This is a genomic window from Shewanella morhuae (genome assembly GCF_900156405.1).
GTDB classification, from domain to species: Bacteria; Pseudomonadota; Gammaproteobacteria; order Enterobacterales; family Shewanellaceae; genus Shewanella; species Shewanella morhuae.
In genome coordinates this window covers 102,547-217,889 of record NZ_FTNN01000002.1, presented here as the reverse complement: position 1 = coordinate 217,889, position 115,343 = coordinate 102,547, and the positions used below count along the sequence as shown (strand labels likewise).

The 115,343-nt window shown below is 44.0% G+C and carries 87 protein-coding genes and 2 pseudogenes (1 of these 89 running past the window's edge); 48 read left to right on the top strand and 41 right to left on the bottom strand.

Annotated features, from left to right (window positions below):
• Positions 1 to 502, top strand: partial view of a monovalent cation:proton antiporter-2 (CPA2) family protein gene (locus BW947_RS03275; protein WP_076496895.1) — the end only. The gene continues 1,268 nt to the left of window position 1, outside the view; only the last 502 of its 1,770 coding nucleotides appear in the window; its start codon lies beyond the left edge, outside the window; the stop codon is at positions 500 to 502.
• 95 nt (positions 503 to 597) lie between these two features.
• On the opposite strand, the gene BW947_RS03270 is transcribed toward BW947_RS03275, so the two are convergent.
• Positions 598 to 3,039: a TonB-dependent receptor gene (locus BW947_RS03270; RefSeq protein ID WP_076496894.1), complete on the bottom strand. Its 2,442-nt coding sequence runs from the start codon at positions 3,037 to 3,039 to the stop codon at positions 598 to 600.
• 865 nt (positions 3,040 to 3,904) lie between these two features.
• Between BW947_RS03270 and aceB the strand changes: the two genes are divergently transcribed.
• The 3 genes from aceB to BW947_RS03255 all read left to right on the top strand — a co-directional run bounded on the left by aceB (position 3,905) and on the right by BW947_RS03255 (position 7,925).
• The gene (gene aceB, locus BW947_RS03265; protein ID WP_076496893.1) at positions 3,905 to 5,554 is read left to right on the top strand and encodes a malate synthase A; all 1,650 of its coding nucleotides are present in this window, start codon (positions 3,905 to 3,907) and stop codon (positions 5,552 to 5,554) included.
• A gap of 138 nt (positions 5,555 to 5,692) precedes the next feature.
• Entirely contained in the window at positions 5,693 to 7,030 is a 1,338-nt protein-coding gene (gene aceA, locus BW947_RS03260; protein WP_076496892.1) for an isocitrate lyase, read from the top strand.
• 526 nt (positions 7,031 to 7,556) lie between these two features.
• Entirely contained in the window at positions 7,557 to 7,925 is a 369-nt protein-coding gene (locus BW947_RS03255; protein ID WP_076496891.1) for an acyl-CoA thioesterase, read from the top strand.
• 96 nt (positions 7,926 to 8,021) lie between these two features.
• Here the strand turns inward: BW947_RS03255 and BW947_RS03250 are convergent, their stop codons facing one another.
• The 3 genes from BW947_RS03250 to yiaY all read right to left on the bottom strand — a co-directional run bounded on the left by BW947_RS03250 (position 8,022) and on the right by yiaY (position 10,666).
• A complete protein-coding gene (locus BW947_RS03250; RefSeq protein ID WP_076496890.1) occupies positions 8,022 to 8,228 on the bottom strand; it encodes a hypothetical protein in 207 nt (68 codons plus the stop codon).
• A 242-nt stretch (positions 8,229 to 8,470) separates the two neighbouring features.
• Positions 8,471 to 8,836, bottom strand: a complete 366-nt coding sequence (locus BW947_RS03245) for a cytoplasmic protein (RefSeq protein WP_076496889.1) — start codon at positions 8,834 to 8,836, stop codon at positions 8,471 to 8,473.
• 681 nt (positions 8,837 to 9,517) lie between these two features.
• Positions 9,518 to 10,666: an L-threonine dehydrogenase gene (gene yiaY, locus BW947_RS03240; protein ID WP_076496888.1), complete on the bottom strand. Its 1,149-nt coding sequence runs from the start codon at positions 10,664 to 10,666 to the stop codon at positions 9,518 to 9,520.
• A 615-nt stretch (positions 10,667 to 11,281) separates the two neighbouring features.
• Between yiaY and betI the strand changes: the two genes are divergently transcribed.
• From betI to BW947_RS03210, 6 genes are all read left to right on the top strand, one after another.
• Entirely contained in the window at positions 11,282 to 11,887 is a 606-nt protein-coding gene (betI, locus tag BW947_RS03235; protein WP_076496887.1) for a transcriptional regulator BetI, read from the top strand.
• On the top strand, positions 11,878 to 13,341 hold the full coding sequence (betB, locus tag BW947_RS03230) for a betaine-aldehyde dehydrogenase (protein WP_076496886.1): 1,464 nt from the start codon (positions 11,878 to 11,880) through the stop codon (positions 13,339 to 13,341). Before betI ends, betB begins: the two co-directional genes overlap by 10 nt.
• Positions 13,342 to 13,351: 10 nt before the next feature.
• Positions 13,352 to 15,037, top strand: a complete 1,686-nt coding sequence (betA, locus tag BW947_RS03225; RefSeq protein ID WP_076496885.1) for a choline dehydrogenase — start codon at positions 13,352 to 13,354, stop codon at positions 15,035 to 15,037.
• A 322-nt stretch (positions 15,038 to 15,359) separates the two neighbouring features.
• On the top strand, positions 15,360 to 16,577 hold the full coding sequence (locus tag BW947_RS03220; RefSeq protein WP_076496884.1) for a choline transporter: 1,218 nt from the start codon (positions 15,360 to 15,362) through the stop codon (positions 16,575 to 16,577).
• On the top strand, positions 16,577 to 17,296 hold the full coding sequence (locus tag BW947_RS03215) for a TorF family putative porin (protein ID WP_373455337.1): 720 nt from the start codon (positions 16,577 to 16,579) through the stop codon (positions 17,294 to 17,296). The genes BW947_RS03220 and BW947_RS03215 overlap by 1 nt, the downstream gene beginning before the upstream one ends.
• A gap of 91 nt (positions 17,297 to 17,387) precedes the next feature.
• Positions 17,388 to 17,864 carry a MarR family winged helix-turn-helix transcriptional regulator gene (locus BW947_RS03210; RefSeq protein ID WP_076496882.1) on the top strand — a complete coding sequence of 159 codons (477 nt, stop codon included), beginning with the start codon at positions 17,388 to 17,390 and terminating at the stop codon, positions 17,862 to 17,864.
• Between the two features lie 96 nt (positions 17,865 to 17,960).
• Here the strand turns inward: BW947_RS03210 and BW947_RS03205 are convergent, their stop codons facing one another.
• Complete coding sequence (locus BW947_RS03205; RefSeq protein ID WP_076496881.1) at positions 17,961 to 18,596, bottom strand: peptidylprolyl isomerase; 636 nt, start codon at positions 18,594 to 18,596, stop codon at positions 17,961 to 17,963.
• A 515-nt stretch (positions 18,597 to 19,111) separates the two neighbouring features.
• Here BW947_RS03205 and BW947_RS03200 point away from each other — a divergent pair.
• From BW947_RS03200 to BW947_RS03185, 4 genes are all read left to right on the top strand, one after another.
• On the top strand, positions 19,112 to 22,159 hold the full coding sequence (locus tag BW947_RS03200) for an EAL domain-containing protein (RefSeq protein ID WP_076496880.1): 3,048 nt from the start codon (positions 19,112 to 19,114) through the stop codon (positions 22,157 to 22,159).
• A gap of 139 nt (positions 22,160 to 22,298) precedes the next feature.
• Entirely contained in the window at positions 22,299 to 23,717 is a 1,419-nt protein-coding gene (locus tag BW947_RS03195) for a DEAD/DEAH box helicase (protein WP_076496879.1), read from the top strand.
• A 203-nt stretch (positions 23,718 to 23,920) separates the two neighbouring features.
• A complete protein-coding gene (locus BW947_RS03190) occupies positions 23,921 to 25,039 on the top strand; it encodes a CobW family GTP-binding protein (protein WP_076496878.1) in 1,119 nt (372 codons plus the stop codon).
• Positions 25,040 to 25,192: 153 nt separating this feature from the next.
• The gene (locus BW947_RS03185; protein ID WP_076496877.1) at positions 25,193 to 25,708 is read left to right on the top strand and encodes a DUF3087 domain-containing protein; all 516 of its coding nucleotides are present in this window, start codon (positions 25,193 to 25,195) and stop codon (positions 25,706 to 25,708) included.
• Between the two features lie 106 nt (positions 25,709 to 25,814).
• Here the strand turns inward: BW947_RS03185 and BW947_RS03180 are convergent, their stop codons facing one another.
• Positions 25,815 to 27,356, bottom strand: coding sequence for an MFS transporter (locus BW947_RS03180; RefSeq protein WP_076496876.1), 1,542 nt, complete (start codon positions 27,354 to 27,356; stop codon positions 25,815 to 25,817).
• 392 nt (positions 27,357 to 27,748) lie between these two features.
• Between BW947_RS03180 and BW947_RS03175 the strand changes: the two genes are divergently transcribed.
• The 4 genes and pseudogenes from BW947_RS03175 to BW947_RS03160 all read left to right on the top strand — a co-directional run bounded on the left by BW947_RS03175 (position 27,749) and on the right by BW947_RS03160 (position 32,428).
• The gene (locus tag BW947_RS03175; protein ID WP_076496875.1) at positions 27,749 to 29,104 is read left to right on the top strand and encodes an MATE family efflux transporter; all 1,356 of its coding nucleotides are present in this window, start codon (positions 27,749 to 27,751) and stop codon (positions 29,102 to 29,104) included.
• A gap of 267 nt (positions 29,105 to 29,371) precedes the next feature.
• Positions 29,372 to 30,883 (top strand): BAR domain-like protein A BdpA, encoded by a 1,512-nt coding sequence (gene bdpA / locus BW947_RS03170; protein WP_076497070.1) that lies wholly within the window; start codon positions 29,372 to 29,374, stop codon positions 30,881 to 30,883.
• 249 nt (positions 30,884 to 31,132) lie between these two features.
• Positions 31,133 to 31,294, top strand: a pseudogene (locus BW947_RS03165) (transposase); the annotation flags it as partial.
• 204 nt (positions 31,295 to 31,498) lie between these two features.
• On the top strand, positions 31,499 to 32,428 hold the full coding sequence (locus BW947_RS03160; protein ID WP_076496873.1) for a hypothetical protein: 930 nt from the start codon (positions 31,499 to 31,501) through the stop codon (positions 32,426 to 32,428).
• 491 nt (positions 32,429 to 32,919) lie between these two features.
• Here BW947_RS03160 and BW947_RS03155 read toward each other — a convergent pair whose 3' ends face one another.
• The 6 genes from BW947_RS03155 to nadK all read right to left on the bottom strand — a co-directional run bounded on the left by BW947_RS03155 (position 32,920) and on the right by nadK (position 42,169).
• Positions 32,920 to 33,489 carry a LutC/YkgG family protein gene (locus BW947_RS03155; RefSeq protein WP_076496872.1) on the bottom strand — a complete coding sequence of 190 codons (570 nt, stop codon included), beginning with the start codon at positions 33,487 to 33,489 and terminating at the stop codon, positions 32,920 to 32,922.
• 1 nt (position 33,490) lies between these two features.
• Complete coding sequence (locus BW947_RS03150; protein ID WP_076496871.1) at positions 33,491 to 34,888, bottom strand: lactate utilization protein B; 1,398 nt, start codon at positions 34,886 to 34,888, stop codon at positions 33,491 to 33,493.
• Between the two features lie 10 nt (positions 34,889 to 34,898).
• Positions 34,899 to 35,642 carry a (Fe-S)-binding protein gene (locus BW947_RS03145; RefSeq protein WP_076496870.1) on the bottom strand — a complete coding sequence of 248 codons (744 nt, stop codon included), beginning with the start codon at positions 35,640 to 35,642 and terminating at the stop codon, positions 34,899 to 34,901.
• 304 nt (positions 35,643 to 35,946) lie between these two features.
• Positions 35,947 to 38,751 (bottom strand): FAD-binding and (Fe-S)-binding domain-containing protein, encoded by a 2,805-nt coding sequence (locus BW947_RS03140; protein ID WP_076496869.1) that lies wholly within the window; start codon positions 38,749 to 38,751, stop codon positions 35,947 to 35,949.
• A 64-nt stretch (positions 38,752 to 38,815) separates the two neighbouring features.
• Complete coding sequence (locus tag BW947_RS03135) at positions 38,816 to 40,459, bottom strand: L-lactate permease (protein ID WP_076496868.1); 1,644 nt, start codon at positions 40,457 to 40,459, stop codon at positions 38,816 to 38,818.
• Positions 40,460 to 41,290: 831 nt separating this feature from the next.
• Positions 41,291 to 42,169 carry an NAD(+) kinase gene (gene nadK, locus BW947_RS03130; protein WP_115405317.1) on the bottom strand — a complete coding sequence of 293 codons (879 nt, stop codon included), beginning with the start codon at positions 42,167 to 42,169 and terminating at the stop codon, positions 41,291 to 41,293.
• A gap of 100 nt (positions 42,170 to 42,269) precedes the next feature.
• On the opposite strand from nadK, the gene grpE reads away from it, so the two are divergent.
• A complete protein-coding gene (grpE, locus tag BW947_RS03125; protein ID WP_076496866.1) occupies positions 42,270 to 42,890 on the top strand; it encodes a nucleotide exchange factor GrpE in 621 nt (206 codons plus the stop codon).
• A gap of 132 nt (positions 42,891 to 43,022) precedes the next feature.
• On the opposite strand, the gene dxs is transcribed toward grpE, so the two are convergent.
• Genes dxs through xseB form a run of 3 tightly spaced genes read right to left on the bottom strand, consistent with a single transcriptional unit; the run spans position 43,023 to position 46,036 of the window.
• Entirely contained in the window at positions 43,023 to 44,891 is a 1,869-nt protein-coding gene (gene dxs, locus BW947_RS03120; protein ID WP_076496865.1) for a 1-deoxy-D-xylulose-5-phosphate synthase, read from the bottom strand.
• A gap of 21 nt (positions 44,892 to 44,912) precedes the next feature.
• The gene (gene ispA / locus BW947_RS03115; RefSeq protein ID WP_076496864.1) at positions 44,913 to 45,794 is read right to left on the bottom strand and encodes a (2E,6E)-farnesyl diphosphate synthase; all 882 of its coding nucleotides are present in this window, start codon (positions 45,792 to 45,794) and stop codon (positions 44,913 to 44,915) included.
• A 2-nt stretch (positions 45,795 to 45,796) separates the two neighbouring features.
• Entirely contained in the window at positions 45,797 to 46,036 is a 240-nt protein-coding gene (xseB, locus tag BW947_RS03110; RefSeq protein ID WP_076496863.1) for an exodeoxyribonuclease VII small subunit, read from the bottom strand.
• A gap of 313 nt (positions 46,037 to 46,349) precedes the next feature.
• On the opposite strand from xseB, the gene pomA reads away from it, so the two are divergent.
• The 3 genes from pomA to thiI all read left to right on the top strand — a co-directional run bounded on the left by pomA (position 46,350) and on the right by thiI (position 49,854).
• Positions 46,350 to 47,117, top strand: a complete 768-nt coding sequence (pomA, locus tag BW947_RS03105) for a flagellar motor protein PomA (protein ID WP_076496862.1) — start codon at positions 46,350 to 46,352, stop codon at positions 47,115 to 47,117.
• A 3-nt stretch (positions 47,118 to 47,120) separates the two neighbouring features.
• Complete coding sequence (locus BW947_RS03100) at positions 47,121 to 48,041, top strand: flagellar motor protein MotB (RefSeq protein ID WP_076496861.1); 921 nt, start codon at positions 47,121 to 47,123, stop codon at positions 48,039 to 48,041.
• Positions 48,042 to 48,399: 358 nt separating this feature from the next.
• Positions 48,400 to 49,854: a tRNA uracil 4-sulfurtransferase ThiI gene (gene thiI, locus BW947_RS03095; RefSeq protein WP_076496860.1), complete on the top strand. Its 1,455-nt coding sequence runs from the start codon at positions 48,400 to 48,402 to the stop codon at positions 49,852 to 49,854.
• A gap of 145 nt (positions 49,855 to 49,999) precedes the next feature.
• Here the strand turns inward: thiI and BW947_RS03090 are convergent, their stop codons facing one another.
• On the bottom strand, positions 50,000 to 50,236 hold the full coding sequence (locus BW947_RS03090) for a hypothetical protein (RefSeq protein ID WP_076496859.1): 237 nt from the start codon (positions 50,234 to 50,236) through the stop codon (positions 50,000 to 50,002).
• Positions 50,237 to 50,412: 176 nt separating this feature from the next.
• Between BW947_RS03090 and BW947_RS03085 the strand changes: the two genes are divergently transcribed.
• The 4 genes from BW947_RS03085 to rlmM all read left to right on the top strand — a co-directional run bounded on the left by BW947_RS03085 (position 50,413) and on the right by rlmM (position 53,663).
• Positions 50,413 to 51,324 (top strand): transcriptional regulator GcvA, encoded by a 912-nt coding sequence (locus BW947_RS03085; RefSeq protein ID WP_076496858.1) that lies wholly within the window; start codon positions 50,413 to 50,415, stop codon positions 51,322 to 51,324.
• Positions 51,305 to 51,967: an alpha/beta fold hydrolase gene (locus tag BW947_RS03080; protein WP_076496857.1), complete on the top strand. Its 663-nt coding sequence runs from the start codon at positions 51,305 to 51,307 to the stop codon at positions 51,965 to 51,967. The genes BW947_RS03085 and BW947_RS03080 overlap by 20 nt, the downstream gene beginning before the upstream one ends.
• Before the next feature lie 39 nt (positions 51,968 to 52,006).
• Complete coding sequence (locus BW947_RS03075) at positions 52,007 to 52,399, top strand: DUF423 domain-containing protein (RefSeq protein WP_076496856.1); 393 nt, start codon at positions 52,007 to 52,009, stop codon at positions 52,397 to 52,399.
• 178 nt (positions 52,400 to 52,577) lie between these two features.
• Positions 52,578 to 53,663 carry a 23S rRNA (cytidine(2498)-2'-O)-methyltransferase RlmM gene (gene rlmM, locus BW947_RS03070; RefSeq protein WP_076496855.1) on the top strand — a complete coding sequence of 362 codons (1,086 nt, stop codon included), beginning with the start codon at positions 52,578 to 52,580 and terminating at the stop codon, positions 53,661 to 53,663.
• Positions 53,664 to 53,829: 166 nt separating this feature from the next.
• Here the strand turns inward: rlmM and BW947_RS03065 are convergent, their stop codons facing one another.
• Positions 53,830 to 54,837 carry an isocitrate dehydrogenase gene (locus BW947_RS03065; protein ID WP_076496854.1) on the bottom strand — a complete coding sequence of 336 codons (1,008 nt, stop codon included), beginning with the start codon at positions 54,835 to 54,837 and terminating at the stop codon, positions 53,830 to 53,832.
• 252 nt (positions 54,838 to 55,089) lie between these two features.
• On the opposite strand from BW947_RS03065, the gene BW947_RS03060 reads away from it, so the two are divergent.
• Entirely contained in the window at positions 55,090 to 57,924 is a 2,835-nt protein-coding gene (locus BW947_RS03060) for a S9 family peptidase (RefSeq protein WP_076496853.1), read from the top strand.
• A 120-nt stretch (positions 57,925 to 58,044) separates the two neighbouring features.
• Here BW947_RS03060 and BW947_RS03055 read toward each other — a convergent pair whose 3' ends face one another.
• The 5 genes from BW947_RS03055 to BW947_RS03035 form a co-directional block, all read right to left on the bottom strand.
• Positions 58,045 to 58,467 (bottom strand): DUF3192 domain-containing protein, encoded by a 423-nt coding sequence (locus BW947_RS03055; protein WP_076496852.1) that lies wholly within the window; start codon positions 58,465 to 58,467, stop codon positions 58,045 to 58,047.
• Positions 58,468 to 58,581: 114 nt separating this feature from the next.
• Positions 58,582 to 59,364, bottom strand: a complete 783-nt coding sequence (xni, locus tag BW947_RS03050; protein WP_076496851.1) for a flap endonuclease Xni — start codon at positions 59,362 to 59,364, stop codon at positions 58,582 to 58,584.
• 59 nt (positions 59,365 to 59,423) lie between these two features.
• Entirely contained in the window at positions 59,424 to 60,779 is a 1,356-nt protein-coding gene (gene ppnN / locus BW947_RS03045; RefSeq protein WP_076496850.1) for a nucleotide 5'-monophosphate nucleosidase PpnN, read from the bottom strand.
• 56 nt (positions 60,780 to 60,835) lie between these two features.
• Entirely contained in the window at positions 60,836 to 62,392 is a 1,557-nt protein-coding gene (locus BW947_RS03040) for a GGDEF domain-containing protein (protein ID WP_076496849.1), read from the bottom strand.
• Between the two features lie 151 nt (positions 62,393 to 62,543).
• Positions 62,544 to 64,700, bottom strand: a complete 2,157-nt coding sequence (locus BW947_RS03035; protein WP_076496848.1) for a tetratricopeptide repeat protein — start codon at positions 64,698 to 64,700, stop codon at positions 62,544 to 62,546.
• Between the two features lie 134 nt (positions 64,701 to 64,834).
• Between BW947_RS03035 and BW947_RS03030 the strand changes: the two genes are divergently transcribed.
• Positions 64,835 to 66,646: a M61 family metallopeptidase gene (locus tag BW947_RS03030; protein WP_076496847.1), complete on the top strand. Its 1,812-nt coding sequence runs from the start codon at positions 64,835 to 64,837 to the stop codon at positions 66,644 to 66,646.
• Between the two features lie 187 nt (positions 66,647 to 66,833).
• Here the strand turns inward: BW947_RS03030 and rdgC are convergent, their stop codons facing one another.
• Entirely contained in the window at positions 66,834 to 67,748 is a 915-nt protein-coding gene (gene rdgC, locus BW947_RS03025; RefSeq protein WP_076496846.1) for a recombination-associated protein RdgC, read from the bottom strand.
• Positions 67,749 to 68,039: 291 nt separating this feature from the next.
• Between rdgC and BW947_RS03020 the strand changes: the two genes are divergently transcribed.
• The 5 genes from BW947_RS03020 to BW947_RS03000 all read left to right on the top strand — a co-directional run bounded on the left by BW947_RS03020 (position 68,040) and on the right by BW947_RS03000 (position 74,961).
• The gene (locus BW947_RS03020; RefSeq protein WP_076496845.1) at positions 68,040 to 69,008 is read left to right on the top strand and encodes a porin; all 969 of its coding nucleotides are present in this window, start codon (positions 68,040 to 68,042) and stop codon (positions 69,006 to 69,008) included.
• Between the two features lie 186 nt (positions 69,009 to 69,194).
• A complete protein-coding gene (gene phoB / locus BW947_RS03015; RefSeq protein WP_076496844.1) occupies positions 69,195 to 69,884 on the top strand; it encodes a phosphate regulon transcriptional regulator PhoB in 690 nt (229 codons plus the stop codon).
• A gap of 81 nt (positions 69,885 to 69,965) precedes the next feature.
• Entirely contained in the window at positions 69,966 to 71,264 is a 1,299-nt protein-coding gene (gene phoR, locus BW947_RS03010) for a phosphate regulon sensor histidine kinase PhoR (RefSeq protein WP_076496843.1), read from the top strand.
• Positions 71,265 to 71,488: 224 nt separating this feature from the next.
• A complete protein-coding gene (locus tag BW947_RS03005; protein WP_076496842.1) occupies positions 71,489 to 72,460 on the top strand; it encodes a PstS family phosphate ABC transporter substrate-binding protein in 972 nt (323 codons plus the stop codon).
• Between the two features lie 656 nt (positions 72,461 to 73,116).
• Positions 73,117 to 74,961, top strand: a complete 1,845-nt coding sequence (locus BW947_RS03000) for a M1 family metallopeptidase (protein WP_076496841.1) — start codon at positions 73,117 to 73,119, stop codon at positions 74,959 to 74,961.
• A 565-nt stretch (positions 74,962 to 75,526) separates the two neighbouring features.
• Here the strand turns inward: BW947_RS03000 and BW947_RS02995 are convergent.
• The gene (locus tag BW947_RS02995; RefSeq protein WP_076496840.1) at positions 75,527 to 76,012 is read right to left on the bottom strand and encodes a glutathione peroxidase; all 486 of its coding nucleotides are present in this window, start codon (positions 76,010 to 76,012) and stop codon (positions 75,527 to 75,529) included.
• Positions 76,013 to 76,161: 149 nt separating this feature from the next.
• On the opposite strand from BW947_RS02995, the gene BW947_RS02990 reads away from it, so the two are divergent.
• The 3 genes from BW947_RS02990 (at position 76,162) to BW947_RS02980 (ending at position 78,838) form a co-directional block, all read left to right on the top strand.
• On the top strand, positions 76,162 to 77,532 hold the full coding sequence (locus BW947_RS02990; protein ID WP_076496839.1) for a magnesium transporter: 1,371 nt from the start codon (positions 76,162 to 76,164) through the stop codon (positions 77,530 to 77,532).
• A gap of 88 nt (positions 77,533 to 77,620) precedes the next feature.
• Positions 77,621 to 78,124 (top strand): GNAT family N-acetyltransferase, encoded by a 504-nt coding sequence (locus BW947_RS02985; RefSeq protein WP_076496838.1) that lies wholly within the window; start codon positions 77,621 to 77,623, stop codon positions 78,122 to 78,124.
• Between the two features lie 174 nt (positions 78,125 to 78,298).
• Complete coding sequence (locus tag BW947_RS02980) at positions 78,299 to 78,838, top strand: YfaZ family outer membrane protein (protein WP_076496837.1); 540 nt, start codon at positions 78,299 to 78,301, stop codon at positions 78,836 to 78,838.
• A gap of 337 nt (positions 78,839 to 79,175) precedes the next feature.
• Here the strand turns inward: BW947_RS02980 and BW947_RS02975 are convergent, their stop codons facing one another.
• The 4 genes from BW947_RS02975 to BW947_RS02960 all read right to left on the bottom strand — a co-directional run bounded on the left by BW947_RS02975 (position 79,176) and on the right by BW947_RS02960 (position 82,613).
• Positions 79,176 to 79,334 (bottom strand): small highly charged protein, encoded by a 159-nt coding sequence (locus BW947_RS02975; RefSeq protein WP_076496836.1) that lies wholly within the window; start codon positions 79,332 to 79,334, stop codon positions 79,176 to 79,178.
• A 344-nt stretch (positions 79,335 to 79,678) separates the two neighbouring features.
• Positions 79,679 to 81,013: an RsmB/NOP family class I SAM-dependent RNA methyltransferase gene (locus BW947_RS02970; RefSeq protein ID WP_076496835.1), complete on the bottom strand. Its 1,335-nt coding sequence runs from the start codon at positions 81,011 to 81,013 to the stop codon at positions 79,679 to 79,681.
• A gap of 238 nt (positions 81,014 to 81,251) precedes the next feature.
• Complete coding sequence (locus BW947_RS02965) at positions 81,252 to 81,920, bottom strand: glutathione S-transferase family protein (RefSeq protein WP_076496834.1); 669 nt, start codon at positions 81,918 to 81,920, stop codon at positions 81,252 to 81,254.
• Positions 81,921 to 81,986: 66 nt separating this feature from the next.
• Positions 81,987 to 82,613 carry a glutathione S-transferase family protein gene (locus BW947_RS02960; RefSeq protein ID WP_076496833.1) on the bottom strand — a complete coding sequence of 209 codons (627 nt, stop codon included), beginning with the start codon at positions 82,611 to 82,613 and terminating at the stop codon, positions 81,987 to 81,989.
• A gap of 212 nt (positions 82,614 to 82,825) precedes the next feature.
• Between BW947_RS02960 and BW947_RS02955 the strand changes: the two genes are divergently transcribed.
• The gene (locus tag BW947_RS02955) at positions 82,826 to 83,416 is read left to right on the top strand and encodes a TetR/AcrR family transcriptional regulator (RefSeq protein ID WP_076496832.1); all 591 of its coding nucleotides are present in this window, start codon (positions 82,826 to 82,828) and stop codon (positions 83,414 to 83,416) included.
• Positions 83,417 to 83,571: 155 nt separating this feature from the next.
• On the opposite strand, the gene BW947_RS02950 is transcribed toward BW947_RS02955, so the two are convergent.
• On the bottom strand, positions 83,572 to 84,285 hold the full coding sequence (locus tag BW947_RS02950; protein ID WP_076496831.1) for a DUF2461 domain-containing protein: 714 nt from the start codon (positions 84,283 to 84,285) through the stop codon (positions 83,572 to 83,574).
• 327 nt (positions 84,286 to 84,612) lie between these two features.
• On the opposite strand from BW947_RS02950, the gene BW947_RS02945 reads away from it, so the two are divergent.
• Positions 84,613 to 86,832 (top strand): TonB-dependent receptor domain-containing protein, encoded by a 2,220-nt coding sequence (locus BW947_RS02945; protein WP_076496830.1) that lies wholly within the window; start codon positions 84,613 to 84,615, stop codon positions 86,830 to 86,832.
• A 134-nt stretch (positions 86,833 to 86,966) separates the two neighbouring features.
• On the top strand, positions 86,967 to 87,530 hold the full coding sequence (locus tag BW947_RS02940) for a PhnA domain-containing protein (protein WP_076496829.1): 564 nt from the start codon (positions 86,967 to 86,969) through the stop codon (positions 87,528 to 87,530).
• Positions 87,531 to 87,649: 119 nt separating this feature from the next.
• On the opposite strand, the gene BW947_RS02935 is transcribed toward BW947_RS02940, so the two are convergent.
• Positions 87,650 to 88,840: an MFS transporter gene (locus BW947_RS02935; protein WP_076496828.1), complete on the bottom strand. Its 1,191-nt coding sequence runs from the start codon at positions 88,838 to 88,840 to the stop codon at positions 87,650 to 87,652.
• A 265-nt stretch (positions 88,841 to 89,105) separates the two neighbouring features.
• Here BW947_RS02935 and BW947_RS02930 point away from each other — a divergent pair, with 265 nt between their 5' ends.
• From BW947_RS02930 to BW947_RS02920, 3 genes are all read left to right on the top strand, one after another.
• On the top strand, positions 89,106 to 89,642 hold the full coding sequence (locus BW947_RS02930; RefSeq protein ID WP_076497069.1) for a MarR family winged helix-turn-helix transcriptional regulator: 537 nt from the start codon (positions 89,106 to 89,108) through the stop codon (positions 89,640 to 89,642).
• 134 nt (positions 89,643 to 89,776) lie between these two features.
• Positions 89,777 to 90,790: a succinylglutamate desuccinylase/aspartoacylase family protein gene (locus BW947_RS02925; protein ID WP_076496827.1), complete on the top strand. Its 1,014-nt coding sequence runs from the start codon at positions 89,777 to 89,779 to the stop codon at positions 90,788 to 90,790.
• Between the two features lie 22 nt (positions 90,791 to 90,812).
• Positions 90,813 to 91,439: a fumarylacetoacetate hydrolase family protein gene (locus BW947_RS02920; protein ID WP_076496826.1), complete on the top strand. Its 627-nt coding sequence runs from the start codon at positions 90,813 to 90,815 to the stop codon at positions 91,437 to 91,439.
• A 35-nt stretch (positions 91,440 to 91,474) separates the two neighbouring features.
• On the opposite strand, the gene BW947_RS02915 is transcribed toward BW947_RS02920, so the two are convergent.
• Together BW947_RS02915 and BW947_RS18845 are read right to left on the bottom strand one after the other, a co-directional pair.
• A complete protein-coding gene (locus BW947_RS02915; RefSeq protein ID WP_076496825.1) occupies positions 91,475 to 91,717 on the bottom strand; it encodes a hypothetical protein in 243 nt (80 codons plus the stop codon).
• Between the two features lie 106 nt (positions 91,718 to 91,823).
• Positions 91,824 to 92,003, bottom strand: a complete 180-nt coding sequence (locus BW947_RS18845; RefSeq protein ID WP_076496824.1) for a hypothetical protein — start codon at positions 92,001 to 92,003, stop codon at positions 91,824 to 91,826.
• A 248-nt stretch (positions 92,004 to 92,251) separates the two neighbouring features.
• On the opposite strand from BW947_RS18845, the gene BW947_RS02905 reads away from it, so the two are divergent.
• The 5 genes and pseudogenes from BW947_RS02905 (at position 92,252) to BW947_RS02885 (ending at position 95,388) form a co-directional block, all read left to right on the top strand.
• Positions 92,252 to 92,533 carry a DUF134 domain-containing protein gene (locus BW947_RS02905; RefSeq protein WP_076496823.1) on the top strand — a complete coding sequence of 94 codons (282 nt, stop codon included), beginning with the start codon at positions 92,252 to 92,254 and terminating at the stop codon, positions 92,531 to 92,533.
• A 45-nt stretch (positions 92,534 to 92,578) separates the two neighbouring features.
• Complete coding sequence (locus BW947_RS02900; RefSeq protein WP_076496822.1) at positions 92,579 to 93,010, top strand: transcriptional repressor; 432 nt, start codon at positions 92,579 to 92,581, stop codon at positions 93,008 to 93,010.
• Positions 93,011 to 93,095: 85 nt separating this feature from the next.
• Positions 93,096 to 93,830 (top strand): annotated as a pseudogene (locus BW947_RS02895) (rhodanese-like domain-containing protein); the annotation flags it as partial.
• A gap of 63 nt (positions 93,831 to 93,893) precedes the next feature.
• Positions 93,894 to 94,322, top strand: a complete 429-nt coding sequence (locus BW947_RS02890) for a PaaI family thioesterase (protein WP_076496821.1) — start codon at positions 93,894 to 93,896, stop codon at positions 94,320 to 94,322.
• 268 nt (positions 94,323 to 94,590) lie between these two features.
• Positions 94,591 to 95,388, top strand: a complete 798-nt coding sequence (locus BW947_RS02885) for a hypothetical protein (protein WP_076496820.1) — start codon at positions 94,591 to 94,593, stop codon at positions 95,386 to 95,388.
• A gap of 259 nt (positions 95,389 to 95,647) precedes the next feature.
• Here BW947_RS02885 and BW947_RS02880 read toward each other — a convergent pair whose 3' ends face one another.
• Together BW947_RS02880 and BW947_RS02875 are read right to left on the bottom strand one after the other, a co-directional pair.
• A complete protein-coding gene (locus BW947_RS02880) occupies positions 95,648 to 96,205 on the bottom strand; it encodes a BON domain-containing protein (protein WP_076496819.1) in 558 nt (185 codons plus the stop codon).
• Positions 96,206 to 96,463: 258 nt separating this feature from the next.
• Positions 96,464 to 96,943: a hypothetical protein gene (locus BW947_RS02875; protein WP_076496818.1), complete on the bottom strand. Its 480-nt coding sequence runs from the start codon at positions 96,941 to 96,943 to the stop codon at positions 96,464 to 96,466.
• 234 nt (positions 96,944 to 97,177) lie between these two features.
• Between BW947_RS02875 and BW947_RS02870 the strand changes: the two genes are divergently transcribed.
• Entirely contained in the window at positions 97,178 to 98,518 is a 1,341-nt protein-coding gene (locus BW947_RS02870; RefSeq protein ID WP_076496817.1) for a sigma-54 interaction domain-containing protein, read from the top strand.
• A 747-nt stretch (positions 98,519 to 99,265) separates the two neighbouring features.
• On the opposite strand, the gene BW947_RS02860 is transcribed toward BW947_RS02870, so the two are convergent.
• From BW947_RS02860 to BW947_RS02830, 7 genes are all read right to left on the bottom strand, one after another.
• On the bottom strand, positions 99,266 to 100,978 hold the full coding sequence (locus BW947_RS02860; RefSeq protein ID WP_076496815.1) for a diacylglycerol kinase family protein: 1,713 nt from the start codon (positions 100,976 to 100,978) through the stop codon (positions 99,266 to 99,268).
• Positions 100,979 to 101,090: 112 nt separating this feature from the next.
• Positions 101,091 to 101,285 carry a hypothetical protein gene (locus tag BW947_RS02855; RefSeq protein ID WP_076496814.1) on the bottom strand — a complete coding sequence of 65 codons (195 nt, stop codon included), beginning with the start codon at positions 101,283 to 101,285 and terminating at the stop codon, positions 101,091 to 101,093.
• A gap of 27 nt (positions 101,286 to 101,312) precedes the next feature.
• Positions 101,313 to 101,489, bottom strand: a complete 177-nt coding sequence (locus tag BW947_RS02850) for a DUF1328 domain-containing protein (RefSeq protein ID WP_076496813.1) — start codon at positions 101,487 to 101,489, stop codon at positions 101,313 to 101,315.
• A 337-nt stretch (positions 101,490 to 101,826) separates the two neighbouring features.
• Positions 101,827 to 103,473: an eicosapentaenoate synthase subunit PfaD gene (gene pfaD, locus BW947_RS02845; RefSeq protein WP_076496812.1), complete on the bottom strand. Its 1,647-nt coding sequence runs from the start codon at positions 103,471 to 103,473 to the stop codon at positions 101,827 to 101,829.
• Positions 103,474 to 103,589: 116 nt separating this feature from the next.
• Positions 103,590 to 109,565: a hotdog fold thioesterase gene (locus BW947_RS02840; RefSeq protein ID WP_076496811.1), complete on the bottom strand. Its 5,976-nt coding sequence runs from the start codon at positions 109,563 to 109,565 to the stop codon at positions 103,590 to 103,592.
• Positions 109,562 to 111,718, bottom strand: coding sequence for a PfaB family protein (locus BW947_RS02835; RefSeq protein ID WP_083948132.1), 2,157 nt, complete (start codon positions 111,716 to 111,718; stop codon positions 109,562 to 109,564). Before BW947_RS02835 ends, BW947_RS02840 begins: the two co-directional genes overlap by 4 nt.
• A 32-nt stretch (positions 111,719 to 111,750) precedes the next feature.
• On the bottom strand, positions 111,751 to 115,343 hold a 3,593-nt coding region (locus BW947_RS02830), incomplete at its 5' end, for an SDR family NAD(P)-dependent oxidoreductase (protein ID WP_143562198.1).

The window sequence follows — 115,343 nt, the reverse complement described above, 5'->3', positions numbered from 1 at the left end:
TGTGGCTTTAGATAAAGATGCTAGCCATGTGGACGTTATTCGTAAATACGGTGGTGAAGTGTATTTTGGCGACGCTAGGCGTTTAGATATGTTGATGTCTGCGGGGATTGCCCGCTCGCGTTTGTTATTACTTGCCGTTGATAGTGTTGAGGATTCTATCGAAATAGCCCAGCAGGTAAAAATGCATTTCCCACACGTTAATATTATTGCACGGGCAAGGGATCGTAATCATGCTTATCGTTTGATGAGTTTGGGAGTAACGGACATATTTCGTGAAACGCTAGGTTCTGCACTCGGTGCGAGTGAAAAGGTGCTGCAAGGTTTAGGGTTATCTCAAGTTCAAGCCAGCCAGCGAGTGAAGATTTTTGCTGACCATGATAAAAAACTGTTTATAGAGAGCGTCGCTCATCAGCATGACTTAGCCGCTTTAGTTGATTTATCTAATAGAGGTAAGGCGGAGTTAGAATCATTAATGCGTGGCGATAAGGAAAACGTCAGTTAATTCAATGATATTGTTTAATTATTCGATATAAAAAGAGAGCGTTAATGCTCTCTTTTTATTAGGCTAGTACATCAACATTTATCTTCTATTTGGTGCTAGAAACTATAGCTGTACTGTAGTTTTACGTTACGTTCTTCACCTGGCATACCACCGAGGAACATCGCTTTGCTATAGTAGTCTTTATTAAGCAAGTTATTAATGTTGAGTTGCACCTTCCAAGTATTAGTGCTGTAACTCAGTGCAGAATCAAGGACGGTGTAGTTAGGTACATAGCCATCTGGGATACCGAAAGAACTTGAATGTGTGCTTCTATCATCAACAAATTTAGCTCCTAGGCTCAGCTCAATCGGGCTTGGTAAAGTAAACCAGTCGGCGCCATAGGTTACCCAAGCGCTAGCGGTGACATAGGGAACACCCTTTTGACGGCTATCGTAGTTTGCTTTGTCATTCGGGTTTTGTTTATCTCTTGCATCTTGGTACATGCCGTTAAGATTAACGCGCCACTGCTCATTGAGATGGGCATTGAGATCCAGTTCAATCCCTTGAGTATCTTCGCTACCATCATAGAAATAGATAGGGATATTAGGCGTTAGCACACCATTGGTATAATCCGGGTTACCGTAAGGCACATTAGTACGTGAACTTTTAAATAGCACCAGTGATCCCAATAGTTGATCTTCAAATGCCTTAAAGCGCATACCTAAGTCGTTGCTGATTGATTCAGAATCATCACGATCTGCATCACTACCTTTTACTGCATCTAACACGCTGTAGGCGGTACGCCCTTTGGAGTGGTTGATAAAAAACGATAAATCTTCAATTGGCATATAGGTTAAGCCAAGGTTATAGGTCATACCGTTGTCAGTTGTATCTGCTTCTGGTGTTGCTTGGGATTGACTGATGCTATAACGGGGATCAAGGCCAAAATGCTCATAGGCTTGTTTAATTTCATTAAAAGCTACGCCAATTCGCGTGGTAAAGCCGTAAGGAAGATATCCCACATGCTGTATGCCTACACCCCATGCACTCACTTTTTTATCATAGTCAGCAGTTTTGAGTGGGTCGTAATCTTCAAAACGGCCAGAGCCCCAATTAGGCCGACGAATATCGTAGATATACGGTAAACTACCCTGATAAGTGATGTTGCCTGATTTGTCTTTAAGCACTTGATCGGCATCATAAATAGAATATTGTTTGAAACGAATATTACGATCTTCATAATTGGCATTGATCAATAATTCATTATCTATGCTGCCGAGCTGAAAGTCATAACGCAGATCGGCAAAGTACTGCCATGAAGTCTCATCGGCATCAAGTTTACGATATTCCTGACGTCTGGCGGCAAAGGGATATAACACGTCATTTTCAACCAAAGGTGCGCGGGGATCGGCATTGATAGCACCTTTATTATTCCAATAGACATAATTATAAGCGCCAGTTTGGCGAGCGAATCCCGAGGTATAGTCGCGATATTGCAATTGCTGATTAAGGAATAAATTATCGTTAAAGTAAATATTATGGGTCAGTTTAAATCGTAGCTCTTTGCCCTCATTATCCTTAGCCATTGGTGAAATTAATCCCGCATCACCAAAAGAATAGGGCGTTAAACCGTCGCCATTTGATAAAGAGGCCGCAAGCTGTTGACGCTGCGCATCGGTCAACTGAATGCCTTTACCGTTAGGATCGTTGATCAAATCTTGCCAAGTCACATCCTCTGCATTTTTGCCGCCAACAGAATCTGCATTATAAATGCGGATTGGATGACCGATAGAGTCCACAGCCACAGCATCTTTAATGTAAGCACCTGAAAGCATTAAATCTTGGGTATCACTTAATACCCATTTTAATGCGCCATAGATTTCGTCTCTGTCTGTGCCGATATCGCGATAGCCATCACTGCGGGCTGATTTTGCAACTAAGCGGTAGGCAACATCGTCGCTCAGTCCACCGGTGCTATCTAGTGCAAGGGAGTAGGTATCCCATTGTCCCACTTCAGCTGAAAATTTATGTTTTGACTCAAATTGTGGCTTTTTTTCAATAAGGTTAATCACTCCACCTGCGCTACCCATACCATAGAGTCCAGTTGCTGGGCCTTTTAATACCTCAACGGATTCAACGTTTGTTAAAGATCGTGTTGGATTAAATGTATTGCCTAAGCCTGCACCACCATACATACCGTCATAGGTGTAATTAGCGCCTAAACCACGGATCACTAAGTTGTCGCCAATACCATAGTTGTTTCCTGCTTGAGTGACGCCGCTGATATTGCGGATCAAGTCTTGAAGGTGAGTCGCGCCTTGGGCTTCGATCAGTTCCTGATCAACAATCACAACCGCTGCAGGGGTTTCCATCAATGACATATCGGATTTAGTAGCAAGTCCTGAGTTTTTAACAACAGAGTTTTGTCTGCCATAAACCGTAATACGTTCAATATTAGCTTCAGTATCTGCTGAAACAGAATTCGATTCGGCATATGCCATATGAGATAAAACAGAAAGACAAGCGAGTGCGGTTAGCGATAAAGGAAATAGTTTCATCTTGGTTTCCCTAATTAAATTAGTCGCGAATGATAATGATTTGCATTTTAATTGCAACATATGTTTCATTATTTATCGTTTGAACGGATTATCTATCGCCAAATATCTTGAAATGAGGTTTTTGGTAAGACTTACAAGAATTATTGTGAGTCATGATTTTGTGTAAAAATGCGGAATTTCCTGCTACCTCGTTATTATTTCAAATTTGTTTCAATTTTTTTAGAAAAAAGTAATTTATTTTTAGGGTTAACTACCACATCCCACCTTGTTGATCGAGAAACGCAACCCTAAGCAGCATTCATATTAAAAACGCCGCACATCCTGTTTACGTAAACGTCAAATATAAACGATCGTTTAAATTATTCAGTGGTACGACCTTTCCTATCTGCATGATTTATATCTGTTTACCTTGTTAACCTTCGCTGGAGTTCAAAACGTTGGTGATTTTCTACTTAGGTCTAATAGGATGAATTAGCTGTAATTAATAAATTACTAATCGTTATTTAATTACGTAAGTTATTACTTTGTGGTTGGCGTGGTAAAGTTGTCTGACAAGTTTAACCGACATTAAATGAACGGGTTCGGTATCTTGTTTTTATTGATTAAAAATCAGTTGCTTGATGTTTAATTGTTTACTTGGTCAGACCAATTATTATGAAGGTAACGATTAAAATTACTGCTATTTAATGACAGGTTAGACTGTTGCAAATACAAACGTTTATCGGTAAGTTTTAGTTCGAAACAAACATTTGATGTTTTTTGGTGAGATTATAAACGCAATAATTTTGAATATGGCGGTTTTATTAATCACTGCAAAACCTGTAGTTAAGCTTGTAAAGGTTCAGCCTTTTGGGAGGGCATTAAGATGACGGCACATACTTTGAGTGAGCAGCAATTAAATTCAGCACCGGATACTACTGCAAACCACTTTGCACTTAATATTGTGGGGCGCGAAATCCCTGGGCAAGACGTCATCTTTACTGAAGGTGCTATTACATTACTAGAGTCCCTTTGCCGTGAGTTTGCCGGCGAAGTGCCAACGCTACTGGCTAAGCGTAAAGAAAAACAAGCCCGAATAGATAAAGGATCATTGCCAGACTTCTTAGCAGAAACTCGTGCTATCCGTGATGGTGCATGGCAAATTCGCGGTATTCCCGATGACTTGCTTGACCGCCGCGTGGAAATAACTGGTCCCGTTGAGCGCAAAATGGTAATCAATGCGCTAAATGCCAATGCCAAAGTGTTTATGGCTGATTTCGAAGACTCTTTAGCACCGAGCTGGGATAAAGTCGTCGAAGGTCAAATCAATTTACGTGATGCTGTTCGTGGCGATATTGAGTACACAGCGCCAGAAACCGGCAAGCATTACAAATTAGGCCCAAATCCAGCAGTGCTTATCTGCCGCGTTCGTGGGCTGCACCTTAAAGAGAAACATGTGCAGTTTAATGGTGACGCGATCCCTGGTTCGCTATTCGATTTCGCGCTGTATTTCTACCACAACTACCGTCAACTTCTGGCAAAAGGCAGCGGCCCCTACTTTTATATTCCTAAACTTGAAAGTCATATAGAGGCGCGTTGGTGGGCAAAGGTGTTTGCTTTTGTTGAGGATAGGTTTTGTCTGCAACCTGGGACCATTAAGTGTACTTGCTTGATTGAGACGTTACCTGCGGTATTTGAAATGGACGAAATTCTTTATGAACTGCGCTCTAACATCGTCGCGTTAAATTGTGGCCGCTGGGATTATATTTTTAGTTATATCAAAACATTAAAACGTCACAGCGACCGAGTGCTGCCAGATCGCCAAGCGGTGACTATGGATACGCCTTTTTTAAGCGCTTATTCACGATTATTGATTAAGACTTGTCACAAGCGCGGCGCCTTAGCGATGGGCGGTATGGCGGCCTTTATTCCGACGAAAGATCCTGTTGAAAATGAAGCGGTATTACAACGGGTTCGCAAAGATAAAGAGCTAGAAGCCCGTAATGGTCACGATGGAACTTGGGTTGCACACCCGGGTCTTGCTGATACAGCAATGGGGATTTTCAACGAGTACATAGGTCAAGATCATTGTAATCAATTGCATATCACCCGTGATGTGGATGCACCAATCCTCGCCAGCGAACTACTGAAAACCTGTGACGGTGAGCGTACTGAACAAGGTATGCGTCTCAATATTCGTATCGCGCTGCAATATTTAGAAGCATGGATCAGTGGTAATGGCTGTGTACCTATTTATGGCTTGATGGAAGATGCGGCTACTGCAGAAATTTCTAGAGCTTCAATTTGGCAGTGGATCCAGCATGGTAAGTCATTGTCAAACGGCAAGTTAGTCACTAAACAGCTGTTTAAAGATATGTTGGTAGAAGAGCTTGTCAATGTGAAAAAGGAACTCGGAAACGACAGGTTTACCCACGGTAAATTTACTCAAGCGGCGGTGTTGCTTGAAGATATTACCACTTCCGATGAACTAGTCGATTTTTTGACCTTACCCGGTTATGAAATGCTGACCGCTTAAAGGCAATGATTTTGCATTAACTGCTTCACATAAAGGATTGAACAGTGGTTGGTATTTTCGCTAACCCTATAATTTAGCAAGCATAAAACTGGGGAAGTTTCATGCTTGCGACAACATCAAAGACCAAGGAGCGACACTATGACTCATGCAAAAAATCAGGCAACGACTCAGACTTCACGTCAAGAACAAGTTGATGCAATCAAGCGAGATTGGGCAGAAAACCCACGTTGGAAACATGTACGTCGTCCTTATACTGCTGAAGAAGTGGTTGCACTTCGCGGGTCAATCGTGCCTGAAAATACTATTGCTAAACGCGGTGCGGCAAAATTATGGGAACTGGTGAACGGCGGCGCTAAAAAAGGTTACGTGAACTCATTAGGTGCATTAACAGGTGGTCAAGCGGTACAACAGGCGAAAGCGGGTATCGAAGCGATTTACCTTTCTGGTTGGCAAGTGGCTGCTGATGCCAACTTAGCTGGCACTATGTACCCAGATCAATCTTTATACCCAGCGAACTCAGTACCTGCGGTGGTTTCTCGTATCAATAACTCTTTCCGTCGTGCTGACCAAATCCAGTGGGGCAATGGCGTTAATCCAGAAGATGAAAAATTTGTTGATTACTTCCTGCCAATCATTGCTGACGCAGAAGCCGGTTTTGGCGGTGTATTAAACGCATTTGAATTGATGAAGTCGATGATCGACGCAGGCGCTGCCGGTGTTCACTTTGAAGATCAGTTAGCATCAGTCAAAAAATGTGGTCACATGGGCGGCAAGGTATTAGTGCCAACCCAAGAAGCGGTACAAAAACTGGTTGCTGCACGTTTAGCGGCGGACGTGAGCGGGGTGGATACACTGGTTATCGCCCGAACAGATGCTAACGCGGCCGATTTGTTAACTTCAGATTGTGACCCATACGACCGTGATTTTGTGACAGGTGAGCGCACTAACGAAGGTTTCTACCGTGTTAAAGCGGGTCTTGACCAAGCGATTTCTCGTGGCCTTGCTTATGCACCTTATGCGGATTTGATTTGGTGTGAAACCGCTAAACCGGATTTAGAAGAGGCGCGTGTTTTTGCTGAAGCGATTCATGCTCAATACCCAGATCAACTGCTGGCGTATAACTGTTCACCTTCGTTCAACTGGAAGAAAAATCTGGACGACGCCACTATCGCGCGCTTCCAGCAAGCCTTGTCTGACATGGGCTACAAGTACCAGTTCATCACTTTAGCCGGTATTCACAACATGTGGTACAACATGTTCGATTTAGCCTACGACTACGCTCGTGGCGAAGGCATGAAACATTATGTTGAGAAAGTTCAAGAGGTTGAGTTTGCCGCAGCGAAAAAAGGTTACACTTTCGTCGCGCATCAACAAGAAGTGGGCACAGGTTATTTTGACCAAGTGACTACGGTTATCCAAGGTGGCCATTCATCAGTGACCGCACTGACAGGATCTACCGAAGAAGATCAATTCTAAGTTGTGAGCATTGAGGATGAAACATAGTGATTGTGTTTCATCTTTGATTACGCCTCATCCAGATGCTTGTGGTGAGGCGTGATATAAAGCTCGATATAAAGTGCAAGACGGGCTGTGATGAGTTACCGGCTTTGTTACTTTAATCTCGAGTTAGTGAAAGAGTGTTACCTGTAAACCTGTGTTAGCTGCTTTGCAGCCGTTATCTTCGTGCCGTTCACCTACATGTTCAGCACGGATTTTTAAGTCAACTCTTGTGACTTAACTTCCTACCCAGTAAGTTTTTGCTTGCCTTAGCTTGGCGACTCTATGAGTCGCTATTTTTTTGCTTATTCATTTACCATCACGCTGATTAATATGGTGCAGCTTGGTGCAGCTTGGTGCGGTTTGGTGCAGTAATCAGATTATTTTACAGTAGCTTATTGCTATCGCATTGTTATTTAATGGATGTTTATTCTGGCCTGAAAAATGCTCTAAATGATGTGGGAAGTTATAGCGGATTAGTCGCATTCACAATAAGGCCTTAGCCATGAAATATTACAGTCGTCGTTTAGTTAAACCTGAGCATTTAAATCCAGCAAATACACTCTTTGGCGGCCAATTGCTTAGTTGGATAGATGAGGAAGCCGCCATTTTTGCGGCTTGCCAGATGAAGAGTACAAGCCATGTGACTAAATTGATTTCAGAGATTAATTTTATGACCCCTGCACATCAAGGTGATGTGATTGAGTTTGGGTTAGCACTGGTTAGTCTCGGCCATAGTTCCATTACAGTGAGTTGTCATGTTCGTAATAAAATGACCCAAGCGCCGGTGGTCAGTATTGATAAGATAGTGTTTGTACATGTGAATGCCCAAGGTTTACCAGTGCCACATGGTATTAGGGCAAATGCGGCCTAAGCTAGCTTTAGCGTTACAGCAATCATCACCGCTACCAAGCAATGTGACCATACGTCACTGTGCTGAGTGACGATTTATCAGCACAATGGTTGTGGCTTAGTCTGTAGTTAAATCTTCTTTTACCGACTTCACCGCATCTCGCGAGGCGTGACCTATAGCTTTTGTGGTATCTCGAGTCGCGTGGCCTATCTCAGTGGTGACCTCTTTAGTGGTGGTGCCGATGGCACGGCCCGCATCTTTTAAATCTGCACAGGCAGATGTAGCGAGTAATAAAGGAATAATAATGAGCGTCGCTTTGTTCATTGTGATGCTAATCCTCAATTTCAGTTCGTAACCCTATTCATGGGCAATATGACAGCTCAGGACAATATAACAGTTCTTCAGGCTAGTCACTCGATTAGGCGGATTATCTATCTTGGTGTGATTACATGCTTTGGTTTGATTTGAGGGAGTATGAAATCGAACTGAGTGCTTGAGTGGTAGATAAAAACGCCAGTGATGTTATTGGCACTGGCGTCTCAGGTCGCTAAATAATACTGCAAAGATTATTCGATTTTAGCTAAACGCTGTTGGTAGTCTTCAATAAGATGTTGCATGATTTCTTCAGGAGCGGCATCGTCACAGCAGTTGTCTAAAAATATTTTAAAGGTGGCTAGTGCGTGGCGATCATGTTTAAGCCTGTCACTTTTCATCGAAAAATAGGCATCTTCATTTTCAGCCTTGCGAACGACAAAATTACCGCTTTCGAAAGATTTATCACCTGAGATTTCATGCCATTTAGTTATACGATTTAATGCGATCTCACTGGATTGGTTCATCTCAATATGGTTTAACCAAGTTACGGGATTTTCAGCGTCTTTGTAGTGTGGGCATCTAACAGTGTAGTTATATACGTGGGTGATTGCAGTCATAGCGTACCTACCTTTTCGAGGATATTGTTGCCATCATAGGCATCGTTTTTGAATTCGGTCAATCATTAATTAATTCTATTTATTTTTGATGTTTTTGGACGAATAAATATTGTTATTACATAAAAATTAAACATTTACTTAATTTGTGATAGTGCTATTTAGCATGAGTTTTATGTTAATAACCATGTGCTAGATCTCAGTTTGAGATGAAGTTTCGTATTTGCTGAATTACTGATTAATAAAGCACCAATGGCTTGGTCGTGAGGATTAAAATGTGAGTGCAATAAAAGTGATGAGTAAAGCGTGTGGACTTTGAATAGATATTTACTTAAAAGCAAAATGGACAGAGGCCCATTCGTTAGAACGGGCCTCTCAGCTGGCTTCATCTTTTGCAGGGAAAAAGCGAACTAAACAAATTCTATCTGATCTCGAATCACATGTAACCCATAGAGATCACACTTTTTATATCATTTTTGCGAATAATATGTGAGTTTCAGAGCATTTATCCCGTAACTTGCTTGTTTGTGAGTGTTTGTTTTTTTAATTGAGTTTAATTTGATGTTTGTTGGTTGTTTTTTGTTTATTTATTGTAGTGGTTTCAGTTTGTTATCTTGACTAAAAATATACAAAGCCTTCAATAATACTTGTGTTACTGAAGGCTTAAATGACTTATTTTACAAATTACAGCGCGTTAGTAAAAATCTGACAAATTTCCGCATGAGTTGCTTGTTTGGGGTTCGTGAAACCACACGCATCCTTTAAAGCATTATCAGCAAGTGTCGGGATATCTTCAGCCTTTACACCTAATAAAGTCAGGTTTTCAGGGATCTTAACCGTGACAGATAGCTTTTTGATCGCCGTGATCGCAGCAGCAGCGCCTTGCTCATCTGACAGACTTAATACATCCACACCCATAGCTTTGGCAATATCCTTTAAGCGTGCAGGAACGACCTGCGCGTTGTATTGCTGCACATGGGGTAGCAATAGCGCGTTACAGACACCGTGGGGCAGATCGTAGAAACCGCCTAACTGGTGCGCCATCGCATGCACATAACCTAAGCTGGCATTGTTAAACGCCATACCCGCTAAAAATTGCGCATAAGCCATTTGTTCGCGGGCATTGATGTCTTGGCCATTTTCGACCGCGTTTACTAAGTTAGCCTGAATTAATTCTATCGCCTTGATAGCACAAGCGTCGGTGATCGGGTTAGCTGCAATCGACACGTAGGCTTCAACAGCGTGAGTGAGCGCATCCATACCTGTTGCCGCGGTCAGGCCGGCCGGCTTTTTCAGCATAAGTTCAGGATCGTTGACCGACAGTAAAGGTGTGGTGTGTTTATCGACAATCGCCATTTTTATGTGGCGGGTTTCGTCGGTAATAATACAAAAACGTGTCATCTCACTGGCGGTGCCAGCCGTTGTATTGATTGCCACTAAGGGTAATTGTGGTTTAGTCGATTGATCTAACCCTTCATAATCTTTAATGCTGCCACCGTTAGTGGCAACAAGGGCAATACCTTTAGCACAATCGTGGGGAGAACCCCCGCCAAGGGAAATTACAAAGTCACACTTGTTGGCCTTTAACAGCGCTAAACCCGCCTCAACGTTCGCCACGGTTGGGTTAGGTTGTACACCATCAAATACCGTAGAAGTCACACCACTTGTAAGCAATTTTTCAACGACTTCACCAACCAAGCCAATTTTGACTAAAGGCTTGTCTGTTACAATTAAGGCATGTTTAAAGCCTAAGGTTTTGATATCACTGATAGCCTCGTCAACTGCGCCTTGACCCAAAACGTTAACGGACGGAATAAAAAATTTAGCAGCCATAAATCCACCTAGTTAGTTGTTATCTGTTGTTATTTAAAGTTACTTTCTGTTCTGGTAATCAAGCTACCAATTAAGGGGTAATAAAAGTGTGAGCCTGATCGGGTTCAGTGCTTACTTGCAGGTAATTTCCCACTAAAGTTGGAACTAGGTAACCCAATATCGAGCTTTTATGACGAGTATGAGTATTGATATACGCGATGATTTTTTTGTATGGTTAAACTATGGCTAAACTATGGTTAAACAAGTCTTAATCCCTCACTTTTCAGCTTTTCTCGCTAGTGTTTTTATTTTCTATCTTGCCGCTTAATTGTTAAATTCAAACTAGCTAAAGCCTAAAACTTTAATTTTTACGGCATCTAAATTAATAAATTAGTTAGATATCTAATGTTAGTTGATTCGTCATACGACGGCCTGCTATTGGTTTTAAGTTATTGAAAAATAGATTTTAGTCTGTATTTGTTAGGTCTGATATTTTTATCGCTATCTCTCTATGGGGTTAGTTATTGCGGTACTTTATATTGATAGTTACACCACTAATCATTATCATGTTTGTTAACTGGACGTTCAATTAACGTTTTTTATAACATTGAGAGTGTGATCATTTCTTGAGTATTTATGCCTAAAACCCCAATGAAGTTAATACGCAGACAGCAGCTTATTGATGCAACTTTAGTGTCGGTTGCCCAGCATGGGTTACAGCACACCACCATTAATAGCATTAGTCAGTTGGCGGGAATGTCCTCTGGGATAATCAGCCATTACTTCAGTGGTAAACAGGGGCTCATCCAAGCAGCGTTGCGCCATTTACTTGAGCAGCTAAAACAGGCGTTACTCAATCGAATCCAAGGACAAGTTCTGGCGCCAACAGAGCGTTTAATGATGATCGTTGAAGCTAATTTTACCGAGTTACAGCGCTCGCGAAATGTAACTCATACTTGGTTGAGTTTTTGGGCGCAGGCCGTCCACGATCCCCAGTTAGCTCGTTTACAGAATATCAATAGTCGCCGTTTATACAGCAACTTACATTTTTCCTTTCGACAAGTATTGCCGAGTGAATTGGCGCGGACGGCGGCGCAGCAAACGGCGGCGATGATCGATGGGTTTTGGTTACGTAGTGCCTTAAGTGAAACCCCTGAGCAGGATTTTGTTCAAGCCGAAAAATTATGCAAAACCTTTATCCACAATGTGATAAAGCAGTATGGAGTTAATACATGTCAGTAGAAGTACAGTACAACTTTATTGCGGGGCAATTACTCGCTAACGACAGCGGTGAGACCTTCGATGTCGTCAATCCTGCCACAGGGCAAGTGGCGTATCGAGTGCAAGTCGCCGATGAGAAAATTCAGTTAGCCGCTATCGACAGTGCCAAAAAAGGCTTTGCCATTTGGTCAGCCATGAGCGCCACTGAGCGCAGTCGTATTTTGTTAAACGCGGTGGCGCTGTTACGTGCTCGTAATGATGAACTGGCAGCAATAGAAGTGCGCGACACAGGCAAGCCTTGGCAAGAAGCTTCAGTGGTTGATGTGGTCACAGGCGCAGATGCCATTGAATTTTTTGCCCATATTGCACCGGGTTTAGAAGGCGCGCAGCAACAAGTGGGAGGTGATTTCTATTACACCCGCCGCGAGCCTTTAGGTATTTGTGCTGGTATTGGTGCGTGGAATTACCCACTACAAATTGCCTGTTGGAAAGCCGCGCCAGCCCTAGCTAGCGGTAATGTGATGATTTTTAAACCTTCAGAAGAAACACCGCTTGGCGCACTTAAATTAGCGCAGCTCTTTAGCGAAGCGGGTTTGCCTGATGGCGTATTTAACGTTGTGATGGGCGATGGCAACGTTGGCGCTTGGTTAACGGGTCATCCTGATATTGCTAAAGTATCTTTCACGGGTGAGGTAAGTACCGGCAAAAAGGTCATGGCCGCGGCGGCAAGTTCGCTTAAAGGCGTGACAATGGAGCTTGGCGGTAAGTCGCCGCTTATCGTGTTTGATGATGCCGATATCGATAATGCCGTTTCAGGCGCCATGCTCGGTAACTTCTATACCCAAGGTGAAGTCTGTACAAACGGAACTCGGGTGTTTGTCCATGAGTCTGTTTATCCTAGTTTTATTGAAAAACTGCTCGCGCGTACCCAAGCCAATATAGTCGTTGGCGATCCTATGTCACCTGAGACTAACTTTGGCGCACTGATCTCTAAAGATCACCAACAAAAAGTGCTCGATTATATTCAGCAAGGTCTCGACGATGGTGCAACATTACTTGCCGGTGGCACGGCGTTAACGCCGGATAATGCACCTAACGGTTACTTTGTTGCCCCGACCATCTTCACTAATTGCACCGATGACATGCGTATCTGCCAAGAAGAAATCTTTGGCCCTGTGATGTCGGTGCTCACCTTTAAAGATGAAGCCGAAGTGATTGCTCGGGCAAATAATACTGCCATGGGCTTAGCTGCTGGAGTATTTACCCAAGATATCAGCCGTGCTCACCGAGTTATCCATCAGCTACAAGCCGGAATTTGCTGGATTAATGCCTATGGCGCATCACCTGCAGAAATGCCGGTTGGGGGTTATAAGTTGTCGGGTATTGGTCGAGAAAACGGCAGTGAGACACTCAAGCATTACACGCAAGTTAAAGCTGTTTACGTGGGTCTACAGCCCTTAGAAAGCCCATTTTAAGGAGCCTATTTTGGCCGCATCAATCCCACAAAGATATTATAACTACATCATAGTTGGCGCTGGTTCTGCTGGTTGTGTACTGGCTAATCGCTTGTCAAAGGATCCTAAAAACGAAGTGTTGTTATTAGAAACCGGTGGCAGTGATAAGAGTATTTTTATTCAAATGCCAACTGCGTTGTCTATCCCGATGAATAGCCCTAAATATGCTTGGCAGTTTGAAACGCAGCCTGAGCCGCATTTAAATAACCGCAAAATGCATTGCCCTCGTGGCAAGGTACTTGGCGGTTCATCATCAATTAACGGTATGGTGTATGTCCGCGGTCATGCTCGGGATTTTGATGAGTGGCAGGCACAAGGGGCGACAGATTGGGATTATAGTCATTGCTTACCTTATTTTAAGAGAGCCGAAACCTGGGCCTTTGGTGGTGATGAGTACCGCGGCGAATCTGGGCCGTTAGGGGTTAATAACGGTAATCAGATGCAAAATCCGTTATATCAAGCCTTTATTGATGCAGGCATTGCGGCGGGGTATTTATCGACTACCGATTATAATGCGGCGCAGCAAGAGGGTTTTGGCCCTATGCATATGACAGTAAAAAAAGGCGTGCGCTGGTCGACGGCTAATGCTTATTTACGCCCAGCAATGGCTAGACGTAACCTTACGGTTGTAACTCACGCCTTAGTGCATAAGGTGTTATTGGAAGGACAAACAGCCGTTGGCGTTCGCATAGAACACAAAGGCAGCGTTGAAGACATACGCTGTAATAAAGAAGTCATTTTAGCCGCAGGTTCAATAGGTTCGCCGCATTTACTACAATTATCGGGTATTGGCGATCCCCAAATATTGGCTGATGCAGGGGTTGAGTTACAGCATGCATTACCCGGTGTCGGTCAGAATTTACAGGATCATTTAGAATTTTATTTTCAATTCAAATGCCTTAAACCTATCTCTCTTAATGGCAAATTAGATCCACTCAGTAAAGGCTTAATTGGGGCTCGCTGGATATTAGATAAATCTGGATTAGGCGCGACTAATCACTTTGAGTCCTGTGGTTTTATTCGTTCAAAAGCAGGCCTTGAGTGGCCTGATTTACAATACCACTTTTTACCTGCAGCCATGCGCTACGATGGCAAAGAAGCCTTTGCTGGCCATGGCTTTCAGGTGTATGTGGGTCATAACAAACCTAAAAGCCGTGGTGCGGTTACGTTAGTGTCGGCAGATCCTAAGATTGCGCCAAAAATTCAATTCAATTATTTACAACATCCCGATGATATTGAAGGTTTTAGAGCCTGCGTGCGCTTAACTCGCGAGATCATTAATCAAACACCATTTGATGAGTATCGAGGGGAAGAAATTCAACCAGGAACGGCAATACAAACCGATGCGCAAATCGATGCCTTTGTGCGCCAATCGGTTGAAAGTGCTTACCATCCTTCTTGCTCTTGCAAGATGGGCACAGATGCGATGGCTGTGGTTGACCCGCAAACCCGCGTACATGGTTTGCAGGGTTTACGTGTGGTGGACTCTTCTATTTTTCCGACTATTCCGAACGGTAATTTAAATGCACCGACCATCATGTTAGCCGAGCGTGCTGCGGATATGATTTTAGAGGTGGAGATGTTAGCGCCAGTAGACTGTGCCGTTATTGTTGCAGATGCTTGGCAAACCACACAAAGAAGTACTGCTACAAATTAAGCATAGGTTTGTTTTAACGCTAGTTCGTCTTAATGGCGGACTAGAGTCTTGCATTTAAAAGTGGCTTTAATGAGTCACGTTATTGAAAGGGGCGGTCAACCCGCAGTTGCTCTGCATATGATCACTTTCACGACTGAACATCTATCAGGGTTTAACTATCGCAAAGTGTTTTTAAGTAGCGATATTTAAGGCTTGAGGGCAAGTTGCTGCCTTTAAAAATAGTTCAGTTTTTATTATTAAATAAAAACATGGAGTTATATTTTATGGATTTATATCCTCATGCCTACTTTTACCCAGTATCAACTGGGGGGGAGTGCATCTTATGACCTGGTTATTATCTGCAGGAATACTGTTCACGTTTACTGCCATCGCATTTATTGTTTATCGTTGGGGTAATATCCGTTGTATCGGCGTGACGCCGGTACGCACGTTCACCTTTATCGCGATTCTATTTACCTCAGGCTTAGATGTCGGCTTGATCATGTTTCCGCTGACCGAATTTGCCGGTTATGCCAATGTGGCAGCGAATCCTGAATACGGCTTTACCAATCCATTGGCGCTAGAGTTTGGCTTTTGGGCCTTTTTGATTTGGGGCTTTTACTTTTTAACCTGTTTCTATTTTTGCGTGATCGAACCTAGAGTTAAGTATTTTGAAATCCCGCTGATAAAACTGATTAATAATGTCGTCATTATTGGTACTTGTGCTTTTACTGCCTATTTATTACTGAGCAATTTACCTTGGTATTTACCCGAGTTAGGTGATGGAAAAACGATTATAAGTAGTTTCTACTTAATCGTTTTTATAGTGATTGCCGCAGCGATATATTCCAGTACCAGCATACGTTATGTGCGAATTTTGAGTTTAACTAGCACTTGGTTGTTTTTAGGTTTGATTACTGTGATGTGGGGCAATGCCTTTTTATCGGCCGATTCGAGTGTGGGTGAATTCTTTACCACCTTTGCCTTACTAGGTGACTACTTCGGTAATATTCAAAAGTTTGTATTACCCATCAATGACTACCATGAGTTTTATCTATTTTGGTGGTTTGCGTGGAGCATTATGATTGGGCAATTTACCTCGCGCTTTGTTGGCGGGATGAAAACTTATCAAGTGTTGTTAGCCATGATGGTGTTTCCCTCTATCCCTATCGCAATTTGGTTCACGGTACTTTATTACTACAGCGCTAATGGCTTAGATACCTCGGGTTTCTATAATTTAGCGATGGTGATCGTTGGCGTGACCTTTGTGATTAATTCATTAGATTCACTTATTCGTCTTTATACCGACAACCTAAATCTAACCATTGAACGTTTTGGTAAGCTGAAATATATGAGCTTTAATTTAGTGTTACTGTGCAGCTTAACCTTACTTTTCAAATTAGATTTTCTTGAAATCCAATGGGTTGGTGCTGTTTCGCTTGGACTGATCTTTAGCTGTTTTGGCTATATCGTGATGACACAATTATCCACAGTGAGCGGGATTGAACGCTCGCCCAAAGAGAATAAAATCGACTTTACTAAAATTGAGTTAGCCAATTAATGGAAAAATCTACAATGAAATCAATATATCTTTACTCTATTGTCGCTGGATTATTACTAATACCGGCAGCGGCCAATGCCCAGTTATCGGCGACCATTAAGGCAACTTCGGATTACACTTTTAACGGCGTCAGCCAAACTGACAACGGCCCCGCGTTGCAAGGAAGTTTGGATTACGGTTTTGATTCTGGCTGGTACGTGGGGAGTTTTACCTCTAACGTCGATTTTGGTGGTGATGATGACACATGGTTAGAGCTGGATGCCTATGCGGGTAAAGTTTATCAACTGAGTGAACAGCTAAATCTCGATATTGGTCTGGCTTATTATACTTACCATGGTGATTCGTTTTCTGATGACTACAACTATCCAGAGTTATATAGCAAGCTGGGCTACGATACTTCCTTGGGTCACTCTGAAGCTAAGTTAACCTATACGTGGGATTACTTTGGCTTAGGCGGCGGGCATTATACTATGTTGCTCGGCCATACGATTAGCATCGCTGAAGGTCATGATATTCGCCTAAGTGTTGATCGCTCGACGTCACTTGATGAAGATAGATGGTCATGGGACGGTGGTAAATCCTTTAATCATTATCGCATTGCTTATATGACCGATTGGAGTGGTTTTAATTTCAGTCTGGCTGCTGAAGATACCAGTATGAACTTAGACACCAGTGACGAGCGTCTCGTGTTGTCGGTATCGCGTCAATTCATGTTGTAAGCGAGAGGACTTTTACTGCAAAAGTCCTTCCTGTGGGTGAGTTCAGTGGCACTTTCTGGTAAGGTGCACTGGACTACTTGGATGGGACATTATGGAAAAGTACGAACAACTGCTCATTTCGCTGCGCCGTGTTATACGCGCTATCGACATTCATTCTCGCCAACTGAATAAACATTCAGGTTTAACTGGGCCGCAATTGATCGTGATGCAAAAAATCGCCCAATTGGATGCGCCATTAGCGAAAACCGTGGCGGAAGAAATTACCTTGAGTCCTGCGACGGTGACGACCATTATCGATCGTCTTGAGGGGCGGGGTTTGGTTATCCGCCAACGCAGTGAAACCGATAAGCGTAAGGTACATTTATATCTTAGTGATGCGGGGCGTGTATTATTACAAGATTCACCCAAACCATTGCAAGAGCATTTTATTAAACGTTATCAAAATCTTGAACAGTGGGAGCAGAGTCAATTACTCTCGGCCGTTGAGCGCATCGCGACTATGATGGACGCCGATAAAATTGATGCAGCGCCTATGCTACTGGTTGGCAAAATCCAGGGTGATGAATAAGTTTCGATTAATTCTGAGATAAATTTTTAAAGATAAAAGTACTAAAATAAAAAAGCACTGAATTCTCAGTGCTTTTTTGATTTTATCGTATCGCTTTTAAGCCGCAGGACAGCTTGTTTCAGTTACGGAGTTAATCAAAATTTCTTGTACAGGAGTATCTCTGAAACCATCAATCGTGGTTGTTTTTACTATGCTTATCTGATCGGCAACATCCATACCATCCACCACTTTGCCAAATACGGCGTAACCAAACTTATCAGCGGATGCATCCAATTGAGAATTATCTAACACGTTGATATAGAACTGTGATGTTGCAGTATCAGATGCTTGGCCTCTTGCCATTGCAATAGTACCGCGTTTATTACTAATGCCGATAGCGGCTTCATTCTTGATAGCTGCGCTGGTGGGTTTACTTTTAAGCCCTGTGGTAAAACCACCGCCTTGGATCATAAAATTATTGACTGTTCTATGGAATAGCGTGCCGTTATAGAAAGATTTATCGACATACTGCTTAAAGTTTTTGCCAGTAATAGGCATGTTCGTTAAGTCAATCGCGAGGGTGATATTACCTTTGGTAGTGTTCATCAAATAACACACATCAGCAGATAATGCCGGTGGCGTCGGTGACGGTGTTGGGGGAACAGGAGTGCTATTGTCGTCAACGCTGCCATCGCAACCTAGCAGTCCTAAACTTAAGCTAGCAGTGAGTAGCAATCCGGTAAACTTATTCATTTCATATCCCTATTCTTTATTATGGTCATTTTTACAATGTGGCCGGACAAGCATTAACTTGCTGCTGGTGCGTCAGCAATATCAATAAACCTGTGATGTTATGGTTATGTTTGCATTTTGTGTATTTGTGGATGATGGCAGAGGTGTAATAGGTTATTCAAGATAAAAACGTCACTGATACAAAGTGTTGCATTGGTTTTTGTGAGTGATGAGATAGATAGGTTTGATCAATAATGTAAAAGTTTGCTAGACGACATCTTTGGGCTGTTTTTGACTGATGTTTCTGCCGTGTTAGGCTCCGTTTATATAGAATAACTACACCACATGGGCTTTGCCTTGCATAACAACCTGCTAAATTACTGCAAAAAACAACCCTGAATATCCACACAGCCTAGACTAAATTGTGATGCAGTTAATAGAATTAACACATGATTTCTAAGTGATTCTGCTACACTATTTAGTGAAATATTTAAATAGCATTCGCCCCACTTATTTTTGGAGTCGCTCTCTAGGTTATGGATAAAAGTATTATCTTTCCGTTAGTACAAAATGCGGCTTTAATGCTGGCATTGGTCTTTTTGTATGACGTGATCCCTAAAAAACATCAACGACAGTATTATTTACTGTGGCGCATTGTGATTGGGCTGCTGATTGGCGGTGTTGGTATCACAATTATGAGCACATCGTGGGTGTACAAACCTGGTTTTGTGTTTGATACTCGTTCGGTTATTTTATGTGTTTCAGGCCTTTTTTTTGGCGGTGTTCCGACCTTTGTTGCCGTGGTGATGACAGGGCTGTATCGCATCAGTATTGGTGGCACTGCAATGTGGCTCGGTGTTGCTACCATAGTTTCATCTGGCGTCATTGGAATACTATGGCGCCAATACAGTAAGTCTAAGTTAGCCAACATTTCAGATTTGGAAATCTTTATTTTTGCTTACACTGTCCATATAGTGATGTTGCTGTGGTTCTTCTTCTTTTTACCTAGCGTAGACGCCTTATCCATACTCAGTAACATCACCTTGCCGGTATTGACCATATATCCCATCGCCACATGGCTGTTGAGTCGATTACTATCAAGACGTTATGAGCTTGAGCGCGATGAGCAAATTCGCCTGCAAGATGACTTTTTGTTTCGCAGCCAATTTAACATTGGCAATATTGGTATTGCGATAACGGGTGTCGACCATAAATGGATCAAAGTAAACCCCCGCCTGTGTCAAATGTTCAAATATTCTGAAGATGAATTACTGCAGATGACCTGGTCAACTATTACCCATCCTGACGATTTAAAAGCTGATTTACTCAAATTTGAATTGATGCTCAATGGACAAATTGACAGCTACGAGATGGGTAAACGTTTTATCAGTAAAGACGGTTCATGTGTTTATACCCATATGACCGTTTCCTGTAAGCGAGCAGACCATCAAGTATTGTTAGTGATTGCCGGCTTTTTAGATATCACGGCGCAAACTCTAGCCGATCAAGAAGTACTGGCGAGCCGCGAGCAACTTGAGTTGGTGTTAAGCAGTAGTGAGCTTGGGGTATGGGATTGGGATATTCGTAACGATCGCGTTGAACGTAATACCCGCAGTGCCGATATTTTGGGCTGCGACATTGACATGCTTAACGCCAATAGCCGCCAATGGATGGATGCGATCGTAGCTGAAGATAGGCCTAAGGTTTTACACTCTATCGAAGCGCATATTCGCGGTGAAACAGCACAACACAGGATGGAATATCGGCTTAATACCCTTAATCGTAATGTTCGTTGGGTTTTAGATACGGGTAAAGTGGTGAGCCGTGACTCGAATAATCATGCCTTGCGGATGTGTGGCACTTATTCCGATATTACTGACGCAAAATTGCTTGAAGAATCCTTAAAGCTGTCAGCACTGGTATATGACAATAGCTCTGAAGCCATGAGTGTACTGGATGAAAAAGGCCTGATCATTACCGTAAACGCTGCTTTTAGCGAGATGACTGGTTATGGTGAGGCCGAAGTATGGGGTCAGCATATTCGATTATTGTATTGTGACCTTAATGGTCTTGATTTTTATAAACAAATGAATAATGAAATACGTGATAGCGGCCAATGGCAAGGCGAGATGCTGCAGCGACGTAGGAATGGTGAGGAATATGTTATTTGGCTAACCATTAATACGATTAATGATAAGGAAGGCAAGCCTTACCGACGCGTTGCACTGTTCTCGGATATTACCGATAAGAAGCAAAATGAACATTTAATTTGGAAACAGGCTAACTACGACACGCTAACAGGCTTACCGAATCGGCGCATGTTATTGGAATATTTAAGTAGCGAAATTAAAAACTCAGATCGCAATAGTACCCACTTTGCTCTGTTATTTTTAGACTTAGATTTCTTTAAAGAAGTGAATGACACGTTAGGCCATGCTATGGGGGATTTATTGCTGATAGAAACCGCCAGCCGGTTGAAATCCTGTGTCCGTGACACCGATGTAGTGGCGCGTCTTGGTGGCGACGAATTTACGGTCGTGTTAAGTGCAATGAATGATCATTACAGTATTGAGCGCATTGCGGAAAATATTCTGCACCGTATTGCTGAGCCCTATGTGTTAGGCGAAGAAACCGCGTTTATTAGTGTCAGCATTGGTATCACCCTATATCCAGATGATTCCACCAGTATTGAAGGACTACTCAAACATGCCGACCAAGCTATGTATGCGGCAAAGGAGCAAGGGCGCAATCGTTTCAATTATTTCACCCCATCAATGCAAGAATATGCCAAATACCGCATGCGCTTGATTCAAGATTTACGTCAAGCCGTTACTAATAAAGAATTTGAACTGCATTATCAGCCGATTGTTGCACTCGCAACCGGTGAAGTGACTAAGGCTGAAGCCTTGATCCGCTGGCACCATTGCGAGCGCGGTGCGGTGCCACCGTCTGAGTTTATTCCAGTGGCGGAAGATACAGGGTTAATTGTTGAAATTGGCAATTGGGTGTTTGAACAAGCGGCGCGCCAAAGTGCAGCTTGGCGCCATGGTTTAGGGGTCGATATTCAAATAAGCGTTAACAAATCACCGATCCAATTTCGCGATGAAGGCACACTTCTCAATGATTGGCTGAAATTATTACAAGAGCTGAATATTACTGGGGCAGGTGTGTGCGTTGAAATTACCGAAGGCTTGTTATTGGATGCCAGCATGGGGGTCACTGAAAAGCTACTGGCCTATCGTGATGCGGGCGTGCAAGTGTCGCTGGATGATTTCGGTACGGGCTACTCATCGTTAGCTTATTTGAAAAAATTTGATATTGATTACCTTAAAATTGATCAGTCTTTTACCCGTAATGTTGATACTGATAAAAACGATCAAATACTGTGTGAAGCGATCATCGTTATGGCCCATAAATTAGGAATGAAAGTGATCGCTGAGGGGGTTGAAACCGAGGCGCAGCGCCAAGTGCTGTTAGCGGCAGGTTGCGACTATGGGCAAGGTTATTTGTTCTCAAGGCCGATACCCGCGAGCGAATTTACGCAACAATATCTGCAGTGTCGTTCTTTGATTTCGGATCTTTGATTTTCTATGCCTGATGCGATAATAAGCCGGAGATAATTATTGCCTATAAAAGCGCCGTGGATTTTGCTAGACTCCGCGGCCCCGCGTTGGGGCATTGTTACCTCGCATCAAAGTTTTACTACTTAGTTAAAGAGTCCCTATGAAATTTGAAACACTCGGTTTATCTTCCCCTATTTTGAATGCGATAACTGAGTGTGGCTATCAGCAACTCACTCAAGTGCAAGAGAAAGTGATCCCGCTTGCCTTTGAAGGCAAAGACATTATGGCCTGTGCCCAAACGGGGACTGGTAAAACAGCTTCCTTTGCTCTGCCTGTACTTGAAAAGCTGGCGGCTGAGTCGTTAGCCAATGACAGCAATAACAAACCCATTTTACGTGCTTTGGTGATGACGCCAACTCGCGAACTTGCGATTCAAGTGTGTGAAAATATCCAGAAATACAGCCAGTTTCTGCCACTGAAAACCCTCGCAGTTTATGGCGGCGCCAATATGAACCCCCAGCGTAAAGGGGTAGAGCAGGGCGTGGATATACTGGTGGCAACACCGGGTCGACTCTTTGACATTATCGGCCAGTTTCAATTAGATCTGTCGAGTGTCACTACCTTAGTGATCGATGAAGCCGACCGCATGTTAGACATGGGTTTTGTGCGTGATATTGAAAAAGTGAAACGTTTAATTGCAGTGCAGCATCAAACCATGTTGTTTTCAGCCACCTATAGCGATGCGGTCAAATTACTGGCTGAGAAAATGCTGAATGAACCCCAATGGGTCAATGTGGCCGACACCACGACAGCATCCACCGTAGTACAAGAAGTGTATCGTGTTGATAAACGCCGTAAAGCCGAGCTATTGTCTGAACTGGTTGGTCGTAACAATTGGCGCCAAGTGTTGGTATTTGCCAGCACTAAAGAAAGCGCCGAGCATTTATTACAAGAATTGAAGCTTGATGGCATCGCCGCAGGCGTATTCCATGGTGATAAAACCCAAGGCTCACGTAATCGGGTATTGGAAGAATTTAAAACCGGTAAATTACGCGTGCTGGTGGCAACCGATGTCGCCGCCCGTGGGTTAGATATTCACGCGTTGCCTATGGTGATTAACCTTGAGTTGCCGTTCCTTGCCGAAGATTATATCCACCGTATTGGCCGTACTGGCCGCGCGGGATTAACAGGGCGCGCCATTTCATTTGTAGCGCCTGCTGACGATGAAATGCTTGCTGAAATTGAAGCCTTGATAGATCAAAAGCTGCCAGTGTCGGTACAACCAGGTTATGAAGAAGGTACGCCTTTGCCTGCCCGTTATCGTGACGTGCCCGCCGCGCCAATTAAACTAATTGGAAAGTGGAGCCATAAAGCGCCGCAGGATCGCACCATTGGTCAGTCCCGTCAGGGGAAGTACGCTAAAGGTAAAGCGCAGGATAGCAAAGCGGGCGACGACAAATACTCTAGCCGCGCTAAGCCTGCTTCTGGCTCAGGTAAACCGTTTAATGCCACTAAACCTAAGTCAAATTTAGTGAGCAATAAGTCTGGTTTTGGCGGTCGGTCTAATAAAGCTAAATAAGTGCAATTAACTTTTAGCTATCAATAAGTCGATAGCGCTTTTCAGCTTAGTTTTTAGCATGCTGAATCGTATGTTATCACCACAAAGCGCATCCTAATCGATGCGCTTTTTGTTGAGCTTCAAAGCCAATACTTCTACACTCGAGGGCCAAGCTTGCTATTCGAGTGAGCCTTATTTGAGTGAGTTACCAAGCGAGTATCCCTATGATCATCAAAGCGATTCCTACCAATATCATCACAGGTTTTTTAGGTGTGGGTAAAACCTCTTTGATTAAGCAATTGCTGGCGACTAAACCCGCAGGTGAAACGTGGGCGGTATTAGTCAATGAATTTGGCGAGGTGGGGATTGATGCTGGTCTACTCAACTCCGCTGAAAACGGCATACAAATTCGTGAGGTTTCGGGGGGCTGTATGTGTTGTGCTGCAGGCGTACCGACGCAAGTCGCTATCAATCAATTGATTGCCAAAGCGAAACCAGACCGTTTACTGATTGAGCCTACTGGGCTTGGCCATCCCAATGAAATTATTAAAGTGTTGAGTGCTGCTCATTATCAGAATGTGATTTCACTACGCAGCACCCTATGTTTAGTGGATGCACGCAAAATTCACGATCCACGTTATCGCGAACACGCTAATTTTATTCAACAACTGCAAGTGGCCGATGTGATTATCGCCACGAAATCCGATTTGTATGATGCTGAAAACACCAAGCTACTTTATGAGTTACAGACTTATTTAAGCCATATCGAACGAGTCGATATTCCCGTGGTCAGCCATACAAACCAGCAGCCTTTACCCCGCGCTTTGCTCGATTATCTTAACCAGCCGCGGCGTGTTTCACTCAGCACGAGTGGGCCTACTGGCGTGAACCCTAAGCTGGGTAATCTTGCGATAACCACGCCTAGCTTGCTGCGAACTGGTGGCTCACATTTAAGTGAATTGGGTTTGTTTGCTGATGGGGCAATGGAGACTAGTTTAGCTTTTGATAAGCGCGGCATGGTGCGCAAGCAGAATCGAGGCGAGGGTTGCTTTAGCTGTGGTTGGGTATTTGAGCCGACATTAGAGTTTGATTTTGAAAAGCTGATTGCTTTTATTCAACGGCAATCCCAGTCATCTAATATGGGGCACGCGCTGCTCAGATTAAAAGCGGTGATGATCACGTCAGATGGTATTGCAGGGTTTAATTGGATTGACCATGAGCTAAGTGTGGTTGAACTGGATGATACGCTAGATTCTAGATTAGAAATCATAACCGTGAATGACGTTGATTGGGATGAGATAGAACAACAGCTTATGGCTTGTTTTAACTCCCGCTTAATTTAAGTAGTTACTCAATAAACGGTCGAGTAGGTCGGTTTAAACATATGTGTATGCGATTCGTTTAAATCAATTAAGGTCGAATAAAGACGATTCGGGTATGATTTACCATTAATTATTGATACGCCTACACTGGGCGGGCTATTCGAGCGTACTGTGATGAAACTGCAAGAAATAGATAAAACCCGATATCGTAAGAACATGAATTTATTGATTGTGATTTTAGTGCTCAGCTTGGTGGGACTTTCATTGGCTTTCGGATCGGTATTGATTGCCATTTTTGGAGCGACCCCGATACCGGGCGAGCCGACGGGTAACTTTCATTTAAACCTTTTAGGGGTGATCTTAAGTGTGGGCTTATGTGGCGCTGTGTTGCATCACTTTAAGGAACGGCCATTTTTTCGTGAGATTTATTACGTTTGGCGATTAAAGCAGTTACATAATCGTATTTATCGTAAATTAGTTAAAATTAAAGCTGCTGCGGCGCAAAATGATGTCAATGCATTGATCACACTGCTTTTTTATTACACAACGTTAAGGCAAGTATATTTACTTGATGATAATACACTGACCTTGCCTGCGTTGACCCAAGATTTGAATCGTTTAAACGCGCAAATCGACAGTTTAGGCTTGTTGCTCTCAGCTGAACAATTTACCCCTGAAATGTTGAGCTGATAACGCTAAGGTTTATCAAGTTAAAGTTTATAGCGAATCAAGACTAAAAGTGCGTATAAAAATACGCACTTTTAGTCTGGTATTAACGCTTTCAACGGTAAATTTATTAGGCTGCTCGCTGGGCTTTTTGCAGTGTGAGTAACCACTTACCATAAAGATAAATGCCGACTGCTGAGATAGTCCCTATGGCGGCAATGATATACCACGCCATGCCGATATTATGGCTGTGATACAAAAATTGAGTGAGTTGTTCGGCGCTTTCCCCCGTGAAACTCACCAGCGTAGTAAAAGCTTCACCTTGAGGAATAGCGCTAACATCAACGGCATTCATGCCGCGCTCTAATAATAAATCCCGCGAAAACAGCTCCTTCGATGCATAAATCTCATATAACTTAGGGCCGAAGTAGCCTTCTAAGCCCCAACCTATGCCTTGGGGTAACATCACAAATCCCAAATACATGGCTTTTTTACCTTTAGGCGCAATATTACCCATGAACTCATTTTTCTTTGGGCTGATCATCATCTCGCCAAGAGAGAACATCGCAATCGCCAGCACAATAAACCAAGCAGTATGGAAAGCGCCAATAAACACAAACGCCAAAATACTCAGCAAACAGCCAATAAGCATGGCAGTAGTAATACGATATTTGGCCGTGAGCGCCGCAACAATAAAGCAACTCGTCATGATAAGGCCGGCATTAAGATTAAGCATGCCTTCGGGCATCACCTTAGTACCATCGTTATTAAGGCCAAGCCAAAATTGCAGAATACCGTTACTGGTGCCTTCACTGCCAAAGAGAGTCGTGACGATTACGCTGGTATCAACCCATTCAGAAATATGAATTGGTAGCACATCAAATAACGCGTTGAATAAAAACCAAAAGCCTGCAAATACCAACATATAGTAAATAACGATAGGCTTTTTAAGCTCATGCCAAGCATCACGCCATAGGGCTTCTTGCTTGACTTCACCCGATTGAATTTGTTTATTGCGCGCCAACCGCTCAGCTTTGCCAGGCTCCGTGTAGGTCAGTAAAAATAAGAAGTTGAGTGAGATAATGGCGGCGCAGGCAAAGAACACATTGTCCCAAGACAGTTGACGCATATGCACGGCGACTAATGGCCCGAGAAAACCGCCAATATTAACGACTTGGTAAAAAATCCCCCACGCCATTGAAGTGTTATTGCGTTGGGTAGACAGCACTAAGGTACCTTGAATGCCCGGTTTAAATATTCCAGTGCCGATGGCAAGTAGCAAGGCTCCAACAAGAAAACCCCAAAAACTAGGGAAAAATGCCATCACCAAATAACCCAATATTTTAATAATGGTGGAGCCAAAAATGGTTTCTTTGTAGCCGACACGATCAGACATACCACCGGTAAATACGGGGATAAAAGTTTGCATTATGGCCCAAAGGGAAATAATGATGCCGTAGTCACTTAGACTAATGCCTAAGCCGCCCGCAGATTCGGGTGCTTTTGCATAAAGCCCTGCGCTGGCCTTAACGCCGTAGTAGGCTATACGTTCAACAAGTTCCATACCGCCGACTAGCCAAAAAATATACCCTAAGCTGGTAATCGAGGCCCACATACCGAGTTGTTTAACTTCCTGCAGATCATTGTCTGCATTTGGACTATTTTGGCTCATGTCCTTCCCTTATTGTTTTTATAAGTGTTATTTTATATTAACCCATTATTAATCAACTGATTAAAGTGAACGTATTAATCGTTTTATCTCGTTAAAATGCAAGAATGGGTATGCTTGGGTTGATACTTTACCTAATTCAGCCTTAAACACCAAAAAAGTAGCAAAAAATGATGAGTTATCCCGTATCTGTTATTAAACTGTATTTGGCTTGTGAGCTTGGCAGTAACCGCGCTATTTTTACTTAACCCATTGTGATAACTAATCTTTACTGTTTATTTTTCTACTTAACGGACTTTGTGTTCCGAGTGAATTTAGGTACAATCCTCTGCCGCATTTTTGTTCGCCCGATCATTTTTCTGTGGCCCTTGCCTTTTATTTTGTGAGAAATACGAATGACAGCAACAACATCTAATCATGTTCCAGCGGATATGAGTTTGCTTGAAGAGCCGATTACTAAGCTTTTTTGGCGCTATACCATACCCACCATTGCCTCTATGTTGGTGACGGGCGTGTATGTGACGATTGACGGTATTTTCGTTGGGCACTATTTAGGTGAAACGGGCCTTGCGGGGATGATGTTAGCTTATCCTGTCGGCGCTATTTTGTATGCGATTGGCGCTATGATAGGCATGGGCAGCGCGGCATTAGTATCAATCAATCTTGGTCAAGGTAATATCGCTAAAGCCCGTAAACTCATTGGTAATGCCTTTAGTTTATGTTTATTGGCGGGAGGTTTTTTTGCCCTTGTGGGTGGAATATTCTCGCGGGATATTTTAATCGCCCTCGGGGCGCAGGGTGAAATACTCGAAAATGCCAACCAATACCTATTCTGGTATTTCGCCCTATGTCATTTCCCGATTATTTCAATGACCTTTACCACACTACTGCGTAATGACGGCCGGCCCTCGATGGTGACTTGGGTGCTGATTTTAGGCGGGGTATTAAACACTCTGTTAGATTGGCTGTTTATTGTGGTTTTTCCCTTTGGTTTAGCAGGCGCCGCGATTGCGACTATGCTGTCGCAGGCAGTGACTGGGCTGTTATGTTTGCAGCATTTTTTCGGCCCTCGCACTCAGCTTAAAATCAACCTTGAGCAGATGAAGCTCAAACTCGACAATTGCATCAACATTGCCCGTGTGGGTTTACCGAGCTTGTTGATGAACCTTTATTTGTCGATTGTATTAACACTGCACAATATGGCTTTTTTGTGGGTTGGCGGCCCCTTACATGTGGCAGCTTATGGCGTGGTCAGTTACACAGAGGCTTTTTTCTATTTGATTTTTGAGGGCATAGCCCTTGGTACTCAACCTATTTATAGCTTTAACGCTGGAGCAGGGCGATTTGACCGGGTTAAACAAGCGCGCAATATTGCCTTTGGGATGACGCTACTCACCGCAGCATTAGGTTTAGTACTGATTTATTCTCGTCCAGAGTGGTTGGTGTATTTGTTTGCAGGCGATAATCAGAGCCTAACACCGGTGGCAATTGAAGGCATGCGCTGGTATTTCTGGGGCTTACCAATGGAAGGCTTGATTTTAGTCGGTGCGAGTTTCTTCCAAGCGATTAATTGTTCGACACAAGCCTCTATGCTCACGGGCGCTAAGCTTATTTTGATTGCTGTTATTATCTACTGTTTTGCTTGGGTATTTGGCGTGGTCGGGGTGTGGATGTCGCTCGCAACTTGTAGCACTATTTTGACGATATGGATGTTTTACGCCATGAAACGAGTTGAAGCGCGGCTGCATTAATACTTGGCGCTAACGGTTTAATATTTATCTTTTACGCTAAACACGACTTAGCGCTAGCGCGGGATGTTGGCCTCTGGTACATTTCGCTGGTTTAATCAGCTATCAAAAATAACTCATTCAAGCGTGCTGGCTTTTAGCGGCAATAGCGCTCAACAAAGGCGCTGGGTTCGCTGATAACCTTGGGTTAGCTTGACTGTTGATATAACTGGGTATTGAGCCGAATGACTCGCTCGTTAATTTTAGTAATTTATGTTTTATGAGGCTATTATGCGCACCACTGCAGTCATTTCAATGCTGTTGCTTGGCGTGTTAACCACTGTGAATGCCAGCGCCAAAGAGAATGAGTTAGTGTTTGCCAGCGACTTTGAAGGCAATCGTTTATCTCAACCTTGGTCGTGGATCATGGGTTGTCAATTTGAAGGCGCTGAACCACACAGTGGTGAAAGTGCGCTGCTGTGCGCCGAAGGCAATAGCAGTATCGTTAGTAAGTATCCTATTTCCGAAGCGGGGCTATTAGAGTTTTGGGTAAAAACCCAAAATACTCAAACCCAGTATCGAATCAATGTATTAACTTCACCCGTATTAAAACTTGATGCCCAGTGGCAGCATGTTGCCTTAATTGATATCACACCGGGTGCAAATGAGTATTTGGCGCACCGCGTCTCGATTGACGACCCCAGCCGCCAGTATATTCGCCTCGACATTGAGGCCATTAATGGTCCCATCAGTCTGGACGATTTGAGCTTAGACAAAATTCGCCTCGATATGGCACTGCAAAAAAATGAGCAGAAAATTATCGGCGGGATTTTAGATAAACTCAAACAAGACAAAAACTACGACGTGCAGTCGGAGTCGTTTCGCACCTTAGGTAAAAACTACGCCGCCCAGCTTGAAAGCCAAAGACAATACCTTGAATACTCGAATGCGATTTATTCCAGTATCACCTTTGTGCTCGCGACATCAGAGCGCAATAAGATGTCTAACCCTATGGGATATAGCACTTTTAGGTCGGTATTGACCGACACTAAACGGGTGGCATCACCTATCCAGCAGGCGCGTTTAGGCTCTATGGTTAAACCCTTTGGTGACTTAGCCACAGCTACCTTAAACGTGGTCAGTGCCGGTGCTTATTCCGCCTTTGCTGAACCTTTTAAGTCATTTGTAGCGGCGACGTTTGAACGTTCTAACTATGACAATGGCGATTTGAGTCGCAGCGATCGAAAATTTGCTGAAGAAAATGGCCTGAAAATTTATCAGCAAGCCGAACGTTTTATGTCTGAAATCGAAAAAGAGCTGCAATTAGTCACCGCGCTAGATAATGACTTAGTTAACATGCAGAAGAGTTTAGATGCGTTTCGCCGCGATCTTGATAAACATCTACGCAGTTATTTACAACATGCCAGTATTGCTCGCACGCCTGAAAACTACAGCAAAGTCATGAGTAAAGACGAGCAAACTCGCGCGCTGGTGATTGCCGAGGCGAGTGCTAATATCAGCGCTAAAGCCGAAGCGTTATTGGCGTCAAATAGCAATGCTGAGCTGGTGCAGTACATGATTAAAACCACTGAGAAGATTGATGAATTTCAAGAATACAAGGAGCGTTTTAACCAGATCACCTCTGCCATGCTAACTTTCTACGACAAATTTGAACGCTCGATTGCCACTGAGCAAAACCCGTTCACCGACCCAAGCGATCGCGCCGTATGGGAACAACACGCCCAAAGCGCCCGTAACTACATTCGCCAGTCGAAGGAAGCGTTCACCAAAGCCTTTATGTAGTTTATCGAGCTAGAACTTGGTGGTGTTTGTGAGTCGATCTATTACTGCATACTTAGTCTGGCGCGCAAATAGATAAAGCTTGAATCAAGCAATACTGCTCGAATAACGCGTTAAAACATCAAACTTGAGTGGCAGCGTAAGCTTCTTTACGCTGCCACTTTAAATTGAAATTGCCTAAATTCAGTTAACTGAACTCCGCAGCATTCATTATCATTATTGCCCAGTGACTCGCCGTCTTTTGATTTAATAATAAATATCCCCTATGACAATTGGCTCAAGCTCACTACTGAGTTTGGTAAGCTATTTCATGGCCCTGTGGGTACGCTGCAAGAACTTACTGATTACTGCGAACATTTAGAAAAGCGACGACTGCACTTTGCGGCAAGTTGTCAGCACTTTCACAGCAACTAACTGTAGTCCTGCTTAACCAAACTAATCACTGCCCATTTGTTATATTGGGTGGGTTAGCATGTCTTAAATGCACCATTTTTTAATGAGTTAACTCATTTTTATGCTTCAGCTTTAGCTCGTACAAGTTGTAGACAAACCAAAAGTGCATTATGTTGATCTAAAATGGATGGCCAGATTTTTGTCTTTAGGTATCTTGGAGAAGTAATGACGACTTGTTTTCTGTGTGGAAAAGAAATTGAGGGTAAAAAATCTAGAGAGCATATTCTCGGAGACTCATTTCTTCAACTTCTCGATATAAAAATAGAGCGGTTTAAGTTCAACTCCTCATCTGAAGATAAAGAATACTCTCGCTTAAAGGTACCGTCTCATCCCAAATGTAATAATGGATTTGGCTCAAGATTTGAGTCTGATATTATTAATTTAATATCTTCATTCGATGAAAAAAGAGAATTTCTGAATTCTTTACATTTAAATGATGTACGAGGGGAAGTTGACAGGCTTAGAGGAGCCTTAACGAAGTGGCTTGCCAAACTTTATCTAGGCTTTGTTTATTGGGAAGTTGGTTTGCCTCGACATCCAAATGTAGAGTTTCAAACACAATTAAGTGAGTTACTCACAGACCCTATTTTAGATTTGTTACAACGCGTTTTAAATAAAGAGACACCGTTATTTGTACCAAGCTCATTATTCTACTTTAAAATTCCAGAATACGATGACGTTGAATTAAGGTTCGACTTTGCGACTGGATTACCTTTAGGCTTGTTTTTTATAAAGTTTCAAGGACACTTATTGGTAGTCGCTTTAGGAGATGGAAACTTAGTCTCTGAATATTTCACTAATGAGCAATATTTGTATTCGCAATATATTATAGATGAGCACAAAGATAATGATCCCTTGGCATACCTTCATCCGGTTTCTCACATTTGGGCAGTTCGGGAATTGCTCCCAGTTCAACCAAAGTTAAAGTTCTTTAATGGTTATATATCAAATGAATCTCGTGTTAAACACCGCAATAGACCTGATATTAATGGAAAGGCTGTAAATTCTAGGGCAACAGAAATCTTTACTGAACACGCATCAAGGTTCGGTGCTGAATTCAGGAATACTGCGGAATACAGAGACACCCAGCCTTAATAGCGCAGCTGTTAACCTACAGATTATGCTTGGGTAAGTATGAACAAGGAGGTTTGTATACCGCGCCCTAGCAGAATTCAGAGAAGTGTTGAAGACACTCCCTATTACTATTGCTGTAGCCGCGCTTGGGTCAATTCTTAGAAAAGGTAGATAAACAGAGCCCGTCATCGCTAAATATTAGCGCGAGTCTTTAAACCTAAAGGTCACGCTGATGTTCGCAAGGCGAGTCAAGGTAATTTGCGAGACGACCGTCCGCCCCATGGACGGGGCGGTCGAGCATCCACGGATGGACTGGCTGCGAGTCGTCGAGTGAATGCCATGGCAAGCCTGTACCTTTAGGTAATGTAACTCGTACAAATCAAATCTCTCAAATAACGTTATGCCAAATTCTAAACAAGAAAGCCGCCAATGAAGGCGGCTTTTGTGTTTCGATTATCTCGTAACCTTTGTGTTTTCTTGGTTACTTTACATCATGACTTTCAGGCGAGGCATTAGAGCAAATACACGTTCAAGCTACAGGCGCCGTGGGCACCAACGACGAGGGCTTGTTCGATATCGGCGGTTTTTGATGGACCCGCGATAAACACCCCGAACTCACCGACCTCTAAGGTAATTTCTTTTGCTGCTTGATGCATGTTCGGCACAATTTTATTGGCTGGCAAAGCTAACATCAGGTTTTCACAGATAAACGGCGTAACTCTGTGGCCTAAATTTTTATTGTTCACCCAAATGGCGCCGTTTTCGGCAACGCCAATGTCACCTGGGATCACCGCATAATCTATATCTTTTAGCTCATGGGCTGTGGGTGGCACTTCGCGGTTTGCTGTTACGCCATCAACTAAAGAGATCACCTGTAACCCCTGAGCAATAAGTTCATCGACTTTGGCTTGCAGGGCTTTGATGCCACCATCTTTATGTAGCGTACCCGCGACAGTGTTGAGGTTGGTCTCGAACTGGCCGATGAGATTGTCACCCCTTGGCGCCACATCTATGCTCGGCATTGGATGATTTGTTAAGGCCGACAGTTTGAGCGCATTGAGAATTTCAAGTTTACTAGACATCTTATAGGCTCCTGTGTTTCTTAAACCAAGCTTCGAAGCTGGAGTTCGGCGCAACGGGCAGTTCACGGTATTTTCCCCATGCACCACTAAAGGGTTTTAGTAGGCTACCCGGCAGAATGCGCAGCGCGGTTCTTGCCACACTCATAGAACAGTTCAGCAGAGTTTCGCTTGCCATAAATTTACCCACTAATGGCATGTAACTGTTTTTGCCATAGGGGAGTTTTCCGGCTTCAGCCTTAAGGCGTCTGTGGTGGAAAATAATTTTATCGAGCGGCACTTTAGTCGGGCAGATATAGGTACAGCTACCGCATAAGGTACAGGCCCAAGCAATCGAGTTAGTGTCATCAATCTTAGCGCCTACGGCGATGCCAATTGGGCCCGGAATGGTGTAGTTGTAGCTGTAACCGCCAGAGCGACGATACACAGGGCAAGTATTGAGGCAACCACCACAACGGATACACTTCAATGATTCTGCAAGGATTTTATCCTTGAGCATCTCAGTGCGGCCATTGTCGACGATAATAATGTGCATCTCGCCTTCAGGCTGTGGGCCACGGTAAAAGGCGCTATAAGTGGTGACGGGTTGGCCTGTGGCGTTGCGCGCCAGTGTGCGTAGCAAAACAGCTGCGCTGTCTACATTGGGCACCACTTTGTCGATACCCATTGAATGCAGCTGCAACTTAGGTAGATTAGCGCCCATGTCGGCGTTGCCCTCGTTGGTGCAGACCACAACGGCGCCTTTATCGGCAATCGCCATGTTGACGCCGGTCATTGCTGCATCGGCGGTGAGAAATTTTTCACGCAAATGCGCGCGGGCGGCGCGGGTTAAATATAAGGGGTCGGACTCGCCAGCTTTAGTGCCTAATAATTCGTGGAAAAGCTCGCCAACTTCCTCCTTTTTCATGTGAATAGCCGGCACGACTATGTGTGATGGCGGCATTTTGGCGAGCTGAATAATTCGCTCACCTAAGTCGGTATCAATGACCTCAATACCGCGTTGCTCTAAGTACGGATTGAGGTGGCATTCCTCAGTCAACATAGACTTGGACTTCACCAGCTTTTTCACTTTATGGCGGGCTAAAATCTCGTGAACAATGCGATTATGCTCGGCGCCATCTTTAGCCCAATGCACTTGTATACCATTAGCGATACAGTTTTGTTCAAAGGTTTCAAGATATTGGGCAAGATGGGTTAACGTGTGCAGTTTTATTTCTGAGCCAAGCTGACGCAGTTGTTCCCATTCTGGAATGCTACCTGCGGCGCGGTCGCGTTTTTCTCTGAGCATCCACAGGGCTTTTGAATGCCAGTCGACACGGGTTTCGTCGCGGCAAAAAATATCGGCTTTATGGGCATGGTTTTGTGAGCCCTGACTCGCCTCGTGATTATGATTGTAAGCCATGGTGAGTCTCCTAGATCGCAGCGTTCAGCACTTGGGCTATGTGGCGAGTTTCAATCGGCAACTGCTGTTTGCGGATCATGCCATCGAGGTGTAATAAACATGATGGGTCAAAACCCACCACATATTCAGCACCTGTTGCGGCGTGGGCTTGAGCTTTATCTTTCCCCATTTTGGCTGACACTGCACCTTCATCCACTGCGAAGGTGCCACCAAAGCCACAGCATTCATCACGGCGGTCGGGATAGACTATGTCTATGCCGCCAATATTCGCTAATACGGCTTCAACTTTGTTGAATCTTGGCCCCATTTGCTCACTCGGGGTGGCGAGGTTCAACATGCGTATGCCATGGCAACTCAGTTGCAAGCTTACCTTGTGCGCGAAGGGCTTGGTAAAGGCGGGGATCGGCGCGATATCGTGTAAAAATTCGGTAAGCTCATAGAGTTTGTTGATCACAGTTTGTGCTTCTAGGCTGCTATCAAACTCGTGGAAGTTTTCTTTGGCGGCCACTAAACAAGAGGCGGCAGGGCAAACAATGGCGTCGCATTCCACGCCCTTAAAAGCGTTAAGTAATTTAAGGGTGGTACTGCGCGCGGCATCAAAGCAACCTGAGTTAGTCATTGGCTGACCACAACAGGTTTGACCCGCAGGTAGAATCACTTGGTGTCCGAGTTTTTCTAACAGTTCTAAGGTGGCAATGGCAACCTCAGGCATCATTTGATTGACTAGACACGGGATGAAAAGAGCTATTTTCATGGTGTTTTCTCTTTCTTATTAGTGAACGACATTGCCTTGTTGCGTGAGCTAAAGACCACACAAATGCTAAGGTAGTTAATCCAATATAGGCGGTTCTTTACAGAATAAGTAGCGTTAATTTAGTAAATACTCTTGTTGATGTCCTCATGAATGTTAATGTTTAATGTATTGATTACATTGTTTAAAAATATTTTTCGGTTTAAATTTTATGCTAATAGTTGCGTTGTCAATGAATGAGAGCAATGTGCTGACATGCCTAAACGAGGCAAAATATCGCCCCGTTTTCGGCAGTTGTTATCCTACATTAGCGGCTGCACTCTTCGAGTAGATAAGCCAAGTGACGATAGGAAATGCCGCTGTGCTGAGTGAGGCCAACCTCACACATACGGTTAGCGTAATAGCCTTCTTTAATCTCCACTGGGATCAGTTTTTTGATATTACGCAGTGCGCTGGCGTTAATTTCAGGCTTATACAAACCTTTTTCACCCGCGTAACCACAGCAATCAATTCCCGCAGGTTTTAGCACTTGCGCTGAGCAAGCATCGGCGATTGCTTGCATCTTAGGCTCAAGTTTCATCTTGCGTGCGCTACAACCTAAGTGCAGAGCCACATTAACTTTTTTGCTAATGTTGAGCTTAGTCAGTAAGTTGTCGTGCATAAATTCAACTAAGTCGATAATTTGCACTTTGGGATCACCTGACAAGGTCCGGTAGGTACAAGACAGCGCATCGACTACTACGGGCAGCTTGCCGCCATGGGTCATTTTGCTTACTGCATCGATAAGCTCTTGGCGTTTGGCATCGGCGTTTTTAAAGTCGCCCTTAGATTCCCACATCTGGCCGCAGCATAAATCGCGGGTTTTCTCTGGCGTAATCACGTTATAGCCTGCGCGTTCCAGTAGCGTGACGACCACTTCTGGCAAAGTGCGGTTATCAGGGTCTTTTGGCGTTGGGCCAAAGGTTCGTCCGCCACAGGCAGGGAAGTAGACTACCGTTTCTTGGCCCACTTTTGCCGGTGATGGTGTTGGCAGTTTGCCGCCTTTCGGGAAATCGGGGTTCCAATACGGCACTTCTTTTGAAATCAGGCGGCCGGTTTTCATTAAGGCCTGGGTGATGCCATCGCCAGTGATTTTGTGGATCACGCCGAGCATGTCAAAACCTGAACTGATAACTTGGTTCACCGCGCCAAAGTGTTTGGCTTGGAAATCTAATACTTTTTGTTCAGTAGTACTGATGTACGGCGTGCGCAGCTTACGTACCAGTTGCCCCATGCTGTTATCAACGGGACAGGCAATAGTACATAGCTGACAGGCAGCGCAGGTATCGACCACATCGTATTTAGCGGCGGCGCGCATTTCGGCTGCTGCGGTTTTATCGCCTGACAGCTCTAAGCGCTCGATTTCACGTAAAGTGGCAATACGTTGGCGCGGTGAGAAGTTAAGTGCCGATGTCGGACAGGTTTTTTCACAAAATCCACATTCAATACACTTATCGATAAAATCATCGACCACAGGGCAGGGCTTAATGTTTTTTACATGCACTGTGCTGTCATCGTTCAAGATAACGCCGGGGTTGAGCAGGCCTTGTGGGTCAAAAATATGCTTGATGCGTTTCATCAAAGTGTAGGCATCGGCGCCCCATTCCATTTCAACAAAAGGCGCTACCGCGCGGCCGGTACCGTGCTCGGCTTTCATCGAACCGTCGTATTTATGGATCACCATTTCAGCCACATCTTGCATAAATCTTTGGAAACGGTCGATATCGGTTTGTGAGGCAAAAGTTGGGGTAATAATAAAGTGGAAGTTACCCGCTAAGGCATGGCCGTAAATGACGCCTTCAGGATAGCCGTGTTTGTAGAACAGTTGGGTTAAATCTGCCGCTGCTTCGGCTAAATGCTCAACATTAAAGGCGACGTCTTCAATAATAACTGAGCTGCCCTTAGGGCGCTCGCCGCCAATAATAGGGAACAAACCTGAGCGCATTGCCCAGTATTTGCTGTAAACACTGGCATCGCTACTGAAGGTAATGGGGCGTTCAGTTTTAAGATGTGCGAGTTTAGCAATCACATCTTGGGTATAACTTTCTAATGTTTGTGCATCATTGGCGCGGGATTCAATCAGCAAAATGGCTGCGCCTTCTGGCAATGTGCTGAGCCAATCTGGCATGCCTTTTTTACCGGTAACGGCTTGAATCGATGCCCAGTCAAGTAATTCGGCGGCGGCAACACTGTGACCAATAATTGGTGGAATTGCGCTGGCGGCATCGACCATATTAAAGAATACTGCCATGGCAGAGGCTTTAAACTTGGCTTCATCGACTGTGTGGTAAGTGACTTCTTCAACAAAGGCTAAGGTGCCTTCGGCGCCCACAATCAAGTGGTTGATGAGCTCAAATGGTTCTTCGAAATCAACCAAAGAGTTGATGCTATAACCTGTGGTGTTTTTGATGGAGTATTTTTTACGGATACGCTGCGTAAGGACGTCATTGCTGCGAGTGAGTTTGGCTAATGCAGTCAATGAATCTAATAATTCGCCGTGGGATTTAGCAAATGCCGCTTTGGATTTGTCGCAACCAGTATTTAATTCAGTACCATCGGCAAACAGTAATTTAGCCGAGGCGATAGTTTGATAGCTGTTTTGCGCCGTGCCGCAGCACATACCTGAGGCATTGTTTGACACGATACCGCCCACCATTGCCAAGGCTAATGTGGCAAGGTCAGGGCCAATTTTTTTGTCCAGTGGCCGCAATACCGTGTTGGCATCTGCGCCAATCACCGCCGCGCCGAGGGTAATTTTTTGACTGTCGGGACTTACTTCAATGGTTCTGAAGCCGTCGTGGCCTAACATCAGCAAAATGCCTTCACCAATGGCTTGGCCCGATAAACTGGTGCCCGCTGCGCGAAAGGTAACGGGGACTTTATAGGCGCGGGCAACGGCAAGAGTGTGTTTTACCTGTGTAAGGTTATCTGCATGCACCACGATTTCAGGCACAATGCGAAAATAACTCGCGTCGGTAGACCAAGCAAAACGGCGCACAGGATCATTGGATACGGCAGGCTCACCGAGCTGTTTAATCAGGTCTTGATATACAGCATTATAATTAATGGACATAAGGCTACTCTCTTAACGCAATAAATGACCAAAGCCGCTACAGCGGCCTTGGATTTCAGTGGGCTTAGAAGCCACCCCAGAGTGTGGCTATCGTACCTGCCAATAATGCATAACCAATAGCAACGGGCATTGTCTTACGAATAATTTCAGACTCTCGTCCTGCCATACCTACGACCGTTGCGGCCGCAACTACGTTCATCACACACATCATGTTACCTGCGTTGGCACCTATGCCCTGTAGGGCTAACACTAACGCGTGATTCATACCGATATTGTCGGCCACACTGTACTGTAGGCCTGAGAACATCATATTTGAGAAGGTCGCAGAGCCCGATAGAAAGGCGCCGAAAATACCAACAATAGGCGACATCCAAGCCCACACAGAACCCATTGAGTGCGCCAGCATGTCGGCTAATGCAACTGGCATTGAGGCTAAGCCAGCTCCATTGACACCAGAGTTTAAGAAGATTTTCACCATAGGCACTGACGCGCCGAGTGAAATAATGGTGGGTAACATGGATTTACATGACACACCAATCGTTTGTTTTATCGCAGGGCTTTTCATTCTGAACAGGAAGAAACCTAAGATACACACCACAATGAAGAAAATACCGGGTGCGTATAAAGTGGCAAAGCTGGCCTTAAGCTCAGTGCCCATTAGACCTGTCCAACTGATGTTAAAGCCCGATAACCATGTTTTTAACGGTGCAACTGTGCGTGATAACACCAGCAGCGCCGCCATAATGATATAAGGCGTCCAAGCGGCTATTTGTGAAAACTTAGCCGTTGTTGCGACTTTTCCGTTTTCTTGACTGTCATTCTCGGCAAAATCATTCCAAGGGGTTTTAGGCAGTAAATAACCTTTACGCGCTACAGGGATCACCATTGCCATACCGACTAAAGAACCGATAACAGAGGGAAATTCTGGACCAGCAATATAGTTGATAATCCAAGCGGGGACGGTAAAGGCAAGGCCTGCAAAAATCGCAAACTTCCAAATTGCTAAGCCTTCTTTAAAGGATTTATTTCGACCAAAAAAGCCAGTTAACATAGCGACCATCACCAATGGGATTAACGAGCCTGTGATTAAGTCGATAGTGATCATGTGCATAGCAATAAACTGCGCAAAGTCAGCATAGGTGCCGCCATGCTCAGCAATTTGCGCGGAGGCCATACTTACGCCGCCTTGCATTAAACCTTGCTCCATACCAAAGAGTACGGGTAAACCAATCGCGCCAAAGGACACACTGGCCGAGTCGGCAATTAGCGCGACCACAGCTGCGGCAATAGGGGGAACACCTAATAATACTAACAGCGGCGCACCAATGGCGGCTGGGGTACCAAAGCCGGCACTGCCTTCAATAAAGGCACCAAATAACCAACAAATGATGATGACTTGCACGCGAGCATCGGCACTGATGTTAGTAAAGCCTGCGCGGATAGTATCCATTGCCCCTGAATATTTCAGGGTGTTAAGTAAGAACACTGCGCCAAAAATAATGGTGAGTGGAGTAATAGCAGATAGCAGCCCTTCAAGAACCGATGCCGCCAGTAATGTGGTATCCATTTGCCAGATAAACACGGCGGCGAGTGCAGTGACTATCATGGAAATGGGCATCGCCTTTGATGCGGGCATTCTGAGTAACACTAAAAATAGCATTACGCTGATTACCGGCGTCAAGCTGGCGAGGAGTTGAAGTATTGTCATGCTAGCCTCTTCATCAAGTGGTCTGTCTTATTATTAATATTAGAATTTTCATCAGTTTTAATGTCGACTTCTCAGACCGATAAAACAGCAATTAATATTAAAAGTGTTAATGGCCTCGACATTCTGTGTTGTGTACTAGACGTTATTGTGAGTTTTACTAATATGATCTAGATCATTTTCGCTGCTATATGAAATGCCAATCTACCGTGCCGAGGGATGTGTCACTTAAAAGATATTTCTATGTGTGAGCTTGATCACTTGAGTTGATGGCTGTGTGTTTAAATTTTTTATAAAAAATTTAAATAACTGCGATTTTAGTTATTACAATTGGGTTGTTACCCAATTAAGCCGTGGATAATGCAATAAACTGATCTTTTTATTTCATTAATGAGTGATTTTCAGTATCTAAAAAACACATACGGCAAGTGATTTATGTCACATTATTTTGAGCTTTAAAAAGATGAACCTCTAGTGGTTTTGTATTACATGTTTGTTTTTGATTGGTTTATTGGGTAGTTGTTCGTTGTGACGAATATCGCTTTTTTCAAGCGTGATTTTATATTGTGACAAATATCACTTAACTTATTTTGTATTAATTTTAAATTAACTGAAATTTAATCACGGTTAATTACGTTGTATTTAGATATTTTACTGAGTTGTCAAACTCTATAGATAAGTTATCTAGCGCCAACTGAAATATAGCGTTAGAACATTAAGCAGCGAACAATATAAAAATAATGATTTAATGCGCAGATAAATTAATATTTATGTTAATAAAAAAGAGACTTAATAGTCTCTTTTAGCCAGGGTATTGATAAAAATAGTACTGATTTAAAATAACTTGCTGCCCCAACCTAATTTAGTGCGCAACACATGAAAATAATTATGCCCTTTAGGATGAATAAGTCGTAAACGCTCGGAGCTACGGCGCACTATGATTTCATCGCCGGGTAATACGGCTAAATGGACGTGACCATCACAGCTGACCTCTAGGTTTTCACCATTCTCAGGGGAAACCACCATTTTAATGGTGCTACAAGCATCAACCACAATCGGACGACAAGATAAGGTGTGTGGAAACATAGGAACTAAGATCATTGCCTGCAGATTAGGTGTAAGAATCGCGCCACCTGCAGAAAGTGCATAGGCTGTTGAGCCTGTTGGCGTAGACACTATCATGCCATCAGCACGTTGGCTGTACATGAATTGGTCGTCAATATAGACTTCAAATTCAATCATGTGGGCTATTTTACCCGGATGCAGTACCGCCTCATTCACAGCGGTATTACTTGCTTTAAGCTCCCCGTGGCGATACACCTTCGCTTCGAGTAAGAACCTGTGCTCGGTATCGAACTCACCGTCGAGCACTTTGGCGAGAGCTTCCTCGAAGGTATCGGGTGGTAAGTCGGTTAAGAAGCCTAAATTACCGCGGTTGACGCCAATAACACCTAAATCAAAGCGGGCTAATACCCTTGCTGCACCGAGCATATTGCCGTCACCACCCACGACGATAGCTAAGTCGCAGCGCGTGCCAATTTCGAGCAAATCAACAGCCTCGATACAAGGCCCTAATTCGGCAGCAACACGCTCTTCTACTAATACTTCAAAGCCTTGCATTGTCAGCCAATGATGTAGACGCTTTAAGGTTTGGTTAGTCCCTTGATGATGGGGCTTGCCGATTAGGCCAATAGTGTGAAACTTTGTGGTCATATTTATGCTAGATCTGCCCTTAGGCCTTGAAACGTCAAAATTGATCCCCATAATATGCCCAGAGTATTTCAGAAACAAAGCATTTTTAGCTGGAGTGAAAATGAGCAACGAATCGATTAAAGTAGAACAAGATCTGATCCAAGAGGGTGTAGAGTCTGAAGTGTCTACCACAGAAGCAAGTCTTATCGATGAGCTTACCCAGGCCAATTTCCGTATTGAAGAGCTGGAACAGTTACTCGCTGACGCTTTGGCGAAAGTTGAAGAACAAAAGGATTCAGTGATCCGCGCCGCCGCCGAAGTGGATAATATTCGTCGTCGCGCTGCAATGGATGTGGAAAAAGCGAATAAATTTGCCTTAGACAAATTTGCAAGTGAACTTTTGCCAGTTCTTGATAATATGGAACGCGCTTTAATGGGGACAAACCCAGAAGATGACGCGACGAAAGCGATTTATCAAGGCGTTGAGTTAACTCAAAAAAGCTTGCTTACCGCGGTGGCTAAATTTGGTGTTAAACAAATTGATCCACAAGGTCAGTCATTTAACCCAGATCTACATCAAGCGATTGGCATGCAACCAAGCAGTGAATTCCCTGCTAACACTGTGATGTTGGTGATGCAAAAGGGTTATGAGCTGAATAGCCGCTTACTACGCCCTGCGATGGTTATGGTGTCACAAGGCAGCCCTAACCAAGAAAGCGCAACGATAGATATCGAAGCTTAAGCTTTATTGGCTAGGCAGCTGTTATAAAGACAGCGACAAAAAAGGACTGCAATAGCAGTCCTTTTTTATGGGCGAAATTTTTTATGAGAGTCGCTAACGTCTTACAAAATAGCGCCTCTAAAGCTCAATAGCTTATTGTGCTAAATAGGTATTAATTTGCGCCAGTATGCCTTCAGCATCCAGTTGTAAGTCGTGGGTGACTTCTTCTGGTGCGCCGTGCTTAATAAACTCATCTGGTAAACCGATTTGCAATACAGGCTTAGGCATCTTTAACTTTTGTAGCAGTTCAAGGACGCCAGACCCTGCGCCGCCCATAATCGCATTTTCTTCCACTGTAACCAGTACGTCATGGCTTTTAGCCATTTCTTTGACCAGTTCAATATCCAGCGGTTTTACAAAGCGCATGTCGACTACTGTTGCATTTAAGCTTTCAGCTGCCGTCAATGTGGAAGCTAAAGTCGTACCAAAGTTGAGAATGGCAACGCGTTCACCAGTACGCTTAACAACGCCTTTACCTATCGGTAAGGCTGTCATGGTCTCGACCTGAGTTTCACCTGTTGCACTGCCTCTAGGGTAGCGTACTGCACTTGGGCCAGCGTTATAGCAATAACCTGTGTAGAGCATTTGACGACATTCGTTTTCGTCCGATGGCGCCATAATGACCATGTTTGGAATGCAGCGCATAAAGCTTAAATCAAATGCGCCTTGATGGGTTGGCCCATCCGCACCGACAATACCGCCGCGATCAATGGCAAATAATACCGGTAATTGTTGTAGTGCTACATCGTGAATCAGCTGATCGTAGGCGCGTTGCAAAAATGTGGAGTAAATTGCCACTACCGGTTTGTAACCTTCGCAGGCAAAACCCGCCGCTAGGGTTACGGCGTGTTGTTCGGCTATCGCGGCATCAAAATATTGTTTCGGGAAGCGTTGGGAAAACTCCACCATGCCCGAACCTTCGCGCATGGCAGGGGTAATCGCTAATACTTTTTCATCTTGTTCGGCAATGTCGCATAACCATTTACCAAACACTTGCGAAAAGGTCGGTAAACCGGGTTTTGTGGCCGGTTTTTTAAACAGCGATGGGTCAAACTTAGGCACCGCATGCCAACCGATAGGATCTTTTTCAGCAGGCTCATAACCACGACCTTTCTTAGTCATGATGTGCAGCACCTGTGGACCTTTAAGATTGCGCATATTACGCATGGTCTCGACCAGAGCATCAACATCGTGGCCATCGATTGGGCCAATATAGTTGAAACCTAACTCTTCAAATAAAGTGCCAGGAACCACCATACCTTTAAGGTGTTCTTCAGTACGCTTAGCCATTTCTTTGATGACGGGCATGCCTTTCAACACTTTCTTGCCGCCTTCGCGCAGCGTAGTATAAAAACGGCCTGACATCAGTTGTGCTAAATGGTTATTAAGCGCACCGACATTTTCAGAAATCGACATTTCGTTGTCATTTAACACAACAAGCATGTCATTGTGCAAGTCGCCTGCGTGGTTCATGGCTTCAAACACCATACCGCCTGTCATCGCACCATCGCCGATTACGGCAACAACTTTACGACCCGCTTGCTCTTTTTCAGCGATAATTGCCATCGCCAGTGCTGCGCTGATTGATGTACCCGAATGACCGACACTAAAAGTGTCATATTCACTTTCTTCACGCCAAGGAAAAGGGTGCAAACCCTCTTTTTGCCGAATAGTCTGCATTCTATCGCGACGACCTGTAAGGATTTTATGCGGGTAGGCTTGATGGCCAACATCCCAAATCAAACGGTCAAAAGGAGTATTGTAGACATAGTGCAATGCAACGGTGAGCTCTACCGTGCCTAGGCCAGAGGCAAAATGACCGCTGGACATGCCAACAGACTTAAGCAGGAACTCGCGTAATTCATCGGCCACTTGTGGTAAAAGTGCCTGAGGAAGTTGGCGGAGTTCATTAGGGGTGTTGGCCTGTGCCAACACGGGAAACTGAGAAATGTCCAAACTCATAGCGAGATACTTCGACTCTTATTATATTCTTCGCTCAATGATATAGCGGGCGAAATCTGCAATTAACTGACTATTGTAGGGCAATTTAGCCAGCACTGATAGTGCTTCTTGGACCAGTTGTTTGGCGGTATCTTGTGCGCCTTGTAGTCCAAGTAATTGTGGAAAAGTACTCTTATTTGATTCTGTATCAGAGCCTTGCGGCTTACCGAGCTCTTCGGTAGTGGCTATGATATCGAGGATATCGTCTTGTACTTGGAAGGCGAGCCCGATGGCACGGGCAAAATCCATCATAGCAATATAGTGTTCTTTAGGCGCATTAGCGGCAATTAAAGCTAACTCAACGGCGCAACTAATAAGCGCGCCGGTTTTCATATTATGTAATTGAGTTAGTGCGTTAAGATCAATATTTTTATTGGTTGAAGCTAAATCTATTGCTTGACCACCGCACATGCCACGATAGCCTGAAGCTTTAGCTAAAACTCGCACCATGGCAATATGTTGTTCGCTGCTGATCCCTACTAGGGGCTCGGTAATAATTTCAAAGGCTAAGGTTTGCAGCGCATCTCCCGCTAAAATAGCGGTCGCCTCATCAAAAGCGATATGCACTGTGGGCTGACCACGGCGCAGTTCATCATTATCCATAGCAGGTAAATCGTCATGGATAAGTGAGTAAGCATGAATACATTCAATGGCTGCGGCGCATGCATCTAACTTATCGAGTTCAAGCCCAAACATGCGCCCGATACTGTAAACCAGAAATGGACGAATGCGTTTGCCACCTAATAAAGCGCCGTAAGTCATGGCAGCTTTTAATGTAGGAGCGCTATCTTCAAGCGTATTAAAACGCTGTTTTAATTGATTATCAACACGTTGCTGATATTCTTGAATGGTACTGGCTAGCACGCTTATTCGCCCTCAACGGCATAGGGGGACAGAGGCGCATTTTCATCTGGTTTCAATAAAATGGCCACTTTTTGTTGAGCTTGTTCGAGTTTGGCTTGGCTGTTTCGTACGAGATTAATGCCGCGTTCAAATTGTTTTAACGCGTCATCAAGTGAGATATCGCCTTGCTCTAAATCGGCAACGATGCGCTCTAGCTCGCCAAGGGATTCTTCGAAACTGAGATTTTCGGGTTTTTTAGCCACGTTTATATTTCCTTTAATTTAGCGGACACAAGGTATATCAGGGCGACGCAAGGGTCAAATTCAGACGATAAATATTTGCTCAATCGCACGCTTTGTAACTGAATTTTTTCCAGAAAATATAAATAGTCGCTAAACTTGCTTAGTGTATGTCCGATAACTGACAATAGTATCATCATTTGTATCGTAATTTTGAGCTCGATACACAAGTCTCACACGTATGGTCAGCAGGATTTTCACTCAATCGATTATCTGAGTGCCATTGCTTACCCAGAGTAAGTATTATGTTGTTTATTGAAAAAATTGAGGAGCCGTCGTGGATTTAGCAACAATAATAGGAATAGTGGGGGCTTTTGCTTTTATTCTCGGCGCTATGGTGACGAGTGGCGGCTTAATGATTTTCGTCGATGTGCCTTCGATTCTAATTGTGTTTGGTGGCTCCTTCTTTGTGGTCATGATGAAGTTTAATCTTAAACAATTTTTTGGAGCGGTAAAAATTGCAGCCAAAGCGTTTATATTTAAGCTTGATAAGCCCGAAGATTTGATTGAACAAGCGGTTGCTATGGCTGATGCCGCTCGTAAAGGTGGTTTTTTGGCCTTGGAAGAAGCACAAATCACCAATAGTTTCATGCAAAAAGCCGTTGATATGTTAGTTGATGGTCATGATGGTGAAGTCGTCCGTGCAGCATTAGAGAAAGATATTGCTTTGACAGAAGAACGTCATCGCACCGGGATTGCCATATTTAGAGCCGTCGGTGATGTTGGGCCTGCGATGGGGATGATTGGTACGCTGGTTGGTCTGGTTGCTATGTTGTCCAACATGTCAGATCCTAAGTCGATTGGCCCCTCTATGGCGGTAGCGCTGTTAACCACATTATACGGTTCTATGATGGCAAACATGGTTGCTATCCCAGTTGCGGATAAATTATCGCTGCGCATGGGGGAAGAGATGCTTAATCGTAATTTGATTATGGATGCTGTACTTGCTATTCAAGACGGACAAAATCCCCGTGTGATCGAAGGCTTCTTGAAAAATTATTTGGCTGAAAAAAATCGCAAAATTGATACCACGGACGGAGAGTAGCCCATGGCTAAGTGCAACTGTCCACCGCCCGGCGCACCGGCTTGGTTGGCAACATTTGCCGACTTGATGTCGTTGTTGATGTGTTTTTTCGTGTTGCTATTGTCATTTTCTGAAATGGACGTGTTGAAATTTCAACAGATTGCAGGCTCGATGAAATACGCTTTTGGTGTGCAAAATAAAGTTGAGCTGAAAGATATTCCTAAAGGTACCTCAGTTATTGCTTTAGAGTTTAGGCCCGGTCGCCCAGATCCCACGCCGATTGAGATTATCAATCAACAAACTAATGAAATGACTGAGCCCGTGCTGGATTATAAAGCGGGTGAAGACGATAGTTCTGGTGGTTCACAACAGCAAGATGGTTCCCAGCGCGGTGGTGAAGCGAGTGTAACGGCGCAGGATATTGCCAAAGCCGTTGAAGCCGAAGAGAGCGCTGCACAGGAAAAGATCAACGAGCAAGTCAAGAGAATGGCACAAGAGCTCAATAAAGAAATTATTGATGGTTCGATTGAAATTGAATCTTTGGGCCAGCAGATTATTATCCGTATCCGTGAAAAGGGCTCGTTTGCTTCGGGCTCTGGTTTTCTACAACCTCGATTTAAACCGGTAGTGCATTCTGTGGGTGAACTGTTAAAAGATGTGCCAGGGATTATTACCGTGTCAGGTTACACCGATGACATGCAAATTAGTGATGAACTTTATAGTTCTAACTGGGATCTATCTAGTAAACGTGCGGTAGCCGTAGCCCATGAATTATTACAGGTTAAAGGTTTTGATGCTAAACGAATGAAAGTAGTCGGTATGGCATCGAATAACCCAATAGTACCTAACGATTCAGCGGAGAATCGTGCCCGTAATCGCAGAGTAGAAATTGCGATAGAGCAAGGCAAAGCGAAAGAGTCGGAAGAGATTCAAATCGGCAAGTAGCTGTTCATATGCCCGGTTATGTTTTGTTTTACCGCCGCGATAATATCGCGGCTTTTTTATGCGCCAAATTTTTACGTTAAGGATAAAAACTTTGATTTTTTAGCAATATTTTGGAGTACTTAAATGTAGAGTACTTAAATACAGTAGGGTAATTGTATCATTGCAGTAGAGTGTTAATTTTAGTGAGTTTTTAGTCGATAAACACACTCAAATGCAATGTGATTTTAGATACGAAAATAGCTTGGATTACGGCGGTACAAGCCCGCTGAAACTCGCATGTTTAGGTTACTTGGGTATATAATCCCCCGATTATTATTTTAGCCAATTTTACTTTTTCAAAATTGCCCGCGGAAATCCCATGAAGTTTATTGTAAAGCTGTATCCAGAAATCATGATGAAGAGCAAACCAGTTCGTATGCGCTTCACCAAAATGCTCGAAACCAATATTCGTAATGTGCTGAAAAAAGTTGATGAGGACGCTAAAGTCCAACGTCAATGGGATCGCATTATGGTGATGGTACCTAAGGACAAACCTGAGTTAGCCCAAGCCTTTGGTGAGCGTCTGGCATGTATTCCGGGTATTGCACATGTTGTGCAAGTTGATGAATACAGCTTTGAATCTGTGGATGATATTTATCAGCAAGTTTTACCCGTCTATCGTGACCAACTTGCGGGCAAAGCCTTTTGCGTGCGAGTGAAACGCTCTGGCGATCATGATTTTAAGTCGATTGAGGTTGAGCGTTATGTTGGCGGCGGCTTAAATCAGTTTACTGATGCCGTTGGCGTGCGTTTAAAAAATCCCGATATTACCGTTAACCTCGAAATTGACCGCGATAATCTGTACATGGTCACTAAGCGTATTGAAGGCTTAGGCGGTTTCCCAATGGCGACGCAGGAAGATGTATTGTCATTGATTTCGGGTGGTTTTGATTCAGGTGTCTCTAGCTATCAATTTATCAAAAAAGGCGCTCGTACCCACTACTGCTTTTTAAATTTGGGCGGCGCGCAGCATGAAATTGGCGTTAAGCAAGTGGCCTACCATTTATGGAAAACCTACGGTGAATCCCATAAAGTTAAATTCATTTCAATCCCTTTTGAACCTGTTGTAGCGGAAATTTTAGAGCGTATTGAGAACGGTCAAATGGGTGTTGTGCTTAAACGCATGATGATGCGCACTGCGGCGCGTATTGCTGAACGTATGGGCATTCAAGCACTGGTGACCGGTGAGAGCTTAGGCCAAGTGTCTAGCCAGACGTTAACCAATCTTAACGTGATTGACCGTTGTACAGAGCTATTAATTTTACGTCCGCTGATTGCCATGGATAAACAAGACATTATCAATGAAAGTCGCCGAATTGGTACGGAAGACTTTGCCAAATCGATGCCAGAATACTGCGGCGTTATTTCGCAAAAGCCTACGGTGAAGGCGGTACTAGCGAAAGTCGAGGCGGAAGAGAAGAAATTCTCAGAGGACTTGATTGATCAAATCATCGCTCAATCTGTCACTATTGATATTAGGGAAATAGCTGAACAAATGGATACTCAGATAACTGAGACTGAAATTGTTGCCAGCATTGATGCTAATGAAGTGGTTATTGATATTCGCGCTCCCGAAGAAGAAGAGCGTAAACCGTTGCAAATTGAAGGGGTAGAGATCAAACAAATTCCTTTCTTCAAGTTAGCGACTCAGTTTGCCGATCTCGATAAGCAAAAGACCTACTTATTGTATTGTGAACGCGGGGTGATGAGTAAATTACAGGCGCTATATTTAATTGAGCAAGGTTACAGCAACGTGAAAGTGTATCGCCCATAAAACCGTGTAAATGAGCTTATTGCGCGGAGAATGAACCGTAGCAGTAGGCTTTTAGTTCGATTAAACACAAAAAATAAAAAACCGCATATTAATGCGGTTTTTTATTTTGATAACTTCTGTAAAACAACCTGAAATCGTTTATCAACTATTGGGCTTTAACAACCTGCGGGGTGTTAATCGCATCATCCTCAGCAATCAACAGTGTGGCTTCTTGCAGTAGCTCTTGATGCATTTTATCCATCGCGGCACCTAAGTCTGCAGTAATACTTGTTTGTAAGTCGCTAGTATCGATGACGATTTCGTCAGCGAACACGTTAGCATTGGCATTAAAACTGAGTGCAGCGATAAAAACTAACGCAAACGCCGATTTTACATTGAACATAGTCGCCTCCGGGCTGACAAAATGACGCTGTCAGACATTCCCATCACCGATTCGAGATTGTCTAACTAGTGTGTTTCTCTGGCACAAAATTTAACCAAAATAGCTGGCCTTTACAAACGATTAAATGTAACAATAAGGATTAGAAAAACTAATTAAAAAATGAGATAGAGATCACGATGTCAAGACGATTACCACCGCTGAACGCGGTTAAAGCGTTTGAAGCCGCGGCGCGGCACTTGAGTTTTACCCGAGCGGCGGAAGAATTGTTCGTTACCCAAGCTGCGGTAAGCCATCAAATTAAGGCATTAGAAGATTTTCTCGGATTAAAATTATTTCGCCGAAAGAATCGTTCTTTATTATTAACTGAAGAAGGGCAGAGTTACTTTCTTGACATTAAAGACGTCTTTATTCAACTCGCCGACGCCACTGACCGGCTATTAGCTCGCAGTGCAGTAGGTTCGCTCACTGTAAGTATGTCGCCGAGTTTTGCTATCCAGTGGTTAGTGCCTCGTTTAGCCAAGTTCAGTGAAAAAAATCCTGATATTGATGTACGCATTAAAGCGGTAGATAGTGAGTCGAGTTCTTTAACGGACGACGTCGATGTCGCTATTTATTATGGCTTAGGCAGTTGGCCTGGCCTGCGCGCTGATAAGCTCAGAAACGAAGTGCTTATTCCCGTGTGTTCGCCCATGTTACTCAATGGTACAAAACCACTATCACAACCGAGTGATTTGAAATATCACACACTCTTACATGACATGAATCGTCACGATTGGCAGGCATGGTTTAGGCAGTGTGGGATTACTGATATTAATGTGAACCAAGGGCCTATTTTTAGTCATTCATCTTTGGTATTGCAAGCTGCAGCCCATGGTCAAGGTGTGGCATTGGGCTATAGCGTACTGGCACGTCCCGATATAAAAGCGGGGCGACTTGTGTGCCCATTTGAAGAAGTATTGGTGAGTAAGGATGCATACTACTTAGTTTGTCAGCAAAACCATGCTGAACTGGGCAAGGTTGTAGCGTTTCGCGAATGGATGCTAGACATGTTTGCTGAGGAGTCACGTAGTGAGTTGTTGCCCGGATAAGCCCAGTTATATCGTAGAGGGGCTGCCTGCAAGTAGCTTGATTTTATTTGCTCATGGCGCAGGGGCTAACATGGACTCAGATTTTATGCAGGCGATGTCCGCGGGGCTGGTGGCTAAGGGTTTTCAGGTCATACGCTTTAATTTTCCGTATATGCAGGCAAATGCTGTTGACGGCAAAAGACGTCCACCGGACCGTGCACCTAAATTGCTCGCTTGTTTGACACAGATGCTCGATATTGCTCAATCATTGCCAGCAGTTGAACGTGTGATACTGATGGGTAAATCGATGGGCGGCCGCATGGCGGCGCTATTAGCATGTGATCCGCTGTTAGCTACGCGCATCGATAGCGTCATTTGTTTAGGCTATCCCTTTGTACCGCTCAAAGGCGGCGATCCTAGATTGGAGCCGTTGAATGAATGCCAAGTCCCGGTATTAGTTGTGCAAGGCGAGCGGGATAAGTTTGGTGGCAAAGAGCAAATACCGAGTTGGCCGTTGAAACCTGAGATAAAACTCGCTTGGATAACTGATGGCGATCATAGTTTTACTCCAAGAAAGTCGTCAGGTACCACAGAAGCGGCTAATCTGGCTCGTGCCATTGATTTATCAAGCAATTTTATTACTGAACAGAATGTACTTACATGAATGTTGAATGAATTAAGGCTATTTAAGCAGGGGTGTTAAATGCGTAAAGGTTTATTATTACTCGCCGCTATGAGCGGATTTTTAGCGGTTGCTTTAGGTGCCTTTGGTGCCCACGGTCTTAAGGCTGTCGCGCCACCAGACTTAATTGAAGTGTTTAACTTAGGTGTGCAATATCATTTCTATCATACTTTTGCCTTGGTTATGGTCGCGTTTTCTGGCCAATGGCTGACGTCACGTTTATTGGACTGGGCGGCATACCTATTTATTGTAGGTATTATGCTATTTTCTGGTTCGTTATATGGATTGGCACTTATTGGCACTAAATGGCTTGGGCCCATTACGCCAATTGGCGGCGGATGCTTTTTACTCGGTTGGTTACTATTTGCCGCGGCGGTATGGCGTCATAAAGTGGTGGATGGCCATGAGTCGTAATGTAGAAAATTAACGTTCGTTTTTAAGCTTTAAAATCGGCTGAATCGTTTTAATCAGCAAGACACTGATGCCTTGTTTGCATTGACGGCAAATAGGGCATTTTTTTACTTAAATTGCTATACTGGCGCCCAAATTGATAGTCAGCCATAACTTTGGCTTGGATTTCTCAGGGATCCCCATGAAAAACCTATTTTTATTTTGCCGTGCTGGCTTTGAAAAAGAATGCGCGGCAGAAATTCAGCAGCGCGCCGCAGAGCTTAATATCGGCGGCTTTGTTAAAGCGAACAACAATGACGCTTATGTGGTCTTCCAAGGCTTTGAAGACGATGCAGCTGAGGCGTTAGTTAAGCAATTACCACTTGCTTCATTAATTTTTGCTCGCCAAATGTTTGCCGCCAGTGATTTATTAATCGACTTGCCAGAAAATGACAGAGTGACGCCAATCGTTGCCGCCTTAAGTGATGTCAGTAAAGCGGGTGAATTACGCGTTGAAACGCCAGATACCAACGAAGCCAAAGAGTTATCGGCCTTTTGCCGTAAATTCACCGTACCTTTGCGTCAGCATTTGAAAAAATCGGGTAGTTTACTCACTCAAGAAAACCCTAAACGCCCGATTATCCACGTGTGTTTTGTGGGGCCTGGTCGTGCTTATGTGGGATATTCTTATAGTAATAATAGCTCTCCCCATTTTATGGGTATTCCACGCCTAAGAATGGCGGCAGATGCACCAAGTCGCTCTAGCTTAAAACTTGATGAGGCATTTGGTCAGTTTGTGCCCAAAGAAGAGCAAGAAGAGCGTATTCGTAGTGGTATGAATTCAGTCGACTTAGGCGCATGTCCAGGCGGTTGGACTTATCAACTTGTGCGTCGCGGTATGTTTGTCTCTGCGGTAGATAATGGCCCTATGGATGAGAAGTTAATGCAAACGGGTCAGGTGAAACATTTCCGTGAAGACGGTTTTCGTTTTGAACCACAGCGTAAAAATATCTATTGGTTAGTGTGTGACATGGTTGAAAAACCCGCGCGCGTAGCCGAGTTAATTGAAGCATGGGCGATTAACGGTTGGTTTAAGGAAGCTATTTTTAACCTTAAATTACCGATGAAGAGTCGTTATAAAGAGGTCATTGCGATTCTTGAAACCATGCAGACTATTCTAAAAGAAAATGGTGTCACCGATTTTAAAGTGCAGTGCAAACATCTTTACCATGACCGAGATGAAGTGACTGTGCATTTATGGCTGCGCCCCGATACCGCGTGGAATTAATCCCTGCGATTATCTTGCACTAAATCGACGCAGGTTTAAAAGTGACATAACAAAAAGCCCCAAAGGAAACTTTGGGGCTTTTTAGTGCCTGTTCATTTGAGTTTTAAACCGAAGCTCAAGATTGAACAAGCGCGTTATAGACTCGTCTGTAACGCGCTATACACTATTACAGACGCTCAAGTACTGCTTGAGTGAAATCAGTCGTACCGTGCGTGCCACCTAAATCGTGAGTTGTACGGTCGCCTTCTGCAATCACTGCCGATACGGCTTTACGGATTTGCTCTGCTTTGTCAGCCATACCTAAATATTCTAGCATTTGGATAGACGCTAAAATGACTGAGGTTGGGTTTGCTAGATTTTTGCCAGCGATATCAGGTGCACTACCGTGAACGGCTTCAAAAATTGCCGCATCGCGGCCAATGTTTGCACCGGGTGCCATACCTAAACCACCGACTAAACCAGCACACAGATCCGATAAGATGTCACCAAACAGGTTGGTTGTAACGATCACATCGAAGTTTTCTGGGTTCATTACTAGCTTCATGCACGTTGCATCGACAATCATTTCTTCTGTCTTGATGTCTGGGTAGCGTAGGCTCACTTCACGAGCCACTTTCAGGAACAAACCTGAGGTTGACTTCATAATGTTAGCTTTGTGAACGATAGTGACTTTCTTACGGTTTTCTTTACGTGCCAGCTCATAAGCGAAAGTGGCGATTTGCTCAGCACCTTGACGAGTAATGACACTGGTCGCTTCTGCCGTTAACCCATCTTCAGACACTTTTTGACCGAAACCTGAATACATGCCTTCAGTGTTTTCACGCACAGTGATGATATCAATATTTTCGTAACGAGCTTTGGTGCCTTTGAAAGATAGCACTGGGCGGACGTTTGCATATAGACCGAATTTTTTACGTAACGTGACGTTGATTGAAGTAAAACCTTCACCAACAGGCGTTGTTAGCGGGCCTTTTAGGGTAATACGGTTTTTTTCAATTAGCTCTAAAGTGCGCTGCGGCAGTAACTCACCTTGTTTTTCGAGTGCTGTCAGGCCTGCATCGGCAAATTCATATTCAAAATCACAGCCTACTTTATCAAGAATTTGTAAGGCTGAATCAATGATACTTGGGCCAATTCCATCACCTGGAATTACGGTTATCGTTCTTTTTGACATGGAGAAGTCCTTCCACGGTTCGTGGTTACTGCAATTGTCTGCCCCAGATTAACTGGATGGCAGGACTATGAAATAGGTATTTTTTCTGCGCATTATTTTACCCACCTTTGATCAAACTTCACAGGGAATAGTGAGTAATATCACGATATTTTATGTGGTATTACTTGTAAAAAGACGGGCTTCTCACCATGATGGAAACCCAAAGGTTAAAAAGTCTACTTTAGTCTAACAAATATATAAAAGAGGAAGACATTGAAGTTAATATCTATTACATCTGTGATGTTGTTATCCATCGGGATACTACCGCCAGCACTAGCGGAAAATAGCACTAAGCCGCTCACCCTAACTGACATTATGCATTTTGAATCCCTCGGTAAACCGGTTATTTCAGACACTGGACAGGTTATCGCGGTTGAATCCTCGCCTGACCGTGGTGATAGTCATGTCATTGCGAAAAACATCTCGTTACAACAAAGTTATCAAGTTGCTGGTGGGTCAGATCCGCAAGTGAGCCACGATGGTCGTTATATTGCTGTAGTGGTTAAACCGAGTTTACTTACGCTTGAAACGAGCGACGCCAAAGCGAAGAAAAAACTCAAATCCGCCATGGTATTACTTGATACCCAAACGGGTACACAAACCCGTTTTGAGCGCGTGCAGGAATTTGCTTTTAGCGACGAAGGTAAACATCTGGCTATTTGGTTTGAAGCCGACGAAGAGTCCAAAAAAGAAGTTGAGCCAAAAGTTGCTGAAACATTAGTCGAGGTCGGCACCGCAAGTACAGCAAAATCGGCGAAGCCAAAGGTGGATAAGTTTGACCAAGGTCGACGTTTTACTTTGCTTAGTTTAGAAAATCTAACTCAACAAATCGATATTGAGCAGGTTACTGGCTATGTGTTTGATAAAAACAGCCGCAGATTGGCATTAGCGGTAAATGATATTACTAATAAGCAGCATCAGTTGCAGTTAGTGGATTTAAAAACTCACAAGAAAACAGTTGTTTTTGACTCGTCTAACCAACAAGTAGGGGCTTTAGCACTGGCTAAAAATGGTCGTTGGCTGGCGTTCACCCAAGGTAAAGACAGTGAGTTACCCTATGGTCGCAACTACCAGTTATCCTTGGTCGATTTGTCATCGGGCAAAATAAGTAAACCCCCAGAGTCACCCGAATGGAAGCTTAATCGTTACACTCGTTTAAGTTTCTCATTAGACAGTGAACGACTGTTTTTTGGTCGTGTACCTGAGGTGAGTCAGCAGTTAAGTTTGCAGAAAATTACCGAAGAAAATGATTTGTTTAATACCGATATTGTCACCGCGCAGCGTGGGCTTAAGGTATGGCATGGTGATGATCCGCGCATTAAGCCTCATGAAATCAAGCAATATGACAAAGAGCAAAAACGGACTTACCTAGCGGTATTACATTTAGGCTCTAATAATGTGGTGCAGCTTGGTGATAAAACGGTGCCTGATGTGACGATTTCGCAGCACAAACGCTTTATGTTAGCCAGCTCTGATTTACCCTATCGCAAAATGGCAACTTGGGCAGGGTTCTATCAAGACTATTATCTGATTGATATAAATACAGGCCTTAAGGTGCCATTTTTGACTCAGCAGCCCAGTGATGCTGAGCCAAGCTTATCGGGTAACGGTAAGTATGTGGTCTATTATCAGCAAGGTAATGTGTATCTTTATGATATTGCCCAGGCGCAGCGCTCTAACCTAACCCGATCTCTAAAGGTCAGTTTTGCCGATGAAGATCATGATTATCCATCTAGTGCGCCGGGATACGGTTTTGGTCCTTGGCTTAAGGATGACGCTGGGATATTGGTCTATGACAAATACGATGTTTGGCAATTTAATACCGAATCTAAAGCCGGTTTTACTTTAACAGAGGGAAAGGGCCGCACTCAAAAAATTCAATATCGACTAGCGGGCTTAGTCGATAATCCCGACGAGCCGACTGAGCTTGCCTACAATGCCACTATTTTACTCCATGGTTATGGTGATAAAACTAAAGCCGATGGTTTTTACCAAGCAACGCTGGGCGAAGCGGGCGTTAAGACTCTGATGCAAGGTGAGTATAAGTTGACCGTATTGGGCCGCAGTAAAGATGCCGATACTGTCGTGTTTTCTAAGGAACGCTTTGATTTATTCCCCGATTTGTATACGGCCAGTTATAACGCGCCGCAAAATGCAGTGAGGCAGACCGATTTAGACAAGCAACGCCAAGCGTTTAATTGGAGTAAAGCCGAGTTAGTTCACTGGACCAATGGCGATGGTAAGCCGTTAGATGGCGTACTGATTAAGCCCACTAATTATCAAGCGGGTAAACGCGTTCCTGTGCTGGTTTATTACTATCGATTTATGACCGATAGGCTGCATGCATTCCCGCAGATGAACATCAACCACCGGCCTAATTTTGCTTGGTATATCAATAATGGTTATGCAGTGTTCCTGCCTGATATCCGTTTTGAGATTGGTTATCCTGGGGCGAGTTCTGTGCAAGCGCTGACATCTGGCGTGCAGAAGCTCATTGATATGGGCGTTGCCGATCCCGATGCAATCGGGTTACAAGGTCATTCTTGGAGTGGTTATCAAACGGCGTTTGCCATCACGCAAACTAAGATGTTTAAGGCCGCAGTCGCGGGTGCGCCGGTGGCCAATATGACCAGTGCCTATAGCGGTATTCGCCATGGTACGGGAGTGGCGCGTCAGTTCCAGTACGAAACGGGGCAAAGTCGTATTGGCGCGAGTTTGTTTGCTGCACCGCAAAAATATATTGAAAATTCACCCGTATTTTACGCTGACCGTATTCAAACGCCTTTAATGATTATGTTTGGTGATAAAGATGATGCCGTTCCTTGGGAGCAAGGGGTTGAAATGTATTTAGCCATGCGCCGCGCGGGTAAAGATGTAGTGTTCTTACAATATGAGGACGAGCCACATCATTTGAAAAAGTACCCTAATAAGCTCGATTACAGTATGCGTATGATGCAGTATTTTGACCATTATCTGAAGGGGACACCTGCGCCAGCATGGCTCAGTAAAGGTGAGGCTTACGTCGAGTACAAGGCTGACGATGAATAAATCGTCGGCTTAATGTCATCCATTTATTATTAAGTTGCTGCATCGTTGAGTAACTGAGTGGATTGTAAAAGCTAAAACGCCACCGATTGGGTGGCGTTTTTATATCTTTGTTGGCGGTATTTACTCATTGGTTAAGATGTCATGGGGCGGACTGCGCATAGTGTCTGTACCCGAATCGAGGTATTGCTTGTAGGTATCTTGGCCCCATGCAATCAATTGACCATTTTCAAAAATAAGCGGAGTGCATTCTTCTTTGGTGGTGACGCCATCTGATTTTTCATGGTGAGTGCGATAAAATAACACCTGCAATTGAGTTTCTTTTAACCTTTTCGCCTCTGAAAAATCTGCCTTACCCAGCAATGTTTTTACTGAGGTAATATCTTGCCCTAGAACTAAATCGCTAATTTTCTGGCTATTGTAGGCTTGTCTATCTTCCCAACTCATATCATCGGGTGTCGGTTCATAAACCAGTATAACCACAGCAACAAAGGCAACATAAGCGGCAAAAATACTACCAATAATGACTGAAATTTTTGATTTCATTTATCGTTATTCCTTTATCATCATTCGATGAGTGACCTAAGTTCGCCATAAAATACGCTGTTGTTGTTCTTAGGTAAATGCAAATGTTGCAACTTGGTTAATTGCAGTTTGGTCTTAATTGCTGGGGTTGTCAGGCCGGGAATAAATAGCACGAAAGTCTTTTAAATTAATATTAAGCGGTAAGTCCGTTTGTAGCTGCGCGAGCTTATAGCTTAGCCTTGCCATCTCTTTGCCTTCGGCGAGTTTTTTTGCTTGCTTAGCACCTAAGTTTGATAATGATGAAAACAACGTGGGTAGGGTTCTGAAGGTTTTTAATAATTCAGCCGCAGATTTTGGGCCAATGCCGGCAATACCTGGGATTTTATTGCCACTATCTCCCGCTAAGGCCATTAAATCGAGAAACTGATTGCGGTCGACCCCAAACTTTTGCTCCAGAGCAACGATATCAAGGTATTGTTGATTAAAATGATCCCACTGGCTGATGTGGCGATGATTGAGCTGACTAAATCCCTTGTCGGTGGATACAATAATCGCTTCACCTTGAGCTTTAGTCATTTTCATTGCTAGTGTTGCAATCACATCATCAGCTTCAGCGGCAGCATAAATTGAGCCAATGTTTATTGTACTTAAATGTGCTTGCAGCGCCGCTAAACCCATTGCTAACGGTTCTGGCATAGGTTTTCGGCCTTTTTTATAATCGGGGTAAAGCTGTTTGCGCCATGAGATTTCATCACCGTCCCACACCATAGCCACATGGGTTGGGCGGTGAACTCGCAGCAGTTTAGTGCACGCCAAACTCACGCGCTCAGTTAAACTTTGTATATCGGTGTCATCAGGGATCGCCGCGTAGATGCGACGAACCAAGTTGAGAGCATCGATGATTAAAAACTTGTTCATGGTGATGTACTTATTTCACTCGCAACTTTATTTGATTATTCAATGATGTATTTTACAGTCTATTTGACTATCTGATAACAAGGAACATAAGCGCTACCAGGTAGTTTCATTCTGTGTTGTTGTACAAATGCATTCAAGAGCGTATCCATCATATCCATGAGTTGTGGATCGCCTTTTAATTGGAAAGGACCGTTGTGCTCAATCTGTTTGATCGTGTCTGACTTGACATTACCCGCCACTATACCCGAAAACGCTTTACGAAGGTTGGCAGCAAGTTTTGCTTTATCGGTTTGAAAGTGTAAGTTTAAATTTGCCATCACTTCGTGCGTAGGGATAAAAGGTAGTTGGAATTCTGGCTCAATTTTTAATGCCCACTGATATTGGTAAGCATCACCGGTTGAGCGGCGATAGGCTTTGACCTGCTCCATGCCTTGTTTCATCAACCGTGCGACTTCAGTGGGGTTGTCGATAATGATTTGGTACTTTTTCTGCGCGATAGGGCCTAAAGTTGAGGCGATAAACTCATCAATTTTAATGAAGTAGTCAGCACTTTCTATAGGGCCGGTGAGTATTAGTGGATACGGCGTTTCTTGATTTTCTTCATTAAGTAAAATACCCAATATATAGAGCAATTCTTCAGCTGTGCCTGCGCCACCAGGAAAAATAATAATACCGTGACCTAAGCGCACAAAAGCTTCGAGGCGTTTTTCTATATCGGGTAAAATCACCAGTTCATTAACGATTTGATTGGGCGGCTCAGCAGCAATGATACTCGGTTCAGTTAAACCAATATAACGCGCATTTTTAATCCGTTGCTTAGCGTGACCGATTGCTGCACCTTTCATTGGGCCTTCCATTGCACCAGGCCCACAGCCAGTACAAATGTCGAGTCCTCTTAGGCCCAACTGATAACCGACTTCACGGGTGTATTGATATTCGATGGCATTAATACTGTGCCCGCCCCAACAAACGATCACATTAGGATCTTTCATTGGTGCAATTGCCCGTGCGTTTCGTAGAATATCGAATACCACATTAGTAATATGGTGGGCATTGGTTAGGTTAATATGCTCTAGTGCGCTATATCTATCGCTGATATAGAGGATGTCGCGTAAGACGCAGAATAGATATTCTTGAATGCCAGTAATAATTTGGCCATCTACAAAGGCTTGTTCAGGAGGATTAACTAACTCTAATTTAACTCCACGCTCTCGTTGTAACACATGGATGTCGAAATCGTGATATTGCTCAAACAGGGCTTTAGAGTTATCTGTTTTTAAACCTGCGGCAAGGACCGCTAATGAGCAGTTGCGATATAACTGATATAACGGACTTTGGGCATTTTTTTTGAGTCGTTCTACTTCAAGCTGTGACAGCTGATCCATGCTGCCTTTAGGGCTGACTTTTACTATCATTTACCACTCCTTCGTGTTGACAGGAGTGATAAAAAGAAACGTATAGTGAGGCTTAATTATACGTCAATCACAACCCTGTCTCTGCTTTCGTGTTTTGCTTTATAGAGTGCTGCATCGGCGCGTTCGAAAGTCTCATTTATGAGCTCACTTCCTATAACTTGCGCGGCGCCTATAGATACTGTAACCGTAATTCTCTGATTCTTAAATTTAAATGGTATATTTTTTATCTTTTCACGCACTCTGTTTAAAAGTTGAGCAATGTCAGCAGGAGCCACATCAGGCAATAACAGAACAAATTCTTCACCGCCATAGCGGGCAACAAATTCAGACTCCCGCAGGGAGTTTTTTAACGCCATCGCAATAACCTGCAGGGTTTTATCCCCCGTGCTATGGCCAAAACTGTCATTAATCGCTTTAAAATGGTCGATGTCAGCAATCGCTACCCATAACGGCGTTTTATGACGCTGATAGTTACGGTACTCCATGTCCATGCGTTCTTCTAAGGCCGCGCGGTTAGGCAGTTGGGTTAAACTATCAAGCAAATTGAGTTTCTGTTGTTCGAATAAACGCTCTTTGTAGGTGTTTGCCTCATAACTTAATTCATTGAGCTCTTTACGCATGGTCTCCATTGATTTAAGTAACAGTGCTTGATCTCGTTGTTCTAAGGCTTCTTTGCGGGATAATATTGAACGGATAGAACTCAATTGAGTCGTCAATTGGGCTTTCAGTGCAACGATATCTTCTGTCTCAATAATGGCTTCACCGACATTATCGACGTAAGTGTTAATTTCTCGATTAAGTTGCGCCTTGAGCAGAAAGCTACGTTGATTACGATTGTAAGATTCACTCACCACCTCACGAACTGCGGCTAAAGCATCATTGAGCGCGAATAAAAACTCTTGTGACGCAGACTTTTCACGGGCAATGTTATCCAGTAACAAGGCTAAAATGGTGTGGTATGCATCGAGTAAACAATCAATTTCAACTTCAGAGGCCAGTACTTCTTTAATCTGAAGCACTTGTTCACGCTGATCTTTACGAAACTCAATTTCTGAAACCATCTGTGCTAGCTCATGGGCTAGCTGCTGGTGTTTTGGCTGAACATCAAGTTTTTCAGATTCACCAAATTGTTGCTGTAATATCGTTTCGTAAAAACCAATAATCTGTTTAACTTTAGGAATATATTCCCACAGTGTATGAAAAGGCTTATCCAGATCTTGCTTGAAATAATTGATTTCTTTTTTGAGCTTTTCGGGTGCCGATTTAACGCGCTGTAGCTGACGGATAACACGTGTCAAACATGCTCGGCTCTCTTCGAGCTGTACCATAGCATTATAATATTGGCCTTTTAGCAGACGCTCGACATCAACTAACTCAGGCAACGCTTCATCAACTCGTTCAAACGTATTTAAGTTATGACGAAGTTTGGCAAGTTTATTATCTAGCTCAAGATTCTGTCCCTTACAGGCAAGGCTTAAGTGACTAATAAATTGCAGTAGTATTTGCAACTTTGCATGCCTATCTTCATTCACTTCATCGAGGGCCGCTTTTGCCGAATGAAGCTTCTGTTGCAGTAAAGCAAGTTGTGAGACTGTAGCGCCTGAATCCTTCATCCTGAATGTTGTCCTAACTCTTTAAGGCTAAAAAACATGACGATCCTTTGTCTTGATATTAGCGGTTAACTTATGTCACTAATGTTATAACATGGGGCATAGAGTGCAAATGTGATTTAACGATGCCCCTGTGATTAATGACTGAAATTGATCAAATATTTTCTAGTAGTTGCCGATCTTGGTTGTTTTCCCAGCAAGGCCAGCGAATATCCTCTTTATCGCCATTCGTTTCTAATCTTATCAAGCCTCGCTCAATGCCTTTTTCAAGGTGTAAAAATAAAGGATTAGCAAATAAACTCAAGGGTACAAAATCGAGTGCTCTAAATGCGACATAATAATCATTATTTCCCTCTAAGCTACGAGCACATGCAAGAGCCATCTGCACCGCTTCAAATTTTAGCTTAGCAGCCATTTTAGTTTCTGATTTGGCTAAAAAGGGCAAATGTGCAAAACCTAGTCGAAAATGATGCTTTATTTGTTGTTGGTCGAGAGTGTGCCTTATTTGATTAATCACTTGCATCGGTTCTATCGATTGCTTGAACCGCACGGCAAGCACCCCTTGGCGGATTACGTAAACCGGAGTGGCCAAGGCTTCTGTTAGTCGTATGGCAATTTGTGTGGCCATAGTATTGCTAAAATATTGGCCATAGTCTAAATCGGTCGAGAGTAATGTGGGGAAAGCAATTAACCCTAACGCTGCCGTGGATTCTTGGCTATGACTTAAATGGGCTAATAACGCAGCATAGCCTAACTGATGCGTAAAAGGGTCTTGCAGAGTTAATTGGGCTAATGCTGCATTTTCTGTCGTTATTTTGCGTCTATGGTATAACGCAAAGCTAATTATGATCAATAAAACACCAATGGTAAGGCTAGTGAATAGCAGTAACATTTTGATGTTACTGCTTTCCTTTTCTGCCTGGGTCAGCTTTGCGTGCAGCATGTTAAGCTCAAGTTTGAGCTGCTGCTCTGCAAGGGCTGAGGCCGATACGGGAGAGCTTTTATCAGTTTCCTCTACCGTTTTACCTAACTCAATAATGCGATTTTGGGCGTCGATAGTTTGTGTTAACTCGCCCAGTTTTTGAGCTGCGAAGGCGATAAGCGTTAAGGCCGATTTTTGTTCATCGATGAGTTTGATATCGATGGCTAAGGCTAAGGCGATCTTTGCATGACTCATCATCAGCGGCCAATCTTGCTTAGTTTGCGCGATTTCACCAATAAGCAGCTCGTTATAAACCTGATAATGATAACTTTGTTTTTCTTTGAATATTTGGTTAGCCATCAGTAAATATTTAAGAGCATTAACATTGTCATTAATATTTGAATAGGCTTGCCCTAGATTGTGGAAATTGAGCCCTTGAGCAATATAATTACCGCGTTTTGCATCTAATTGCTGAGCATTAAGGTAATAATCGATCGCTTTATTCCAATCCCCTTGCTCACCATAGACCATAGCAATCACTGTCATGCAGCTTGATAAGTAAGTATCGTTATCCATTTTTTTAAAACCAGCAGCGGCTTCGTGAGCATTTTTAAGCGCTTCATCCCACTGTTTTAAATCGCGATATACCTTTGATAGTTGCAGTTGAAGATGGGTTTTCATTAATGGGTAGTTAGCGTTATTTGAAATACGAACCGCTTCACTATAATGCTGTAATGATTTAGTCAGTTGCTGATTAAAATTGTAATAAAATCCCAGCCTTGCTTCAGCGGCAGCAATTAAATAATCGTTTCTGAGTTTGTAAGCAATGTCGCGGTAAGTATGAAAATGCATCAAGGCGGGCACTTCTTGGCGAATTAATAAATGTAATGCACCTAAGTGTTCATAAATATTATGTTTTAAAATTAACGCATTAACGTCATAGCTATCGTTAATACGAGTAAGCGCTTGGTTATATTGACCTATTGCTTCTTGATATTTTTGTTCTGCACGGCCAAGGTAACGCCCTTGTAGCATTGCCACTGCGGCTTGTTCATAGGGCGATTGTGCCGCCTTTGTTAACCACTCAATAATACTTTTGGCGTCTTTTATACCACCGTTCGTTTTGACGTTATGCTCCATGTTTAATCGAGCAAGCAAATACAATATATGCTCAAAGTCAGTGGTGCTGTAGCCTTGCTCTTTGGCTACATGTTCAAATTGCTCACGGTTTTCAAAAAGAATAGGGAAGGAAATCGATTGGCTCAGCACATCATACATTTGCTGTGGTGTTTCCCTAAACTCAACTTCATCCGCTTCGAAATCTCTGCTTTGTACGCTAAATGAGATCGACAGTAATAAAGCTAATAAAATAACCGTTAGTTTTTGCATTTGAGCAGGGATTCCTCATTCCTTAAGTCAAGGAACTTATTTTGTTAGCTTTTGTTAGCGCCTAATGAGGATGCTACATCGACTTGTTATACTTGGCGAAATTATAAGAAGCATAATAACAGAAGGAAGTAAGAGTGGAACCTAGCAGATTATCAATATTGGTATTAAGTGCGTTATTTTCAGGCCAAGTCTTGGCCGATGTAAAATATCAAATCGAACTCGTTAAACCCGAGCATCATATCGCCCAAGTGAGCGTGACTTTTCCTGAGGTGCAGAGCACCGATTTTACGGTTAACTTGCCAGTGTGGCGCACGGGTAAATATCAAGTGTTACCTTTGGCCGATGGCGTGCGTTTATTTAGTGCTAAAGACAGTCAAGGTGTTGAACTGCCTTGGAAACGCACGGCGAGTGGCGAATGGCAAGTTGCGCTCAGCGCGCCAACCCGTGTTACCGTTAGTTATCAGTTGTATGCCAATGAATTAGGCCAAAGAGTGCGCCATATAGATGCGAGCCATGCTTTTTTAGATGCCAGCGGCGTATTTATGTATAGCCCGCAGTTTCGCGCTGAGCCTGTATCGGTTCAATTAAACGTCCCTGAAACTTGGCAAAGTTATTCGGGTATGGCATCAGGGATATTGGCACACTCTTTTATTGCACCTAGTTACGATGTATTAATTGATTCCCCAATTGAAACCGGAGTGAGTACTCATAAGCAGTTCAGCGCTAATGGCAAAAACTATGAGTTAGTATTTTGGGGAGAGGGTAATTATGACACCGATAAAATCGTTAAGGATTTAACTGCGTTAAGTGGTCAGGTTAAGGCAATTTGGGGGGATTATCCTTTTGACCGTTATGTGTATATGGTGCATGCCACCAATGGTGCCAGTGGCGCGACAGAACACTTAAATTCTACCGTTATCCAATTACCACGTTTTAGTTTCCGTGAGCGCAAAGATTACCTACGCTTTATCGGTACGGCATCCCATGAGTTTATTCATACTTGGAACGTGAAGGCATATCGCCCAGAAGGGCTAGTGCCTTACGATTATCAGCATGAAAATATGACTGAATTACTGTGGATGGCCGAAGGCTCTACTAGCTATTTCCAAGGCCAGCTGTTGCTACGTGCTGGGGTGATGACGGCGAAAGAGTTTTTTGAGGATTTAGCTAAACGTGTTGAAAAAAATCAACTCAATCCAGGGCGTGAAACCCAATCAGTAGCCGAAGCAAGTACAGGAGAGTGGAGCAGCACGGGTGGTGATTATGCCATTAACCACAGTGTTAATATTTACTCTGAGGGTTACTTAACCTCTCTGGCCTTAGATTTTTCACTGTTGCAAGACACTAAGCTTAAGCATTCTTACCGTGATGTGCACCGTCGTTTATATCAAGACTACCGTGTGCCAAAAGGTTATGCGGTGAGCGATGTGCAGCATATTCTCAAAGATTTATCTGGCAAAGATTATGCGCCTTGGTGGCAAGCAAACGTGAATAGCCCTATGAGCTTAGATTTCCCTGAGTTGTTAGCGCAAGCTGGGCTTGTTATGTCCTATGGCAAAGATTCAAAAACTGAAGCCTTTGCCGGCATGACGTTAAGTAGCACCCATGGCTCTTTATTATTAGACCAAGTACTACGTAATGGCCCCGCGTGGCAAGCGGGCATAACCGCAGGCGATGAAGTATTAGCCATAAATGGCCTTAAGGTAACCGCGTCTGGTTTTGATAAGCGTATTAACGATTTTAAAGCTGGTGATAGCATTGAAGTGACATTGTTTAGTAACGATAAAATCAAACAAGTTACGCTTGCACTCGGTGAGCAGCAAAGCGGTGCACTGGTGCTAAAAGGGGAAGCTAAAGCCACAAAGCAGCAAAAAGCCTTTTTTAAGGCTTGGTTGGGTATTGATTGGCCATTTGATAATAAAGGCGAGTTAGCAATTAAGGTTTAATGTTCATTTTTAACCCTTCAGACTTAATCTGTTAAGTGTTAAAAACGGTTTTTTTGAATTACTATTTAACGGTTTAATTATCATGAAAAAGGCGTAGCTATCGTTAGGATGGCTGCGCCTTTTCTTTGTTTATGTTTGATTCATACTAACAAATAAATTGCCGATTCAATCGGTTTCACTCGTTTTCTTAACCTTGTGCGTCTTCAAGCCCACCAAGGGCTGCCACAAGTGCATGTATCAGCGCGACTAATTCGCTGCCCATTAAGGCAAAGTCAGCATCTAAACGCGCCATTGGGTCGTCAGTACCTACCTCATCGTTACCTGCTCTAAACTCTTCTGAGAATTTAAGGCGTTTCACGCTGGCATCCGATTGTAATAATAGTGCAATTGATTGGCCAAAATGCAGCGCTAACTTATGTACTTGCTTGCCTGTTGCAAGGTGAGCTAACACTTCGTCTTCTTTTAAATCCTGTTGCTTAAAACGTACAATTCCGCCCTCATCAGCTTCGGATTTAAGCTCTGCCTCATCTTGCATTTCAAAGGGTAATGGCGCGCTGCCCAGCTTTAGCCATTCAGTTAAATTGGCTTCGACTGGCACTTTAAAACTCAATGGGATCACCGGTAAACTTCCCAGCGCTTTGCGTAATAATGCTAATAACTCTTCAGCCTTAGTGGCACTTGAGCTGTCAACGAGGATCATTTCTAATTCTGGTAAAATCAAGGCGTGGGTTTGGCTACGACGCGAGAAAGCGCGTGGTAGTAAACTGGTGATGATTTCCTCTTTCATCGCATCTTTTTCTTTTTTTGTCAGTTTGCGATTTTCTTCATCTTCAATGAGCGCAACTTTTTCTTCTAAGACTTCTTTGATGACTTGGCCAGGGAGAATTTTATCTTCTTTTGTCACACAGATCAGGTGGCGATTGTCGGCGCTGTGTACCAACGAGCTGCCTTTTTTACCTAACGCGTTAGAAAAACCAAATTTACTGACATCTTGGCTTGAACATGGCGAAAAAGTGAAATCGGCCAACGCAGTTTCTAGCGCTTCGGTTTCGACGGCAAAAGGTTTATTGAAACGATAAAGAGTAAGATTTTTAAACCACATAAGAGGCGCTCATTGAAAATTAAAGTGGCAGTTTACGGCATAGTTTGAGCGGGGTAAACCTGTGTTCAACAGCTGATTTTTAGCGACAGATCAAAATTCATCAAACTGTAATATAAGAATTACCTCAGCTACAGCCCTTATTTTTACTGGGTTTTTTGCCAGGTTTAGTGTCAGTTTTTTTACCTTGCAAACTAAACGGTCACAAATGAAATAAAACTGAAACACATTCATTGCACACTTTCGGTCGTTCCAAACCAATAACCAAGACGAACATAACGTCCAAAGGATTAAATGATGAACGTTTTTAGTAAAACTCTACTTGCTTCTGCGCTAGCCTCTGCAACTCTGGCTTCGGCTTATGCCGCTGAGCCACTTACTGTGTATGGTAAGTTGAATGTCACTGCTCAATCAAATGATGAGAAAGGTGATGCAACAACAACGATTCAAAGTAATGCTTCTCGTTTTGGTGTGAAGGGTGATTTTGCGTTGTCTAACTCGTTAGAAGCTTTCTACACAGTGGAATATCAAGTTGATACGGGGGCAGCATCAAGCGATAACTTCACTGCACGTAACCAATTTGTTGGTTTGAAAGGCGCCTTTGGTTCGTTCTCAGTGGGGCGTAATGATACCTTGTTGAAAATTTCTCAAGGTGATGTTGATCAGTTTAACGACCTTTCAGGTGACTTAGGTAAACTGTTCAAGGGTGAAGTTCGCGCTGCTCAAACGGCGACTTACCTTACACCTTCCTTTGGTGATTTTGTATTCGGTGTTACCTATGTTGCCGAAGGAAATGATGTAAAAGGTCAATTTGCTCAAGATGGTTTTAGTGTCGCGGCCATGTATGGCGATGCGAAACTAAAGAAAACCCCCGTTTATGCATCCCTTGCCTATGACTCAGATGTTTCGGGATATGAGATTGTTCGTGCCAGCTTACAAGCTAAGTTAGCCGGTATTAAACTGGGTGGTATGTACCAGCAACAAGAACAAACCTATAAATATGATTCAGCAACATCGATGCCAGTAGAAGTCACAGCAGAAAGTGCTAACGGTTATCTATTAAGTGCTGCTTATGATATTGATGCTGTTACTTTAAAAGCTCAGTTCCAAGATATGGAAGACCTTGGTGACTCATGGTCAGTCGGTGCAGATTATGCATTAGCTAAGCCGACTAAAATTCTTGCTTTTTACACTAATCGTTCGTTAGAGGCGTCTAACGATGATGATAAATATATCGGTGTTGGTTTAGAACACAAATTCTAAATTCAGCAGCAAAACTTAATTTAGGAGGCATATAGCCTCCTTTTTTATTGCTATAAACAAACAGTTATATAAACTTATTGTGACAATTATTACGACTAAATGGCATTAGTAGCGTGCTTATTCATAAATCTGTAATAAAAATGACGAATAATAGCTGTGTTGACATTCACTGACAGAAAATCACTTATGACTGCAAGGATATTGATAGTTGAAGACGAGTTAGCGATCCGTGAGATGCTGACTTTTGTAATGGAGCAGCATGGGTTTACCACCTCTGCCGCAGAAGATTTTGATTCGGCTATTGCACTACTCAAGGAGCCTTACCCCGATCTAATTTTATTAGATTGGATGTTCCCCGGTGGCAGTGGTATTCAACTGGCGAAACGTTTAAAGCAAGATGAGTTTACGCGCCAAATCCCGATCATTATGCTGACCGCGCGCGGTGAAGAGGAAGATAAAGTCAAAGGCCTTGAAGTTGGTGCCGATGACTACATCACTAAACCTTTTTCCCCTAAAGAACTGGTTGCTCGTATTAAGGCGGTATTGCGTCGTAGTGCACCAACGCGTTTAGAAGACACCATTGATGTGCAAGGATTAATGCTTGATCCTGTAAGCCATAGGGTGAGTGTGGGTGAGGCGGTATTAGAGATGGGCCCAACAGAATTTCGTTTATTACACTTTTTTATGACTCACCCTGAACGTGTCTACAGCCGCGAACAATTGCTCGATAATGTATGGGGCACAAACGTGTATGTTGAAGACAGAACCGTTGATGTGCATATTAGACGGCTGCGCAAAGCCGTCGAAGAATACGGACATGACCGCTTGATCCAGACCGTTCGTGGTGCTGGTTATCGTTTTTCTACGCGCATCTAGTACCAAATAAGTGATAGGTGCAAGTTAGCTTTTAAGCTATCTTGTGCTCCTCTTATTTAGATAAGATGTTTGGGTTTATTTATGTCTAATGCTTATTCTGGGTACCGGTTGTTTACGCGCTTAGCTGTGTTTTTACTGCTTTGTGCGTTTATAGGTTTATTGATAGGTAAGCCCCTCTGGATACTTATTATCGGCATGCTAGGATTAATTATCTGGCATTATCGGCAGCTATCTCGGCTTAACTTTTGGTTATGGCAAGATAGAAAACTCACACCGCCGCAGGGTAATGGGAGTTGGGAAGGGGTGTTTAACGGCATTTATCGCCTTCAAGGGAAAAATCGTCGACGAGTTGGTCAACTCGCCACATTGCTGGCGCGATTTCGCCAAGGTGCAGAAGCCCTACCAGATGCCGCTGTAGTGCTCGACTCAGAGCATAATATTGTATGGTGCAATAAGTTAGCGCAACTTATTCTCGGCTTTGTTTGGCCACAGGATAATGGTCAGCGTATTGATAACTTGATCCGTCATCCTGACTTTTCCGCTTATATTAAAACTGCACAATACCAAGAACCACTGGAGTTGCCCTCTCCAGTGTCTGAAAGACGGTTACTCGAAATTCGTATTATGGCTTATGGCGATAGACAATTACTGCTCATTGCACGGGATATTACCCGCATACGTCAGCTTGAAGGCATGCGTAAAGAGTTTGTCGCTAATGTGTCACATGAGCTGAAAACGCCGCTGACAGTGCTGCAGGGCTACCTCGAAATGATGCAGAGCATGGAAGAGGCCGATTCACTGAATATTAAGCCGTTGATATTAATGCAGCAGCAAACAAAGCGGATGCAATCAATGGTTGAACAGCTTTTAGTGCTATCGCGGATTGAAGATGCAGCGGATATTAACCTTGAAAATACGGTTAATATGAATCAGTTAATCGAGGTGCTTAAGGAAGAAGCAAAGGCATTGGCACAAGATAGATACGAGCTCAGTTTCTATTGCGAGCCGGGCCTTAATCCCCACGGGAATGAATTACAACTGAGAAGCGCTTGTTCTAATTTGATTTCTAATGCGATTCGGTACACAGAACCTGGCGGTAAAATCACCGTGCAGTGGCGCAGTGTTGCAAGCGGAGGGCTTTTTAGTGTCACCGACACTGGTGAAGGCATTGCTGCGCAACACACAGGACGATTAACGGAGCGTTTTTATCGAGTAGATAGTGCCCGTTCAAGGCAAACGGGCGGCAGTGGTTTAGGATTGGCGATAGTTAAACATGCGCTGAGTCATCATCACAGTGAACTCAATATCCATAGTGAAGTGGGTAAGGGTAGTATTTTTAGTTTTGTGATCCCGCAGCATCTTATCGAACGTAAAAAATAAAAATCTAGTTTTATATTATCAATATTAACAATAGGAACAGACCATTAGAGTCTGTTTTTGTTTTTAGACATTATGTTCAATAAATGACAGGAAAAAGCGAAAAAGATTACATTGTCATCTAAGTGTCACATCACGGACATAGAATTGTCATTGTAGCGATTGATACTGGCTGCGTCTGAAGAAACTTAAGTTACAAATTAGTTAGCTTATTACTGGAGCACATAATGAAACTGAAAAAACTTGTCGGCGCAATGACCCTTACAGCCGCGGGTGTATTCTCTGCCACTGCGATAGCATCGGTAGATGCATCTTTACCAACGTATGAAAAAGCCAGCGGCGTGTCAGGCAATTTATCATCGGTAGGTTCAGATACCTTAGCCAACATGATGACACTGTGGGCTGAAGAGTTTAAACATATTTATCCTAACGTGAATATTCAAATTCAGGCGGCGGGTTCTTCCACGGCGCCACCGGCATTAACTGAAGGCACCTCACAATTTGGCCCAATGAGCCGTAAGATGAAGCCTAATGAAATAGAAGCGTTTGAAAAACATTATGGCTATAAACCTACTGCTATTCGTGTTGCTATCGATGCTTTAGCTGTTTTCGTACACAAAGACAATCCAATCAAAGGCTTAAATCTTAAGCAAGTTGATGGTATTTTTTCATCTACGCATAAGTGTGGTAGCAGCGATATCCAACGTTGGGGTGATTTAGGCTTAGACGGTAACTGGTCTGCGAAAGACGTTCAGCTTTACGGTCGCAACTCGGTCTCTGGAACTTACGGTTATTTTAAAGAGCACGCCCTGTGTAAGGGGGACTTTAAAGCGAATGTGAATGAACAGCCAGGTTCAGCCTCTGTGGTGCAATCAGTATCTCAATCTTTGAATGCCATTGGTTACTCTGGAATCGGTTACAAAACGGCCGGTGTTAAAGCGGTTGCGATTGCCAAAAAAGGTAACGAGTTTATTGAAGCAACGGCTGAAAATGCGGCTAATGGTACTTATCCACTATCACGTTACTTATATGTGTATGTGAACAAGCAACCAAACAAAGACTTAGCGCCAATGGAAAAAGAATTTCTACGTTATGTTTTGTCGAAGCAAGGTCAGCAAGTGGTTGAGAAAGATGGTTATGTGACCGTACCTAAGAGTGTAGTTGCTAAAGATTTAGAACAAGTCGGTATCAGTTTGTAAACTAAAGCGCTTGATAATTAAGGATCTCCTCGGAGATCCTTTTTTGTTTTAATGATAAGTAAAATATTTTATCTAAGTTAAGCGTGCTGGCATTTTAGTTTTTTTACCGCGAATAAGCTTCAATCATTAAACAGCAATACGCTGAGATAAAGGCATAAAAAAAGCAACCTAAATAGGTTGCTGTAAATTCCAAATCGGAATCTTGGGATGGTCGCGCTAGAAACCATCTAAAGGAGAATGATGATGAACACAAACAATCATTACAAAAATTCGGTTCATAATATCAGACTCAACATAACTAAATTAGTTCAGTGAAACGGTGAAATATTTTAAATATTTATTTTTAATTCGCTCGCATACACGCTTAACTAAGCTGTATGCACCCATTGGCGCTAACTATAATTATAGCTGTAACTGTAACTATAGTTGTGACGGTTGCGAATGCAGATCCCATGGGCGACGTATATAATACGGATGGTTACAAAAAAGTCGCCTGCAACATGTCAATAACGTCATAGAAAGCGTGATTGTCATTTGCTTCTGAACAAATTTGCCGTTGATAATCCAACCCTACTATCAAGTATTAAACGCAGCGCTATAGCAATACGGCGCTGTAATATCAGAACTTAGCTACCGAGGCGACAGTGGTCCAATCAATGCACAATCAGTTAAAGCCAAATAAGCGAGCTACAGGCAGATTAACCAATAGCCCCACTTTAGATTTAACCCAAGATTACCATTCTTTTGCTAACACTGAACAAGTGCAAGTCACCCATGTATCTTTGGACTTAGTGGTCGATTTTGACGTGCAGTGTCTTTCTGGTTACGCGACGTTGTCTTTAAAATACCTTCAACATAATGTGACTGAATTGTGGCTGGATAGCCGAGATTTGACCGTGCTTTCTGTCACAACCGTTAATGGTGAACCGCTTGATTATGTTTTTAGTGAAGTGAGTTACATTTTAGGGCAAAAGCTGTGTATCAATTTGCTAAAGCCAGATTGTGAGAAGGTTTGTATTCACTATCAAACCTCTCCCGCAGCGCAAGGGCTACAGTGGCTAATGCCCGAACAAACAGCAGGTAAACATTTACCTTATCTTTTTAGCCAGTCCCAACCCATTAATGCTCGCAGTTGGATCCCCTTGCAAGATACGCCGAAGGCACGCATTACTTTTGATGCTAAGGTGCAAGTGCCTAAAGGATTGCGGGCAGTGATGAGTGCGATGAATGCTCCCGAAACACCACTTGATGGTGTGTTTTATTTTGAAATGGAATTGCCTATTCCCACGCATTTAATGGCGTTGGCGGTGGGTGATATTGCTTTCAAAGCAGTTGGCCCAAGGTGCGGCGTATATGCTGAACCGAACATGCTCAGTGCTGCCGCTGCGGAGTTTGAAGATACCGAATATATGCTGGAGGTTGCCGAATCATTACTCGGTCCTTACGCGTGGGATCGCTACGACATGCTTATTTTGCCACCGAGTTTTCCCTTTGGTGGTATGGAAAATCCCCGTTTAGCATTTTTAACGCCCACACTAATCGCGGGTGATAAGAGTTTAGTCTCCACCGTCGCCCATGAGCTAGCGCATTCGTGGACCGGTAATTTAGTGAGTAATGCGACTTGGCGTGATCTTTGGTTAAATGAAGGTTTTACCACTTATTTTACTAATCGCATCGTCGAAGCTGTTTACGGTAAAGAACAAGCTGAACTTGAGTGGGTGCTTGAGTTTGGTCGCTTAAAAGAGGAAGCGGTATCTTTGCCTAAGGATAAGCAAACCTTACCTGCCAATGTACAGCTGGACGATCCTAACTTAGCTTTTAATCGTTTTACTTACGATAAAGCGTCAATGTTCGTCCATGATTTAGAGCGCAGACTCGGACGAGTAGAGTTCGATAAATTCTTATTCAACTACGTGAAATATTTTGCTTTTCAGGCGATTACGACTGAAGTGTTTGTCGAGTATGCACAGCAAACCTTAGTGCAATTACACCCAGATAAAATTACTGAAACTGAGTTGTTAACTTGGGTTTATGGTGTAGGTTTACCCAAGGATTATTGTGCTCCGACGTCATCGAGTTTAGATAAAGTGGATGATGCCCTCGCGCATTTTTTGCAAGGTACTGCCGCAACTCACTTAATTGTTAAGGGATGGCGAGTACATCATTGGCAATATTTTCTGACTCAATTACCTGAGGTCATCAGCCAAGTGCAATTGATGGATTTGGACGATACGTTCCATTTCACGCAATCCACCAATACAGAGATAGCCTGTGACTGGTTTAGGGTAGCGATTCGTAATCACTATGATCCGGTATTACCTGCCTTAAGTGCTTTTTTGACTCACATCGGTCGAGGTAAATTTGTTCGGCCTCTTTATGCAGAGCTGCAAATTGCTGGATACCATAAAGAGTTAGCTGACATTTATGCTAAAGCCCGCGCGACATATCACCCGTCGATTCAAGTGCAACTCGACAAAGCATTAAATATAAAAACTGAGTAAAAATGAACTGAGAAAAAATAAGCAAAAAAAATGGCAACCAATGGTTGCCACAAGTAAATCAGTGCGGAATACAAATAGAATTCAGTGCGCTAGCGTGTTTTCTATTGTGTCCCAAAGGGAGATGATGATGAACGATCAACAAATTAGTCAAAATGCGATAAAACAGAAACTGTGTCATTTGAAATGATGAAACGATAAACAATCTCATGGTTCAATGTGCATTTAATCTTATCTATTAACCCTTACCTATACTCAGAGTCATGGTTTTTAATTAAGTTCCTTTAGAACAGAAAAAATATGATCTTTTTGCAAAATTCCTATTGCACAACAATGAGTACATTTATTTTACAAATTGATGTGCAGATAAAAAAAGGCAACCAAATGGTTGCCTAGTGACCTATTACTAGATCAAGGGAGCTGCGCTAGAAGCTCCAGGGAGATGATGAACATGAAAAAGACATTCACTGTTCAATACATTTGAGGGCGCGTGTACGGTTAAGTTCCATAAAAAATTAAAAATAAATTTAAAAATAAATAAGTTTAATCATTTCAAGTTTATAAAACGTTATTTTAATAGAGCGGCAATTTTACTTTCGAGTGCTTCTGGTTTCGTCGTTGATGCAAAACGCTCAATTGCCTCACCTTGCCGGTTGATTAAAAACTTAGTGAAATTCCATTTTATAGCTTCAGTACCTAATATGCCTGGGGCTGCTTTTTTAAGGTATTGATACAGAGGATGAGTATGTTCGCCATTAACCTCTACTTTTGAAAACAGTGGAAACGTCACACCAAAGTTGAGTTCGCAGAAAGCTTGGATATTCTGTTCGTCAGCTTTTTCTTGGGCGCCAAATTGATTACAAGGAAACCCCAAAATTACAAATCCTTTGTCTTTGTATTGTTGATACAGTATTTCTAATCCTTTGTATTGCGGTGTAAATCCACACTCACTGGCTGTATTTACGATCAAAAGCACTTTGTCATGATACTGGTCTAAGCTTACTGTGTTGCCCTGAATATCTATTGCTGACTGGCTGTATATATTCGTCGTCATATTCACCTCCATTAAGTTCTAGTTGCAAGCATAAACTTAAATATCAATATGCACAATATAATTGCGCGCAACTTATTTGTGCGTTTGCTAATTTACTTAACTATCAATATAGTTACGATAATTTTGTAGCTAAAGATAAGGGCGTCTGTGTGACAGAACATGAGGCCGAATATGAGACCAATATGCCAACTGATGTGGGTCAAGTTGTTCAACAACTCACTGAAGCGGAAGGCGAAGAGCAAGCGGAAGTATTCAATGAAATCTTAAATGATTCAGAGCCAGGCACTATTGCGCTAGCCCTTGAATCCTTGCCATTAGATGAACGTTATGAGCGATGGCAACAAATTGAGTTTGCTGACCGCGTAACGGTATTGAGCTTAATGCGCGCAGATCCTCGTATGGGAATCCTTAATCGGATGCCCACTGAAGAAGTGGATTTGCTATTCGCACAGTTAAGTCCAGAAGACTTGATTGAGTGGAGTGACTATCTTCCTGAGAGTTTTACCGATCGTGCTTTAGCGCAAATGGGCGAACGCCAGCGACAACGATTTGAGTTATATGATAAATATTCAGAGAATGAAATCGGTCGCTATACCGATCATCAAATGTTGGTGCTCAGTGATAAGGCCAGCGTTGCTCAGGCACAGCGTTTTTTCCGTCGTATAGAACTCGACTGTAACGATAATTTGTTTATCGTCGATGATAAAGACAGGTATCAAGGTACCGTTCGTCGTTATGATATTTTTAAACACAATCCCGATGAATTATTGATTTCATTATTGGCTGATGACAGTCGCGCTTTATCTGCCGACACCAGTTTACTTGAAGCTGCTGAAGCGATTGAGCATAGCCGTGAAATTGAATTGCCTATAATCGACGACGCAGGCGAGCTTATTGGTCGAGTTACCTTACGTACTGCAACCGCATTAGTACGCGAGCACTATGAAGCGCAATTGATGGCAACTGCTGGTATGGATGAATCCGATGACTTGTTCGCGCCGATTATGAAAGGCGCTCAGCGCCGTGCTGTGTGGCTCGGAATAAACTTGCTGACGGCTTTTCTCGCCTCCGCGACCATAGGTTTATTTGAAAACGTATTATCTCAAGTTGTCGCTCTAGCCGTATTAATGCCGATAGTGGCATCTATGGGGGGTATCGCGGGCAGTCAGTCGTTGACGCTGATGATCCGCGGTATGGCTATGGGACAGATATCAGCGGGTAACCTCTTTTCATTGATGAAGAACGAACTGGGTATTGGTATCGTTAATGGACTGTTGTGGGCTGTTGTTATCGGATTAGTCGCAGGTTGGTGGTTTAATGAAGTTACAATTGGCATTGTGATAGGCAGTGCAATTCTTATCAATATGGCCGTTGCGGCGATAGCTGGCGTTGTGGTGCCTATGGTGTTGCAAAAGTTTAAGCAAGATGCGGCGCTGTCAGGGTCAGTGATATTAACTACGGTAACTGATGTGATTGGCTTTTTTACTTTTTTAGGGGTGGCTACGTTACTGTATCTCTAAAATCACGCAGTGTATCGTGGCGGTTAGCACGATACACTCGTTGCTGAATGAGCATTCGTATTTATCACCGTTTGATTTGAGTTACCTTATGAGCAAAATTAATTTTGTGATCAGTAATGTACCTGTTGAGTTAGCTTTAGCAGCACAGTTAATCGATAATCGCGATGATAATGCCCACCCTCTTAACCATAAAGATTTTTATAAATCTCGAGCCGTTATCTTAGCTAAAACGGTCGCGGGAGATATTATTGGTTGTGCTGCGATTAAAGCGGGAGAGGGTATTGTCGGTGAGTTGGGTTATTTGGTGGTATCGCGTCACTATAGGCGGCAGGGAATTGCCCAGCAGCTTACCCAAAAGCGTATCGAAGTCGCACAAACGCTGGGTATTTCTATTTTATATGCCACGATTCGTGACGAAAATGTTGCAAGTAAAGCAAATTTACTCAAGGTGGGTTTTCAATTTTGGCGTGACTATTTGAGTATTCGTGGCACGGGTAATACCGTAGGATGGTATTTTTTAGCGCTAACAGATGATATTGATGCAAGTAAGGTGATGCAGTCTTTGGTCGGCGATCGTATTCCTATAGTGTAATGTTAATTCAGTGATGTAACTTGGTTTGTTTTGTGTGCGCAAATTGCTTACTACTTGTTTTTTGGTTATGAGTTATCTCCATTTTTCAATATTTAACAGTAAAAAAGCTGATTTTCTCTGTTGATTCGGTATGATCTGCGCTTATTACCCACAGTCATTATAGAGGTGTTTTTTATGGCTAAGTTCAAAGTGGCAAGTGTCTTATTATTGAGTGCAGCGGCGCTGCAAGTGAATGCTTCAGAATTTAATCTCGGGTTGAACAATGATGTTGTTTATACAGAATTAGAACTGCAACTAAGCAAAGATACCAATGCAGTGTTAAATTATATCTACGGAGATGAGAGCGGCCATATTGCTCAAGGTGCAATGCATATGACCCATGATTCGGGTGTGCATCATGTTGAAGTGGGCGCACAGTTAAGCCAGCTTTGGGCTGATTATGCGCCCAATGGTAGCGCGCTGTCTGTTGGCGGTCGTTATGTACTCACGATGGGACCAAAAATTTCTTTACATGCTGCGGCTTATTATGCGCCTTCAGTTTTGTCTTTTGGTAATGTTGATGGCCATTATGAGCTAGATTCAAAAGTGCAATATCGTGTAACGCCAAATATGGCACTGTATGTCGGTTACCGTAAAATTGCCTTTGAATATGATCACGCGCGTGATTTTACCTTTGAAGATGGTGTTTATATTGGTGGTAAATATCGCTTTTAAGTGATTATTCATTACTTATAAAAATCGGCTAAGGGCAACCTTAGCCGATTTTTTTATTGGTAAACATTTTGACCCGTGTATTCAATCATAATGAACTGTTATCAGTTGAGACATTGAGTAGAATTTTGAATAGCTTATGTACTGCTACAAAATTTACTTCATCTTGAGTGTGTACTCTGCACTGATTATTTATTAGCCGCGATTTAGTGGAGGAATTCGATGAATAATAACGTTGGGGGAGTAAATGAATTAGCAAGTTGCAATGACTGCAACTTGCTCGGATTTGGTCAACTTTCATAAAGCACAAATTTATTTAGGTAAACTCGCTAAAAACACGTTATTTGGTTTTATTCTGATAAACATTCACCTCTGTATCGTCCGAATAACTTCGCTTTGTATCTCTACGGCGTTGTTTTACACGCTTGCTTTTTTGTTTACCTTTGACGTTATCGCCCCATGGCGCATCATCGTCGTCAAATTCATAAGAGTGTGACATGGTCAAAATTCCAAAAATACCTGTGCCATTTGCAGCACCCGATCTTTTTACCCAAAGGTGAGATGAAGCTAAAGCGAAATATTTCATCATTGATGGTGAAATATTTTGTACAAGAGCGATATCTTGACTCTGGAATGAGCTAAATAGGAGGGATGTTGAAGGTGAGAATATTTATCCACATGATAAATAACGAATAAATTGATGAGCATTGAAAAGATTATTATACGTTTAAAATAAGCGCCCAGAATTTAGGGCGCGAAGTTTTGATATAAAATAATGAGTTAGTGTTACTGACTGCGTTGCATACGCGCGACGAACATACCATCACTGTTAGCCTCAAAGGGCTACACGGTCAACATTTCTGTTTGTTCACCGCTAAAAGGGTGGCGTATCGGCGTGAGAATGAACTCTGGATGTTGCTGTAAAAACGCCGTCACCACGTCTTGGTTCTCTATGGGCGACAAGGAGCAAGTGGCGTAAACGAGGATGCCGCCGGCCTTAACTGCGCGGCTACTGCGGCTTAAAATATCAAGTTGTAACGCGGCTTTATCGGCCACAGATTCAACACCATCCAACCAGCGCATATCAGGATTACGTCGCCAAGTGCCTGTGCAACTGCACGGTGCATCGACTAATACACCGTCGAAATGAGCCGTAGGTACGGGTAGGGCATCACTTTTCCAACGGGCTACGCTAATGCCGTTAAAATGGGCTCTTTGAGCACGTTTAGTGAGTTCTTCTAGGGCATTGGAGCGAATATCGGATGATATGATACTGCCCGTAGATAGCGTTTGCTTATCAGTAGCTTTAGCTAACATCAAAGAGCGCAACTGCAGGGTTTTTCCGCCGGCACCGCTACAGGCATCCCACCAATGGGCATCGGGTTCTGGCACGCAAATTTGTCCTATGACCTGTGAAGCCAAATCTTGGATCTCAATGTTACCGTCTTTATACAGGGCTATTTCATTAAGATTCATGCTCTTGCTGCCAAGATTGATGGTATCGCTAAAGTAATGACCATAACTTGCGTCTATGCCGAGCACTTGAAGTTGTGTCGCCGCATCTTGGCTAGTGATCCCTTGCGCGCGTCCCCAAATCGGTGGGCGACTAGACATCGCGGCAATGAGTTGTGTTTGCTGCGCTGTATCAACAGGGCACACTTGCCAGAACCAATCGGGTAATAAATCCTGTGGTTTAAACTCAGTTACGGGGAATAAATACTGCATTAGCGTTAGTTTGTTATCGATACTTTCAACGGCAAGTGCTTGAGCTTGCTGAAAATCGATAGTCGATTGCGATAACTCATGCCAAGCCCTGGCGATATCTTGCCAAGCATGGGCTTCCAATAGGGCGCTGGCGCTTAGGCTGGCAAAATAAACAGCAGATTCTTGCTGATCACCTAATCGCTGAAACCATCCCCACCAGCGAAACAGACTAAACAAGGATTCACGGATGACTTTACGATCCTTAGAGCCGTGTTTTTTATGTTCTCTAAAGTAATTTGCCAGAATACGGTCGGCGGGCATTTTACTGCTTTGAATTTCATCGAATAATTGCTTAATTGTACTGGCGTAACTAAGTGCACGTTTTTGTGCGGGCGTGTTTGTTTGAACATTTAACACTGATGATGTGTTTGAGTTAGATGCTTTACCGGATGAAAAGCTGCTTGGATTACCCATAAATTTAGCCTAGATCATGCTTCTGTGACAGCGCCTTATGCGAGAGGCATGGCGGTAACAGAGGTGAAAAAATAAGTGGCGCAGAGTGTAGCAGTTTTGCCCGATAACAGGCAGTAAAAAAGCCCTGAATTAGCCTGAGCCAAAGGGGCTTTTATGGTTGAGTCAGTCAGACTCATAATGCATTTAGCCGTTAACGGTTATTTGCAGGCTATTGGCGCAATTGCCATTTAGCCAATGGCTATTTAGTCACCATCTTTTGGATTTGTTTAGCCCGTTCTTCATCGCTCATTTCCACCGGTGGCGGCGTGACTATGCCTTTTTGGCACGCAGGTCTGAGCGCTAACTCATCTAACCAACGTTGCAAATGCGTCAGCCCGTCCATATTGATGCCGCTCCACTCGTGGATACGTACCCAAGGCCAAGTAGCGATGTCGGCAATTGTGTATTCGTCACCTGCAAGATATTGATTTGTCGCGAGTTGAGTATTCATGACTTCGAATAAACGTCTGCCTTCTTTTTGATAACGGTCAATGGCAGCGGGGATTTTTTCAGGGAAATATCGGAAGAATACGTTTGCCTGCCCCATCATGGGGCCGACGCCGCTCATTTGAAACATTAACCATTGGATCACCTGTGAGCGTTTTTTCGGTTCGGCAGGCAGGAATTTACCTGTTTTTTCGGCGAGATACAGCAGAATTGCACCCGATTCGAATACCACAAAATCTTCATTGTCGCGGTCGATAATGGCTGGAATTCGACCATTAGGATTAATGGCAATGAACTCAGGTTGTTTTTGCTCATTAGTGCTGAAATCTAGCTTGTGGACACGATACTCTAGCCCCATTTCTTCCAGTGCGATGGAGATTTTAAAACCGTTAGGGGTCGCGGCAGTGTATAAATCGATCATGATGATTCCTTTAGATTATAACGCTTATAGTTACTCACTTTAGTACCCATTTAGGCATTCGTGCTGCTATTTTTTAGGGGTTAATGACACTATGGCTGGACGCTGCGCCATAGTGATGAACCAAGCTTTAAGATGCGGCAAGCTGTCGGTGACTTCAATGTCTAAATTCTTAATAAAGCTGATAAAAACATAAGCCGAAATATCGGCAATGCTGAATTTGTCGCCCGCCATAAACGGGGACTTTCCTAATTTTTGGTTTAAGGTCGGTAGAAAGTCAATGACCCTTTGGCGTGATTCTGTACCCCAAGACTCGATACAGTTTTCCCTATCTTTATAGACGCCGCTTAAATTACGAAAAGCCTGAAAGCCGACCATTAAGCCTTGTAACTCTATGATGCGTTGCCACATTTCTACTTTGGCGCGCTCAAGTGGCGTATTACCAAACAGCGAGTGAACACTTGGGTGGATTTCTTCTAAATAGCGGCAAATAGCAACGGATTCACACAGGTAGCTGCCATCATCGAGTTCGAGTAATGGAATGCGGCCATTTACACTTTTGGCTTTAAATTCGGTACTTAAATTCTCTCCTCCGCGGATATCGACGTTCACTCTTGGCACTTCTATGCCTTTTTCCGCAAGAAAAATACTGACGCGACGCGCGCTGGGAGTTGGAGCTAATTCGTAGAGTTTCATCTAAAGTCCTGTAGTTTTTATCTGTGCTTTATGCTCGATTTGAGCATATAAGGCTTTAACGGAACGATCGGTTAGGATAAAATTTACGCCATATCTAAACGATCAGTCAAGAATGATTTGCCCCTCAACTTTCTGTTGTAAAGAGGAGTGTGGTAAAGAGGAATGGTAAAGCTGATCGTGAGCGCGTATTCAAGAGATTAGGTCGCAGGCTTATGGCACGAAGTTGTAATTTTGATCGGCAGGAAAAACTCATATTAGCGATGGAGCTTTTTTGGCAAAAGGGCTTTGCCGAAACATCTATTTCCGATCTTGTTGGCCATTTAGGCATTAATCGATTTAGCCTTTATAACAGTTTCGGCGACAAGCAAAAGCTATACCGCGAGTGCCTCAGTTTCTACCTCGATAACTACTCCTTTGGCGCCTCAGATACCCTGCTGCATGAAAAAGCGGGCTTGGTTGAAATAGAAGCTTATCTAGCGCGCTTTGTTGCCCTGCAGCGGGAACAAAAATACGGCTGTTTTATGCAAAATGCCGTGTTAGAAAAGAGCCTCGACGATGAGAGTGTACTGCAGGAATGTCAGCGGTTATTTTGCCGATTACAGACCTCATTCACCCAAGTGTTGCAGGACTGCCAAGCGCGAGGCGAGTTATTGGTCAATGTACAGCCGCATCAGGTCGCTGCATTTTTAGTACTGCAATTACAAGGAATTAGAGTGTTAGGTAAAGCGGGCGAATATGAACTGCTAGACAATGCATTCGCAGTATTGCAGGGCTACTTAGGTACTTTAAATACAAAAGTTTAAGTACAGTTTAACTACAAATGCTTAAGTGGAAATCATGCCGTTTAACAGCAAAAGTTGCTGTTTAAATGGCCTAGGTTTTGCCTAGGCCATTTTGCTTTTAGCAATCTATTTTTAACGGTCTATTTTTACAAATCAATTGGTTAAAAGTCTATTGTCTAGAAATCCAAGTCCAGCGCGAAACACAAATAGGCCATTAATTGAGTGCAATGCGCAAATTGCTCTGTGCAAAAACTGGCGGCATCTGGGCGGCAGAGCTCCTCAAAGGCGATATTTTTTATAGCGATAAAATCTTTGCGTTTTAGCTCTGCCAGCATAGGGTGGTTTTTATCAAACCCCTTTGGTGGACGAATTAAATTATCACCCTCCATATTAAATCCATGACTCTGCAAGGTTTGTAGTGCCTTTTTATAGCCGTTGGGATTCTCATCGATGCAAGTGCGAATGGCATTTAAGGCTTTCGATTCTGGGTGCCAAATCCCCGCAGCAATAAAACAGCTATCTTCGGCAATGTGTAAGTACAGCCCCGGCGCATGCACGTCTTTACCCTGAAAATGACGAAATTGAATGCCGACATTGGTTTTGTAAGGTGTTTTATCCTTGCTGAAACGGCTGTCTCGCTGGGGGCGCATCAGACTGCCACCGACTTTTTTCGGCACGGCCGTCAGCCGAGGTGAGAGGCCGAGAATACTGGGCTGCATTTGTTCGATAAACTGCAGCGCAGGGGTTCGCACTGTCTCTTCGTATTCCGTCTGATGGGCTTTAAACCAGTCGCGGGAGCTGTTTTGCGCCAGTTGATTTAAAAATTGCAAACACGCAGCGCTGAACGTTGCACCTGTCGCAATAGGGATTTTAGTCGTGAGCGTGGCCATTATCATTGAACCTTATTAATGCATTTGAAATGAGTGCAAACAGCCTGGATGCAAGCAGGGCGAACGTGAGGAAAACCTGCTGTATATTCACTCGTACAGCAAGACCGTGCACTCTTAAGAGGATGAAAGGCTGTCAAATATGGCACTAATACTGCCATTCTTCGGCAAGATCTTCACTTAAATTTTTTGGATTGCGCCACTTCTACCTTGTTTTCAACCAGCCAGTTATTTACACGTAAAGCCAAGTGAGAACTATTCTCACCTTGTTGATTGATGCCTATAATGCCGGCCTATTTTTAGATTAGCTTGTTAATAGGAATACGTTAAATGGGTTGCCTGCCTAAGTTTGGAAAATGGAAAGTGAATAGAAATCTGTCGCTCATGGGATTATGTTTGTTACCCTCAATACCGTTGTACGCAGTTGAGGTATTGGGCGAGCCTAAGGTTGAGCCAATTGAAATCCTGCAGGTTCATGGGCAGCAATATCGTAGGGCCATCACAGTCGCTAAACCCGGTGAAGCAATTATTTCCATGGAACAAATCGAGGAGATGCAGGCAACGACCTTTGCCGAAGTGATTGATGATATGGCAGGGGCGCATATCGATGGTGGCACCCGCAGCGGCGGTGAGCGGATAAATATCTGGGGTTTTGGCGAGACTGAAGATTTTAGCGTTTATGTAGATAATGCCCCAGTGGGATTTGAGCAGTATCGCTATAGCTCATTTTTTCTCGATCCTGACCTCATTAAACGAGTGGAAGTGATTAAAGGTGCCCATGATGTGCGCTCGGGTAATGGTGCTTTTGGTGGCGCCATGTATGTAGTCACTAAATCGGCCGATGACTTTCTCAAATACGATCAAGCGGTTGGCGCTCGAGTCAAAACCAGCTACGCCAGCAATAATGACGCTATGGGTTATACGGGGACTGTCTATGGCAGGGTCAATCCACATTTATCGGGGTTGTTGCACCTTACACGCCGTGATGCGGGAGATGTGACTTTAGCCAATGGCGATGAGTTTGAATATTCGGGCTATGAGCAAGATAACTATCTAGGCAAGATTGATTATGAGCAGGGCGAGCACCAACTTGCCTTGAGTGTGACCCATTATCTTGATGAAGGCCGCAAACCTTGGGCTAATCGCCGTGGCCCCATGCCTGCCATCTCAGACTACAACATCAAAAAGTATGGCTCCTACGAGCAGGCGCTGTATGCCACTACCGCCTACAACACCTATGAAGACAACACTTGGTCTGCCAATTATCGTTATTCGCCAAGCAATCCGCTGATCGATACCCAAGTGGTGATCTCCCATTCGGCGAATGCGCGCCACTGGGTAAGACCCGATATCGCGTGGGAAAAAATGACGGTTTCCGTAGGTAATTTCGGCCACGAATCTTGGCTAGACTACAAACGTGATTATATAGATATCAATAACTTGAGTTTGATTGGCGATCACGAGATCACCACTGGATTACAATACCGCAGTCTCGACCGCACTTCGCTTGTGTTTAACAAGAGTTATGAGAAGAATCCTGAGAAAAACTTTGGCTGGTATACACCTTATTATCAACCTGAAGGTCGCCAAGACACCTATGCCGTGTATGTTCGCGATGCGATTCATCTCACCAATGACTTAACTGTCACTCCCTCGCTACGATATGATTTTATCTACAGCATAGGTCGGCCAAATATTGCGCCAGATTATAACGATATCAACGCAGGTCACGACTATAGCTCGACTCACCACTCGGGGTTCTCACCAAGATTAGGCATAGATTACCAGCTGACAAACTACGCTCGGTTAAACTTTGATTACGCCTATAGTCTGCAAGCCCCTGTGGTGGATGAGATTTACGCAGTGCAATATGCAAAAGCCAGCATAACCGGCACGAGTCGCGATATCGATGTCGAACGCTTACACGCTTTTAAATTAGGGTTGATGACGCAGCACCAGCATCTGCTTGCCAATGATGATGCATTGTCGACACAGCTGACTCTGTTTGCCAACCTAGGCCGCGATGATATCGCCCAGCGCCGTGGGGCTAAGTCTGATAAAACCCAGTTAATTCAGAGTGGTTATACTAATCTTGATGGTTACCATATTTACGGTGCCGATTTTGAGGCCCAATATCGCTATCAAGACGTGTTCAGTGATCTGGCGGTTTCATGGCTGCAAGGTCAACACAATGGGTCACTCAGAGATAGCCAAGATGACGACGAGTATTTAGCTAACATAGCACCGCTCGATATTCGTCTGCGTTTAGGCATGTATGTTACTGATGATATTTCAGTGGCTTGGCAGGGCGCTTGGTATGATGCGCAAACCAATGTTCCCCATGACGATATCTTTAATGCCGAATCGCCGAGCGAAAATTACTTTCTGCAGAACCTGTATCTCGCCTATGAACCTCAAGCCAGTTTAAAGGGATTGAGTGTGCGTTTAATGGTGAAAAACCTCACCAATCTGCAAGTGGTGCCGTTTCTCTCCGATGGGATCCCTGCTGCGGGGCGCGATATTCGCTTGAGTTTAGCCTATGAATTTTAAAGATTAATCACCAAGGTGATGTGGGAATAGTTTATAAAACTTATAAAAAATAGGGTTATATTGCCTCAGCCCCCTGCCGAAAAAAGCCGGTTTATGGCATAATCCGCGTTTTACTAGGCATATAGAACAGAAAAATGACTGAAAATGAATTGCTAAGTCGCTGTGGCGGCAAGTGTGAACTGTGTGGTAGCGAGCTTGAACTCTCTATTTATGATCTGCCGGCTTCAGATGGTCATGAAAATGAGATCATGATTTGTGAAACTTGCAGTGGCCAAATTGCGGTAGCGGATACTATGGACATGAACCACTGGCGTTGTCTGAACGACAGCATGTGGAGCCCAGTACCAGCAGTTCAAGTGATGTCATATCGTATGCTTAAGCGCTTAAATGGCGAAGGTTGGGCGCAAGATTTACTGGATATGCTGTATCTTGAAGATGATGTCAAAGCGTGGGGCGATGCTGAAGTTGCCGCCGCAGGTGACGACACTACTCCAACCTTAGACAGTAATGGTGCCGTAATCAACGCTGGCGATACGGTAGTGATTATCAAAGATTTAAACGTGAAAGGTACTAGCTTTGTGGCTAAGCGCGGCACAGCTGTGCGTAACATTGCGTTGACCAACAACCCAGAACATATCGAAGGCCGTGTTAACGGTACTCGTATCGTGATCCTGACGTGTTTTGTTAAAAAGTCTTAACGGCTTCGCGCTAATTAATACTATTTATCAATAATCAATACGATAAAAGCCGCCTAATTTGTTTTAATTAGGCGGCTTTTTTATGTTATGAGCATCATTTTATAGAAAATAATTGAACATCATTGCGGGTATTGGCGTGTATAACTCAATGGATTAAATTGTCGCGACAGCAACCACGCTATAATGCTTAATCCGGCAAGCAATAGCCAAGCGCTATCAAAACGATGAAAATGATCGCGGATCATCCCCGCAATCCAAGGTGATATGGCTGCAATGGTATAACCCACTCCTTGCACAAAAGCGGTTAATTTACCCGCTAACATCGGATTTTTTTGATGATCCATAGTCACAATTAAGCCCAGTGGAAAAATTCCGCCGATGCCTAATCCAGTCAGTCCAGCCCATAAAAACAATGAGATGGATGGAGCAAGCGCAAGCCCTATAAAACCAATCAGCTGTAATAGGCAAAGTAGCGCGATAATAGTGCGTCTATCGGTTGATTTATGTGCCCACCAAGGAAACACTAATCCAGCAACCACTTGCATACTGGTCAAAAAACCGAGCACTAAACCTGATTGAGTTTGGCTATAACCCAGTTCGGTGGCATAAGGGGCAAGCCAAGCCAGTGCGCAAACATAACAACTGGTACCTAAAGCAAAAAATATCGCTAATACCCAGCTACGAGAAAAACGCCAAAAACGATATTCAGCAAGAGGAAGCACTGTGTTATTTTGTTGTATTGTAAGGCGTTTAACCATTAGCCACAGTGCTAATGCTATAACCGCTAACCAAGTCCAATGACCTAAACCTGCTCGCCATCCATAATTGATACTGATATAAGAAACACTACTGGCAGATAATGCCGCGCCAGCCATGATCGCTGTAACATACAAGCCCATCATTACCGGTGCACGCTCACCGAAATTTTGTTTAATCATGGTTGGCATAATCGTTTGAATCAGCGCAATACCGACCCCAGCCAGTAATGCTGAACTAATCAACCAAGTGGCGTCAATTGCCCAAAATCGCATTGCTGTAGCAATAACGAGCAGAGAAATCGAACTGGTCATCACCAAATTAAAGCCTAAGCGTTTAACAATGCTAAAACCGACAAAGCAGCCTAATCCCATCGCTAGAACAGGCAATAATGTCAGCATAGAGGCTAAGGTAAAACTTAATGTAATATCCTGTTGTATTGTCGGTAACAGTGGCCCCACAGACGCAAGAATGGGGCGCAAATTGAGGCCAATAAGGATAAAAGCGAAGCCGAGTAGCAATAAATTCGCTTTCTCAGACTGGGTTGATGGCATGGGTTTCTCCAATGAAAACGGATATAAGCTTACCAAAAGTCAATTGGTGTGCATGGTGTTGTAATACGTATGTTGTTGCACAGTCTAGATTTTTATCGACAACGATGAGTTTAATGGTTAAAAAAAGCAGTAGCACGAAATAATCTCTTTAAAGTGTATCTTTATGTGAAGTTATTTTAATTTTGCGTGAAAATGTCTACTATGTAAAGAATCTTTGTGTAGAGATAAACCTATGGTGGCAAAACCTATGGCAACAAATATTCAGATGGCTAAAACCAGCCCCTCAATAACGGATCCAACAATAACTAATCAACAAGATGGTCTTGACCAAATCGTTAAGCAGTGGCAACAGCAAGGCGTTATAGCGGATTTGATCCCTATGGAGGCGCTTGGTCGTATCGCGCGTTTAACGAAACATATCGAAGTAATACTACTGCAATGCCATGCTGAATTTGGTTTGGGACAAGGCGAGTTCGATGTACTTGCCACCCTAAGGCGCTCGGGTGAGCCGTTTACACTCTCGCCTTCACAGCTTTATCAGAGCATGATGCTAAGTTCTGGTGCTATGACGAGCCGTTTAGATAGACTCGAAAATAAGGGGCTGATTGAACGGGCGCACAGTAAGGAAGATCGCCGTGGCGTACATGTCTCGTTAACTGCTGAAGGTAAGGCGCTTATCGATAAGGCATTGCCGCAGCACATTCAATGTCAGAGTGCGTTGTTAGCGGGCGTGAGCGTTGAAGATAGACCTATGTTGTTGCAAATTTTAAAATCTTGGCTGAATCAATTTGAGCCGCAATAAATCGTTTAGACTTTACGTGATCATTTAGTTTTAGTTTCTAGTGTTAGAAATTAAGCGATAAACGATAGCCGAGTGTTATTGGCCAATGTAAATTAGCCGCGCGGGACAACATTCAATAGAACAAGGGAGTTGCCATGGTAAAAAGACGTGAAGCATTCGAGTTAGCGGGTAAACGAGTCACAGCAGGGACTCAACTGGGGATCAAGCTGGCCGCCGCTAAGCTGTACACCGATACACAACTTGATATCCATGTGGAAGTGTTTCACGGGGCTAAACCCGGCCCAACTTTGCTAGTTTGTGCTGCCATTCATGGGGATGAGCTTAATGGCATTGAAATTTGTCGTCGTTTATTAGCCAGAGTAAATCCCAAAAACTTAACAGGCACGTTAATTGTGGTGCCGATAGTCAATGTGTTTGGTTTTATTCAACAATCCCGTTATTTACCCGATAGACGCGATCTTAATCGCTGCTTTCCTGGTTCGAGCAAAGGAGCACTAGCCAGCCGTTTAGCGAATTTATTTGCGACTCAACTGTTAGTCCATGCTACCCATGTGATTGATTTACACACCGGCGCCATCCATCGAGATAACTTGCCACAGATTCGCTGTGATACCAATAACGAGACGATGCTCGCTATGGCAAATGCCTTTGGTGCACCGTTGATCATGCACTCCAAAGCACGTAGTGTCTCTATGCGCGGCTATGCGAATCAACAAGGCATCCCTTGTATTTTGTACGAGGCCGGCGAAGCGCTGCGTTTTAGTGAGTTATCAATAAAGTCAGGCCTAAAAGGTGTGCTTAACGTGATGCGCAGTTTAGGTATGCAAAAGGGACGTGTAAGTAATAAAAGCGCAAGTGTTAGTGCTATCCGCAGTTATTGGGTGCGGAGTGAATCTGACGGTTTAGTGAATATGAAGCTCAAGCTCGGTCAACGTGTCACTAAAGGCTATATTATCGCCCATATTGTCAGCCCACATGGTGGTGATAGTGTGGCTATTCGCGCGCCTACCGATGGCATTATTATTGGGATCAGCAATATTCCCGTCACCAATGAAGGTGAGGGTATGTTCCATATTGCTCAGTTTGAAGGTGACGAAATTGAAATTGCCAACGAACAACTCGATGAATTTTTGAATGAATATGCTTGATTAGACAGCGTGAGGATAAAAGATGAAATCAGTCGTGTTAGGTAAGAACGCCGTAGTACCAACAAAAATTATCTGTATTGGGCGCAATTATGTGGGTCATATCCATGAATTAGGTAATGAAATGCCCGACGATATGGTGGTGTTTTTAAAGCCAAACTCGGCTATTTCGACCGTGTTACTTGCCGAGCATCAAGGTGAGACTCTGCACTATGAAACCGAACTGTGTTTTATGTTTCAAGATGGCCATTTTAGTAGCGTAGCGATTGGTTTAGATCTCACCAAGCGTGATTTGCAAAACCAGTTAAAAGCTAAGGGATTACCTTGGGAACGGGCAAAGGCCTTTGATGGTGCCGCATTATTTAGCCCCTTTGTGGCGATTGATGATGCCGAGGCACCACTGCATTTTACCTTGAGTATCAACGATAACTTGGTTCAAGAGGGACATATCGATTTAATGATCTACAAACCTCAGACCATATTGTCCGAGCTGCAAGCGTTTATCAGTCTCGATGAAGGCGATATTGTGATGACAGGCACCCCAAAAGGTGTAGGGAGTATTCCAGCTAATAGTGTATTTAATGTCACGCTGAGCCGTGGCGCACAAGCCAGCGCTGAGCCTTTACTTAAATGGCAATGGTTAAGTGTTTGATCGTATTTTTAAATGAAGTCGAACTAGGAGAATAGTTACAGTCCTGCGACGGCTTCCATATCAAGTTCGATATCAGTGCAGCCTTTAGCACAGTAAATGCCTGCCGCTTGTTCTATTTTTGCCTGCTCAGGCAATATCACTTTTAGTGTTTGTTTACAGCTAGGGCATTGTACTGGTTTACCCTTAAATACCCGTTTAATCAGGTTTTTTTGCTCATTGAATGAGGTCGAAGTGGTTTGATTCAACACAGCAAAAGGGCTAGTGGAAGCTGTTGTCATGGGCTAAAAAATCCTTAATGATTAAGTCAATAAAGTGGTACTAATTTTGACTGCTAGCAATACTGCCATCGGCATTTACTTTGCTTGTGGGGATTATAGCCTGAGTTTAGTCATTACTGAAAAACTCAAATACAAACGATGACATCGTGGTTTCATGGCTTATACCAATCGTATTAAATATCTGTTCATTCAGCGGGAGTTCAACGCGCTTTAGACAAGGCGAAGGATTGAAGACATAGTGGTGCTCTGTCGAAAGCCTTAAACGCAGTATAAAGCGCGTTGCCATGCAGTTAAATCAGCCGCCCTTTGGGAGCCTCACAGGCATCCCACTCCCGTGTTGCATTGACTTAAAAGGGAATAACCATTTCTGCGTCAATGCGCCTCGGATTGAAATACCTGTGAGGCTCTGAACTGATTTGATATTTAATGTGACTGGTATTAGCACATTCTCATCATTTCCCTCGTTCTGTGATAAGGGTTGCATGTAAGAAGTAAACTGAATATAAATAGCATATGCTATAAACGAGGTGTAACATGGTCAGACCAAAAATCCCCCGAACTATTTGTGGCCAAAGAGCCAATATCTGTTTTAAGCCTAATGGCATTCCGATGACGCAGTTAGAACAAGTGCCGCTGGCCGAGGACGAAATTGAAGCTATGCGCCTAGTTGATTTGCTTGGAATGCAGCAACAAGAAGCGGCTAAGTCAATGGGCGTATCCCGTCAAACGTTGGCGAATTTAGTCAAAGGGGCTAGGTATAAGGTGGTTGATAGTTTAATCAACGGTAAAGCGCTGATGACAAACCATATCAGCTGAGTATTAAACACTGGTAACGCGTATTGACGTGTTTAGGTAAGTGTAATGCAAGCAGTATTGAAAGATTCCGGCCTCAAAGTAACCACTCAAAGATGTAAGTTGCTTAAGTTTTTAACTCAGGTCGATAAGCAACATTTAACCGTAGAAAATATTTACAAAGGGTTAAATGCACAGGGTGAGGCTATGGGCTTAAATACTGTGTATCGCATTATGACGCATTTTGAGCAAGCAGGCTTAGTGATAAGGCGACTATTTGAGTCTGAAAGTGCGGTTTATGAGCTCAGCGGAAAACCGCGTCATGATCATTTAATTTGCTTAACCTGTGGCAAGTTAATAGAGTTTTCCGATCCATTGATTGACCTACGTTTATGGCTAGCTGCAGAGCGCCACGGTGTGGTTATCGATCATCACAGCCTTAATATTTATGGTCACTGTTTTGATTGTAAGAAAAAACTTGAGAGCAAATCTGGCCAATAGCCATAACCTAATTGGTTAATTTCATTGGAGAAGAACATGGTTAAAATCGTTATTGTAGGTAGCGTTGCTGGTGGTGCATCTGCAGCAGCAAGGACGATTAGCCGCGGATAATATGCTGGGTGGCAATAAGCAATATCGTGCTACCCAAGGCACTGCCATCTGTAAATTGTTTGATATAGCCATCGCCTCAACTGGGTTAAATGAAAAGAGTTTGCTAAGGCAAGCTATCCCGTATGAAAAGATTTATGTACATACCGCTAGCCATGCCAGTTATTACCCTGGAGCGCATCCAATTACCTTAAAGCTGTTGTTTTGTCCTGATAATGGCCGCATTTTAGGGGCTCAGGCAGCAGGGCTTGATGGTGTAGATAAACGTATTGATGTGTTAGCTGTGGCGCAGCGCGCAGGTTTAACTGTTTATGATTTAGCCGATCTTGAACTCACCTATGCGCCGCCTTTTGGTTCTGCGCGTGATGTGGTGAATCAAGCCGGAATGGTAGCCGCTAACGTATTACTTGGTGATGAAGCCATTTGTCATTCTCAAGATCTAAACAACTTAACGGCTGAACAAGTTATTGTTGATGTGCGTAATCCAAGCGAATTAACGCCTGTTAGTGCTATTGCAGGTGCAATTAATATTCCGCTGCCAGCACTGAGAGACAGACTCAACGAACTCCCTAAAGACAAAGAATTGCTCGTATTTTGCCAAGTGGGTTTGCGAGGACATATCGCTTATCGGATGTTGGTACAACATGGCTTTAAGGTGCGCAACCTCAGTGGTGGCTATAAAACTTATCAAATGGTTAATGCGCATTTTTAGCTAAGAACCGTATTTAAGTTTGCATTCAAAACCCATCCATATTGATTAATAAAAAGGTGCAGCGTGAACCGTTATCAAGATTGTAAACAAAGCCACAGTCAATGCGTTGTCTGTGGTGATGCAGCTAAAAACTCTTTGTCTTTGCAGTGTAAGTTTTTTGCCGATGGTAAAGATCAAGTCGTGGGTTATCACAAAGTCAGTCGCCAGCTTCAGGGTTACAACAGCCTATTACATGGTGGCGTAGCAAGCTCTTTAGTGGATGCTGCCATGACCCATTGTTTATTTATGCAAGGCATTAAAGCGTTAACGGCCGAAATGACAGTGCGTTTTGTTGCTCCGATAAAGGTTGGAGATGCCATTAAAATAGTTGGTCGACTCGTCAGTCAGCGTATGGGAATGTATCAATTAGAAGCATCGCTTTATGTGGCAGATATCGCGTGTGTTACCGCTAAGGCAAAATTTATTCAACCTAGGAAAGGTGTAATAAATTAATCTTTTTTATTTGTTAGTCATTTAGGGTGAGTCTAAAGTCGCACTAAAATATCTTGTGATACAGGATAGTTATTTGAATTTGATAGGTTAGGCACTAGAACAAGCGGTTAAATAACTGAACTTAATCTGACTAAAGTTAAAAAATTTTATATTTTTGATTTTTCTCCACTCCGTTTTAGCCCGATATCTGTAATACTGCAGCAGTATTGATTTGATGTTTATTTGTGTCTAAAACGTAGCACGTAAAATACGTGGTTGGGGGAAATAAATGAGTATGTTTTCAAAGTTAACGATAGCTGCAACCCTAGTAATATTGACCATACTCGCTGCGGGTATTTACCGTTTTAACCTAACCAATGATGATCTTTATGATGCGTTCGAAGCTGAGCAGATTATGTTAGATGATAAAGCGAATAATGAGGCTAATGATGACACTACGGTCCTACCAAAAATAGCACCACAAACGAATGATATTGAAGCGGCAACGCTTGTTGAAGTTGAGTCGGTTGCTAATGCATCGGAAGTGATGCAAAAACTCTTTAGTCTACAAACGGTTAACCATTTTGAAGTAAATCTGCCTGAAAATAGCAAGTCTATTAAATTAACTCATTTTATTAAGATTAATCAGACCGAGTTTGCTATAGGAGATTATCAAGATGGCGAGGTAAAAGGTCGGGTATTACTTGATTATTTGCGTATTACGCCACTTAATTTTGATCCAGCTCTTGAGCCTGATACTCAAAGTAGTGCTCCAATTCAAGACGATCCCAAAGTACAAATTATGCCCTTTGTTGCCCCTTTTATGGTTACGACCCAAGGCTCGGGAGCATTTTGGTATCTTGGATTCTTTAATCTCGATTACGAATACAAAAGCCTTAAGCATTTAAGCAGTGTAATGCTTGGCGATAGAGTTGAAATAGACAGTATTGAGCCTATCTATCCTTTCGAAGCGCCCTATAAACTGTTAGTCACCTATCGAGACAGAGCGCCAAGTCAACCGATGACAGTCAGCCCTGAAATAGTCAAAACTTTAGAGCTGAATGTGAGCGAAACTGGCATACACTAACTTAGTGCTTGGCTCACCTTGAGTACACAGTACAGCTACGAGTAAGTTTCATGATTATTGCTCACATCACTTTTTATCGTATGTGTTTGTATATTTTGAGATAAAGTATTTTAAGGTGAGCGGGATAATTATTTTGAATGATTGTGGAGCAGTCATAAAAAAACCAGCTTAAGCTGGTTTTTTTATGACTCTTTTTATGAGGTACTCTAAAAAAGAGTCTACATTAACGTACAGTTTAAATTGCGAGTATTGGCGAGATCTAAGAGGCTTTTTTAACCACTTTAATCTTATCAACGACCTTTTTCACATCGTCGGTATTCTCTGCGATTTTAAGTGCTAATTGACGCTCAGCATCGCTGGCAACTTCACCTTTTAACGTAACAACACCATTGGCGACATCAACATCAATCTGGGTGCCAGAGACATCGGTTGAAAATAATAAGCGAGTCTTGACGACGGTAGCAACTTTAGAGTCGGTTAAAGTGGCGACAACTTCACTGGTGCCTTCTTTCTCATTCATTACTGTGAGTTGATTATCGACATCTTTCACACCGTCTAAACTTTTAATCAGTTCAGTGGCAAGTGCTTTATCGACACTACTTTCTACTTTACCTGTTAGTGTCACCTTTCCGTCTTTCACATCGGTATTGATGTCAAAGGAATTCAGGTTGGTGTTAAGTAGTAAAGTGGTTTCAGCTTTACCATCGATCCATGCATCTTTAGTTCCGTCTTTCCAATCTTGAGCGGCGACATTTAAGCTGATTGAACCGACAAGTAAGGTGGCGATTACTGATGCTGCTACTGTTGTGGTTTTCATAAGAATATCCTCCGTTGTTTTCTCGAATGAAGATAATGCTTTAATCGTGCCAGTTTTTTATTTTAATGATTTTAAAGGTTTTTTGTATTTTTTATTATGATGGCTTACTTTTTTAGCCGTTCTTTCCGGTCTTTTTTACCGACTCAATGTAATTGTTGCAGAGCAGGTGTTGAGCCGAGGGGGATTTGTGAAAATATGAAGTTTAAGCAATAAAAAACCGCACTTTGTGTGCGGTATGGGATAAGACTAACTCGAATGTTAACGTCGGCAAAAAGAGGTCATTTCATCACAACTACTTTGCAGCCAAGCGGCACTTTCGGCAAGGTTTTGGGCGGTATGCGGTTGATGTGCTTGCTTAACGGCTTGTTTTAAAACTGTTAATTTGCCCTGTTCAATATTAATCAAGTGGGCGACTCCTTCGTAAAAATATTCTTGGTGCAATAAGGTTTGTGCTTGAGTGTAAGTCGCGTGCTTTTGTGTTTGCCGCGCGCGCGCCGACAAGGTTTGCTGTGCCGTACTTGATAACACCATATGCTGTTGTGGTGAAGTCAATAAGACTAATATTCGCTGGTAAATATTTATCTGCATTGAAAAAATGCGTTTCAGCTTATAGTCATCAATGGCCGTTATCGCCTGAGTGTAAAACGCCAGACTATGCTGGCTAGATGCCACCACCTCATCAATTAATATGATGTCTGTGTTGATATCGGTCTGATGTTGCACAACATTAGACTTCATAATGTGCCTCCTTAATGCGTGTAGCTAACATGCTAGTAAATAATTCAGTGTTGTTCAGCTACCATGCATTTTTTGTTCTCATTTTTAGTGATATTTTAAGAGGCTGATTTCTAGACTGATATTTTTTATTCTTATTAAATTTACGCCACTGACTAGGAAACTATTACCGCTCATATTGTTAATATTTCACGGTTAACATACAGTTGCTGTCTACACACAGGGAGTGAAGCACGCATGACTCGACCCACACTTTTTTATCATCTGCATGACATCGGTACCGAGCAAGCCTTAATCCAACTTGAAGGAGCAAAAGAGTTCAATAAATTACGCAGTGTTGATGATATGTCTTGGTTAGCACAGCTTGAGTCGAATCGAATTGACGTCGCAATTATTGAGTTACCCCGCCTTAGCCATGAAGATTATTTAAGCTTGATAGAAAGTGCTGCGATGACGCATATCGAGTTTATCTTTTTATCTGATGGGCAACCTAATCCACATTTGGATAAATTAATGTCCCAGTGTGCGGGTTATCATTTTCGTCAGCCCTACGATATGGCACTCATTAGCGATACCTTAGCCGAGTTTGCACAGTATTTAGTCTCGACTTCTGCTCATCGTCCACGACCTTTTTCGAGTGAATTAGACCAATACGGTGTACTGGTTGGCTCGTCGGGCGCGATGCATAAATTGTATCGTACCATTCGCCGAGTTTCAGTGACGGATAGTAATGTGCTGATCATCGGTGAAAGTGGTGCGGGTAAAGAGCTGGTCGCTAATACGATTCATCTTGCCAGTCCACGGGTAAATGCGCCTTTTATTGCTATTAACTGCGGAGCTCTGAGTCCCGAATTAGTGGACAGTGAGTTGTTTGGCCATGTAAAAGGGGCTTTTACCGGTGCTAACCGTGATCACAAGGGAGTGTTTGAGCAAGCAGAAGGAGGAACGCTATTTCTTGATGAGGTCACTGAAATGCCCATTGAACATCAAGTCAAGTTGCTGCGAGTGCTTGAAAACAGTGAATATCGTCCTGTGGGCGGCGCCAAAGTGCAATTAGCCAATGTGCGTATTGTAGCAGCTACAAACCGCGATCCTATTGCGGCGATAGAAGAAGGGTTGTTTCGAGAAGATTTATACTTCCGCTTAGCTCAGTTCCCTATTCGAGTGCCTCCCCTGCGGGAGCGTGGCGATGATATCATCGGGCTGGCACGGCATTTTCTGGCTTACCGTAATGTGGCGGAAAAACAAAGTAAATATTTCACTGACGCGAGTATTCAACTTATTAGTGCTCACCCTTGGTGTGGCAATGTGCGTGAGTTAAAGCATGCCATTGAGCGGGCGTATATTTTGGCGGATCAAGAGATTCTCCCTAGTCATTTACAATTAACCACCGCAAGCGAGACAAATAGCCTTGAAGTCGAACACGTGGTGATCCCCCAAGGAATGCGTTTAGATGATTTAGAAAGGATTGCTATTTATCAAGCACTGGAAACAACGCAGGGTAATAAAACCGATACAGCAGAACAACTTGGTATCAGTGTTAAAACTCTTTATAACAAACTCAGCAAATATGAGTAGCAAGTTGAGTCAGATGAGCCCACGGTGGAATAGCTATCGTCACTCACATTAAACTGCAATACTTTGATGATTTTATGTAGTGCAAGTCAAAAAAGTTACAGTTATTACTTAAACATTACCGCCTTAAATAGTTAGCTTAAGGAATCGTTAGCTTAAAAAGTTGATCCATATTTTTCTCGCGGCGCATCAGATATCCCAAAACGGATAACAAGCTGGTAAATTTAGGCTGTTAAGAATGTGAGTTTTACTGGTCTAATAAAATTTACGAACACGCTATGTGGGTTGTAATCGGGTATTAATTGAGGAATAAATAATGTTTTTTAAGAAAAAGGAGCCCCAAACGGTTGACGTTTTGGGTCGGCCATTTCGCTGTCTGGTGTGTCATCATGATTTATTTTGGTTAGGCCGGGCTCAGTTAAATACGGCATTGGCTACGTTTTTTAAGTTTGATTGGGCAAATCGGAGCGCAGCACATGTCAGTTGTGCTAAATGTGGTCATATTTCATGGTTTAAACAGTAGTGGGCATTTGGCTGCCTGCGACATCATTTTTGAGCAGGTCGCGGCGCCATCTACGCTTAACGATTACATCGTTATAAACCCAGTTTTTGAGTGCTAATAGAGATGTGTTTAGAGCCTAACATTGAGTGGTTTAGCACCATTACGCCGAGATTATTAGATATTGAATACTTATATTTTACGCCAGTGGTGATCTTGGCTTTATGTCAGTTAATTGATTTAAACATTCATTATAAAAACGATTCAGTTTCTATAACCGGTTCTTGATAGGGAATAAAAACCTTAAGCGATGTGGGCTGGACTTCAATATATATGTCGTCTGGCTCAAATAGTTCGCCATCAATTACGTATTTACACTTTGGTTGGCAGCTAATACGCACTTTTTTTGCATGGGCGTGGTTAACTTTACTGCTGCGAGTTTGCTGAGACTGCTCCGTTATGGCTGCTTTTTTATGTGTCTCAGAACGGTCTTCTTTTATCCATCCGGCCATCATCAGCTCTGCCAGGCTCAAGAGTTTATCACTAGGATCATCCGCCGAATTTAACCAGGTAATATCAAGCAAGCCATCTGTCATATTTGGCTCGCCATCCCCCTGCGCGAGTACGCTAGTGAAGGGCGCCGCATTAGCAACAACAAGGCTATGGGTGGTGATATTTAGCGGCTCTGCATCATCTAAACTCAGCTGGATAGTCAACGCATTATTGGCATTGACCGCGCGCCATAACCCATCGAGATAGGCGAGTTGCCCTAGGGCATTTTTACGCTCACGGCTCGCTGATTCAATCATTTGTTGCTCAAAGCCGATACCCACAAGTAATAACACTAACTGTCCATTACAGCGGGCGGTATCTATGGCTTGGTAATGGCCTTGGATAATGTTATCCAAGGCTTGAGATACTGGGATCAGTTTACTGCTTAAGCCAAATAGCGCGTGACTTAAGGCGTTAGTCGTACCTAAAGGTATTATGCCCAATGCGATATCGGTATCGACAATTTCTGAGGCAACCTCAGTGACAGTGCCATCACCTCCGCAGGCGATAATAATATCAGCGCCAGCACCACGGGCTTGTTTGGTGAGGGTGTTAGCTGAAACCTCTTCTGTTGTTAACGCTAAATGAACATCAAAATATGCCTTAAGTTCACTTTGAATTTGTTCGTTATATTCTTGCCATTTTCCGCCACCCGAGACAGGGTTAGCGATAATCCATACCACTTTATGAATGTTAATTTGTTTTTGGTGGTACATTTTTTCAACGGCTCTTAATTGCCATTTATTTAATCCTGCCGTTTTTCGAGCTTGTTTTATGCGTTGCAAAACCTTAGGGAAACTTTGGTGTTTATCTTGGCAAACCAGATAGGCTGCCAGAACCAATACTGAGCGGCCACGGCCCATAGCACAATGAATAAGCACGTTTTTTTGAGCTCTAACTTGGCGATGTAACCAGTTAACCGCTTGATTGAGCTGGGCACTCGTTGGCACACTATGGTCGAGGATGGGAATATTTAAATACTCGATATGATCTTCAAATTGTGACCAGTCCAGCGCATCAAATTCAGCAGTAACATCAAGAATTGCTGTGATCCCATTGGCTTTTATGTTGGCAAGATCGGCAGGGACTAACCTGCTACCGAGGTAAAGTTGCTCGTCAATTTTTTGTATTGATGGCACAGAATCATATTTTCTGGCCCAGTAGTTATAGAAATGACTACCCAGTAAAAAGGGAATAAAACCCCAGCGAATATACCAAGGAATTGTGCCATCTTGACGCTTTCTAAAAATGTTCGCCAGATTAAACCAGTATGCTGAGCCGACTAAAAATAATGACAAACTTATCCAAGCACATATAAATGTCAGTAGGGGGGAGCTACCTATAATCGCTAAGCTGGCCAATATCACAGCACCCGCAAAGTAGAAATACTTAATGTGAATGTTGGCTAGCATAGGTCTCCTCCAAGGTTATTGGTATCCGTTATGTAGGTAAATTATTGCAGTTCAAGTGGATCAAAAAGGGTGGCAATGGATTTATCCATTGCCACCCTAAACTTAACGGCTATTAGCACTTTTTATCTTTAGCATTAACGCCTTCTTTAATATCTTCACAGGCATCTTCGATGGCATTACCTGTATCGGTAATCGCGTCATCAATTTTCTCACCAGCACTTTCGGCATTGTTATCACTACAGGCTGATAAACCTAAAGCGAGGAATAAGGTTAGTGCTGCGGTGCTCATCAGGGTAAATGGTTTCATATCTATCTCCTTTCTAAAAAATTAAAATTAAAGTCGCGGCCCTTTACCTTTAAAGGCGTTGATCAGCAATGAAATCACCAGTAATACAATAAACAAAAAGAAAATAATTTTTGCAATCCCCGCTGCGGCGCCCGCAATACCGGTAAATCCAAATACACCTGCAATCAGTGCAACAATTAGAAATATCAATGTCCAACCTAACATATAAACCTCCTTGCCCTTGTATTAATCCTGCATCTGATCTTTGGTATCATCTGAAGGTTAATGGCTACTGGTTAATGGTAATAGTTATATTGCTATCTTAGTGCCAACTTTATAAATATCTATTAAGTTTTTGATTTTTAGTTGTTATTAATATTTACGTGTTGCTGCAGATTGGCGCTGGTAGTGATGTAGTAGGCAATTTTTACCTAATCTTCGGTAAGAGTTTCAGTCGTAAAATGTCCAAAAAGTGCATCATGCACAATTTATTTTAAAAGACAGCCCATTAAAAAAGCCGACACTGATAAGCATCGGCTTTAAAGACGCTTACTGCTAGCGCTTAAAAACGATTCAGTGGTTTCCAGCGCTGTAGCGTCACAGGAATACTTACCCCTTGGGACTGCAATAGGTTTATGCGCGCTTGATACGCCGCGCCCACCATTAAATGTTTGGCTAAATCCACCGCGTTACGGGCTTTATAGTCATCTAAATAACTGCCTTTAGCCCACGCGTTAAATGCACCGAGCGCCGGGCCTGCCCAAATTTGGTAATCCATCTCGCGGCCGATTTCACCAACATTTGACCAGCGGCTCGATAAACCTAAATACCAACGGAAAATCAGCGCCATTTTGCGTTTTGGATTATCCAGCGCACGTTCAATTTGCTTAGGATCGCGCTCATTAAAGTGGGCAACAGTGCCTGTCCAAATATCATCGAGTGATGCGCGGAACACTTGCTCTTCAAGCTTTTTACGCTCGTCGGCAGGGATGGCTTCTATTGAATCGTAACGGGTGTAGATTTCATAAAGCTTATTGGCGCGCATCGGGAATAAGGTACCGCGCTTAACCACTTGTAATTTCACGCCCATTTCGAACATATCCGCCGCTGGCGCCATAGTGACATCAGCCATTTCGGTAGTGGCGAGTAACTTACGAGTGTGCTCGCTCGCGCCCGCTTCAACGCAAGCTTGGTTGATTGAACCTGTGACGATAAACGCCGCGCCCATGTTGAAGGTGGCTAATGCTGCATCGGGTGTACCAACGCCGCCGCCAGCACCCACACGGATGGGCGTTTTATATTGATACTTAGCTTGTATTTCATCTTTAAGCGCCAAAATGGTCGGCAATAGCGTGACCAATGGACGATTGTCGGTATGGCCGCCTGAGTCGGCTTCGGCGGTGATGTCGTCTGCCATAGGCACAAGTAATGCCATCGCCATTTGATCTTGGCTGATAAGACCGTCACTCACTAATTGCTGCAGAATTTTGGCAGGCGCCGGCTCCATAAACTTAGTTGCGACTTCAGTGCGGCTGATTTTTGCGATGACTTTATTACCAATAACAATCTCGCCGTGCGCATCACGGCTCAAGCCCGCTGCACGATAATAGACGATCTGCGGCGTTAAGCCTAAAAATGCTGAGGCTTCGACCGTGCGTACTTTATGTTTTAAAAACAGCTCAACACTGCCGCGCTCTAATGCCGGCTCGCTTGGGCTGTGAATTAAGTTAAAGGCGTAAGGGCCATTGGGCAGCGCTGCTTGAATGCGGGTAATGGCTGCTTCAACGCGCGATGGAATTAACCCGGCGGCGCCAAAGGAGCATAAAATGCCCGCTTGACCCAGCGCAATAACCAGTTCTTCCGAAGCAATCCCGTTAGCCATAGCGCCGGCGTAGTAAGCGTATTTAACGCCGTGAACGCGGCGAAAATTACTGTCACCTAAACTTTGGGTGCCAAGGGCAGGGGCAAAGGCACTAACAGGGTGTGAGCCAAATGGCGCTTGGCTGTCACTGGTGGTCACTTCGGCCGTTTGCGCAATGCCTAAGCCTTTTTCACTGTGATTAACTAAGTAGCAGGCTTGGGTTAAATCTTTGAGTTTTTTACCTAATGAGTCGATATCAAAGCTCAGCGCTGCATCGTTGACTTGCCACGGCCAAGGGCTGAGTTTTTCATTATTGCTATTGAATTGATCTAGAGTATGGCTAGTCATCTTGGGTCTCGTTTTTATTGCCGCTACGTTGCTATTACTTGAGTAAAAAGTTCGGGTGTAAAGCCAACGCAGCGGCAGGATTATTTTAAGTGATTCAATAAATAGAATTTAACGCATTAAGCTTCTTCAATACAGATGGCGATATCTTTAACTTCATAAATTCGCAGGCCATCTTTACTCAAGTTGGCATCGCCCATAATGATGCGTTTGCCATTATCGTCTGTCACGCTGGTAATATGTACATCCAGCGACATCTGCTTGTTTAATGGATTAATTTGGCCGCGATACTTCCATTTGATATCTGATAAAATTTGGCCAAATTTAGGACTCTTAAAGCCCGCACCAAGGTTTTGGTCAATCGCATAGGTTTGCATCAGCTCGATAATGGCTTCAACCCCTAATGAGCCGGGCATCACAGGATCTTGATGGAAGTGGAATTGGAAGAACCAATCACTCGGGTCAATGGTGCGCTCGGCGTATAAATAGCCAAGGCCCGCTTTACCGCCGGCTTTCACGATTTCGGCTTTGTCGATAAAGTTAAGCTGACCGCCCGCTAAACGGTAATACGGCTGACCTTCTGGCGCGTTAAAGCTGCGATGCTGTTTATCTAACAGATTGATTTGGCTATCGGCGGCTATGCCATTTTGCACATGCCAAGGCTGAGTTATTTTACCGTTGTCTATGCCGAGTTGGTTTTTCAGCGCATCGCCCTTGAAGTAACCAAATACTGCTTTACCTTGGTAGAAAGGCTCGCCATCGCAGCTTAGCTCGAAGCTGAAATTCTGGATAATGTTGCTGCCGGCAATCACAGTCGATAACAAACGTGAGTCGTTCACGATTGTTTTACCGCGCAAATCCACATGGCGCAGCAGCTTACCGCTACCGTCTAAGTTACGGAAAAACAGCTCTTGACCGGGGAAGCCCAAGGTGGTGCCCATATAACCCGAGATAAAGCCGTTTGGCTGCAGTGATATTTCCATCAGCACAGAATAGGGCATCACGCTTGGATGGCTGTTTTTATCGTAATACCAAGCATTTGCGGGTACTTCGTATTCGGCAACACAAGATGATGGCTTTTTCAGCTCGCCACGTTTACCGTCAATCGCAATTACGCGGGTAGTGAGCTGTAAATCGCCGCAAGGCGTGCGCGGTGGAATAAAACCGCGATAGATGCTGAAATCGGGGCCGAAGCAGTTTTCGATATCGCCCGTGGCAAATTCGAACATGTGGTACGGCGTAAATGGCAGGCTATCTGGCACGCGGTTGGCGTACTTAGAACCTGCTGGCGCAATCGGTGCTGGCACATGCTTAAGTGGTACTACGCCTTTATTACTTGGTGCGGTTAAATCAGGTCGCTGCTGCATCAGCGGCGCGGCTAATGATGCTGGCGTTGTCCAAGCAAGCGATGCATTGTTAACTGTGCTGACGGTATTATCCGCAGGGTAGCGGGTGCATTCGGCTTCATCTTTGATCATCACCCCAAGGTTTTGGAAATCTACCACCACTTTGCCATTAAGCAGAATATCGATATTCGCCTTAGCGTAAGGGCGCGGGCTCATGCCTATTTCAGTAACTTCCATACGATAGGTGAGTAGGCCAGATTGCGGCAACACTTGACCACGACAGCGCACTTTTTGCGACGCGTTTTCGAGCGGCTGGAAACGACCGTTTTTGACGCCCCCTTCTTCTGTACTGGCGTGCATTCCAATATGCAGCATAAAAAATTGCAGTAATTGCCCACAACCTTCGGCCATTAATGACCCCGCCATCACTTGGTCACCCTTAAAATGACACGGGAAATACCAATGATCAGCTTCAAGCTGTTTATGACCTTGTACTGCACCTAAGCCCCATGCACCGCCATGCACCTCAAGATTGCTGACTTGTTCAATCATCAGGAATTTTTCGGATGCAAAACTTAAGGATGGCTGCAAACCATATTGCGCTTGATGCGCTGCGTGCGCGCCGCCAAAACAGCCGCCGATATCGGCACTGAGCAATTTATGGATTTGGTTGTAATCAAATTGGTTTTGCGCGCAGTTAAGCAGCGGATTAAAGCGCGGCTTATTGGGATTGTTCAATGCAAGGTTGCGAGCTTTGATTTCAGCTTCAGTGTGAATAACGCCTTTGCCGTCGGCTAGCTCTTTGTCAGTAAAGAAGCCCGCACAGCCACCATCCATCTTAAGAATTAATTTATCACCCACGAAACATTCGTAGGAGAAGAAAAACAGTAAGGTATCGCCATTGCGGGCAAAGTGATTGATAGAAATATCGTAGCGCAGGGTGTCGCCGCCGCGCGGTAAGTCGCCAAGGAAGGTCAGAGTGCAATCGAGTAGGCGGTAAACGCGCTCGCCCTTATTCTCAAAATCGATACCTAAATAGCTGATTAACATCAAGTCACATTGGCCTGATTCAACCGCCACAGCCCACGGGATTTGGCCATCAATTAAATACGGCGCATCGACAGGAATGTCGTATTCGGTGGTCATAGTGCAAGGCTGATATTGGTTCATCTTGGCGTTTAATTTTGTCACCCGAGATACCAGTAAATAGTCGGTGGTTGGCAGGCGTACGCGGCGGGCGTAGCTGTCGATAATGGCGTAATCTTGGCCAAATACTTTAGCAATATCACCTTCGGCGTACTCGACTAAATCTGCATAATCCCAAATACAAGGCTTGCTTATCGGTGTTGGCGGCGTGTACTGCGGCACTTTTGCATGATTGGGATAGAGTGCATGGTTTGGATTAGACGCAGCAGGGTTTGCTTCTGAGTTAACAACAGCGGCTAGCTCTGGTGTATGAGCCGATGCATACGCAGGAACGATGGCTTGCTGTTGCACTGTCGTAGTTTGGCCATGGGTGGCTAACTCGCTGGCAAGCTGGGCTTTCATCAAAACATCGGCCAGTTTTAAGCCTTCAGCTCGGCTGTGTAAAAAGGCTAAATGTGCTTCACTGGCAAGTTGCTGGTTTCTTAAAAATGCAGCGTCTTTTAGCTCTGCTTGAGCGGCGTTGTTATTGGGCGTGCTTAGGGCATTAATTGGCATGCTGCTTAATGTCTCTTTTTGTTGTTCAGTAGTTTGGCTGCGTGTGGCAAAGCCCTGAGTGCCTTGGTTAGCTATTTGAACCAAATGCTTGCGCTGGCTGCGCGTTGGCAATGTAGTCATAGCTTGGGCTTTTTGCTGTATTGCATCTATGTCCGCCAACGGCGTATCTAGGATATGCTGATAGATATCGCGGCCACCGAGTGTCACTTGTTTAATTAAGTGTTTTTGCTCAGAAAGCGTTAAGTCTTGTTCAAGCCTTTGCTGCAAACTGTGCGCTTGCGTGGCACTTTGGCTGAGCAATAACTGCGAGCATTTACCTTGGCTAAACGTGGCAACGAGTGCGTGCTGCATTGGTTGATACTGGGGAACATGGTTTTTAAGCTGTAACAGCGCGCTCAACATACTCGCCATACCCGCCGCGGCAAAGCAATGTCCCACAGTATCAGCGGCTTGGCTGCGCTGATTTACACTCGGCAGCTGCGTATTGAGCGCCTCTGAATCGGCAAGTTGCTCAACTGCAACACTGGTTTCAATCAAACTAATTTGGCTGCTATTCACCTTAGCTTGGGTTAACAAGTCATTGCAAATGCGCGCTGTGTTGTTACCTTGCATATCACACATAGCGCCAAACACTTGACCGCTGATGTGACCATAACTGTTGCTATTACTTTGGGTATTGTCAGCGTCAGTGCATGATTGGGCTGCACTTGATTGTGTTGTCGTGAGCACTAACGCGCCAGCACCTTCACCGACTTTCCAACCAGTGTCAGTAGCATTAAATGCCACTGGCGATACGGCGTTTTTGAGGATCACTTGTTCAAGGCTGCCACTTAAATCGACGGCGGCGATCACTACGGCATCTAAGGACTCTTGGGACAAGAGGTTTTCGGCCACATCGATACAACGGGCGACTGAAAGTTCGGCTGCCGAAATAGTAAAGGCGGGGCCGTTAAAGTCCCAAAGGGATGCGATGCGTGACGCCATGATATTGCCAATAAAACTGGTGTATTGGTTCAGTTTGGCGGCATCGAGCACGCTATCCATAGCGATTTTTTCAAGGGCAACATACTCAGCTTGTGTGAGTATTATCCCTTGTTTTTTAAGGCTGTCTGCCAGTTGGGTGTGCAGATTAACGCGGCCACGGAATTGGTGTAATTCAAGCTCGGTTTCCATTGCCACTAATACGGCAACCTTGCCGCCGGGTTTTAAGTTGGCATCACGAATCGCTTCATCGGCCACTTTGATCAACAGCAATTGCTGGGAGATCAAGCGATCGTCTTCATTGGGCGGCACTTTAAAGCGCAGGAAGTCAAAATCGAACTGGTCGATATACGCGCCCTGTGGTACAGCAGGCAAGCTAAAGTTAGCTAAGATCTCAGGATGTTTATCTAAGCCTTTCCAGCGTTTAGCGGGCAGCGGGATAAAGGCATGTTGCTTTACGCTTATGGTGTTATCCAGTGCATTAATGGAGGATAAAGGACCGAAGTGCGATGCTAAACCAATGATATTTAATGGAGTGTGCTGGTAACTGACAGTAGCAGTAGACGGTTCACTCTGGTTGTCAGCATTGGAGGTATTGGCAATATAGGATTCCAGCAATAAATGCGCGTTACAACCGCCAAAACCAAACACAGAAACACCCGCGTGGCGGCGGTCATTGCCGGCTTTATCTGGCCAAGCATGCAATTCTGTCGGTAAATTTTTAGCGCTAAATAAGCCCTTAGGTGAGGATATCGGCGCTGATAAGTTAATACTTGGCGGCAGTCGACCCGAGCGCATGGCAAAAATCATCTTCATGATCCCCGGCATGCCCGCGGCGGTGAGTAAATGGCCTAAGTTGGATTTTGCCGAACCGATAAGCGGCACAGCAGAGCCCGCGAGTTTGTCCTCAAAAAAACGCTCCATCGAGGCAAGTTCGACCTTATCGCCAAGCGGTGTGCCAGTGGCATGGCACTCAATCACTTCGATATTGGCGGGCAGTGTATTTGCCGCACTATAGGCGCGCTCGAAGGCTTGCACTTGGCCTTTGCTGTTGGGGCTTAATACAAACTGGCCTTTACCGTCGTTCGATAAACCAATGCCGCTAACGACGGCATAGATGTTATCACCATCGCGCTGCGCATCTTCTAAACGTTTTAACACTAAAACCCCAGCGCCTTCGCCGGCGAATAAACCCTTGCTGTTACTATCAAAGGGCGCCGAGATGCCGTGATCTGGATAGGCATGGAAAATTGAGAATCCCATGTTGATAAAGAAGGGATCTGCGCCCGATACTGCGCCCGCAAGCATCATATCGGCCTTGCCTGTGGTCAGGTAATCGCAGGCGAGTTTGAGCGCATAAACCGAGCTGGCGCAGGCGGCGTCCAGACTCAACTGGGTGCCCCCCAAACCGAGTGCATCGCTGACCAGTTTTGAGGCTGTGTGGGCAACGGCGCCATTGGCGACGTTTAATGCTGGCTCGACGTTGAACTCTTTACCCGCATGAGCTTGGTTAAAGTCAGCCAGTTGAAAAGCGCTTTGGTTAAGTTTGTTTTGCAGCGCCTTTTCAACGGTTTGATGATACAGCGGCAAAAATAATTCATTGGAGCGGGCGGTGGGGAACGACAAGGTTCCCATCACGATACCTGTGCGCGCCAGTACGGTATCGTTTGGGGCAATCCCTGCGTCTTGTAGGGCTTTACGACTGCAATCGAGTGCCCATAAAAAGCTTTCATCTAAACCGTCAAAGGCAGATTCAGGCAGTTGATAACCCTTGGCATCAAACTGGAAGTGTTGGATGTAGCCGCCTTTATCACAGTAAAAACGGTCAGACTGACCCTGCACACCTTGATAATCGGCGGGATTGGCATTGAGCTTTTCGCGACTGATTTGGGTGCGTGAGTCTTTTTTATCCAGCAGATTTTGCCAGAAGGTTTGGGGATTATCTGCGTCAGGATATTGAGTCGCGAGACCGACAATCGCAATTTTTGACGCGCTTTTTGACGCACTTTTTGATGCAATCATAGGCTCGGTAGTTTTATCAATAGTCGAGGAATGCTGAGAACTCACAGGGGTTCTCCTTCTGGTGATACTGCTGATGATAAAGGGGCTGCATTAGCACTTAATGGCTGCATGAGCGGCGCCAGCGAAAGCGGCACTCTGTGGCTTATCAACTGAGCTAAACACTTGAGTAAGCTGGTGATCGCATCAGCACCTTTGGCATTGCAAGCAATGGCGGTAGTGGTCGCGTTTTTACTGCTTTGATGTTGGTCACTGTGTTGACATGCGTGTGTGTGGCTAATTTTATCGATGAGTGTACTGGTTTGCCTATCGGCGCCCACTTCAACAAATAGCCTTGCGCCTTGCTCAGTGGCATTTTGAATGAGTGCACTAAAGTCGAGTGGCGAGCAAAAGGTATCGGCAATCGCGCGGCCAATGCTGTGGCTATCCACGATTACTGGCGCAGTTTGCGCTGCGCTAATAAAGCGGATCGGCGAATACTCGGCATCGGCGTTTAGTGCTTGAGTATAGAAATCTTGTACTTGTCCATGGACTAACATGGCAGGCGCGGTATGCATTGCCGTGACGCGATTGGCGGCAATCCCGCGCTTACCTAACTTGGCAAGCAGGGCTTTACAGCTTGCCTCGCAGCCAGCAATGACACAAGTATCACCTTGAGTGATGGCTAAGTAGGCGCGAGGAAACTCTGGCAATAATGCCTTGATTTCGTTGCTATCAGCGCGCACTACAAAGCTGTTCCACACTATGGCTTCATTATCTGCAAGCTGCCATGCTCGGCGGACAGCGGTTAGCTCACCAGAAATCGCATGGTTGAAAATATCGCTATTTTCAGTGGCGGTAATCATTCCGTGGGGCGTTTGCCACACATCAAGGCTTGCCCACATTGCCGCTTCGCCCATGGAGTAACCGAGCGCCATTTTTGGTTTAATATTAAAGGCTTGGGTTAACAACTTGGTGAATAGGTAACTGGCGCCCACGCCGCTAATCGCTTGTTGACTTAGGCTCATGCCAGCCGCAGCTTTAACATCTGCCGCATAAATCTGTGGTGATTGTAGCATGGCGCTTAAATCGCCTTCTCGTTCTAGCTGGTGATACAGCGCGGGGAAATATTCATGCAAGTTATTGAACATATTGGCGTAAACGGTGCCAACGCCAGGATAAACAAAGGTCAGTCCAGTATCCCCTAGCGGCTTAGCGCTAAAACAACTACCCGCTGGTGTCTTAAAGGGTTGACCATAATGAACAGCATCATTTTCAAGCGCGCCAAGCATGGCTTTGGCTTCAAGTTTTAGGTCGTCAATCGATGCCGCCATCAAGACTAACGCCAGTGGCGCGTTGGCATCATAGCGTTCAAACCAAGGTTTGAGCTGTTCAGCATGATAGTCCGTGCCATTTTTTAGTGTGTTATCTATCTGCAATACTTGCGCGATGAGATTATCAATATTGTCACCACTTATCGGCACAAAAAGCCTACTTGTATCGACAAGCGCCTTGGGTGCTAATAGTTGTGTGCCTTGGGTCAGTACAACACTTTGGCAAATATCTGCTTGATTGAGAGTTTTGGTCCTTAAACTTTTTGTTATTAAATTCAGACATAAAACCCGCGCTTGGTGTTGGCCGCTAAACCAATAGCCAGCTTGATGATGTGTATCGTCTTTACCTTTTAGCTGCGCTTGTGTTCGTGCCGCTAAGGCCATCACGCCTTGGCGCAGTGCAATAAAGGCCTCGTTCAGCGAGTCAGTGATGATTTGATGTTGAACGGTTTGCGCTGGGCTACGTTTTGCTATCGTTAACGCCTCATCGGCAACGCTTGTTATCTCATTGCCAGCGGCAAAGCCAGCTATAAACGCATGTGCGTGTAGGCGCAGTTTGGCGGCGCGTAAACCATCGAGCAAATATAAAGACTGCGGCTGATTGCCATCATCGAATTTAAGTTCAATTAGCTTGCCTTGTTCAATAGCGCTAATCGCGTGACTTAATAATGCGGTGACTGATGTTGGTTCATGTAATGTCGACTGGGCGATATCGGCCGCACAAATTTCTAACCGCTCAAGCTGTTCTAGCTTAGCGCCAGTTTGCGCTAGCTTAGTGCTACTTAATTTGGCGGCGGGGGATTTGGATACGGAGTGAGCTGCAAGATTGGCCGTATCGCCAAGCAACACTGCAATACGCAGTGGCTTGGCAAGCTTTTTTATCGTCATATCAGCTTGGTTGCTGTGTGTGTTGGCTAAGTTCACCCGACCTTTGCCTCTACGTTTTTTGCCACTACAACTTTATTGGCTAAAAATGCATTGTTAAGGCTTTTGCTGACGGTGACTTTGGCGTTGTTCATCTCACAGCTTAAGCGGCCATCTTGATGATATAGCGCGATATGGGCTTCAAGGGCGCGGCCAGAGTGTTTCACTACTTCGAGTACTAAATGGCCTTTATCGCCAAAGGCAAACGGCGCATGGGAGATAAACTCACCAATGCTTGATGGCAAACTCGCCGCGCCATACTTGAGCCTCGCCCATACCAGCATCGCCTGCAGCAGCAAATCTTCTGCAAAGGCTTGCGAGCCTTTAGATGCTAGATTAGGCACAAAACTTCCGCAGTCTGCTAACGCAACATGGGGAATACTCACCTTGGCGACTAAGCTCGCATCGTCAAACTTCACCACAGACTCAATACCTTGCAGTCTTGGACCGTGGAAAAGCGTACCGTCGCTGTAAAGGCTGCTCGCGGTTGCAATGGCAGAAAGTCCCATCAAACTTTGTGCGTCGAAAGCTTTTGCTTTGCTGTCAGTGGCTAAGTAATCGCTAGCCGCGTCATCAACTGCATCATCAACGACTAGGATGGCTTGATATTGCGGACGACCTTCAAAGCTGATTAAGGCACTGAATTGTCTATTCAAGCACTCGTCTGTGTCTTTCGCGGCTGTATCCGTTAACGCAATCGGTGCAAGCTCAAGTTCTAACGTGATGGGGGCTGCACTTTCTAACGCTCCATTTTGTAACACGGCAGTGTCGAAAATAATGCCCTTCAACAGCTTGTAGCTTTGCACTTTGACCGGCTTCTTGAGCACATCAAAGGCGGCTTCACGCATCCACTGAATCGCGCACACAGTGGGTAATACGGGATTACCATTAATGCAGTGATCTTCAATAAAGATCATTGCCTTAGGGTCCAGTGTGCGCTGTAGTTTTACCGTGCCTAGTTTTAGCATGTCGGTCAAAGCATGCGGACCCGACGAGTCAGTGGTCAGATCCGCTTCAGGCTTTTTTAGATTGCTACCTTCAGTTTCTTGCACTTCGTTAGGCGTGTCGTCATGGGGCGCGCTGCCTTGCATGTCCGTACCGACCAGTAATTGTGCGCCTGTGTTGCTCAGTAATTGGCTGGCAAATAACTCAGCACCCGCCTTTAGCGGGATCACATAAACACCGCGATCGATAAACATCTTTTTCAGCGCTGGATTCACCATACCGCCGTCCCACGGCCCCCAATCGAAGCTCATCACTTTAGCGTTTGGTAGTTGCTGTGCCAGTTGTAGTGCGGCTTTGTTGAGTATGTCGTTGGACATAGCGTAATCGCTCTGGCCGCTATTACCGTAAAATCCCGCCGCCGAAGAGAACAGGGCGATCAGTTTTACTTTATCTAAATCCAGTGCAGTAAGTAGATTGCTAATACCAGTGACTTTAGTGCCATAAACCCGTGCTAACTCATCTAAGGTTTTGTCTTGGATGTGTTTATCGGCGAGTACGCCCGCACCATGGATGATGCCAGTTATAGGTGATAACTCAGTGATCGGCACGATAGTGCTGGCGATCGCGTCTGGATTATTAACATCGAGGCTTAAGTACTCTGCGCTGGCGCCTACGGCAGTAAAGGCTTGCAATGCAGATGCAATCTCCAGGCTGCTTTGAACTGGCCAGACTAAAGCATCCACTTGTTTTGGCGTAGGTTTCTCGCCTAGGCTTTGGATGTGGGCAATAGCAGCGGCTTTAAGTTCGCTGTTATTTTTACCCTGTGCCCAAGTGGGAATAGCTTGTTGGCTGCTTCTGCCGGCAAGGATAAAGTGCGCCTTACAGCGTTTTGCGAGACTTAAGGCACATTCAAAGGTCACGCCTTTTGCGCCGCCAGTAACTAGAATTTTATCTGCACTCGTCAAGTTAGCTGCGCCGTGGCGGGTATCAGCCTTACCTGCAACTAAGGTTACGCGTGTCAGATCCTCACCGATGCCAACTTCTAATAGCTTATCGGTTGCAAATAGCTCAGCGATCACCGCATTGGCCAGTTGCTTGGCATCAAGTGCTGGCGCGATATCTAAGGCACGGCAATGCACGCTTGGCCACTCGTGGCTCAGGGTTTTAGTTAGACCTGCCAATGCTGCTTGGTTTAACTCGCTGTAAGTTATCAGATTATGGTTAAGATAACCAAAACCACCGTCGATACGACTGACGCTGATAAAGCTGCTGCCACTATTGGCAGTAGCTGCTGTTAAAAGCGGTTGTAAGTGTTTGGCGAACAAGAATGCTTGCTCGACCGATGCTTTGGCGGCACTGGACAACACTAAACCTTTCGCATTGGCTGAAGTTTTATGTTGTGGTTGCAGATGAATAAAGCCTGCAACCGTACCTAAGCTTTTGATCTCATTAATCACTGCGCTGATGCTGGCATCGTCAATCGCCGCCAATGTGAAGCTGGCAATGTGGCTATTGAGTGGTGATGCACTGGCTACAAGGCTTTCTGGCGAGCGCACAACCGCAACCGTTAGACCTTGAGCATGCAATTTCTCGGCAAGTACGCCAGCATTGTGGCCATCATCGCTAATGATAATGCAGGCATCTTTAGCAAAAACGCGTGTCACAGCTTGTTGCGCTGATTGTTGTGCTGATAGTTGCGCTGCTTTTTGCGTTAGCTCAGCCGCCGCTGGCAACTTTTTTAGCACCACCTCGCTATGAGGTGGTAAGTCATGGGGTGGCAAATCGATAACTGGCTCAGCCGCGACAACGGCGTTTACCACATTTGCCGTAGTATTCTGGCCTAGCTTACTTTGCATATAGCCAACGATTTCGCCTAGGGTACGACATTCAGCCAGATCTTCAGGATTCAGCTCAGGTAAGCCCGGTAGCTCATCTTGAACTGTGCCTAAAATCTCCACGCGCTTAATGGAATCGATACCAAGATCGGCTTCCATATCCATGGAGAGTTCTAACATTTCAGTGGGGTAGCCTGTCTTGTCGGCAACCACAGCCATCATAGTTTGTTGCACTAAGGCAGCGCTTAAGCCGTTTGCAGCAGGAGTCGTTGGTAATGTTGGAGAAACCACAACAGAGACCGTTGCGGGTAATTTGCTATTCATATAGCCAACGATTTCGCCTAAGGTGCGACACTCAGCTAAATCTTCAGGATTCAGCTCAGGTAAGCTCGGTAGCTCATCTTGCACTGTGCCTAAAATTTCAACGCGCTTGATGGAGTCGATACCAAGATCGGCTTCCATATCCATAGAGAGTTCGAGCATTTCCGTGGGGTAGCCTGTCTTGTCAGCGACTACAGCCATCATGGTTTGCTGTACTAAAGCAGCGCTTAAGCCGTTATCTGTTGTCGCGGTAACAGTGACTTGTGCTACTGTTGTAGCTGAAACCGAGCCAACTGCAACTAGCTTGCTGTTCATGTAGTCAACGATTTCACCTAAGGTGCGACATTCGGCGAGATCTTCAGGATTCAGCTCAGGTAAGCCCGGTAGCTCATCTTGCACAGTGCCTAAGATTTCAACGCGCTTGATGGAATCGATACCAAGATCGGCTTCCATATCCATGCTGAGTTCGAGCATTTCAGTGGGGTAGC

Coding starts and splice junctions, on each gene's coding strand:
- BW947_RS02905 (WP_076496823.1), top strand. CDS start 92,252: ATGGTCAGACCAAAAATCCCCCGAACTATTTGTGGCCAAAGAGCCAAT.
- BW947_RS02835 (WP_083948132.1), bottom strand. CDS start 111,718: ATGACGATAAAAAAGCTTGCCAAGCCACTGCGTATTGCAGTGTTGCTT.
- BW947_RS02970 (WP_076496835.1), bottom strand. CDS start 81,013: ATGGGTAATCCAAGCAGCTTTTCATCCGGTAAAGCATCTAACTCAAAC.
- BW947_RS02925 (WP_076496827.1), top strand. CDS start 89,777: ATGGTAAAAAGACGTGAAGCATTCGAGTTAGCGGGTAAACGAGTCACA.
- BW947_RS03160 (WP_076496873.1), top strand. CDS start 31,499: ATGACGACTTGTTTTCTGTGTGGAAAAGAAATTGAGGGTAAAAAATCT.
- BW947_RS18845 (WP_076496824.1), bottom strand. CDS start 92,003: ATGGCAACGCGCTTTATACTGCGTTTAAGGCTTTCGACAGAGCACCAC.
- BW947_RS02935 (WP_076496828.1), bottom strand. CDS start 88,840: ATGCCATCAACCCAGTCTGAGAAAGCGAATTTATTGCTACTCGGCTTC.
- BW947_RS03020 (WP_076496845.1), top strand. CDS start 68,040: ATGATGAACGTTTTTAGTAAAACTCTACTTGCTTCTGCGCTAGCCTCT.
- BW947_RS03270 (WP_076496894.1), bottom strand. CDS start 3,039: ATGAAACTATTTCCTTTATCGCTAACCGCACTCGCTTGTCTTTCTGTT.
- BW947_RS02955 (WP_076496832.1), top strand. CDS start 82,826: ATGGCACGAAGTTGTAATTTTGATCGGCAGGAAAAACTCATATTAGCG.
- BW947_RS03040 (WP_076496849.1), bottom strand. CDS start 62,392: ATGAAGGATTCAGGCGCTACAGTCTCACAACTTGCTTTACTGCAACAG.
- BW947_RS02885 (WP_076496820.1), top strand. CDS start 94,591: ATGAGTATGTTTTCAAAGTTAACGATAGCTGCAACCCTAGTAATATTG.
- BW947_RS03215 (WP_373455337.1), top strand. CDS start 16,577: ATGGAAAAATCTACAATGAAATCAATATATCTTTACTCTATTGTCGCT.
- BW947_RS03055 (WP_076496852.1), bottom strand. CDS start 58,467: ATGAAATCAAAAATTTCAGTCATTATTGGTAGTATTTTTGCCGCTTAT.
- BW947_RS02850 (WP_076496813.1), bottom strand. CDS start 101,489: ATGTTAGGTTGGACATTGATATTTCTAATTGTTGCACTGATTGCAGGT.
- BW947_RS03210 (WP_076496882.1), top strand. CDS start 17,388: ATGGAAAAGTACGAACAACTGCTCATTTCGCTGCGCCGTGTTATACGC.
- BW947_RS03150 (WP_076496871.1), bottom strand. CDS start 34,888: ATGGCTTACAATCATAATCACGAGGCGAGTCAGGGCTCACAAAACCAT.
- BW947_RS03180 (WP_076496876.1), bottom strand. CDS start 27,356: ATGAGCCAAAATAGTCCAAATGCAGACAATGATCTGCAGGAAGTTAAA.
- BW947_RS02900 (WP_076496822.1), top strand. CDS start 92,579: ATGCAAGCAGTATTGAAAGATTCCGGCCTCAAAGTAACCACTCAAAGA.
- BW947_RS02860 (WP_076496815.1), bottom strand. CDS start 100,978: ATGCTAGCCAACATTCACATTAAGTATTTCTACTTTGCGGGTGCTGTG.
- aceB (WP_076496893.1), top strand. CDS start 3,905: ATGACGGCACATACTTTGAGTGAGCAGCAATTAAATTCAGCACCGGAT.
- BW947_RS03245 (WP_076496889.1), bottom strand. CDS start 8,836: ATGACTGCAATCACCCACGTATATAACTACACTGTTAGATGCCCACAC.
- pfaD (WP_076496812.1), bottom strand. CDS start 103,473: ATGACTAGCCATACTCTAGATCAATTCAATAGCAATAATGAAAAACTC.
- BW947_RS03175 (WP_076496875.1), top strand. CDS start 27,749: ATGACAGCAACAACATCTAATCATGTTCCAGCGGATATGAGTTTGCTT.
- BW947_RS02870 (WP_076496817.1), top strand. CDS start 97,178: ATGACTCGACCCACACTTTTTTATCATCTGCATGACATCGGTACCGAG.
- BW947_RS02975 (WP_076496836.1), bottom strand. CDS start 79,334: ATGTCACACTCTTATGAATTTGACGACGATGATGCGCCATGGGGCGAT.
- BW947_RS03195 (WP_076496879.1), top strand. CDS start 22,299: ATGAAATTTGAAACACTCGGTTTATCTTCCCCTATTTTGAATGCGATA.
- betI (WP_076496887.1), top strand. CDS start 11,282: ATGCCTAAAACCCCAATGAAGTTAATACGCAGACAGCAGCTTATTGAT.
- aceA (WP_076496892.1), top strand. CDS start 5,693: ATGACTCATGCAAAAAATCAGGCAACGACTCAGACTTCACGTCAAGAA.
- BW947_RS02940 (WP_076496829.1), top strand. CDS start 86,967: ATGACTGAAAATGAATTGCTAAGTCGCTGTGGCGGCAAGTGTGAACTG.
- BW947_RS03200 (WP_076496880.1), top strand. CDS start 19,112: ATGGATAAAAGTATTATCTTTCCGTTAGTACAAAATGCGGCTTTAATG.
- BW947_RS02950 (WP_076496831.1), bottom strand. CDS start 84,285: ATGGCCACGCTCACGACTAAAATCCCTATTGCGACAGGTGCAACGTTC.
- BW947_RS03065 (WP_076496854.1), bottom strand. CDS start 54,837: ATGTCAAAAAGAACGATAACCGTAATTCCAGGTGATGGAATTGGCCCA.
- BW947_RS02875 (WP_076496818.1), bottom strand. CDS start 96,943: ATGAAGTCTAATGTTGTGCAACATCAGACCGATATCAACACAGACATC.
- BW947_RS02980 (WP_076496837.1), top strand. CDS start 78,299: ATGGCTAAGTTCAAAGTGGCAAGTGTCTTATTATTGAGTGCAGCGGCG.
- BW947_RS03100 (WP_076496861.1), top strand. CDS start 47,121: ATGGCTAAGTGCAACTGTCCACCGCCCGGCGCACCGGCTTGGTTGGCA.
- BW947_RS02920 (WP_076496826.1), top strand. CDS start 90,813: ATGAAATCAGTCGTGTTAGGTAAGAACGCCGTAGTACCAACAAAAATT.
- BW947_RS03145 (WP_076496870.1), bottom strand. CDS start 35,642: ATGAAAATAGCTCTTTTCATCCCGTGTCTAGTCAATCAAATGATGCCT.
- BW947_RS03035 (WP_076496848.1), bottom strand. CDS start 64,700: ATGCAAAAACTAACGGTTATTTTATTAGCTTTATTACTGTCGATCTCA.
- BW947_RS02880 (WP_076496819.1), bottom strand. CDS start 96,205: ATGAAAACCACAACAGTAGCAGCATCAGTAATCGCCACCTTACTTGTC.
- BW947_RS03135 (WP_076496868.1), bottom strand. CDS start 40,459: ATGACAATACTTCAACTCCTCGCCAGCTTGACGCCGGTAATCAGCGTA.
- thiI (WP_076496860.1), top strand. CDS start 48,400: ATGAAGTTTATTGTAAAGCTGTATCCAGAAATCATGATGAAGAGCAAA.
- BW947_RS03190 (WP_076496878.1), top strand. CDS start 23,921: ATGATCATCAAAGCGATTCCTACCAATATCATCACAGGTTTTTTAGGT.
- BW947_RS02965 (WP_076496834.1), bottom strand. CDS start 81,920: ATGATCGATTTATACACTGCCGCGACCCCTAACGGTTTTAAAATCTCC.
- BW947_RS02915 (WP_076496825.1), bottom strand. CDS start 91,717: ATGACAACAGCTTCCACTAGCCCTTTTGCTGTGTTGAATCAAACCACT.
- BW947_RS03155 (WP_076496872.1), bottom strand. CDS start 33,489: ATGTCTAGTAAACTTGAAATTCTCAATGCGCTCAAACTGTCGGCCTTA.
- ppnN (WP_076496850.1), bottom strand. CDS start 60,779: ATGATAGTAAAAGTCAGCCCTAAAGGCAGCATGGATCAGCTGTCACAG.
- BW947_RS03185 (WP_076496877.1), top strand. CDS start 25,193: ATGAAACTGCAAGAAATAGATAAAACCCGATATCGTAAGAACATGAAT.
- bdpA (WP_076497070.1), top strand. CDS start 29,372: ATGCGCACCACTGCAGTCATTTCAATGCTGTTGCTTGGCGTGTTAACC.
- BW947_RS03140 (WP_076496869.1), bottom strand. CDS start 38,751: ATGTCCATTAATTATAATGCTGTATATCAAGACCTGATTAAACAGCTC.
- BW947_RS03005 (WP_076496842.1), top strand. CDS start 71,489: ATGAAACTGAAAAAACTTGTCGGCGCAATGACCCTTACAGCCGCGGGT.
- nadK (WP_115405317.1), bottom strand. CDS start 42,169: ATGACCACAAAGTTTCACACTATTGGCCTAATCGGCAAGCCCCATCAT.
- BW947_RS02960 (WP_076496833.1), bottom strand. CDS start 82,613: ATGAAACTCTACGAATTAGCTCCAACTCCCAGCGCGCGTCGCGTCAGT.
- BW947_RS03220 (WP_076496884.1), top strand. CDS start 15,360: ATGACCTGGTTATTATCTGCAGGAATACTGTTCACGTTTACTGCCATC.
- BW947_RS02930 (WP_076497069.1), top strand. CDS start 89,106: ATGGCTAAAACCAGCCCCTCAATAACGGATCCAACAATAACTAATCAA.
- BW947_RS03090 (WP_076496859.1), bottom strand. CDS start 50,236: ATGTTCAATGTAAAATCGGCGTTTGCGTTAGTTTTTATCGCTGCACTC.
- BW947_RS03075 (WP_076496856.1), top strand. CDS start 52,007: ATGCGTAAAGGTTTATTATTACTCGCCGCTATGAGCGGATTTTTAGCG.
- BW947_RS02985 (WP_076496838.1), top strand. CDS start 77,621: ATGAGCAAAATTAATTTTGTGATCAGTAATGTACCTGTTGAGTTAGCT.
- BW947_RS02995 (WP_076496840.1), bottom strand. CDS start 76,012: ATGACGACGAATATATACAGCCAGTCAGCAATAGATATTCAGGGCAAC.
- betB (WP_076496886.1), top strand. CDS start 11,878: ATGTCAGTAGAAGTACAGTACAACTTTATTGCGGGGCAATTACTCGCT.
- BW947_RS02945 (WP_076496830.1), top strand. CDS start 84,613: ATGGGTTGCCTGCCTAAGTTTGGAAAATGGAAAGTGAATAGAAATCTG.
- BW947_RS03205 (WP_076496881.1), bottom strand. CDS start 18,596: ATGAATAAGTTTACCGGATTGCTACTCACTGCTAGCTTAAGTTTAGGA.
- rlmM (WP_076496855.1), top strand. CDS start 52,578: ATGAAAAACCTATTTTTATTTTGCCGTGCTGGCTTTGAAAAAGAATGC.
- BW947_RS03085 (WP_076496858.1), top strand. CDS start 50,413: ATGTCAAGACGATTACCACCGCTGAACGCGGTTAAAGCGTTTGAAGCC.
- phoR (WP_076496843.1), top strand. CDS start 69,966: ATGTCTAATGCTTATTCTGGGTACCGGTTGTTTACGCGCTTAGCTGTG.
- BW947_RS02855 (WP_076496814.1), bottom strand. CDS start 101,285: ATGAAACCATTTACCCTGATGAGCACCGCAGCACTAACCTTATTCCTC.
- xni (WP_076496851.1), bottom strand. CDS start 59,364: ATGAACAAGTTTTTAATCATCGATGCTCTCAACTTGGTTCGTCGCATC.
- phoB (WP_076496844.1), top strand. CDS start 69,195: ATGACTGCAAGGATATTGATAGTTGAAGACGAGTTAGCGATCCGTGAG.
- yiaY (WP_076496888.1), bottom strand. CDS start 10,666: ATGGCTGCTAAATTTTTTATTCCGTCCGTTAACGTTTTGGGTCAAGGC.
- rdgC (WP_076496846.1), bottom strand. CDS start 67,748: ATGTGGTTTAAAAATCTTACTCTTTATCGTTTCAATAAACCTTTTGCC.
- grpE (WP_076496866.1), top strand. CDS start 42,270: ATGAGCAACGAATCGATTAAAGTAGAACAAGATCTGATCCAAGAGGGT.
- BW947_RS03250 (WP_076496890.1), bottom strand. CDS start 8,228: ATGAACAAAGCGACGCTCATTATTATTCCTTTATTACTCGCTACATCT.
- BW947_RS03000 (WP_076496841.1), top strand. CDS start 73,117: ATGCACAATCAGTTAAAGCCAAATAAGCGAGCTACAGGCAGATTAACC.
- dxs (WP_076496865.1), bottom strand. CDS start 44,891: ATGAGTTTGGACATTTCTCAGTTTCCCGTGTTGGCACAGGCCAACACC.
- BW947_RS03255 (WP_076496891.1), top strand. CDS start 7,557: ATGAAATATTACAGTCGTCGTTTAGTTAAACCTGAGCATTTAAATCCA.